This window comes from Kitasatospora sp. NPDC087271, from assembly GCF_044744605.1.
Taxonomy (GTDB): domain Bacteria; phylum Actinomycetota; class Actinomycetes; order Streptomycetales; family Streptomycetaceae; genus Kitasatospora.
Map to the genome: position 1 here is coordinate 168,264 of NZ_JBIUYQ010000012.1, position 89,925 is coordinate 258,188.

Annotated in this window: 60 protein-coding genes, 2 tRNA genes and 3 pseudogenes (1 of these 65 cut by a window edge); 33 read left to right on the forward strand and 32 right to left on the reverse strand. The window is 73.7% G+C overall.

Annotated elements, in window-relative coordinates; genetic code table 11:
* The 6 genes from ACIO9K_RS21595 to asnB form a co-directional block, all read right to left on the reverse strand.
* Positions 1-3,414 carry the 5' portion of an SDR family NAD(P)-dependent oxidoreductase gene (locus tag ACIO9K_RS21595; protein ID WP_400332069.1) on the reverse strand. The gene continues 1,059 nt to the left of window position 1, outside the view, so the window shows 3,414 of its 4,473 coding nt (coding positions 1-3,414); its start codon is at positions 3,412-3,414; the stop codon falls past the left edge of the window.
* A 104-nt stretch (positions 3,415-3,518) separates the two neighbouring features.
* The gene (locus tag ACIO9K_RS21600) at positions 3,519-4,256 is read right to left on the reverse strand and encodes an aspartyl/asparaginyl beta-hydroxylase domain-containing protein (protein WP_331744769.1); all 738 of its coding nucleotides are present in this window, start codon (positions 4,254-4,256) and stop codon (positions 3,519-3,521) included.
* Between the two features lies 1 nt (position 4,257).
* Entirely contained in the window at positions 4,258-10,749 is a 6,492-nt protein-coding gene (locus tag ACIO9K_RS21605) for an amino acid adenylation domain-containing protein (RefSeq protein ID WP_400332072.1), read from the reverse strand.
* On the reverse strand, positions 10,746-12,533 hold the full coding sequence (locus ACIO9K_RS21610; RefSeq protein WP_363624217.1) for a non-ribosomal peptide synthetase: 1,788 nt from the start codon (positions 12,531-12,533) through the stop codon (positions 10,746-10,748). The genes ACIO9K_RS21605 and ACIO9K_RS21610 overlap by 4 nt, the downstream gene beginning before the upstream one ends.
* Positions 12,530-13,273 carry an aspartate/glutamate racemase family protein gene (locus ACIO9K_RS21615; protein WP_363624219.1) on the reverse strand — a complete coding sequence of 248 codons (744 nt, stop codon included), beginning with the start codon at positions 13,271-13,273 and terminating at the stop codon, positions 12,530-12,532. The genes ACIO9K_RS21610 and ACIO9K_RS21615 overlap by 4 nt, the downstream gene beginning before the upstream one ends.
* Positions 13,270-15,153, reverse strand: a complete 1,884-nt coding sequence (gene asnB, locus ACIO9K_RS21620) for an asparagine synthase (glutamine-hydrolyzing) (RefSeq protein WP_400332076.1) — start codon at positions 15,151-15,153, stop codon at positions 13,270-13,272. Before asnB ends, ACIO9K_RS21615 begins: the two co-directional genes overlap by 4 nt.
* Positions 15,154-15,464: 311 nt before the next feature.
* Here asnB and ACIO9K_RS21625 point away from each other — a divergent pair, with 311 nt between their 5' ends.
* Entirely contained in the window at positions 15,465-16,298 is an 834-nt protein-coding gene (locus ACIO9K_RS21625; RefSeq protein ID WP_387981602.1) for a thioesterase II family protein, read from the forward strand.
* A gap of 74 nt (positions 16,299-16,372) precedes the next feature.
* Here the strand turns inward: ACIO9K_RS21625 and ACIO9K_RS21630 are convergent, their stop codons facing one another.
* Together ACIO9K_RS21630 and ACIO9K_RS21635 are read right to left on the reverse strand one after the other, a co-directional pair.
* Positions 16,373-23,665: an amino acid adenylation domain-containing protein gene (locus ACIO9K_RS21630; RefSeq protein ID WP_400332079.1), complete on the reverse strand. Its 7,293-nt coding sequence runs from the start codon at positions 23,663-23,665 to the stop codon at positions 16,373-16,375.
* A 377-nt stretch (positions 23,666-24,042) separates the two neighbouring features.
* Positions 24,043-24,519: a GNAT family N-acetyltransferase gene (locus ACIO9K_RS21635; protein WP_400332082.1), complete on the reverse strand. Its 477-nt coding sequence runs from the start codon at positions 24,517-24,519 to the stop codon at positions 24,043-24,045.
* 458 nt (positions 24,520-24,977) lie between these two features.
* Between ACIO9K_RS21635 and ACIO9K_RS21640 the strand changes: the two genes are divergently transcribed.
* From ACIO9K_RS21640 to ACIO9K_RS21655, 4 genes and pseudogenes are all read left to right on the forward strand, one after another.
* Positions 24,978-25,889 (forward strand): ABC transporter ATP-binding protein, encoded by a 912-nt coding sequence (locus tag ACIO9K_RS21640; RefSeq protein WP_363375621.1) that lies wholly within the window; start codon positions 24,978-24,980, stop codon positions 25,887-25,889.
* 83 nt (positions 25,890-25,972) lie between these two features.
* Positions 25,973-26,797: an ABC transporter permease gene (locus tag ACIO9K_RS21645; RefSeq protein WP_363624229.1), complete on the forward strand. Its 825-nt coding sequence runs from the start codon at positions 25,973-25,975 to the stop codon at positions 26,795-26,797.
* 88 nt (positions 26,798-26,885) lie between these two features.
* Positions 26,886-27,731 (forward strand): annotated as a pseudogene (gene ddaH, locus ACIO9K_RS21650) (dimethylargininase); the annotation flags it as partial.
* 49 nt (positions 27,732-27,780) lie between these two features.
* Positions 27,781-27,981 (forward strand): MbtH family protein, encoded by a 201-nt coding sequence (locus ACIO9K_RS21655; RefSeq protein ID WP_363624231.1) that lies wholly within the window; start codon positions 27,781-27,783, stop codon positions 27,979-27,981.
* Between the two features lie 82 nt (positions 27,982-28,063).
* Here the strand turns inward: ACIO9K_RS21655 and ACIO9K_RS21660 are convergent, their stop codons facing one another.
* Positions 28,064-28,540 (reverse strand): hypothetical protein, encoded by a 477-nt coding sequence (locus ACIO9K_RS21660; protein WP_400332087.1) that lies wholly within the window; start codon positions 28,538-28,540, stop codon positions 28,064-28,066.
* Positions 28,541-28,598: 58 nt separating this feature from the next.
* Here ACIO9K_RS21660 and ACIO9K_RS21665 point away from each other — a divergent pair, with 58 nt between their 5' ends.
* The 3 genes from ACIO9K_RS21665 (at position 28,599) to ACIO9K_RS21675 (ending at position 32,184) form a co-directional block, all read left to right on the forward strand.
* A complete protein-coding gene (locus ACIO9K_RS21665; protein WP_400332089.1) occupies positions 28,599-30,893 on the forward strand; it encodes an RHS repeat-associated core domain-containing protein in 2,295 nt (764 codons plus the stop codon).
* Positions 30,894-30,897: 4 nt separating this feature from the next.
* On the forward strand, positions 30,898-31,416 hold the full coding sequence (locus ACIO9K_RS21670) for an SMI1/KNR4 family protein (protein WP_400332092.1): 519 nt from the start codon (positions 30,898-30,900) through the stop codon (positions 31,414-31,416).
* Positions 31,417-31,536: 120 nt separating this feature from the next.
* Complete coding sequence (locus tag ACIO9K_RS21675; protein WP_400332095.1) at positions 31,537-32,184, forward strand: hypothetical protein; 648 nt, start codon at positions 31,537-31,539, stop codon at positions 32,182-32,184.
* A 142-nt stretch (positions 32,185-32,326) separates the two neighbouring features.
* On the opposite strand, the gene ACIO9K_RS21680 is transcribed toward ACIO9K_RS21675, so the two are convergent.
* A complete protein-coding gene (locus tag ACIO9K_RS21680; protein ID WP_400332098.1) occupies positions 32,327-33,286 on the reverse strand; it encodes an alpha/beta hydrolase family protein in 960 nt (319 codons plus the stop codon).
* Between the two features lie 167 nt (positions 33,287-33,453).
* On the opposite strand from ACIO9K_RS21680, the gene ACIO9K_RS21685 reads away from it, so the two are divergent.
* Positions 33,454-34,065, forward strand: coding sequence for a TetR/AcrR family transcriptional regulator (locus ACIO9K_RS21685; RefSeq protein WP_400332101.1), 612 nt, complete (start codon positions 33,454-33,456; stop codon positions 34,063-34,065).
* Positions 34,066-34,930: 865 nt separating this feature from the next.
* On the opposite strand, the pseudogene ACIO9K_RS21690 reads toward ACIO9K_RS21685, so the two are convergent.
* The 3 genes and pseudogenes from ACIO9K_RS21690 to ACIO9K_RS21700 form a co-directional block, all read right to left on the reverse strand.
* Positions 34,931-35,170, reverse strand: a pseudogene (locus ACIO9K_RS21690) (ATP-binding cassette domain-containing protein); the annotation flags it as partial.
* Positions 35,171-35,950: 780 nt separating this feature from the next.
* Complete coding sequence (locus ACIO9K_RS21695; RefSeq protein ID WP_400332104.1) at positions 35,951-36,088, reverse strand: hypothetical protein; 138 nt, start codon at positions 36,086-36,088, stop codon at positions 35,951-35,953.
* 243 nt (positions 36,089-36,331) lie between these two features.
* A complete protein-coding gene (locus ACIO9K_RS21700; RefSeq protein WP_363627766.1) occupies positions 36,332-37,090 on the reverse strand; it encodes an SDR family oxidoreductase in 759 nt (252 codons plus the stop codon).
* 146 nt (positions 37,091-37,236) lie between these two features.
* Between ACIO9K_RS21700 and ACIO9K_RS21705 the strand changes: the two genes are divergently transcribed.
* Complete coding sequence (locus ACIO9K_RS21705) at positions 37,237-37,872, forward strand: TetR/AcrR family transcriptional regulator (RefSeq protein WP_400332108.1); 636 nt, start codon at positions 37,237-37,239, stop codon at positions 37,870-37,872.
* Between the two features lie 87 nt (positions 37,873-37,959).
* Here the strand turns inward: ACIO9K_RS21705 and ACIO9K_RS21710 are convergent, their stop codons facing one another.
* Entirely contained in the window at positions 37,960-38,226 is a 267-nt protein-coding gene (locus ACIO9K_RS21710) for a hypothetical protein (protein ID WP_400332111.1), read from the reverse strand.
* On the opposite strand from ACIO9K_RS21710, the gene ACIO9K_RS21715 reads away from it, so the two are divergent.
* The 8 genes from ACIO9K_RS21715 to ACIO9K_RS21750 all read left to right on the forward strand — a co-directional run bounded on the left by ACIO9K_RS21715 (position 38,221) and on the right by ACIO9K_RS21750 (position 48,626).
* Complete coding sequence (locus ACIO9K_RS21715) at positions 38,221-38,547, forward strand: PadR family transcriptional regulator (RefSeq protein WP_363585501.1); 327 nt, start codon at positions 38,221-38,223, stop codon at positions 38,545-38,547. The two genes, ACIO9K_RS21710 and ACIO9K_RS21715, sit on opposite strands and share 6 nt — an antisense overlap.
* Entirely contained in the window at positions 38,544-39,446 is a 903-nt protein-coding gene (locus ACIO9K_RS21720; RefSeq protein ID WP_363624254.1) for a hypothetical protein, read from the forward strand. Before ACIO9K_RS21715 ends, ACIO9K_RS21720 begins: the two co-directional genes overlap by 4 nt.
* A gap of 476 nt (positions 39,447-39,922) precedes the next feature.
* Complete coding sequence (locus tag ACIO9K_RS21725) at positions 39,923-40,723, forward strand: maleylpyruvate isomerase family mycothiol-dependent enzyme (RefSeq protein ID WP_400332113.1); 801 nt, start codon at positions 39,923-39,925, stop codon at positions 40,721-40,723.
* A gap of 614 nt (positions 40,724-41,337) precedes the next feature.
* Positions 41,338-42,318, forward strand: coding sequence for a DUF4184 family protein (locus ACIO9K_RS21730; protein WP_400332116.1), 981 nt, complete (start codon positions 41,338-41,340; stop codon positions 42,316-42,318).
* 9 nt (positions 42,319-42,327) lie between these two features.
* On the forward strand, positions 42,328-45,477 hold the full coding sequence (locus ACIO9K_RS21735) for an AfsR/SARP family transcriptional regulator (RefSeq protein WP_400332119.1): 3,150 nt from the start codon (positions 42,328-42,330) through the stop codon (positions 45,475-45,477).
* A 371-nt stretch (positions 45,478-45,848) separates the two neighbouring features.
* The gene (locus ACIO9K_RS21740) at positions 45,849-47,012 is read left to right on the forward strand and encodes an alpha-hydroxy-acid oxidizing protein (RefSeq protein ID WP_363624262.1); all 1,164 of its coding nucleotides are present in this window, start codon (positions 45,849-45,851) and stop codon (positions 47,010-47,012) included.
* Positions 47,013-47,379: 367 nt separating this feature from the next.
* On the forward strand, positions 47,380-48,282 hold the full coding sequence (locus ACIO9K_RS21745; protein WP_363585508.1) for a 2OG-Fe dioxygenase family protein: 903 nt from the start codon (positions 47,380-47,382) through the stop codon (positions 48,280-48,282).
* Positions 48,282-48,626: a tRNA-binding protein gene (locus ACIO9K_RS21750; RefSeq protein WP_363624264.1), complete on the forward strand. Its 345-nt coding sequence runs from the start codon at positions 48,282-48,284 to the stop codon at positions 48,624-48,626. The genes ACIO9K_RS21745 and ACIO9K_RS21750 overlap by 1 nt, the downstream gene beginning before the upstream one ends.
* A 405-nt stretch (positions 48,627-49,031) precedes the next feature.
* Here ACIO9K_RS21750 and ACIO9K_RS21755 read toward each other — a convergent pair whose 3' ends face one another.
* On the reverse strand, positions 49,032-50,213 hold the full coding sequence (locus ACIO9K_RS21755; protein ID WP_400332124.1) for an agmatine/peptidylarginine deiminase: 1,182 nt from the start codon (positions 50,211-50,213) through the stop codon (positions 49,032-49,034).
* A 144-nt stretch (positions 50,214-50,357) separates the two neighbouring features.
* Between ACIO9K_RS21755 and ACIO9K_RS21760 the strand changes: the two genes are divergently transcribed.
* Positions 50,358-51,029 carry a TetR/AcrR family transcriptional regulator gene (locus ACIO9K_RS21760; RefSeq protein WP_400332127.1) on the forward strand — a complete coding sequence of 224 codons (672 nt, stop codon included), beginning with the start codon at positions 50,358-50,360 and terminating at the stop codon, positions 51,027-51,029.
* 109 nt (positions 51,030-51,138) lie between these two features.
* Here the strand turns inward: ACIO9K_RS21760 and ACIO9K_RS21765 are convergent, their stop codons facing one another.
* The 7 genes from ACIO9K_RS21765 to ACIO9K_RS21795 form a co-directional block, all read right to left on the reverse strand.
* Positions 51,139-51,936 (reverse strand): ABC transporter ATP-binding protein, encoded by a 798-nt coding sequence (locus ACIO9K_RS21765; protein ID WP_363624270.1) that lies wholly within the window; start codon positions 51,934-51,936, stop codon positions 51,139-51,141.
* A 109-nt stretch (positions 51,937-52,045) separates the two neighbouring features.
* A complete protein-coding gene (locus ACIO9K_RS21770; protein WP_400332130.1) occupies positions 52,046-53,020 on the reverse strand; it encodes an ABC transporter ATP-binding protein in 975 nt (324 codons plus the stop codon).
* A complete protein-coding gene (locus ACIO9K_RS21775) occupies positions 53,017-53,871 on the reverse strand; it encodes an ABC transporter permease (protein ID WP_363624272.1) in 855 nt (284 codons plus the stop codon). Before ACIO9K_RS21775 ends, ACIO9K_RS21770 begins: the two co-directional genes overlap by 4 nt.
* Positions 53,868-54,827 carry an ABC transporter permease gene (locus ACIO9K_RS21780; protein ID WP_363624274.1) on the reverse strand — a complete coding sequence of 320 codons (960 nt, stop codon included), beginning with the start codon at positions 54,825-54,827 and terminating at the stop codon, positions 53,868-53,870. Before ACIO9K_RS21780 ends, ACIO9K_RS21775 begins: the two co-directional genes overlap by 4 nt.
* Before the next feature lie 73 nt (positions 54,828-54,900).
* Positions 54,901-56,559, reverse strand: coding sequence for an ABC transporter substrate-binding protein (locus tag ACIO9K_RS21785; protein ID WP_400332134.1), 1,659 nt, complete (start codon positions 56,557-56,559; stop codon positions 54,901-54,903).
* Between the two features lie 145 nt (positions 56,560-56,704).
* Positions 56,705-57,703, reverse strand: coding sequence for an agmatine deiminase family protein (locus ACIO9K_RS21790; RefSeq protein ID WP_363624278.1), 999 nt, complete (start codon positions 57,701-57,703; stop codon positions 56,705-56,707).
* A gap of 87 nt (positions 57,704-57,790) precedes the next feature.
* Positions 57,791-58,033, reverse strand: coding sequence for an agmatine deiminase family protein (locus tag ACIO9K_RS21795; protein WP_363624280.1), 243 nt, complete (start codon positions 58,031-58,033; stop codon positions 57,791-57,793).
* A gap of 204 nt (positions 58,034-58,237) precedes the next feature.
* Here ACIO9K_RS21795 and ACIO9K_RS21800 point away from each other — a divergent pair, with 204 nt between their 5' ends.
* Complete coding sequence (locus tag ACIO9K_RS21800) at positions 58,238-58,834, forward strand: TetR/AcrR family transcriptional regulator (RefSeq protein ID WP_400332139.1); 597 nt, start codon at positions 58,238-58,240, stop codon at positions 58,832-58,834.
* Between the two features lie 251 nt (positions 58,835-59,085).
* Complete coding sequence (locus ACIO9K_RS21805; RefSeq protein ID WP_363624284.1) at positions 59,086-59,820, forward strand: alpha/beta hydrolase; 735 nt, start codon at positions 59,086-59,088, stop codon at positions 59,818-59,820.
* A gap of 213 nt (positions 59,821-60,033) precedes the next feature.
* Here the strand turns inward: ACIO9K_RS21805 and ACIO9K_RS21810 are convergent, their stop codons facing one another.
* Positions 60,034-61,212, reverse strand: coding sequence for an agmatine/peptidylarginine deiminase (locus tag ACIO9K_RS21810; RefSeq protein ID WP_400332142.1), 1,179 nt, complete (start codon positions 61,210-61,212; stop codon positions 60,034-60,036).
* Between the two features lie 365 nt (positions 61,213-61,577).
* Here ACIO9K_RS21810 and ACIO9K_RS21815 point away from each other — a divergent pair, with 365 nt between their 5' ends.
* Entirely contained in the window at positions 61,578-62,210 is a 633-nt protein-coding gene (locus ACIO9K_RS21815) for a cyclase (RefSeq protein ID WP_400332145.1), read from the forward strand.
* Between the two features lie 81 nt (positions 62,211-62,291).
* Here ACIO9K_RS21815 and ACIO9K_RS21820 read toward each other — a convergent pair.
* Both ACIO9K_RS21820 and ACIO9K_RS21825 read right to left on the reverse strand, forming a co-directional pair.
* Positions 62,292-62,365 (reverse strand) — tRNA-Met (locus tag ACIO9K_RS21820).
* Between the two features lie 114 nt (positions 62,366-62,479).
* Positions 62,480-64,825, reverse strand: a complete 2,346-nt coding sequence (locus tag ACIO9K_RS21825; protein WP_400332148.1) for an MMPL family transporter — start codon at positions 64,823-64,825, stop codon at positions 62,480-62,482.
* A 302-nt stretch (positions 64,826-65,127) separates the two neighbouring features.
* On the opposite strand from ACIO9K_RS21825, the gene ACIO9K_RS21830 reads away from it, so the two are divergent.
* The gene (locus ACIO9K_RS21830) at positions 65,128-66,366 is read left to right on the forward strand and encodes a sensor histidine kinase (protein WP_400332151.1); all 1,239 of its coding nucleotides are present in this window, start codon (positions 65,128-65,130) and stop codon (positions 66,364-66,366) included.
* Positions 66,363-67,064: a response regulator transcription factor gene (locus ACIO9K_RS21835; RefSeq protein WP_363624295.1), complete on the forward strand. Its 702-nt coding sequence runs from the start codon at positions 66,363-66,365 to the stop codon at positions 67,062-67,064. Before ACIO9K_RS21830 ends, ACIO9K_RS21835 begins: the two co-directional genes overlap by 4 nt.
* Positions 67,065-67,232: 168 nt before the next feature.
* Here ACIO9K_RS21835 and ACIO9K_RS21840 read toward each other — a convergent pair whose 3' ends face one another.
* Both ACIO9K_RS21840 and ACIO9K_RS21845 read right to left on the reverse strand, forming a co-directional pair.
* On the reverse strand, positions 67,233-68,399 hold the full coding sequence (locus ACIO9K_RS21840) for a serine hydrolase domain-containing protein (protein ID WP_400332155.1): 1,167 nt from the start codon (positions 68,397-68,399) through the stop codon (positions 67,233-67,235).
* 125 nt (positions 68,400-68,524) lie between these two features.
* The gene (locus tag ACIO9K_RS21845; protein WP_400332158.1) at positions 68,525-69,691 is read right to left on the reverse strand and encodes a serine hydrolase domain-containing protein; all 1,167 of its coding nucleotides are present in this window, start codon (positions 69,689-69,691) and stop codon (positions 68,525-68,527) included.
* A gap of 227 nt (positions 69,692-69,918) precedes the next feature.
* Between ACIO9K_RS21845 and ACIO9K_RS21850 the strand changes: the two genes are divergently transcribed.
* A complete protein-coding gene (locus ACIO9K_RS21850) occupies positions 69,919-70,260 on the forward strand; it encodes a DUF6968 family protein (RefSeq protein WP_400332161.1) in 342 nt (113 codons plus the stop codon).
* 123 nt (positions 70,261-70,383) lie between these two features.
* Here the strand turns inward: ACIO9K_RS21850 and ACIO9K_RS21855 are convergent, their stop codons facing one another.
* Positions 70,384-70,716, reverse strand: coding sequence for a cupin domain-containing protein (locus ACIO9K_RS21855; RefSeq protein ID WP_363624299.1), 333 nt, complete (start codon positions 70,714-70,716; stop codon positions 70,384-70,386).
* 122 nt (positions 70,717-70,838) lie between these two features.
* Here ACIO9K_RS21855 and ACIO9K_RS21860 point away from each other — a divergent pair, with 122 nt between their 5' ends.
* Positions 70,839-71,930: a polyprenyl synthetase family protein gene (locus tag ACIO9K_RS21860; RefSeq protein ID WP_400332165.1), complete on the forward strand. Its 1,092-nt coding sequence runs from the start codon at positions 70,839-70,841 to the stop codon at positions 71,928-71,930.
* 84 nt (positions 71,931-72,014) lie between these two features.
* Here the strand turns inward: ACIO9K_RS21860 and ACIO9K_RS21865 are convergent, their stop codons facing one another.
* The gene (locus tag ACIO9K_RS21865) at positions 72,015-72,998 is read right to left on the reverse strand and encodes an NADP-dependent oxidoreductase (RefSeq protein WP_400332168.1); all 984 of its coding nucleotides are present in this window, start codon (positions 72,996-72,998) and stop codon (positions 72,015-72,017) included.
* 140 nt (positions 72,999-73,138) lie between these two features.
* Between ACIO9K_RS21865 and ACIO9K_RS21870 the strand changes: the two genes are divergently transcribed.
* The 7 genes and pseudogenes from ACIO9K_RS21870 to ACIO9K_RS21900 all read left to right on the forward strand — a co-directional run bounded on the left by ACIO9K_RS21870 (position 73,139) and on the right by ACIO9K_RS21900 (position 85,614).
* Positions 73,139-73,516 (forward strand): helix-turn-helix domain-containing protein, encoded by a 378-nt coding sequence (locus tag ACIO9K_RS21870; RefSeq protein WP_363378072.1) that lies wholly within the window; start codon positions 73,139-73,141, stop codon positions 73,514-73,516.
* Positions 73,517-74,200: 684 nt separating this feature from the next.
* Positions 74,201-77,485, forward strand: a pseudogene (locus ACIO9K_RS21875) (beta-ketoacyl synthase N-terminal-like domain-containing protein); the annotation flags it as partial.
* Between the two features lie 176 nt (positions 77,486-77,661).
* Entirely contained in the window at positions 77,662-82,728 is a 5,067-nt protein-coding gene (locus ACIO9K_RS21880) for an SDR family NAD(P)-dependent oxidoreductase (RefSeq protein WP_400332172.1), read from the forward strand.
* A 244-nt stretch (positions 82,729-82,972) separates the two neighbouring features.
* A complete protein-coding gene (locus ACIO9K_RS21885) occupies positions 82,973-83,293 on the forward strand; it encodes a hypothetical protein (protein ID WP_400332175.1) in 321 nt (106 codons plus the stop codon).
* A gap of 717 nt (positions 83,294-84,010) precedes the next feature.
* On the forward strand, positions 84,011-84,148 hold the full coding sequence (locus tag ACIO9K_RS21890; protein ID WP_400332178.1) for a hypothetical protein: 138 nt from the start codon (positions 84,011-84,013) through the stop codon (positions 84,146-84,148).
* Entirely contained in the window at positions 84,145-85,296 is a 1,152-nt protein-coding gene (locus ACIO9K_RS21895; protein ID WP_400332181.1) for a methyltransferase domain-containing protein, read from the forward strand. The genes ACIO9K_RS21890 and ACIO9K_RS21895 overlap by 4 nt, the downstream gene beginning before the upstream one ends.
* 241 nt (positions 85,297-85,537) lie before the next feature.
* A tRNA-Met gene (locus tag ACIO9K_RS21900) sits at positions 85,538-85,614 on the forward strand.
* A gap of 123 nt (positions 85,615-85,737) precedes the next feature.
* On the opposite strand, the gene ACIO9K_RS21905 is transcribed toward ACIO9K_RS21900, so the two are convergent.
* The 3 genes from ACIO9K_RS21905 to ACIO9K_RS21915 are packed head-to-tail and all read right to left on the reverse strand — an operon-like array spanning position 85,738 to position 89,380.
* Positions 85,738-87,876 (reverse strand): xanthine dehydrogenase family protein molybdopterin-binding subunit, encoded by a 2,139-nt coding sequence (locus ACIO9K_RS21905; RefSeq protein WP_400332184.1) that lies wholly within the window; start codon positions 87,874-87,876, stop codon positions 85,738-85,740.
* Positions 87,873-88,871 carry a xanthine dehydrogenase family protein subunit M gene (locus tag ACIO9K_RS21910; protein ID WP_363624332.1) on the reverse strand — a complete coding sequence of 333 codons (999 nt, stop codon included), beginning with the start codon at positions 88,869-88,871 and terminating at the stop codon, positions 87,873-87,875. The genes ACIO9K_RS21905 and ACIO9K_RS21910 overlap by 4 nt, the downstream gene beginning before the upstream one ends.
* Positions 88,868-89,380, reverse strand: a complete 513-nt coding sequence (locus ACIO9K_RS21915; protein ID WP_363588800.1) for a 2Fe-2S iron-sulfur cluster-binding protein — start codon at positions 89,378-89,380, stop codon at positions 88,868-88,870. Before ACIO9K_RS21915 ends, ACIO9K_RS21910 begins: the two co-directional genes overlap by 4 nt.
* Positions 89,381-89,925: the final 545 nt, after the last annotated feature.

Genomic DNA, 89,925 nt, shown 5'->3' on the forward strand with positions numbered 1-89,925 from the left:
GGCGGTCGGGACGGGGCGCTCGGCGGGCTCGACGGTGCGGGTGAGCAGGGCGCCCTCGCGCAGGGCGAGCAGCCGGGCCGGGCCGGTGAGCACGGCGCGCACCACCGCGTCGGCGGCGGCCTCGTCGAGCGCGGCGCCGACGGCGAGGTCGACCTGGGTGCAGCGCAGGTTGCGGTACTCCTCGCCGAGCACCTGGACCGGGCCGCTGAGCAGGGCCGCGGCGGGCCGGGGCTGCTCGCCGGGGGCGGCCGGGAAGGCCCCGGCGGTCACGACGCCGAGCCGGACCTCGTTCAGCACGCTCTCGGCGGACATCGCCCGGGCGAGGTGGACCAGGCCGAAGTAGCCGGCGGTCTCGTCCGGCGTCTCGTCCAGGCCCCAGGCGTACAGGACGGCGGTGGGCGTGCGGACCAGGCCGCGCAGGTCGGCCAGCAGCTTCGCGTACTGGGCCGGGTCGGCGGGGTCGAGCTCGTAGACGCCGCGGCGCACCCGGCGGTAGGCCGGGCCGGGCTGGACGGTGGTGACGATCTGGCCGCGCGCGGTCAGCAGTTCCACCAGGGGCTGGGCGGCGGCGGCCCGGTCCAGCAGGACCAGCCAGGTCTGGCGGCGGCCGGACAGCGGGTCGTCCCCGGGGGCCTCGGCGAGCGGGCGCCAGTCGACGGTCGCGTGGACGGCGTCGAGGTCCGCGGCGGGCAGCGCGGTGGCGGGCGCCCGGCCGGGGACGGCGGGCTCGATCCAGTGCGGGAGCCGCTCGAAGGGGTAGCCGGGCAGGTCGGCGGGGCGGGCGTCGGCGTCGACGGGCTCCCAGTCGACGGCGGCGCCGTGCGCCCACAGGCTGCCGAGCGCGAGGACGGCGCTGCCGGGCTCGTCCTCGGCGCCGCGCCGCCCGCGGGTGGGCAGCGGCGGCAGGGCGAGCCGCGGCCCGGCGGTGCCCTCGGCGGCCGCGCGGGCCAGGTCGGTCAGCACGCTGCCGGGGCCGGTCTCCACCAGCACCATCCGCTCGTCGAGCGCCGCCAGGCGGGTGAGCCCGTCGTGGAAGCGCACCGGGGCGAGCATCTGGCGCACCCAGTAACCGGGGTCGGTGGCTTGCTCCGGGGTGATCCAGTCACCGGTGAGGTTGGACAGGAACGGCACGGTGGGCTCGTGCAGCGTGACCTTGGCGAGCTCGGCCGCGAACTGCTCGGCGGCGGGCGCGCACAGGGCGCTGTGGAACGCCCGCTCCACCGGCAGGCGCAGGGCGCGCAGGCCCCGCTCGCCCAGCTCGGCGGCGGCCCGCTCGACGGCCTCGGCGCTGCCGGACAGCACCGAGGCGCCCGGTCCGTTGACGGCGGCGAGGTCCAGGCCGTGCGCGGCGGCGAGGTCGGCCGCGGCCGCCTCGTCCAGCGGGACGGCCAGCATCGCGCCGGGCGCGGTCTGCTCCATCAGCCGGCCGCGGGCGGCGACCAGGGCGAGCGCCTCGGGCAGGTCGAGGACGCCGGACAGCAGCGCCGCGGTGTACTCGCCGAGGCTGTGGCCCAGCAGCGCCGCCGGGCGCACGCCCCAGTGCCGCCACAGCGCGGCCGTGGCGTGGCCGACCGCCAGCACGGCGGGCTGGGTGACGGAGCTGCGGCGCAGCAGGTCGGCGTCGCCGCCGCGCAGCAGCTCGACCAGGTCGAGGCCCAGGTGCGGGCGCAGCAGGGCGGCGGCCTCGTCCAGGGCGGCCCGGAACACCGGGTGCGCCCGGTGCAGGCCCAGGGCCATGCCCGGGTACTGCGCGCCCTGGCCGGGCAGCAGGAAGGCGACGGGGGCGGCGCCCTGCCCGGCGCGGGCCCGGACCGACTCCCGGCGGCCGGCGCCGCGCAGCGCGGCCACGGCGGCGGCGGTGTCGTCCGCGACCACGACGCGGCGCTGGACCAGCTGGCGGCGGCCGGTGCGCAGGGTGCGGGCGACGTCGGCCAGCGGGCGGTCCGGGTGGGCGGCGAGGTCGTCGGCCAGCCGCTCGGCGGCGGCGTCCAGCGCGGCGGCGGTGCGGGCCGACAGCGGCAGGGCGACGGGGACGGCGCCCGGTGCGGCGGCCTCGCGCGGGGCCGGCTCGGGGGCCTGCTCCAGGATCACGTGCGCGTTGGTGCCGCCGATGCCGAAGGCGCTGACGGCGGCCCGGCGCGGGCCGTCGGCGACCGGCCAGTCGGTGAGGCCGGCCGGGACGAAGAACGGGCTGTCGGCGAGGCCGAGTTCGGGGTTGACGGCCTCGGCGTGCAGGCTCGCCGGGATGCGGCCGCCGCGCACCGTCAGGATGGCCTTGATCAGGCCGGTGACGCCGGCGGCGGTGTCCAGGTGGCCGAGGTTGGACTTGACCGAGCCCAGGCCGCACCAGCCGGTGGCCGACCTGTCGTCGGCGTCCTGCTCGGCGCGGAAGGCGGCGGTGAGCGCCTCGACCTCGATCGGGTCGCCGATCGGGGTGCCGGTGCCGTGCGCCTCGACGTAGCCGATGCTGTCCGGGGCGACGCCCGCGACGGACAGCGCCTCGCGGATCACGGCGGTCTGGCCGGCGACCCCCGGGGCGGTGTAACCCGCCTTGTTCGCGCCGTCGTTGTTGACGGCCGAGCCGAGGATGACGGCGTGCACCCGGTCGCCGTCGGCGAGCGCGTCGGCGAGGCGCTTGAGCACCACGACGCCCGCGCCGTTGCCGAAGACCGTGCCGGCCGCCTCGGCGCCGAAGGGCCGGCAGTGCCCGTCCGGGGACTCGATGCCGCCGGGCACCGGCAGGTAGCCGGAGCGGTGCGGCACGGTGACGGTGACGCCGCCGGCGAGCGCGAGGTCGCACTCCTCGGACAGCAGGCTCTGCACCGCGAGGTGCACCGCGACCAGCGAGGTCGAGCAGGCGGTCTGCACGCTGACCGCCGGGCCGCGCAGGTTGAGCTTGTACGCGGCGCGGGGGGCCAGCTGGTCGGGCTGGTTGCCCTGGAAGAGCATCGGCACGCCGAGGGAGTCCCGCAGGTCGGTGCGCGGCAGCAGGTTGTGGATCAGGTAGGTGCTCAGCAGCGACCCGGCGTAGACCGCGATCGGCCCGCGCGCCCGGTCGGGGTCGCAGCCGGCGTCCTCCAGCGCCTCCCAGGCGCATTCGAGGAAGATCCGCTGCTGCGGGTCGATGACCGAGGCCTCCAGCGCGTTGTAGCCGAACAGCTGGGAGTCGAAGCCGGCGACATCCGCCAGCACGCCCTTGGCGGCCACGTACCCGGGCTTGCCGGCCTCGCCGTCCGGCACCCCGGCGGCCCGCAGCTCCTCGGGGCCGAACCGGCTGATCGCCTCGGTGCCGGAGGCCAGCAGCTCCCACAGCGCGTCGACGGAATCGGCTCCGGGGAAGCGGCCCGAGAGGCCGACGACGGCGACCCGGCCGTCGGTCTCGGCCTCGTCGGGAATGACCGGCTGTGCGTTCAAGGTGTTCTCCGTGGGTGAGGTGGGCTCCGCGCGCGGCGGGGCGGGCAGGACCGGGTACGCGGCCGGGGCTCAGACCGCCATGGGGTTCAGGGCCGCCGTGCGGCTCAGACCGCCATGAGGTAGCGCTGGAAACGGGGCATCAGGAACTCCAGGGCCCGGACCTCGACGGGCGTCAGCTCCGGGTGCCAGACGTCCCAGAGCAGGACGGCGCGCTGCTGGGTGCCCTTGTTCCAGGCCTCGTGGATGAAGCTGTCGTCGAAGAGGATCACCTTGCCCTCCTCCCAGCCCCGCTCGTCGTCGCCGACCTTGATGGCGCAGCCGGGCGGCACGATCAGCGGCAGGTGCGCGGTCAGCAGCAGGTTCACGCCGCCGGTGTGCGGGGTGATGTGCACGCCGGGGTTGAGGATGGTGAACATGCCGTCGCGCGGCCCGTGCGGGCTCGCCGAGACGGCGGCGTGGGTCTCGGGGCAGCGCTCCAGGACCTCGTCGCGCCAGCTGCCGTTGCGGTACAGCTGGTAGGTGTCCCAGCCCTGCCAGCCGAGCTCCTTGGTGTACAGGTCCTCGTACGGGGCGAAGCGGGCCTGCTCGGCGCGCAGCTCCAGGAACTCGGCCTTGATCCGGTCGTACGCCTCCTCCATCCGGGCCACCCAGGGCAGTTCGGCGGTGTCGTGCCAGGGCAGGGCGCTGATCCCGGGGAAGAACAGCCGGGTCGGCTCCTGGTCGTCGTGCAGGTACTCCGGGGCCTGCTCGCCGGTGAGGATGCGCAGGCACTCCTCGACCCGCTCCAGCCCCTCGGTGCCGAGGATGCCGTGCAGCTCCGTCATCACGCCCTGAACGTCCATGTCAGTCCCTCCCTGTCGGTGCGGTCCGGGTCGTCGGCCCGGCCGGTGTGTGCTGGTCGGCGGCCGGGCCCTCGGCCCGGTCCCGGGCCTCGCGGCGGGCCCTGGCGCGGGCCCGGACGGCGCTCTGGCGGCGTTCGCCGCGCGGCTTGGCGGTCTCGGCGGCGGCCCGGCCGTCCGGGGCGGCGCCCTCGGTGAGGCCGGCCGCGAACTCGGCGATGGTGGGCCGCCCGAAGACGTCCACCAGCCGGACCGGCCGCTCCAGGCGGCGGGCCAGCTCCAGCTGGAGCCGGGCGGCCAGCAGCGAGTCGCCGCCGGCCTCGAAGAAGTTGGTGTGCCGGCCGACCGGGCCGCCGCCCAGCAGCCGGCGCCAGGCGTCGGCGACGAGCTGCTCGACCCCGGCCAGCGGGGCGGCGTCGGCGGGCCGGGCGGCGGCCCCGGGCAGCGGCAGCCGGGCCCGGTCCCGCTTGTTGGTGCGCGTCCTGGGCAGCGCGTCCAGCAGCAGCACGGTGTCCGGCACGACCGCCGCCGGGAGCCGCTCGGCCAGGTGCGCCCGCAGCTCGGCGCCGGTGACCCCGGGCGCCGCGACGGCGTAGCCGACCAGCCGGCGGGCCCCGCCCTGGCCGTGCGCGGCGGCGGCCGCCTCACGGACCCCGGGGTGCAGCTCCAGCAGCGCCTCGATCTCCTCCAGCTCGATCCGGTTGCCGCGGATCTTCAGCTGGCTGCCGATCCGGCCGACGAACGCCAGCTCGCCGTCCGGGAGGCGGCGGCCCAGGTCCCCGGTGCGGTACAGCCGGCCCCCGGCCTGCCAGGGGTCGGCGACGTACGCCCGGGCGCTCTCCTCGGGCCTGCGGTGGTACGAGCCGGCCAGGAAGTCGCTGCGCAGGTGGATCTCGCCCACCACGCCGACCGGGCAGAGCCGGCCCCGGCGGTCCAGGACCACCGCCTCGCGGCCCGGGATCGGGCTGCCGATCGGTACCCCGGCCGGGAACTCCTCGCCCGGCGCCAGCTCGCGGTGCGTCGCCAGCACGCACTCGGTGGGCCCGTAGAGGTTGTGCAGCCGCGGCCGGTCGGGGCGGTGCGCCCAGGCGGCGGCCAGGGCCACCGGGAGCACCTCGCCGGCCATCAGCACGTGGGCGAGGTCCGGCAGGTGCGAGCCGGTGGCGTCCAGCGCCTCGGTGACCAGTTGGAAGAAGGCCGGGACGGTCTGGATCTGGGTGATCCGCTCGGCCCGCAGCCACCCGGCCACCGCGAGCGGGTCGCGGCGCAGCCCCTGCGGCGGCAGGCAGAGCACCGCGCCCGAGCAGAGCGCGGCGAACACCTCGGTGTACGCGGCGTCGTAGGTGAACGGGGCCCACTGGGCGATCCGGCTGTCCGGCCGGATGCCGAAGTGCTCGCGCTGCCAGTGGGCGAACTGGGCGAGCGCCGCGTGCGGCAGGGCGATGCCCTTGGGCGTGCCGGTGGAGCCGGAGGTGTAGACCAGGCAGAGCGGGTCGCCGGGGGCGGCGGGCGAGGCGGCCGGGGCGGGGCCCGCGGGCTCGTCGGCGGCCGGCACCCGCGGGTCGACGACCTCGACCGGGATCCCGGCGAAGTGCCCGACGCCTTCCCGCAGTTCGGGGTGCAGGGCGAGCGTGCTCCCGGCGGCCAGCAGGCACACCGGTTCGGCGTCGGCCAGCAGCGCGGTCAGGCGGGCGTCCGGGTCGGCCGGGTCGAGCACCGCGAAGGCGGCCCCGGTCTTGGCGACGCCGAGGATCGCGGCGCTCTGCACCGGGCCGGCGGGCAGCAGCACCGAGACGAACCGGCCGGGGGCGGCGCCGCGCTCCAGCAGCCGGGACGCGATCCGGTCGCTCCAGACGTCGAGCTGCCGGTAGCCGACCGTCACGTCCTCGGCCCGGATCGCGGGGGCGTCCGGGCGGGCGGTGGCCCGGGCCCGGAACAGCTCGGACACCGAGACGGCGTGCTCGGCGCGCGCCTCGCCCGCGGGGCGGGCCGGGCGCGGGGCGGGCAGAGCGGGGTCGGTGAGCTCGACGGCGTCGAGGGGGGCCTGCGGCGAGGCCAGGGCGGCGCGCAGTAGGACGTGGAAGTGTCGGGCGAAGCGGTCCGCGAACTGCGGGCCGAAGCGGTCCGTGGCGTACTCCAGGGCGCCGGCGATCCGGTCGGCGCGCTCGTCCAGGGCCAGGGTCAGGTCGTACTTGGCCGCCCCGGTGGGGACCTGGCGCAGCACGCCGGCGGCCGCGCCCAGCCGGACGTCGGCCGGCGGCGCGTCCTGGAACACCAGCGAGGCCTGGACCAGGGTCGGGCGGCCCGGGTCGCGGGGCAGGCCGAGGCCGGCCACCAGCCGGTCGAAGGCGACCAGCGGACGGCCGAGGTCGCCCGCCAGCGCCCGCCCGGTGCGGGCGGCGAGCTCGGCGAAGGACGGCGCCCCGGCCAGGTCCACGCGCACCGGCAGGGTGTTGGCCAACGAGCCGACCAGCGACTCCAGTTCGGGCCGGTCGCGGTTGGCGACGGGCACGCCCACCAGCACGTCGTCGCTGCCCGCGTAGCGGCCCAGCAGCGCCGCGTACACGGCGAGCAGCAGGGTGAAGGGCGTGGTGCGCAGCCGGGCGGCGCCCTCGCGCAGCGCGGCCGTCAGCTCCGGGGCGAGCGCCACCGGCAGGGTCTCGCCGGCTCCCGTCGGCCGCGCCCGGGTCGGTGCGTCGGCGGGCAGGTCGAGCACGCCGGGGTGCCCGTCGAGCCGCTTCAGCCAGTACTCCAGGTGTTCCTGGCGCAGCGTCAGGCCCGCCTCGTCGGCGCAGCCGGCCGCGTAGCCGGCGAAGTCCAGGTCGAGCGCGGGCGGCGGCTCGGCCAGCCCGAGACGGGCGGCGTACAGCGCGGCCAGCTCGCGCACGGCCACGCCGATCGACCAGCCGTCGACCGCGAGGTGGTGCGCGGTGCACAGCAGCACCGAGCGCTCGGGGCCGGTGCGCACCAGGGTGAGCCGCAGCGGCGGCTCACCGGCCAGGTCGAAGGGGCGCACCGCCTCCGCCCGGGCCAGCTCGGGCACCTCCTCGGGCGCCGCGTCCAGGACGGCCAGGGCCGGTGCGGCGGGCGGCGCGAGGACCAGCACCGGGCCGTCCTCGCGCAGCTCGCAGCGGGCGGCGAGCACCGGGTGCCGGGCGGTCAGGTCGGCGAGTGCCCCGGTCAGGGCCGCCTCGTCCACCGGGCCGGTCAGGTCGAGCGCGGCCGGCAGGTGGTAGGCGGGCGAGTCGGGGGCCAGGCGGTGCAGCAGCCACAGCTGGCGCTGCTGGTCGGTCATCGGGACGGCGTCCGGGGCCGGCCCGGCCGTCCGGACGGCGGGCGCCGGGGTGGCGGGCCGCACCCGCGCCAGGGCGGCGGGGGTGGGGTCGGTGTAGAACTCGGCGAGCGAGGGCGCGGCGCCGAAGCGGGCCCGGACCCGGCCGAGCAGCCGGGTCGCGGCGATGGAGTTGCCGCCGGCGGCGAAGAAGTCGTCGGTGGTGCCGACCCGCTCGGGCGGCAGGCCCAGGACCTCCGCCCAGAGCGCGACGGCGGCCCGCTCGGCCTCGGTGACCGGTGCGCTGCGCCGGGCGGCGGTGAGCTCCCCGGCGCGCAGCAGCAGCGCCGGCCGGTCCACCTTGCCGCTGGTGTTGAGCGGCAGCGCGGGCAGCGGGGCGATCACCCCGGGGACGGCGGCGGCGGGCAGCCGCTCGCGCAGGTGGCGGCGCAGGCGGTCGGGCAGCCCGTCGTCCCCGGTGCGGGCGGTCACGAAGGCGACCAGCCGGGGCCCGGCGGGCTGCCCCCGGTCCACGACCACCGCCGCCTGGCGGACCTCGGGGTGGGCGGCGAGCAGGGACTCCACCTCGCCGACCTCGATGCGGTGGCCGAGGATCTTCACCTGCTGGTCGGCCCGGCCGAGCACGACGATCCGGCCGTCCGGCAGGTGGCGGGCCAGGTCGCCGGTGCGGTAGACGGTGCCGCCGGCCGGGTCGACCGGGTCGGCCACGAAGGCGGCGGCGGTCAGCTCCGGGCGGTTGCGGTACCCGGCGCTCACGCCGGCCCCGCCGATCACCAGCTCGCCGACGGCCCCGCGCGGCACCGGCCGCAGCCGCCGGTCCAGGACGTAGCAGACGGTGCCGGCCACCGGGCGCCCCACCGTGACGCCCTCGCCGGGCAGCACCCGCCCGACGGTGGACCAGATGGTCGTCTCGGTCGGCCCGTACAGGTTCCACAGCCCGGCGCAGCGAGCCAGCAGCCGATCCGCGAGGTCGGCGTCCAGGGCCTCGCCGCCGCACAGCGCCCGCAGTCCGGGCCGGCCCGCCCAGCCGCCGTCCAGCAGCCCGCGCCAGAGCGAGGGCGTGGCCTGCATGACGGTGGCGCCGCTGCGCTCCAGCAGCGCGCCCAGCGCCTCGGCGTCGCGGACGCTCTCGCGCGGGGCGACCACGACCCGGCCGCCGGCCAGCAGCGGGGCGAACAGCTCCAGGACGGAGATGTCGAAGGTGATCGAGGTGACGGCGAGCAGGGTGTCGTCGGCCCGCAGTCCCGGCTCGGCGCGGACCACGCTGTGCAGCAGGTTGGCGACGCAGCCGTGCGGCACCGCCACGCCCTTGGGCAGCCCGGTGGAGCCCGAGGTGTACATCAGGTACGCGAGGTCCTCGGGGCCGGCGCCGGGCAGCGGCTGCCCGGTCCCGGCGTCCGGGCCCTCGTCGAGCAGCGCGGCCGGGTCGGCGGCGGGCAGCCCCTCGGCGGGGTCGCCGATCAGCAGGCGGGCGCCGCTGTCGGCGAGCACGTGCTCGGCCCGCGCGGCGGGCATGGCCTCGTCCAGCGGGACCAGGACGGCTCCGGCCCGCCAGATGCCGACGATCAGCGGCACCAGCTGCGCGCCGCGCTCGACGCGCAGGGCCACCCGGTCGCCGGGCGCCACGCCGTGCCGGGCCACCAGCCGGCGGGCGACCAGGTCGGCGGCCGCGTCGGCCGCGGCCCGGTTGAACGCGCGGCCGGGTGACTCGACGGCCGGTGCGGCGCCGTCCTGCCGGGCGAGTTCGCGCAGCGCCTCGGGCACGGTAGCCCAGGCGCGCTCGGCGTCGGGTGCCCGGTTGAAGTCCACCAGGACGCGCCGGCGCCGGCCTTCGGAGAGCACCGGAAGCTCGGCCAGCGGCCGGTCCGGGTCGGCCGCGGCGGCCTCCAGCAGGCACAGCAGCGAGTCCGCGAAGTCGGCCGCCGTCTCGGGGGCGAGCAGCGCCGTGCGGTACTCCAGCGTCGCGTCCAGCGCGCCCGAGGGGCGCGGGCGCAGGAAGAAGGTCAGGTCGTACTTGGCCGTGCCGCTGTGCGAGGGCGCCGGGGCGGTGGTGACGCCGGGCAGCTCCAGGGTGGTGGTGGGGCCGCTGTGGAAGGAGTACATCAGCTGGAACAGCGGCGTGCGCCCGCCCGCGGCCCGGCCGAGCCGCTCCAGGACCAGGTCGAAGGGGGTGTCGCGGTGGCGCAGGTCGGCCTTCAGGTGCCGGCGGGTGCGGGCCAGGGCCTGCCGGAAGCTCGGCTCGCCGCCGAGGTCGCTGCGGTGGGCGACGAGGTTGAGCAGCGGTCCGACGACGCCGGCCAGCGCGGTGCGGCCGCGGGTCGCCACCGGCATGCCGACCACCAGGTCGTCCTGGCCCGTCCAGCGGGCGGCGGTGGCGCAGAAGGCGGTGAGTAGCACGGTGGACAGGCTGGCCAGTTCGCCCCGGCCGAAGGCGCTGAGCCGGGCGGCCAGGTCGGCGGGGACGGTGAAGTGGTGCAGCGCGCCGGCCGCCGGGTCGCCGCCGGGGCCGACGTCGGACGGCAGGTCGGCGGTGGGCAGTTCGCCGCCCAGCCGGGTCTGCCAGTGGTCGATTCCGCCGGCGTGGCTGGTGTCGCTGTCGTCGCCGCGCTGCCAGGCGGCGAAGTCGCCGAAGTCGGGTCCGGCGGCCGGTTCCTGGGCCGGGTCCGGGTCCGGGGCCTCGCCGCCGAGTTCGGCGGCGTAGCAGGCGGCCAGCGACTCCAGGAAGACGCCGAAGCCCCAGGCGTCGACCACGATGTGGTGGGCGGTGAACAGCAGCAGCGAGCGGCCGCCGCCCAGCAGGAACAGCTGGGTGCGCATCAGCGGGGACCGGCCCAGGTCGAAGGGTACGGCCACGGCGCGGGCGGTGAGCTCGGCGAGCCGGTCCGCGCGCTCGCCCTCGGGGACGCCGGTCAGGTCGACGGTCTCGACGGCGGGCCGGACCAGGTCGGCGAACAGCTGCCACGGCTCGCCCGCCCCGTCGGCGGTGACGGCGCAGCGCATCACCTCGTGCCGCCGGGCGACGGCGGCCAGCGCCCGTTCCAGGGCGGCCACGTCCAGCGGGCCGCTGACGTGGAAGGCGGCGCTCTCGTTGTGCAGGGCGGTGCCGGGCAGCACCTGCTCGGCCCGCCAGATGGAGCGCTGGGCGTAGGACAGCGGTGCGCGGGCGCGGTCGCCGCGCAGCGGCAGGGAGGTGTCGCGGCTCATCGGCGGCCGCCCTCCGGCGAGGCGTCCGCGCGGCCGGCGGCGACGGCCGCGGCCAGCCCGGCGACGGTCGGGTCGCCGACGTACACCCGCAGCGGCACCTCGACGCCGAAGCGGGTGCGCAGCCCGTCCAGCAGGCGGGCGATGCCCAGCGAGTCCCCGCCGAGCAGGGCGAAGTCGTCGTGCCGGCCGACGGCGGGCACGTGCAGCAGCTCGCGCCACAGTTCGGCGATGCCGGCCTCCAGGCCGTCCAGCGGCTGTTCGCCGGTGCGCCCGGCCAGGGCGGCGGCCGGGCTGGGCAGTGCCCGCCGGTCGGCCTTTCCGCTGAGGGTGCGCGGGATCGCGGCGAGCCGCAGGTACAGGGCGGGGCGGGCGGCGGCGGGCAGGCCCTCGGCGGCGTGCGCGCGCAGCTCCTCGTCGGTGGCGCCGTCGGCGACCAGGTAGGCGCAGAGCACCGGTTCGCCGTCGGCCTCCTCGACCAGGGCGGCGCAGACGTCCGCCACCGCGGGGTGGCGGCGCAGCAGGTCCTCGATCTCGCCGAGCTCGACCCGGGCGCCGTTCACCTTGACCTGCTGGTCGCGGCGGCCCAGGACCTCCAGGGTGCCGTCGGCGCCGAGGCGGCCGAGGTCGCCGGTGCGGTACCGGTCCGGCGCGACGAAGCCGCCGGCCGCGTCGCCCAGGTAGCCGCGCAGCGGGAACGGGGTGCGGATCTCGATCTCGCCGATCGCGTCCACCACCGGGCGTCCGCCGAACAGCACCCCGATCTCGACCCCGGGCATCGGGCGGCCGGCCGGGACGGTCTCGGCCTCGGCGTCCTCGGCGGTGAGCCGGCGGAAGACCTTGGTCATGGTGGTCTCGGACGGCCCGTAGAGGTTGACCAGCTCCTTGCCGTCTCCGAACAGGCCCCGCCACCAGGCGATGTCGGCGGGGCGGACCGGCTCCCCGGCCATCAGCACGCTGCGCAGTCGCGGCAGGGAGTCGGCGGCCAGCCCGGCGGCGCGCAGGGTGCGGAACACGGTGGGCACGCAGTGCAGCAGGTCGACCTGCTGCTCGGTCAGCCAGCGGGCCAGGGCCGCGCCGACGGGGATGGCGCCGGGCGCCGGGAGCACGGCGGTGCCGCCGGCGCACAGCGGGACGAGGGCGTCGCGCAGGAAGGCGTCGAAGCCGGGGGAGGTGAGCATGGAGATCCGGGTGCCCGGGGCGATGCCGAACTCGGCGATCTCCCAGTCCAGGAAGTGCGCGACCGCCTCGAAGCTGCCCCGGATGCCCTTGGGGCGGCCGGTGGTGCCCGAGGTGAAGTAGACGTAGCCGGCGTCGGGGCCGCTGATGCCGATCCAGTCGTCGGCCGCCCAGGGCAGCGGGGTGATCGACTCCGCGGCGAGCAGCGGCAGTTCGCCCTGTCCGGCGACGGTCAGGTGCTGCCCGGCGACGGTCGGGCCCGGCCCGGCGGCGGCCAGCGCGGAGCGGCCGGCGGCGTCGGCGAGCACGGTGCCCGGCCGGAGGTCCTCCAGCAGGGCCGTCCAGCGGGCGGCGGGCTGGCGGGTGTCCACCGGGGCGAACGGGCGGCCGGTGGCGGCGCAGGCGAGGATCGCCGCGACCACCGGGACGGGGTCCGCGCAGGCGACCAGGACCGGGCCGGTGCCGGTGGCGAGGCGGTCGCGCAGGCCGGCGGCCAGCCCGGCCAGCTCCTGGTGGCTCCAGACCCGCTCGGCGGTGGCGAGGGCGGGGGCGGTGGCTCGGCGCTCGACCTGGTCGGCCCAGCGGTCGAGGATGCTCGTGTGGCTCACAACTCTCCGTTCATGATCCGGTGGGCCACGACCGTCAGCGGGTCGAGGGAGGGCAGGGCCTCGCTCAGACCGGCGTCCTCGATCGCCCTGGTGACCAGGTGCAGCTCGGTGCAGGCGGCGACGAAGGCCCGCACGCCGTAGCGGGGCAGGGTCTCGCGCAGGAAGTCGATGGTGCGGGCCGGGTCCTCGCCGCGCTTGAGGCGGTGGATCTCCCGGTGCAGCGCCTCCTGGTCCGGCGGGCGCAGCGCCACCAGCTGCCGGGCGGCCCGGGCCCCGGCGGCGCCCGAGGTGAGGATGCCGGCCCGGGCGGTGCCGGAGGAGCAGAGCAGCAGGTGCGGTTCGCCGGCCGCGGCCAGTTCCCCGTGCACCACGTCGACCAGCGAGACGCAGCGCGCCGCGAGGTCGGCCGGCAGGTCGCCGAGCACGTGGTGGGCGGTGATGCAGGCGATCACCACGCGTTCCGCGCCGGCGGCCAGCAGGCCGCGCAGCGAGGACTCCACGGCGCGGCGCAGCTCGTCGAGTTCGCCGCTGCCGATGGCCTCGGTGCGGTCCACCACGGCCGGGTCGGACCAGAGCAGCACCCGCGGGGTGTCCTGCTCGGGGTGGAGCCGGCAGGCCCGGTAGACGGTGCGCAGCAGTTCGACGGAGGCCAGCGGGCCCATGCCGCCGACCACCCCGACCAGCGGGTGGCGCGGGCGGGTGCCGGGGCCGGCGATCGGCCCGGCGGCTGTGGCGGTCATCCCAGGCACGGCAGATCGAACTCCTCGACGAAGAGGGCGAAGGTCGCGACGAGCATCAGGTAGTCGGTGTCCAGGTGGGCGTGCACCTGCTGGCCGTCGCCGCGCTGACGCCGCGTCAGGGCGGCGACGGTGTCCGGGTCGAAGTAGCCCTGGCGGCGGACGGTCGCGGGGGAGACCAGCTCCTCGAACCAGTCGGCGCCGGTGCTCAGCAGGTGGCTGCTGGTCTGGCCGCGGAATCCGTACTTCTGCCGGCTGAGCACCTCGCCGGGCACCAGCCCCTCGGCCGCCCGGCGCAGCACGGCCTTCTCCCGGCCGTGGGCGAGCATCAACTCCGGTGGCAGCGTGGTGGCGTGGTCGACCACCGCGTTCGCCAGGAAGGGGAAGCGCAGCTCGACGCCGTTGGCCAGGGCCATCCGGTCGCCGTGGTCGCCGAGCAGGTGGTCGGCGAGCCGCAGGTGGTAGTCGAGGTAGGAGCGCTGGTGCAGCGGGTGGCGCCCGGCCAGCCGCTCGGGGTCGACCAGGCGCTGGTTGGTGACGGAGAACTCGTCCAGCCCGTAAGCCAGGTCCTCGGCGTACAGCTCGCGGCGGAACTCCTGGGCGGGCAGCTGGTCCTGCTCGTAGCCGAGGTCGACGCCCCACATCCGTTCGCGGATCTCGCGCTCCAGCCGGGCGTCCAGGCCGGTGAGCCGGCTGCCGCCGAGCCCGGTGGCGTCGAAGCGGTAGCCGGGGTAGCCGCCGAACAGCTCGTCGGCGCCCTCGCCGCTGAGCGCGCCGACCGTCCCGGCGGCGCGGACGGCCTCGGACAGCGCCAGCGAGCAGACGTTGTACGACTCGCGCACGGGTGCCTCGGCGTGGCGCACCATCGCGGTGATCCGCTCGGCCACCTCGTGCTCGCCGACCGGGACTTCGTGGTGCTCGGTGCCCAGCTTGGCGGCGACCAGCCGCTGGTGCGGGCCCTCGTCGAAGTCGCGGCCGGGGAAGGTGACGGAGAAGCTGGGCCAGGCGTGGCCGGGCCGGGCCCGGGCCATCAGGGCGCCGATCAGGCTGGAGTCCAGGCCGCCGCTGAGGTACATGCCGATCGGCACGTCCGCGAGCAGCCGGCTGCGCACGGCCCCGTCGAGCAGTTCGGCGGTGCGGTGGGCGTACCGGTCCAGCTCCCGGTCCAGGGCCTCGGGGGCCACCGGGTCGAGGTCGGCGGCGAGCGGGAAGTCGAGGTCCCAGTACCGTTCGGTGCGCACGCCGGAGCGGTCGGCGATCAGCCGCTCGCCGGGGCGCAGGGCGCTGATGCCCTCGAACATGGTGCGCGGGCTGACCAGCCCGGGCAGCGTCAGCACCTGGTCGAGGCCGCGCAGGTCCACCCGGGCGCTGACGGCCGGGTGGCGCAGGATCGCCTTGATCTCGGAGGCGAAGATCAGCTGGCCGTCGGCGACGGTGTAGAAGAGCGGGACGATGCCGGCCCGGTCGCGGGCGAGCAGCAGCCGCTGCGCGGCGGCGTCGTGCAGCGCGAAGCCGAACTGGCCGTCCAGGTGGGCCGTCAGGTCCTCGCCGTACTCGCGGTACAGGTGGAGCAGCACCTCGGTGTCGCTCTCGGTGCGGAACCGGTGGCCGCGGCGGCTCAGCGCGGTGCGCAGCTCGCGGTGGTTGTAGATCTCGCCGTTGCAGACCGACACCAGGGTGCCGTCCTCGGTGCGGTGCGGCTGGTTGCCGCCGGCGAGGTCGTTCAGGGCCAGCCGGCGAAAGCCCAGGCACAGGCCGTCCGTGGCGTAGTGGCCGTCGTCGTCGGGGCCGCGGTGCACCAGGCACGCCGTCATCTCCCGGACCACGGCGGCATCGGCCGGGCGACCGCCGCCCAGGACGAATACGCCGGTTATTCCGCACATTCTGTCCGCCCTCTCCCGTCGTGCGTTCGGAACTCGTCGTCGGAACTCGCCGATCGAAATACTCTGGAAATATCCGAAAGAAACCCGGACGAGGAGCACCGTAACAGAGCTCGGTGTTCCGGGAAAGACTCAAGATCCTTATGCGCCAACCGACTATTTCAGGGCACAACTGAGCTGCGGCATCGCCCGGTTGGATCTTCTCGGGGCATGCCGGAATACGGGCTGGACCAACCCGTGAATTACCGCATAAAGTCGTGCGGGAGGCCTGTTCAGGCTTCGCGTAATTGACTGGGGAAGAAAAAGGAGCAGCGATGACCGGTTCGTCCGCCGTACAGCACGACGAGGTGGCCCGATGGACGCCGTGGCACCGGGACGCCGCGCCGAACGGGCGGTCCGGGCCCGTACGCGTCTACTGCCTGCCGCACGCCGGCGGCTCCGCGAGCGCCTACCTGCCGTGGGCCCGGTCCGGCGAGCAGCCGGGCCTGACGATCGTTCCGGTGGAACTGGCGGGCCGGGGCACCCGCCTCGCCGAGCAGCCGTCGGCCGTCATGGACGAGGTCGTCGACGGCCTGCTCGCCCTGCTGGCGAGCCGCCCGGCGGACGAACCGTTTATCCTCTTCGGCCACAGCATGGGCGCCCGGATCGCCTACGAGACGACCCGCCGGCTCGCCGCCGAGGCGCGGCCGCTGCCGCTGTCCCTCGTGGTCTCCGGCGGCCGGGCCCCCGGCACGCCGGACGTCACCCGGCTGCACGGACTCACCGACGACGAACTCCTGGAGCGCATCGTCGGCCTCGGCGGGACCCCGGCCGAGGTGCTGGAGTTCGCCGACCTGATGCAGATGATCCTGCCGGTGCTCCGGGCCGACGTCACCCTGCTGGGCGAGTACAACGACCGGATCCGGCCGACCGTGCTGCCCTGCCCGGTGCTGGCGCTCGGCGGCGCCGACGACCTGATGGCCGGACCGGAGTGGATCACCGGCTGGCGGGCCACCACGGCGGCCGGCTTCCGCCACCGCATCCTGCCGGGCGACCACTTCTTCCTGCACCAGCAGCGGGCCGAGGTGCTCGCGGAGCTCGCGGCGCAGGCCCGGGCGTGCCTGGACACCGCGGACGGCCCCCAGGAGGGCCGGGCGCCGGGCGCCTGACCCCGGCCGCCCGGTTCCGTACGACGGGGCCGGGCGGCGGGTGGCGGTCCGTCCGGAACGCTCCGGACGGACCGTCATCGCCGGCCCTCGTCGGCCCGTCGCAGGACGGCGGCGACGACCCGGGCGATCTCGTCGATCGGCCCGGCGTCGGCGAGGTCCAGGTGCCGGGCGGCGAGCGGGTGGTCGGCCACCGGCCCGGTGGCGTGGGCCGACCAGACGGCCACCGTCTGCTGCGGCCGGTGGTCGCCGGTCGCGGTGAAGGTGGTCAGTGGCGCGTCGAGCACCCCCGGGGTCCACGCCGCCATCAGCCCGGCGTGGTAGCGGCAGGAGTCGAGGAACACCGCCAGCTCGTCCTCGTCGCGCGGCGCGGCCTCGCGCAGCGCCACGGCCAGCCGGTCGAGGAGTTCCGAGGGCTTGGGCCGCCACTGCTGCGCCAGGACGGCCGCCACCTCGGCGGCGGGCGCGCCCGTCGCCGTCAGCAGCTCGGCCAGCACGGCGGTGTCGGTGACCTCCCCGGCGTCCGGCGGCGCCGGATGGCTGTCCAGCAGCGCGACCAGGTCCACCTGCTCGCCCTGCTCGCGCAGCAGCACGCCGATCTGGTGCGCGACCAGCCCGCCGAAGGACCAGCCGAGCACCCGGTAGGGGCCGTGCGGCTGGACGGCGCGCATCCGCGCCAGGTACTCCCGCGCCAGGCCGTCCACGTCGGCCGGCCGCTCCCCGCCGCCGACCGGGCCGATGCCCTGGAAGGCGTACACCGGCTGGTCCGGGTCGAGCCCGCGCAGCAGGCCGATGAAGCCGAGGCCGTCGCCCGTCACCGGGTGGACGCAGAACAGCGGTGCCCGGCCGCCCGCGGCCCGCAGCGCCAGCAGCGGTTCGAAGGGGGCGTCGGCGCGCCCGGGCCGCTGCCCGGTCAGCCGCTGCGCCAGCGCGGCCGGGGTCGGCGCCTCGAACAGCGCCTTCACGGGCAGGTCGACGCCGAACTCCGCGTGGATGCGCTCGACCAGCCGGATCAGCAGCAGCGAGTGGCCGCCGAGCAGGAAGAAGTCGTCCTCCGGGCCGACCGCGGGCACGCCCAGCAGCTCGGCGAAGACCGCGACCAGCGTGCGTTCGGCCGGCGTGCGCGGCTCCCGGGCCCGGCTCTCGACGTGGGTCTGCGGCTCGGGCAGCGCCCGGCGGTCCAGCTTGCCGTTGGCCGTCACCGGGAGCGCGCCGAGCAGCACGTAGGCGGTGGGCACCATGAACTCGGGCAGGTGGCCGCGCAGGTGGGCGCGCAGCGCGGCGGCCGTGGGCGGCTGCGCGGCGCCGTCCGGCACCACGTAGGCGACCAGCCGTACGGCGCCGGCCCGGTCCTCGCGCACGGCGACGGCGCAGGCCGTGACCGCCGGGTGCTCGCCGAGCCGGGTCTCGATCTCGCCGAGCTCGATCCGGTGGCCGCGCAGCTTCACCTGGCTGTCCACCCGGCCCAGGTACTCCACCACGCCGTCGGGGCGGTGGCGGGCCAGGTCGCCCGTGCGGTACATCCGGGTGCCCGGAGCGCCGTGCGGGTCCGCGACGAAGCGTTCGGCGGTGAGCGCCGAGCGGCCGAGGTAGCCGTACGCGAGCTGCTCGCCGGTCAGGTAGAGCTCGCCCGGCACGCCCGGCGGGACGGGGTTGAGGGCGGTGTCCAGCACGTAGCCGCCGGAGTTCCAGACCGGCCGCCCGATCGGCACCGGGTGCGCCTGCTCGTCCGCCGGGCCGCACTCCCAGGCCGTCACCTCCACGGCGGCCTCGGTGGGCCCGTAGAGGTTGTCCAGCCGGACGCCCGGGAGCACCTGCCGGAACCGGCGCACGGTGGCCGCGGGCAGCGCCTCGCCGCTGGCCACGACCAGGCGCAGCCCGGTGCACTCGGCGGCCCGCGGGTGCTGGAGGAAGACGTCCAGCATGGACGGCACGAACTGGGCGACGCTCACGCCCTCGCGCTGGATCAGCTCCGCCAGGTAGGCCGGGTCGCGGTGCCCGTCGGGCTTCGCCAGCACCAGGGTGGCGCCGGTGATCAGCGGCCAGAAGAACTCCCACAGCGAGATGTCGAAGCTGGCCGAGGTCTTCTGCAGGACGCCGTCCCGGGCGCCGAGCCGGTACTCCTCCTGGCCCCAGCGCAGCCGGTTGGCGATGGCGTGGTGCGGGACGAGCACGCCCTTCGGCCGCCCGGTCGAGCCCGAGGTGTAGATCACGTAGGCCGGGTCCCGGGGGCCGGGGGCGGTCGGCGTGACGCCCTCGGGCGCCGGCAGGTCCTCCGGCGACAGGCACGGCACGCCCTCGGCGGGGCGCAGCGCGGCGGCCTGCTCCGGGGCGGCGATCACCGCGGCCGGGCGGGCGTCCGCCAGCATGTACGCGAGCCGGTCGGCCGGGTAGTCCGGGTCCAGCGGCAGGTAGGCGCCGCCGGCGCGGTGGACGGCGCACAGCGCCACCACGAGCTCCACCGAGCGGGGCACGGCCACCGCGACCCGGCTGCCCGGGCGGACGCCGACCGCGGCGAGCCGGCGGGCCAGCGCGTCGATCCGGCGGTCCAGCTCGGCCGGGCCGAGTTCCCGGCCCTCGAACACCAGGGCGGGGGTGTCGGACGGCGCGGCGAGCCCTGCCGACACCAGGGCGGCCAGCGTGGTCGGCGCCAGCTCCCGCCGCTCGCCGGCGGAGCGCTCCAGCAGCCGCGGCCGCTCGCCCTCGGCGGACAGTTCGAGCCGGGAGATCGGCCGCTCGGGGTCGGCCGCGGCCGCGCCGAGCAGCCGCGTCAGGTAGCCGGCGATCGCCTCGACCGTGGCCCGGTCGAACAGGTCGGCGCGGTACTCGACGGCGCCGGTCAGCTCGTCGTCCGGGCCGGCGGGCGTGCCCAGGGTGACGGTGAGGTCGAACTTGGCCGGCGCCGGGCCGGCGGTGAGCAACTCGCTGTCGAGGCCGGGGATCTCCACGGCGGCGCCCGCCTGCTCCATCACCAGGGCGACCTGGAAGAGCGGGTGGCGGCCGGGGGAACGCTCCGGGTTGACCAGCTCGACGATCCGCTCGAACGGCAGGTCCTGGTGGGCGTAGGCGGCGAGGTCGGCGTCCTTGACGCGGCGCAGCAGCTCCCGGAAGCCCGGGTCCCCGCCGGTGTCGGTGCGCAGCACCAGCGTGTTGACGAAGAAGCCGACCAGGTCGTCCAGGGCCTCGTCGGTGCGCCCGGCGATCGGGGTGCCGATCGGCAGGTCGGTGCCCGCGCCGAGGCGGGTGAGCAGCGCCGCCAGACCGGCCTGGACGGCCATGAAGAGGCTGGCGCCGTCGGCCCGGGCGAGCTCCGCCAGGGCGCGGTGGTCCGCGCCGCTCAGCCGCAGCGGCACCCGGCCGGCCTCCTGGCCGGTCTCGGCGGTGCGCCGCCGGTCCACCGGCAGCGCGATCTCCTCGGGCAGGCCGGCCAGCGCCCCGCTCCAGTACTGCCACTGCCGGGCGGCGGTGCTGCCCGGGTCCTCGTCGTCCCCGAGCAGGGTGAGCTGCCACTGGGTGTAGTCGGCGTACTGGACGGGCAGGGCGGTCCACTCGGGGGCCCGGCCGGACGTCCGGGCCTGGTAGGCGGCGCCCAGGTCGCGGGCGAGCGGGCCCATCGACCAGCCGTCGCAGGCGATGTGGTGGACCGTCAGCAGCAGGACGTGCCGCTCGGGGGCGAGGGCGAAGAGGTGGGCGCGCAGCGGCGGCTCCGACGCGAGGTCGAAGGGCTGGGCGGCGGCGGTGCGCAGGGCCTCGGCCAGGCCCTCCTCGGTCACCGTGGCGGTGCCGGAGTGCCGTAGCAGCGGCGGGAGTTGCTCCGGGGCGAGGATCCGCTGGTGGGGAGCCGCGTCCTCGCCGCGGGGGAGCGGGAAGACGGTGCGCAGGGCCTCGTGGCGCGCGGCGCAGTCGTGCAGCGCGGCGGCGAGGGCGTCCCGGTCCAGGGCGCCGGTCAGGCGCAGGGCCAGCGGGATGTGGTACGCGTCGCTGTGCGGGTCCAGCTGCTGGAGGAACCAGAGCCGGCGCTGGGCGTGCGAGAGCGGGATCCGCTCGGGGCGGGCGGCGGCGGTCAGCGCCGGGCGACATCGCCCGGCGTCCACCGCGCGGGCGAGCCCGGCGGCCGTCGGGCTCTCGAAGACCGCCCGGATGGGCAGTTCGGCCCCCAGGGCGGTGCGCACCCGGCTGACCAGCCGGGTGGCGAGCAGGGAGTGGCCGCCGAGCGCGAAGAAGTCGTCGTCGGGGCCGACCTCGGCCACGCCGAGGACCTCGGCGAGCAGCGCGCACAGCGCGGCCTCGCGGGCGTCCCGGGGGGCCCGGGAGCGGCCGGTGGCGGCCCGCAGCCCGGGCTCGGGAAGAGCGGAACCGTCCAGCTTCCCGCTGGAGTTGAGCGGGAGCCGGGCCAGGACGGCGTAGGCCGCCGGGATCATGTAGTCGGGCAGCTGCCCGGCCAGCAGCTCGCGCACCTCGGCGAGGTCGGGGGCGTTCCCGTCCTCGGTCACCAGGTAGGCGGCGAGGTGGCGCTCCTCGGCGCCGGCGCCCCGGGCCAGGACGGCGGCCTGCACGATCGCGGGGTGGCGCAGCAGCACCGCCTCGATCTCGCCGGGCTCGATCCGGAAGCCGCGGATCTTGATCTGCCCGTCGGCCCGGCCGAGGTACTCCACCTGGCCGTCGCGGCGCATCCGGGCGAGGTCGCCGGTGCGGTACATCCGGGCGCCGGGCGGGCCGTACGGGTCGGCGACGAAGCGCTCGGCGGTCAGGGCGGGGCGGCGCAGGTAGCCGCGGGCCAGGTGCGGCCCGGACAGGTAGAGCTCGCCGGGCACGCCGAGCGGGACGGGGCGCAGCAGGTCGTCCAGCAGGTACGCCCGGGTGTTGTCGAGCGGGCGGCCGATGACGGGGGTGCGGCTGTCCGCCAGGGAGCAGGCGAGCGCGTCGACGGTGCACTCGGTCGGGCCGTAGTAGTTGAACACCGCGACGTCCGGCAGGGCGGAGAGTTCGGTCCACAGCGCCGGCCCGACGGCCTCGCCGCCCAGCATCAGCACGGCCGGGCGGTGGTGGCCCTCGGCGAAGAGGCCGGCGGCGGTGAGCGCCGGGACGTACGTCGGGGTGAGGTCCAGGAAGTCGAGGCGCTCCCGGCGGACGTAGCCGACCAGGGCCTGCGGGTCGAGCCGGACCTCGTCGCTCAGCAGGTGCAGCGGGTGGCCCTCCAGCAGCCAGAACAGCGGCTCCCAGGCGGTGTCGAAGGTGATCGAGGCGACCAGGCCGAGCTGGAGCCGCCGGCCCTGCGGGCCGCCGGACGGGCGGACCATGCGGGTGCGGTGGTGGTGCATCAGGCTGCTGAGGCCGCCGTGCGGGATCACCACGCCCTTGGGCACGCCGGTCGAGCCGGAGGTGTGGATGACGTAGGCCGGGTCGTCCGGGCCGGTGGGGCCGGTGCGGTCGGCGTCCGTCAGGTTCCCGCCGGGGTGGGCGGCGACGGCGGCCCGCGCCCCGGGCTCGTCCAGCACCAGGACGGGCGCGCCGTCCGGCAGCCGGCCGGCGTCGGCGGCCGTGGCGAGCACGCAGACCGGGGCGGCGTCGGCGAGGATGCCGGCCAGCCGCTCGCGCGGCATGGCGGGGCTGACCGGTATGTAGGCGGCGCCCGACTTGAGGACGGCGAGCAGCGCGACCAGCAGGTCGGTGGTGCGCGGCAGCGCCAGGACGACGTAGCGCTCGGGGCCGGCCCCGCGCCGCACGAGCTCCCGGGCGAGCCGGTTGGCGCGCTCGTTGACCTCGGCGAAGGTGAACCGGCCGTCCTCGGCGACGAGAGCCGTGACCTCGCCCTCCAGGGCGGCGCGCTCCTCGAAGGCGCCGTGGTACGTCACCGCGGGGGCGCCGTGCTGGGTCGCGGTGAGGGCGCCGTCGTGCGTCATCGTGGCGGCACCGTCGTGCGGCACCGCGAAGGCGTCGTCGTGCGGCACCGCGAGGGCGGGCAGGGCGGGCCCGTGGGCGCGCTCGAACAGGTCGAGCCGCTCCTCGGCGCCGAGCAGGTCGTACTCGCCGATCCGCTGGTCCGGGTCGGCGGCGGCCGCGGCGAGCAGCCGGCCGAGCCGGGCGGTCAGGGCCTCGGCGCCCGCGCGGGTGAACAGGTCGGTGCTGTACTCGACGAAGCAGCCGAGCCCGGCCGGGGCGCCGTCGGCGTCGTGCACCTCGCGCATGTTGAAGGACAGGTCGAACTTCGCTCCGCCCGGGCCCGCCTCGGCGATCTCGGTCTCGATGCCGGGCAGCGCGAGGGAGGCCTCGGGGGTGTTCTGGAAGGCCAGCATCACCTGGAACAGCGGGTGCCAGCCCAGCGAGCGGTGCGGGTTGAGCGCGGTGATCAGCCGCTCGAACGGGAACTCCTGGTGGGCGAAGCCCTGGAGGTCGGTGCGGCGCACCCGCTTGAGCAGCTCGCGGAAGGTCGGGTCACCGGAGGTGTCCAGGCGCAGGACCAGCGGGTTGACGAAGTAGCCGACCACGTCGTCGTAGCGCTCGTCGGTGCGGCCCGCGATCGGGCTGGCGATCGGGATGTCCGTACCGGCCCCCGACCGGGTCAGCACCGTCGCCAGCGCCGCCTGGAGCACCATGAACATGCTGACCCGGCAGGAGCGGGACAGCGCCAGCAGCTCGCGGTGCAGCTCGGCCGGGAGGTCCCACGGGAAGTACTCGCCCCGGTGCGACATCGCGGCGGGGCGGGGGTGGTCGGTGGGCAGCTCCAGGAAGTCCGGCAGGCCCGCCAACGCCTGTCGCCAGTAGGCGAGTTGCCGCCCGCCCTGGCCCTGCGGGTCGTCCAGGTCACCGAGGTTCGCGTGCTGGCGCACGGCGTACTCGGCGTACGTGCCGGGCAGCGGGGACCAGACGGGCGCCCGGCCCTGGCTGCGGGCCAGGTAGGCGGTGCTCAGGTCGCGGGCCAGCGGGGCCAGCGACCAGCCGTCGCCGGCGATGTGGTGCAGCACCATGAGCACCACGTGCTGCTGCGGGCCGAGCACGAACAGGTGCACCCGCAGCGGGGCCTCGGCCTCCAGGTCGAAGACGTGCCCGGCCCCGGCCTCGATCAGGGCGGGCAGTTCCTCCTCGGTGACGGGCGCCACGGTGAGGACCGGCGGCAGCTCGGCCATCGCCAGCACGTGCTGGCGCGGCACGCCGTCGCGCTCGGGGAAGACGGTACGCAGGGCCGCGTGCCGCTCCACCACGTCGGCGAGGGCGCACCGCAGCGCCTCGTGGTCGACCGGCCCGGTCAGCCGCAGCGCCACCGGGACGTTGTACGAGGCGTCGCCGCCTTGGAGGCGGTCGTTGAACCAGAGCGCCAACTGTGCGTACGACAGCGGTGTCTCCGCGGGCAGGCTGTGTTCGCCCAGCACGGGGCATCCCTCCAGGTGGAACCGCCCCGCCGGCCGGGTGGGTCGGGCGGGCCGGACGGTGGTTTCCGGTGGCTCTTGGCCGTTGTGGGCCCCGGCCGTGGTGAGCCGTGGTGAGTTGCGGCCACGGTGAGTCGCGGGGCGTCGTGGGCCCCGGGGCCGTCGGGGGCCGAGGCCGTGGTGAGTTCAGGCCGTGGCGAGCCCCGCCGTTGTGATGAGCGGGCCGTGGTGGTGTGTGGGCGGCCGGGGGTCCCGGGGCCGTCGCGGGCCCCCGGCCGTGGTGGCCTCCGGGGGTCCTTGTGGGCTCCGGGACCGCGGGGGCCCGCCGACGTCCCTCGGCGGGGGGGGGGCTACCGGCTACCGCGCTGTGCGGGCGGGAGTCACGCGGTCCAGCGGTAGGTCATGTCCGGCTCGTTCTCCTCGTTGCGGCTGCCGTCGTTGGTGTCCACCACGACGAAGCCGTGCCGCTCGTAGAAGGCGCGCGCCTCGGTGTTCTTCTGGAAGACGTGCAGCGAGAGCTCCTGCGGGCTGGCCGACTTGACGGCCTCCAGCAGCGCCGTCCCGATGCCGCGGCGGCGCACCTCGGGGCGCAGGTAGAGGTGGTCGAGCAGGTTGCCGTCGAGCGAGGCGAAGCCCAGCACGGCCCCGGTCCCGGCGTCCTCGGCCAGCCACACCCGGGTGTCCGGGAGCACGACGTGGGTGATCCAGCTCAGGGTGGCCTCGTCACTGTGCAGACGGGGCAGGTACGGCATGGTCGCGGTGCGGGAGGCCAGGAAGACCTCGGTGACGACACCGGCGTCCTCGGCTACCGCGGCCCGCAGGCGGACGTTCGCGGTGAGCGGTCCGTCGGACTGCATCCACATCTCCTCGGTCAGGTGTGTGAAGGGGCGGTGGTGCCGCGGGTGACGACCGAAGGAGGAATACGTGATCGGCACCCGTCGCACACCGACGCTACGGTCGCGAACTACGGGCGATGGAGCCGAATTTCCCCCCGGATGGGCCGACATAGTGCGTCCCGGCGGCATTGATCTTCGAGCAACCTAACACCTGGTCATGGACAGGGGAACCCCCGAAAGCAGGTTCCTGACAAGTCGATTCTGCGGTTAGATGATCGCGCGGGCCCGGCCCCCGGGGAGCGAGGATTTCGGCGCACCGGGCGGTGACATTCCCCGACTTCCCTTGTACCTTCCCCGACGCCGAACTTCCCCTGGCTTCGCCCGACTTCCTCCGTCTTCCCCTCGTCTTCCCCTGCACATCCCCTGCACATCCCCTGCGCTTCTCCTGCCTTCCCCGACTCCCCGAAAGGAGCGCCCGCGTGGACACTCCTGCCGTCCGAATCAGCGGCGCGGTCAAGACGTTCGGTGCCACCACCGCGGTGGGCGGCCTGGACCTGGAAGTGCCGCCCGGCATGTTCCTGGGCCTGCTCGGGCCCAACGGCGCGGGCAAGTCCACCACCATGCGGATGCTCACCGGACAGACCCGCGCGGACGCGGGCACCGTGGAGGTGTTCGGGCACCGGATGCCGGAGGACTCCCGCCGCGCCCGCTCCCTGGTCGGTGTCGTCCCGCAGCACGACAACATCGACCCCGAACTGACGGTGCGCCAGAATCTCGACGTCTTCGTCCGGTTCACGGCCCTGCCGCGCGAGCGCTACCGTGAGGCGGTCGACCAGGCGCTGGCCGCCGTCCGGCTGACCGACCGCGCGAACACCCGCGCCGACGCGCTCTCCGGCGGCATGCGCCGACGGGTCCTACTGGCCCGGGGCATCGTCAACAACCCGCGGCTGCTGCTCATGGACGAGCCCACCGTGGGCCTGGACCCGCAGATCCGGCAGGACCTGTGGGACGTCATCGACGGGATGCGCGAGAGCGGCACCACGGTGGTCATGTCGACCCACTACATCGAAGAGGCGGAACGGCTCGCCGACGAGGTGGCCGTGGTGACCGGCGGCCGGGTGATCGCCCGGGGCACCCCCGCCGAACTGCTGCGCGCGCACGCGGGCGCGCAGGCCGCCGAGTACCGGGGCGACGCGGCCCGGCGCGAACTCGTCGAGGCCGAGGCCGCCCGGGCCGGACTGCCCAGCCGGCGGACCGGGCCGGCGGTCTCCGTCCTGCGCGCCGAGACGATCTCCGCGCAGCTGCGCGAGCGTCTCGGACCGCCGGACGTGCTGCGCCCGACCTCCCTGGAGGACGTGTTCGTCGCGCTGACCGGAGAGCTGTTCGGCTGAGCCCGGGCCGGCCGCTCCCTCGCCCCCCTGGCCCACCGCCCGCCTGCCCGCCCGCCTGCTCGCCCCCACAGAGAGGACACCCGATGACCACGGCGACGCCCATGCCCCGCACCGAGGCCCAGACCGGTCCCGCCCCAGGCCTCCCGCCCGCCCTGTGGCCGACCATGCGGGCGGTGTGGCTGCGCGAACTGCTGCTCTTCCGCCGCTACTGGCCCGCCATCACCTTCGGCTCGCTGATCGAGCCGCTGGTCTACATGACCGGGTTCGGCATCGGTTTCAGCCGGCTGATCGACTCGGTCCAGGGGCACCCGTACCCGCAGTTCGTCGGCGTCGGCATGGTGGTCACCTCGGTGCTCTTCGCCTCGGCCTTCGCCGGGATGTTCGAGAGCTTCAACCGCCGCAAGTACCAGAAGATCTACGACGCCGTCCTGTGCCAGCCCGTCGACGTCTGGGAACTGGTCACGGCCGAGGCGTCCTGGATCGCCGTCAAGTCCTCCGTCTACGGCACCGCGCCGCTGCTGGTCTGCCTCGCCATCGGCCTGCCGCCGGGGCCGGAGCTGCTGCTGGTGCCGCTGGTGGCGCTGGTCTCCGGCTTCGCCTTCGCCCTGCTCGGCATGTGGGTGTCCTGCCTGGTGCCGGCGATCGACTGGCTGCGGCTCGTGGTGTCCGGCGTGCTCACACCGCTGGTGATGGCCGCGGGCGTGTTCTTCCCGCTGGACGGGCTGCCCGACTGGGTCCAGGGGGTGGCGGCCGTCAACCCGATCTACCACTGCACGCAGCTGGTGCGCCACGCCGCCTTCGGGACGCTCGGGGCTGGCGACGCCCTGCACGGGGCCGTCCTGGCCGCATTCGCCGTCCTCGCCTGGTTCCTGGCCGTCCGCGGGATGCGCCGCCGGCTCGTCGACTGAACGGCTCCCGGACTTTCCCGGACCCCCGGAGCAACACGAACACCACGCACCACGCACCACGCACCACGCAGCACGCAGCACACAGCACGCAGCACGCAGACCGAGGAGAACCACCCCGATGACAGCCCGCGTCGCAAGCCAGCGCCGTTTCCTGATGTGCCGGCCCAGCCACTTCGGCGTCAGCTACTCCATCAACCCCTGGATGCACCCGGAGAAGCCGGTCGACGGCGCACTCGCGCTCGCCCAGTGGACCAGGCTGCGCGACCTCTACCGCGACCTCGGCCACACCGTCGAGGAGATCGACCCGCTGCCCGGACTGCCCGACATGGTCTTCGCGGCCAACGGCGCGACCGTGGTCGACGGGAAGGTCCTGGGCGCGCGCTTTCGCCACGCCGAGCGCACGGCCGAGGGCCCGGCCTACCTGTCCTGGTTCCGCGAGCAGGGCTGGTCCGAACTGCTGTGGCCCGAGCACATCAACGAGGGCGAGGGCGACTACCTGCTGGCCGGCCGTCGGCTGCTGGCCGGCACGGGCTTCCGCACCGACCCGAGGTCGCACGCCGAGGCCCAGGAGTTCTTCGGCGTCCCGGTGACCAGCCTGACCCTGGTCGACCCGGAGTTCTACCACCTGGACACGGCGCTCGCCGTCCTCTCCGACGACGAGATCATGTACTACCCGAAGGCCTTCACCCCCGGCAGCCGGGCGGTACTGCGCGAACTGTTCCCGGACGCCATCCAGGCGACCGCCGAGGACGCCGCCGTCTTCGGCCTCAACGCGCTCTCCGACGGCCGCCACGTCCTGCTCCCCGAGTCGGCCACCCACCTGATCGGCGAACTGCGCCGACGCGGCTTCGAGCCGATCGGCGTGGACCTCACCGAACTCCTCAAGGCGGGCGGCAGCGTCAAGTGCTGCACCCTGGAACTGCGCGGCCGCTGACCGCACCGGCAAGCTCACCGGTTTTCACCAAGCACGAGAGGACGACGTGGTGACGAATCCCTTCGACGACCCCGACGCCGACTACCTGGTCCTGGTCAACGGAGAGGGCCAGCACTCACTCTGGCCCGCCTTCGCCGCCGTGCCCGAGGGCTGGAGGACGGTGTTCGGCGCGGCGCGTCGGCAGGCCTGCCTCGACCACATCGAGCAGACCTGGCCCGACATCCGCCCCCGAACCCTGGCCCACGACTGACCGCCGCCCCGCCCCGCTGCCCCGCCCGGTCGTGCCGCAGAAACGCAGCAACCCTCCCCGGCCCGCAGACGGCTGCCCGGGATCAGTGACCAGGGGCGGGCACGGCAAGCGCCCGGCGGCGGATTTCGGCGGCTTTGTCGGTATCGCTGCCCGTGACCGCATCGACCCCGTCGGGTGCAGGTAGTCCCTCGGCGGTCACCGCGACGAATGAAGCGTGCGGGTTGGCCTTGGCGGCGGCGTTCAGTGCCTGTCCGAAGGCGGGGCCGACGGCGACGACCAAGTCGCAATGCTGGGCCGCGAGCCCGGCGAGGTAGGGCAGCGCCTGGTCGGCGGTGGGGGCTGGGACGAGCAACTGCTGGACGTTCAACTGATGCTGCTGGCCGGCCTCCTGGAGGGCGGTCCAGATGGCGCTGGTGTCGCTTCGGGAAGCGGCCTCGGAGACGTCGCCGGTGAGGCAGGCCGTGCGGCGCCCGGCGATGTTGGAAGGGATGACCGGAGCCGGGTGGCTGTTCTCGTCGTCGTCCGTTCCGAGAGCGAGCAGGACCGTGATGGCGGCCACGGCCGCTGCCGAGGTGAGTCCGAGCAGCCAGCGCAGGTGAGGGCTGGCGGGGAACTTTATGGCGGGCTACTCCTGGCGTTCGGCCGCGGTGTGCGACGGCGCCCAGCGGGGATGGTCAAGTCTCACCCAGGACTACGATGCGGCCGGTCGCCTCGCCACCGAGCGCTACGGCACCGGCGGCGGTAGCCGCAGCTACGGCTACGACAACCTCGGCCGCCTGCGCGACGACACCGTGAAAGACCCGAGCGGCGCCACCGTCGCCTCCATCGGCTACGGCTACGACCTCAATAGCCGGATGACCAGCAAGACCACCACCGGCACCGCCGGGGCCGCCACCAACCGGTACGGCTACGACCTGGCAGGTCGGCTCACCTCCTGGAACAGCGGTACCAGCGCCGCTGCATACACCTGGGACGCGGCCGGAAACCGGACATCGGCTGGCGGCGCCACGTCGACGTTCGACGAACGCAACGAGCTGCTCAACGACGGCACCACCACATACACCTACTCGGCGCGCGGCACCCTCACCGGCAGCACTGCCCAGGGCTCCCAGCCCAAGGATGTCCAGTTCGACGGCTTCGACCGGATGGCCAAGGAGGGGCCGTCCACCTACACCTACGACTCGACCGACCGCGTCGCCCAGAGCGGGAACACCGCCTTCACCTACGACGGCGGCTCCAACAACGTGGTCACGGACGGCACCGCCAGTTACACCCGAACCCCCACCGGTAGGCTCCTCGGCACGGCGGCAGCCGCAACGCCCAACCCACGCCTGGTGATCAGCGACCAGCACACCGATGTGGTCGCCACCATCGACCCGGCCGCGAAGGGCGTCACCGGCTCCACCGCCTACGACCCCTTCGGCAAGCCCACGGCGAGCGCCGGGGCCACCAACTCGCTCGGTTACCAGAGCGGCTGGACCGACCCCGTCTCCGGCGACGTCAACATGGCCGCCCGCTGGTACCGCCCGGGCAGCGGCACCTTCGCCTCCCGCGACTCCTGGCAGCTGGGCACCAACCCGTCCGCCCAGGGGAACCGGTTCACCTACGGCAACGGCGACCCGGTCAATTCGACGGATCCGTCGGGGCATTGCCCCTTCTGCATCGTCATCCTCATCGATGTGATCGCCAGCGCTGCGGAGGTGACGGTTGACTACGTAGCCGTCGATGTGGCCGTCGACATAGTTACGGCCCCGCCGGTGAGGGACTCAGAGCGCAGGCCGTCTGGAGGGCCGACGCCGGGCGCCATTTACTGCGAGTCCCACTGGTTTACCAGCGGCTGCGGCGGTAGCGGCTTCCGCAGTAGCCCGGGCCCGACTTCTGCACCACCAGAAACCCCAATCGATTTCCTCGGCCCGATTGCCGGCCGTGGAGGCAGCTCCGGAGGTGGGCATGGCGGAGGGGGCGGAAGGGGTGGAGGCGGTACTCACCGCAACCCGGGCTCACACAAGCGCCCCATGCCGCGCACGCCCCCCGGTCCCACGATGCCCAAGCCCAAGCCGCCAGCGGACACCCGCCCGATCAACGACAACGACCGCCCGCACGCCAACCCCGACCCGATCGACTTCTTCACCGACACCATCGTCACCATCGGTACCGCGGTCGTCTCCAGCGTGGTCGTCGAAGGCGCTCCGGTCGTCGTCGGCACCGCAACCGCCGTCGGCGCCGGCATCGTCGCCGGCACCGACGCCGCGATCGATCTCGCCGGTGACCTGCTCACCGAGCCGAGGCCTACGCCAATCCCGGCCACGGACCCCCTGCCGATTCCATTTCCGCTTCCGATTGGCCGCACCGGGGGCAGGACTCGTGACGACGACGAATCCTGTGGCGAAGGCTCCAGCACCAACGTGCACGGCAACATCACCTATCTGCCGAGGGAGCGCTTCCGTCCGGGGCGGGAGGGGTGCCGTGCTACGGGCGCCCATGGTTTCTTCAACTCGACACAGGACCTGGATGACGGAACGCCGACTGCCTGGAATGGTCGAGACTTTGAAGAGATAGTCACGCCGCCAGACTTTTGGAGTTTGCCGGACTGTAAGGGCTGTCGAGCACGCGGGCATTTGATGGGCCGCCAGTTCGGTGGGTCTGGTACGGATCTGCGAAACCTCGTTCCGCTATTCGGAAAGGCGAATCTTGAAATGAGTAAGGTGGAAAACAAGATCGCCGATGAGGTCCGTTCCGGACGGCAGCGAGTCACCTACGAAGTGACCAGCGTCTATGGCGTAACCCCGTCGGGGATCCCGGCCGCAGTCCACCTGCAGGCTCAAGGGAGCAGCGGCCTCGACGTTGACTGCTACATTGTGAACATCCAGGACTACCAGAGGATTTGCTCCTCCGAGAAGTACGGAAGGTGACTGTATGGATGCCACGTTGCGGACTCTCATGGGTCCATCGCAGCGGCTGATCCCGAGTGGTGTGGCGGTGTGGTCGGAGATCGAGGACTGGGTTGGCCGCCCGCTTCCCGAGGACTATAAGGAGTTCGTCGATGAATTCGGTGACTGCCGAATCATGGAGTTCTTGGCGATCCCTCATCCCAAGGGCCGAGATCGCCTGCTCGATTCCATGAAGGGTGATCGGGAATTCATTGAAGTTATGGCGGACCAGTATCGGGACGCATCTGGGATCGTTCCCTTTGATCCGGTCGAGGCCATCGGCTGGGCGAGTCACGATTATGACGGAGATGGCTGTTTCTTCCTGCCGCGAGATGGCGGTCATTGGGCAGTGATGATCGCTTTTCGGCAGCGTCGAATGGTGCTGATTGAAGAGGGTGGGTTCACAGCTTTTATGACCGGCTTGCTGAGCAAGGAGAGAGTTCCGCGAGGGTGGCCGACTGTAGAACAAATTTGGCGGTCAATCGATGACTCGCCAGTGATCTGACGTGGAGTCTTGGTCGCGACGTTAGTAGGTAGAGCGTTGAGCAAAGTTCGGTCGGTCAAGACGTTGGCGCGGTTGGCGTGGCGGCGGAAGAAGCTGCTGCTCCTGCCGGGGAGCGCAACGGTGGCGACGATTGGGGTGGCCGGGCTGGCGATCTGGGCAGAGGTCCGGCTCGGCGGGAGCGTCGTGTTGGGCGTTGCCGCGTGGTGGCTGATGTCGTTCGTCGCCACGTTCTTCAACGCCGCGTTGCTCGTCGCGGCTGACGATGCCCAGCGGGGGCGGCCGGTGGGGATCAGCTCCAGTCTCGCGCGGGCCGCCAGGCGGCTGCGGGTGATCGCCGTGTGGGCGCCGATCGGCGCGGTGATGGTCGTCGGGGCGTTGTTGATGGTTGGCATGGCGTGGTCGCTGGCGTGTTATCTGGTGTTGCCAGCGATGGTGCTCGACGGTGCTGGAATCCGCATCTCGTTGCGGAGTTCCCGCGAGGTGTACCGACGCGACCGCTGGGCGAGCTTCCAGGGTTCCAGTTGGATGGCGATGCCCGTTCTGCTGTCGTTCCCCCTCTCCCTGGTGGTGTTCGTCCTGGGGCTCACAGCGGCCGACCAGGGGCTCGGGGTGCTGCTGATGAGCGGCGCGGCGCTGTGTCTGGGCGGTGGTGTGGCGGTGACGGCAAGTCTGTTCGGTTTGTTCCGGGTGCGGCTGTACCGGGAGGCGACGGGGTGGGAGCCGGAGAAGCGTGTAGGGCCAGTGATCCATGTCTCGGCCGTCGAGTAGCGGCACGTGCCTGTGGCGGTTCGGCGGTTCTCGGCGGCACGCCTGTGTCCATCACTCGCGGGGATCCGGGCGCCGCTGAGCACGACCCGGATTCCCCACGTCGTCGAGGACGGCGCCGGATGACGCACGCCCTCGGCCGCTGCTACCTGGAGTCGACGCGGCCGAGCGGGTCGGCTTCGGCCGCCAGCGCGTCGCATGCGGTCTGCCAGGCGGGGTCTCCGGGGTGGAGCGCGGTGCGCAGGTAGGCCCAGGTGAGCCGTTGGAGCAGCGCGACCCGTGCGGGGTTCTCGTCCGTGGTCTCGGCGACGTCGTATCCGGAGATGCCGCCGAGCCCGTGCTCCGCGTCGAACAGGGTGAGCAGCGACTTGGGGCCGGGGGAGAGGGTGTACGGATCGGTGTGCCACTCCGGCCCCCGGACCGTCAGGTGGGCGGAGGCGTCCTTGTCCCCGGCGACCACGAGCGCGGGCATCGTCATCCGGGAGAAGTCCGGGGTCGAGAGGAAGGGGTAGTTCTCGGCCACCAGCGGGGTGAGGGCGTCACCTCCCCTGCCGGGTGCGGCCAGGAGGACGCCCGCCGTGATCCGGGGTTCGGCCAGGTCCACCGTCGTCCCGTCGTCGGGGTCGGTGAGCCGGGCGCCGAGCAGCAGGCTCGCGGAGTGCCCGCCCATCGAGTGCCCGGCGACGGCGACCCTGCCGTGGTCCAGGCGTCCGAGGAGTTGGGGGACGGCGGCCTCGATCGCGTCGAGCCGGTCGAGGATGTGCGTCATGTCCTCGGCCCGGGACCGCCAGTACATGGGTGCCCCGGGGGTGTCGGGGGCGAGGTCCAGCGTCGTCGAGCTGAGATGGGTGGGCTGGATCACGGCGAAGCCGTGCGCGGCCCAGAAGTTGACGAGGGGGGCGTAGCCGTTCAGCGAGGAGAGGTTGTTCGAGTGGCCCTGGCCGTGGGAGAGGAGGACGACCGGCAGGTCGCTCCCGGTCAGCGGCGCGGAGACCCGCACCTCCAGGTCCACGGCCCGGCCGGGCACCGGCAGGACGACCGGGCTGACGGAGAGGACGGGAACGGGCGGGCCGAAGGTGTCGGCCGGGTGCGTCGATTCGCTCATGGTGCGCATGTCCCTTCAGGGGCCTCTCCCGGCCGGGCCTGAGCGGCCGGCGGCGGGCGAGGCGGTCGGGAGCGTCCGGTTTCGGCTATGCTGAAACCGGAACCTTGTTCCACTTACTATACGGAACGGCGTTCCGCTTCGTCAACGACGATCGGGAGGAGAGCGTGGTGTCCACTGCGGGCCAGTCCGGGGAGACCCGGTCCGGGGAGTCGCCGGCCAGGGGAAGGCGGGCCGACGCGCAGCGCAACCGGCAGACGCTGCTGGCCGCCGCCGCCGAGGTGTTCGTCGCCTCCGGCGTCGACGCACCGATCCGCGAGATCGCGGCCAGGGCGGGCGTCGGAACCGGGACGATCTACCGCCACTTCCCGACCCGCGCGGACCTCGTCGTCGCCGTCTACCGCCACCAGGTCGAGGCCTGCGCCGAAGCCGGCCCGGCCCTGCTGGCCGAGGCCGACTCCCCGTTCGCGGCACTTCGCCAATGGGTCGACCTCTTCGTCGACTTCCTGGTCACCAAACACGGACTCGCCAACGCGCTGCAATCGGACGGCGGCGGCTTCGACGCGCTGCACGCCTACTTCCTCGACCGCCTGGTGCCCGTCTGCGCCCAACTGCTCGCCGCCGCGGCCGAGGCCGGCGAGACCAGGCCCGGAACGCAGGCCTACGAACTGATGCGCGGCATCGGCAACCTCTGCGCCGGCCGCGACGACGACCCCCGCTACGACCCCCGCCGCCTGGTCGACCTGCTCCTCCAGGGCCTCCAGCGACCGCCGTCATCCTGACGGGCCACGGCCTTCCGCAACCGTGAGCTCTCCTCGGTTCGGCCGGTCCTGGCCGGCGTGGCGTGGATGGACCTGATCACTATGCCCCGCCCCGGCTGCGGCCGTGGTGCCCAGCTCGTGTTCGACGGCGGTGAACGCCTCGTCCACCACGGGCGGACGGATCGGTGCTGGTCACCAGGGGCGGAACTGCTGCTCGGGCCCTCTCAGGCCAACCCGCCAAAGCGGGCTGTCTCACCCAAGGCTGACAGAGAGGGCCAGTGCGGCGGGCAGGTGCACCACGAGTGTGAAGTAGAGGATGGCGGCGGTGCCCGCCAAGCGCGCGCCGCCGCAGGTCGTCCGCAGCGGCGCGCGTACCGGGTCGGTGCTACGGCGCGGTGACGCTCGGCTGGCCGCCCGCGCCGAAGGCCCAGCCCTCCACGTCGCCGGGGGCCGGCTGGTAGCTGGCGGCGCCGAGTTCGCTGTAGGAGCAGGCGCCGCCGTGGGAGGCGTGCCAGTAGGACCAGTACGCGGTGGCGGGGGCGCCGTTGCACGGGTTGGGCTGGATGTCGATCTGGCAGATGAAGCCGCGGAAGCGCGGCACGAAGGCGTAGTTGAAGCCGGCGCTGGTGAGTGCGTCCAGGCCGTTGGCCGGGGAGCCGAGGGCGCAGCCGGTCTGCACGGTGCCGCCGAGCGCGGTGAAGTCGACGACGACGGTGACGCCGCTGGTGCCGGCGCAGGCGCCGCTCTGGGCCTGGGCCTGGGACGCGGCGGCGGCCGAGGTGCCGAGCAGGGCCGCGGTCAGGGCCGCGGCACCGGCCAGCGGGGGCGGCGGGTGGGAGCTGCGGCGGGGGCGTCGGGCGCGGTTCGGGTCACGGGAGTGGCCTCCCGTCGGGTCCAGCGCGGAGGTCGGCTCGTCGAGCACCAGCACCCGCGGGTGGGCCGTCAGCACCGAGCCGATCGCCACCCGCTGCTGCTGGCCACCGGAGAGTTCGCGCAGCGCGCGGTGGCGCAGGTCGGTGAGGCCGAGCAGGTCCAGGGTCTCCTCGACCCGCTTCCGCATGGCGTCGGCCGGGACCGCCAACTGCTCCATGACGTAGGCGAGTTCCTCCTCGAAGGTGCCGGTCACCCCGTACATCGCGGCCAACACCATGACCGGTGGAACCGGCCTGCCGCCGATCCCGCTCAATCCCAACCAGACCGGTGTGGTGAACGTCCCGAAGCTCCCCACTCCGGTGTCGGCGATCTTCGCCAACATCTACGTCTCCCCGACCCGCACCGGCGGGAGCGGATGGTTCACGCCCTACCCGGACGGTGGGACCAAGCCCGACAACCAGATCGCCTTCAACGAGTCCCGCCCGGTGTCCATGGGCGCGATCATCAGCGTCAACAACCAGACCGGGAAGTTCGACCTGTACTACGGCGGCGGCACGGGCGCCGTCCAGATCAACGTGATCATCCAGGTGCTGGGCTACTTCACCCCGACGGCGACCCTCGGGGCGTTCACGCCCGCCGCCGGTTCGATCTACGACAGCAAGGGCGCCACCATCCCGGCCGGGGCCACCGTCAAGGTGCCGGTCGCGGGCATCAGCGGCGTCCCGGCGGTCGACAACAGCCTGCTGGCCGCCGCGCTGAACTTCCGGGTGAGCTCGGCGGCCTCCGGCAGCCTGACCGTCGGCGCCTCCGACCGGCCGCTGCCGCTGGGCGCCGCCGCCAACTTCAGTGGGGCGGACCAGACCTACTCCACCCTGTCGAACGTGCCGATCAGCGGTGACGGCAGCATCAACGTCAAGAACAACGGCAGCTCGCCGATCACCCTCCTGGTGGACCTCGAAGGCTGGTACACCGGGACCCGGCTGCCGATCTCGGTCGATCCGGACGGCACGATCCACTACAACAACGTCTTCGCCTACGGGCTGAACATGCCGGACCTCACCACGGTCGCGGAGTCCGGCACCATGCAGTCCGACGGCACCTGCCTCTTCGCCAGCTCCTCGGCCGCCACGGACGCCGCCAGCGCGGCCAGCCGCTCGGGAGTCGCCACCATCGGCCGGGCGCTGAGGAAACGCGGTTCATGCTCGGCCTTGGGGAACATCGGTACAGCCGTTATCGGTGAGAACGATCATGGTCGTCCAGCACAGTGGTCACCGCCATCCTTCCGGCCGCCGGCGCCCTGCGCCCGCTTCGGGACCCTGATGCGCCAGAGCTGGACGAGGATGAGGACGAGTCGGTCGGCTCGGAGTGAGCCGGGGCCGTCACTGCCTGCTTCCCTACCGACCGTCGCCCGGCGTCACAGGAGAGCGCCGCCGGAGACCTCGATGCGCTGGGCGGTGACCCAGCGCAGTCCCTCGGAGGCCAGCGTAGCGATGGCGTCGCCGATCTCCTCAGGTTCGCCGACGCGGCCGAGCGCGGTCTGTCCGGCCAGAACCTGGCGCATTCCGGCGTCGTCCCGCATCGCTCCACCGTTGAAGTCGGTGGCGGTCGGCCCCGGGGCGATGGAGTTGACCCGGATGCCGCGTGGTCCGAGTTCTGCGGCGAGGGTGCGGCTCAGAGCTTCGACGGCGGCCTTCGACGCGGAGTAGGCCGAGGTGGCGGGGCTGGTGTGGCGGGTCAGTGACGTCGAGACGTTGATGACCTGGCCGCCCTGGGCCAGCAGCGGTACGAGCGACTGGATGAGGAAGAACGTGCCCCGGACGTTGGTGCCCATCACCGTGTCGAAGTCGTCGATTGTGACAGTCTCCAGCGGCCCGAAGACTCCCACTCCCGCGTTGTTGACCAGGATGTCGAGCCTCGAAGTACCCCAGCGCTCCAACTGCGCGCCCAGTTCGGAGGTGAAGGACGCGAAGGAGGAGACGTCGCTGATGTCGAGCCGGAGAACAGCGGCAGTCCCACCCACGGCCCGCACCTGTTCCGCCGTCTTCTCAGCCCCGGCCACATCGCCGCGGTGGGTGACCACGACCCGCACTCCGCGTGTGGCCAGGGCGATGGCCGCGCTGCGCCCGAGGCCGCGATTCGCACCGGTCACCAAAGCGATCTTGTCGATTGTCATGAACTTCCTCCACCGTGCGACAACCAGGATCCGCCCAGGTGTCACAGATCAGAGGCGAGTCACTTGACTCGCCTTGTTGGTGCACCGTAAGCGGGCCCTCGAGGCGAGTCAAGTGACTCGCCTCGGGACTGCGGCATACTCTCCGCATGGCAGCAGAACTCACCGCGCATCACCGCAGGCTCGCCCAGCAGAAGCGCGAGGCGATCACCTCCGCGGCCACAGAACTGTTCTTGGACCGTGGCTACGCCGGCACTTCCCTCGCACGGATCGCCGAAGCGGCCGGGGTCTCGAAGTCCACCCTGTTCAAGCGGTTCCCCACCAAGGCGGCCCTCTTCGAGGCCATCGTCACCGAGTCCTGGCAGCGTGACGCCGGCGATACCGCCGCCCGGCCGCAGGCGGGAGATCTGCGCTCCGGGCTGACAGCCATCGGCCACCGCTACGCCGACCTGATCAGCCAGCCCCGCATGACAGGCCTGTTCCGGATCGTCATCGCCGAACTGCCTCGTTTCCCCGAGCTGGGACGGATGCAGTTCCAGCTCGGCAAACTGCCCTACTTCGCCTCCGTCCAGCACTACTTGGAATCCGAGCATGAGGCGGGCAACGCTGATGTGCCCGACGCTGAGAGCGCCGCGAACCAGTTCCTCGGCATGATCGCCAACTACGTCCTGTGGCCCCGCATGCTGCTGACCGGCTGGAACCCCGCAGCCTCCGACATCCACAACGCCGTCGAAGAGGCCGTCGAGACCATGCTCGCCAGATACACCCCCGACCCGCCGGCCTGACCCGAAGCCGGAACTTCGACACTGACGCGCAATGCCAAAGACCGCGACGCCTTCACCCGCGATACCTGTCGGCAAACGAAGGCGAGCTCAAGCGGCCAGCGCATCACCGCTGTTCAGGAGCACCCCCTCGACCTCGGCGACAGCACCCCCCGCTTCGAACCGTTCCTCGGCACGCTGCTCCGCGGCCTGCCCGCGCAGGAACCGGGCGTCGAACGGAGTGGCGAATGACGCGCCGAACGACGCGCCGAACGGCGATAGGCCCCGACGCCGCACCTCGCCTCGGGCCTGGCCGACCGCGTTGAGATGGTCCGGCGGAGTGACTATCTTCGTGAGGTGAGTGAACGTGTGATGCAAGAGCCCACCCTGATGGTGCTGACCGCCCTCGCGGACGCGCCCCGGCACGGATACGCGATCGCGCAGGAGGTCAAGACGATGACCGGCGGCCGGGTCGCGCTGCGCACGGGTGCGCTGTACGGGGCCCTGGACCGGCTGCTGGCCGACGGCCTGATCGACATCGACCGCGAGGAGATCGTCGACGGCCGGGCCCGGCGGATCTTCACCTTGTCCCCGGCGGGGCGGGAGCGGCTCGCGGTGGAGGCCGAGCGCCTGGCCGCGGCGGCGAAGGAGGCCACCCGCCGCCTGTCCGTCGCCGAGCCGCCGGCGGCCTCCGCATGATCGAGCGCGTCCTGCGGCTCTATCCCGCCGCCTACCGCCGGGCCCACGGCGGGGAGATCGTCGCGACCTTCCGCGAGATGACCGCGGGCGAGCCGCTGGGTTCGCGGCTGCGGGAGGGCGCGGGTCTGGCGGCGCACGCGATGAGGATGCGGATGGGGCTGGGCACGGCCGCTCCCGTCGCGAAGGTCCTCGCGCTGGCGTACCCCTTCGCGCTGGCCGCCGCGGCCGCCGCCTGCGGCCTGCACCTGCTGACCTGGTACGCCGACGTCGTCTCCTCGCCCGCCCCGTTGGGGGTGCGACTCGGAGCCGACCTGTCGGGGGCGTGGGGCGCGCTGCTCGTCTCGTCGCTGGTCGTGGTCGCGGGGGCGGTGGCGGCGCTGGCCGGCCGGTGGCGCTTCGGGGTGCCCTGCGCGGTGGCCGGGCTGCTCTCCTTCGCGGTGGCCGCGGTGGTCAGCGGGCCGGGGTTCGGTGACCCGGTGGTCACCCCGGCCGCGATGGTCCTGGCGGCGGCCGTGCTGCTCGCCTGCCCGCAGGACCGGCGGGCGGAGGGCGTCGCGGCGGGGCGGGCGGGCGCGGCCGCCGCCGTGGTCGCGCTCGTGGTCGTGCCGCGGGCGGCCGTCGCCGCGCACGGGGTGCCGTGGGTCAGCACCGACTACGGGTGCTGGCCGCTGGTCGTCCTCGCCGCGACCGGTGTCGCGCTGACCTGGTCCAGTGGATCGCGGGGCGGCCGCGAGCTGGCGGCGATGGCCCTGGCCTCCCCGCCGCTGCTCGCCCACGCCTACACGGTGGCGTGGGGCGAGGCGGCTGTCGTCGCGTGCCTGGTGGCCGCGTTGCCGGCCACCGCGGTGGCCGCCGGGCTCGCCGGCCGCCTGAAGCGAAGCGGTCGCATCCTCCGCTGACCGGCAGCTCGGGGACGGTGCAGCTGGGCGATGACCGGCACGCGGTTCCCGCCGGCCGAGGCCAGCAACATCATCGCCCGCCGGTAGCGCACCGAACCCGAACTCGCTCACGCAGACGACGATCCGAGTCCCGCACACGGTCGCATCTGCCGGTACGGTGACACGACCGTACTCACTGCGGTCCTGGGCGTCTCGCTCGGTCGCACACCGCGTGGCGAAGTCGTCCTCGAGGCGCGACACAAGGTCTCCGAACAGCGCGCACCGGGTGGACGTCACGTCGCCGAGGTGCCCGGCCGCGCGGCGAGGCCAGGGCACCCACCGGTACGACGCCTGGCGTACCGCCACCACCGGCGTCCTCGCAGCAGTGCGCAGCTCGTCACCCGAGGGGTGGGAGGCGAGGACGTCCGCAGCGGCCAACCGGCGGCGACTGTGAAAATCGCTGCCCGATCACCGGAGCACGGTGATAGACATCCGGCGTGGAAAAGAATCTTGAGTTCCCTGACCTGCTGCGACTGATCGATGAACGGTCGACCGCATTCCGCGCCGCGGTCGCCGCCGCGCCCAGTCTTGACGCACAGGTGCCGACCTGCCCCGGGTGGACGCTGTTCGATCTGGTGAAGCACCTGGGCGGGGGAGACCGTTTCTGGGCCGCCATCGTCGGCGCGGGGCCCGCCGACGCTCCCCCGGCCGAGGCCGTCGCCGCGCGCGCCGCGCTGGAAGTGCCGCGGGAGCGTGAGGCCCTGCTGGCCTGGCTGGCCGCGTCGACGCAGCTTCTGCTGGGCGCCCTGCGCGAGGCCGGACCGGAGAGCGGTTGCTGGACGTGGTGGCCCGCGTCGCAGTCGCCGCCAACCTCCGGCGGTGTCGCCCGGCACCGGGTCCAGGAGACCGCGGTGCACACGTACGACGCCCAGCTCGCCTGGGGCGCCCCGCAGCCGCTGCCGGTCGAGGTGGTACTCGACGGTGTGGAGGAGTTCCTGTTCACCGTCTGCGGAACGCCGAGTGCCTGGCCGCACAAGCCCACGGCCTTCGACTTCCACGCCGCCGAGGGCCGCTCCTGGCGCCTCACCGTCGACGGCGACGGCGCACGCACCACCCGCATCCCCGCGCCCACCGCCGCGACCGGCGAGGACTCGGACGCAGCCGGCGCCTCCGTCCACGGCACGGCCAGTGAGCTGGTCCTCTACCTGTACGACCGGATCCAGGCCGACTCCTTGCACGTTGACGGAGACGCAGGGCTGCTCGACCTGCTCCGCGCCTGGGAGCCGGAGGAGAAGTAGGACGTAGCGGTGCCGACGACGGCGTCGTTGCCCGGGGCCAGTACCTCGCCAGCGCGTGAGCGGGCGATGGCCCACTCGTTCCACTCCCGCTCGGCCGCGGCCAGCTCCGCCTGGAGGCGGTCGGCCTCCTCCCGCAGATCGTCGGCACGACGGCGAGCGGTGAGCTCACGCTGTTCCAGCAGTCCCATGATCGACGGCATCCTCGACCTCCACCAAAGCGAGGACACGACACGTCACCACTGCCACGAGACCGCCGACCTTATGCCTGACCAGCGAGAACGCAGTCCTCAAGCCCGGAAAGACGACAACCTCTCTGCACCGGGAAGTCGGGTTCGACCGGGTGGCGTTCGGTGCTTCCTTCCAGGGCATCGAGTTCGCGGGTGGTGAGGGTTGGCTTCTGCGAGCGGACCCGCCGCGACCGTGACGGGGAGGATGCCGGATTCCGGACGGCGTTCAGGCCCATCTGGCCTATCAGGCCTTGGGCATCGACAGCACGGTCGCCCGCCGCAGCCGGAGCCGCGAGGGATGACGCGGCGCATCCGCCAGAGGTCATTAGTCCGTTTGACGTAGCATTCCGTTCGACGGACTATTGGGGTCTGCGCGAGAGGATGCTCATGCCGTTCACCCTGGCCCACCCCGCGGCCGTACTGCCGTTGCTGCGGAGACCCTTCAGCCGGGCCGCGCTGGTCGCCGGAGCCGTCGCACCGGACCTGCCCTACTTCGTCGTCACCACGGGACTGCCCGTCAGCGCGCAGTCCTGGTACGAACCCTTCGTCAACGCCACGACCTCGCACAGCGTTCCGGGCGCCGTCACCGTCGCCCTGCCGTACGCCCTCGCCCTGTGGGGACTGCTCCGCGCCGGCGAACGCCCGCTGGCGTCCCTGCTGCCGCTGCCGCTGCCGCTGCCGGAGCCGGAGCCGGTGCCGGTGCCGCTGCCGGAGCCCAGCGCCGCGTCGTGGCTCCGCACTGCCGGCGCGCTGGCGCGGCGAGCCGGGTGGATCGTGCTGTCCGCCCTGATCGGCATCGCCACGCACCTGGTCTGGGACGCCTTCACCCACTTCGACGGCTTCGTGGTCACCCGTACGCCCTGGCTCAACTCCACACTGGTGGGCGGCCTCACCTGGGCGCGGGCGTTGCAGCACGCGAGCACGATCGGCGGCCTGGCCGCCATCGCGGTGTACGTGTGGCCGAGGCGGGCCCGCTTCCTCTCCGCTGAGGGCCGCACGAAGCCCGTCGGTGAAACCCGGCGCCCCGTCCTCCTCGCCGTGGCCCTGGTCACGCTCGTCGGAGCCGTCGCCCACGCCTGGCGGTGGCTCGCCGGCCCGGAGGCGGTGACCGACGGGCTGCCGCTGAGCGCCGTGGTCGAAGGGGTGCTGTCCGACGCGGCGAAGGGCGCGGGCGCCGGCCTGATCGGCAGCCTGACCCTGTACGTCCTCATGTGGTGGAGTCGGCGCGCCCTTGCGGCAACCCGCCTCCGCCGGGTCAGAGTTGACGCAGTACGCCCGGGCCCGCAGGGAGAACGCGGGGCCGTTCACCGACAATCGGAACACCAGGCAGAGTCCGATGGCCGGAGCGGTACCCGGCCGACCAGATGAGGGGAACACGTGCGTCCAGATCATGATCAGGATTCGCTGAGCTTCGCGTTACTCGGCGAGCTGCGGGTCCGGCGCGCCGGCACGGACCTGTACCTCGGCGGCCCGCAGCAGCGGTCGGTACTGGCCGCCCTGCTGCTGCGCCCGAACGCGGTCGTGACGGTCGACGAGCTGATCGACGGCCTGTGGGGAGACCGGCTGCCCGGTGCGCCCGACACCAGCTTGCGCACCTACGTGTGGCAGCTGCGGAACCTGCTGGAGCCCGTGCGCACGGCGCCCAGGGTGCTGGTCTCCCGAACGGGCGGCTACCGTCTGGCCGTCGAGCCGGACCGCGTGGACCTGTGGCGGGTCAAGCGCTTGCAGGAACTGGCCGGGACGTGCGCCGCCGAGCGCCCGCAGGACGCCCGGAACGCACTGGGAGAAGCCCTGGCCCAGTGGCGCGGGGAGCCGCTCGCCGGCCTGCCGGGGCCGCTCATGTGCCGCGAGCGGGAACGGCTTTCGCGGCTGCGCCTCACCCTCCTGGAGGAGCGCCTCGCCCTCGACGTGGCCCTCGACGCTCCCTCCGGCTACCTGTCGGAGCTGGAGCAGCTGGCCGGTGACCACCCGCTCCACGAGCGCCTCCAGGAACTGCTCATCCGCGCGCTGCACCGGCAAGGGCGCGCGTCCGAGGCGTGTGCGGTCTACGACGCGCTTCGACTACGGCTGGTGGAGCAGCTGGGGATCGAACCGGCGCCCGCGCTCACGGAGTTGTGTCACGATCTGGGTGTGGATGCCGCCATGCGATCGAGGGCCGCTGCACCCGGTCCGGACTTACGCCCAGACGTACCGTTATCGCCCGCGTCGGCTGACCGAGGCGCCGAACGAGACGTCGAACGAGACGTCGACCGCGGCGCCGAACGAGACGTCGACCGCAGCGCGGGCGATGCGGCCGACAGTGAAGCCCTGGACCAACTCCCTCCGGTGCTGGCACAGTTCATCGGACGGCAGGAGCACATCGCCGGAATCGGACAAGCGCTGACCGGGCAAGCACCGGCCGGACGGACCAGCCCCGCACTGCGACTGGTGACCGTGACCGGGATGGCCGGGGTGGGGAAGACGACCCTCGCGGTGCGAGCCGCCCACACCGTGCGCCCGGACTTCCCCGACGGCCGGCTGTACGCGGATCTGCGCGGCGCCGACCTGGTGCCCGCGAACGCGTCCGACATCCTGGCGGACTTCCTGACAACGCTGGGCGTCCGGGCGGCAGTTGTGCCCAAGGACCTCGAAAGCAGGTCGGCGCTGTTCCGGACCGCCAGCGCGGGACGACGGCTGCTCATCCTCCTGGACAACGCACGCGACGGGGCCCAGATCCAGCCGTTGCTGCCCGGCTCGTCGGACTGCGCCGTCATCGTCACCAGTCGCACGGTGCTCACCAGCGTGCCGTCGGTCCTGCACGTCGCGCTGGACGTGTTCAGCGAGCCCGAGGCGATCGGCCTGCTCGACTCGGTCATCGGCGCGGCACGCCGGTCCGGACAGGGCCCCCAGGCCAGGATGCTGGTCGATGCCTGCGGCCGGCTCCCCCTGGCCGTACGGATCGCCGCGGCCCGGCTCGCCGCCACCCCGGACCAGCCGATCGCCGAACTCGTCCGGAGCCTGGCCGACGACCGCGAGGGCATCGACGCCCTGCGCACGGGCGACCTGGCGATCGAGCAGGTCTTCGAGCTCAGCTACCGGCTGCTCCCACCACCCCTGGCCACGGCGTTCCGGATGCTCTCCTGGGCGGAGCCCGACCTCGGTCTGGCGTCGGCAGCCGCAGTCCTGGGCCTGGCGGAGTACCAGGCGGAGCGGCTCGCGGAGTCGCTGGTGGACCAGGCGCTGCTGGAGTCGACGGGCGCCGGGCGCTACCGCTACCACGACCTGGTGCGCGCCTTCGCCCGCCGGGCGTCGCTGCGGACCGGCGACCACGAACGGGCCGGCGCCCAGCAGCGGCTGCTGACCCATCTGCTCGGCTGCGCCCGTACGGCCTTCACCCTCGCCGTACCCGGCGACCCGGTCGCCGACGTCTTCGGCGAGCCGCTCCAGCAGTCGGCCGCCCCGGCTTCCTTGCGCCCCTCGGTATCCCCGGTATCCCCGGTATCCCCGGTCTTCGCGGATCTGGCGGACGCCCGCCGGTGGGCCCGGACCGAGACACCCGGCGCCGTGGCGCTCGCGGCCGCCGTCGCGACGGACACCCTGCGCGCCCTCGCCGACGGCAGGCCCTCGGCGATGACCGACCTGCGGGCGGCCGTCAACCTGCTGATCGCCCTCAGCCCGCTCGGCCTCGGCGCCGTCGGCGGCCGAGCGGAAGACGCCACCCGCACGCTGATCGCCGCCGCCGTCGCGGCCGGCGACCGTTGCGCGGAGGGCCGGTCGCGGTTCCTCCTCGGCACGGTCCTGCTGGCCCGGGCCCGGCTCGGCGAGGCCGGCGCACAGGCCCGGCAGGCGGCCGAAGCCTGCCGGGAGGCGGAGGACCCGGCCGTTCTCCGGCAAGCCCTCAACGACCTGGGCCTCATCGCCCAGGCCGAGGGCCGGCACGAGGAGGCGATCGCCGCCTTCGACGAGGCGGTGGCGCTCGCCCGGCAGCTCGGCCACCGGTCCGGCGAGGTGGCGAGCACCGCGAACGCGGCCCTGTCCCGCATCCGCACCGGCCACGTGGCCACGGCGGTTCAGACCTGTCGGCGGATCCTCGCCGAACCCGGGGGGACCGCCGACGTCGCGATGACCGCGTACGTGCACTACGTCCTCGGCCTCGCCTACCAGGAACTGGGCCGACTCGACGACGCCGCGGCGCAGCTGCGGTCCTGCATCTGCTGCGCGGGCGTCACCGGCGATCTCAACCGGGAGTCGGCCGCCCGAAGCCGCCTGGCCGACGTCCTGCGCCTGCTCGGACGGCTCGACGAGGCCGTTCAGCAGGCGGAGCGGGCACTGGACCTCGCAGAAGCAGGTGGGCGACAGCGCGAACGCGCTCTCGCCCACCTGGTGTTGGCCCATGCGATGACCGCCCGCAGCGACCACCACGCCGCCCGGCATCAGGAAGCGAAGGCGCGCCTACTGCTCAGCCGCCTCAGCGCCCCGGAGGCCGCCGACGTGACGTCGATGCTGGCCGCCCTGGCGACCGCCGACCGGACCCCTCACCCCCGGTAGCGGATGACGAGACCGGTGCCGTTCCACGCGATGCGCCCCGAGAGGCAGTGCACGTCGGCCGACCCGCCGCAGGCCTGCGCCGACGGCTCGGTCGGCGAGCCCTGTCGCACGGGGGCCCCCGCGCCCACGGCAACAGCGCCCACCACCGGCACCAGCACGGCCGCACCGGCAACAGCCGTACGGACAACAATCGTTCGAAACACGGATGACGCTCCCTACGTACCTATGGCAAGACGTCCGAACGCTCGCAGGGGCCGGTAGACATCAGATCAACGCAACCGTCACTCCCGTCTCTCCCGTCACTCCCGCACACGGACACGGACACGGACACGCACACCGCACCGCACCGCACCAACAGGAGGTTGGGAACCATGGCCCAGCAGTTCGGTGACTACCAGAACGAGATCTACTTCGAGGGCCTGCGCGGGGTGCAGCCCGCCCTGCCGATGACGTACGCCGGGCTGGAGGCCGGGGCGCAGGCCGCCCTCCCCCCGTCGATCTGGTCGTACGTGGCCGGCGGCGCGGGGGACGAGCACACCCAGCGCGCCAACGTCCGGGCCTTCGAGCGGTGGGGCCTCTACCCCCGGATGATGGTCGGCGCCGCCCGTCGCGACCTGACCGTCGAACTTTTCGGCCACACCCTGCCCTCGCCGCTGTTCCTGGCGCCGGTCGGCGTGATCGGCCTCTGCGCCCAGGACGGCCACGGAGACCTCGCCGCCGCCAGGGCCGCCGCCCGCACCGGCGTGCCGATGGTGGCCTCCACCCTCACCGTCGACCCGCTGGAGCAGGTCGCGGCCGAGTTCGGCGGCACGCCCGGCTTCTTCCAGCTCTACACCCCGACCGACCGCGACCTCGCCGCCAGCCTGGTGCACCGCGCGGAGGCGGCCGGCTTCCGGGGCATCGTGGTCACCCTGGACACCTGGATCACCGGCTGGCGCCCGCGCGACCTCGCCACCTCCAACTTCCCCCAGCTGCGCGGCCACTGCCTGGCGAACTACTTCACCGACCCGGTCTTCCGGGCCCGCCTGGCCAAGGCCCCCGAGGAGGATCCGGGCGCGGCGATCCTGGAGTGGGCCGGTATCTTCGGCAACCCGCTGACCTGGGACGACCTGCCGTGGCTGCGCTCGCTCACCGACCTGCCGATCATCCTCAAGGGCGTCTGTCACCCCGAGGACGTCCGCCGGGCCCGGGACGGCGGCGTCGACGGCCTCTACTGCTCCAACCACGGTGGCCGCCAGGCCAACGGAGGCCTGCCCGCCCTGGACGCGCTGCCCGCCGTGGTCGAGGCGGCGGGCGCTCTGCCGGTGCTCTTCGACTCCGGGGTGCGCAGCGGCGCCGACGTGGTCAAGGCGCTCGCCCTCGGCGCCACCGCGGTCGGCGTCGGCCGCCCGTACGCGTACGGGCTGGCGCTCGGCGGCGAGGACGGCATCGTGCACGTGCTGCGCTCACTGCTGGCGGAGGCCGACCTGCTCATGGCGGTCGACGGCTACCCGGCCCTGGCCGACCTGACCCGCGAGGCGCTGGTGCGCCTCTGAGACGCCGACGGCCGACGGCCGAAATTCACGACACGTATTCGGTGGCGATGCGGTCCGTGCTTCCCCGGACTACGTGAACCCGGTTGTGTGAAAGCGGTCCTGACCGGATCTTTGTGGTCGGCTTTGACCGTCAGGAGTTCATGTGTATGACTGGCCGTCACTTGACTGTGATCTGCGGGTTCGTGGAGCCGTCAAGACCTTGAATCAGCCATGAAGCGCACGTAGATCCATCGTTGACTGATCATTGATCAGCTGCTCGTAGGTTTTTCTCGTCGGAGGCGATCGGTTCCGCCCCAGGGTGGACGTCACCGATGACACGAGAGCCTTCGGGGAGTCGTCCCCTGAACCGGAACGGAGTATTCATTCTATGAACACCAACGACCTCGACCAGGTCATATCCGAGTTGACCCGGATCAAGAAGGAGTATGTCGAGCAGCGTTCGGCTTTCGTCCCTGGAGAGCGCATGGCCGGCTTACTGAAGGGGCTCGGTGCCACCGATGCCGACCTGGCCCAGCTCCAGCGGGTGAGCGACGACCTGCCGGACGACCCCACCCTCCCCTTCCGCCAGTCGAAGAACGGCCGCTTCCACTTCGACGTGAAGAACGGGACGATCGACCGGGGCGAATTCCAGCCGTTCGCGCTCTCGGCGGACGAGGACTTCGTACGCCATGACTCCGGACAGAAGCGTGAGTTCGCGGAGGTCGGTGACGACCTCCAGCTGAACCGGGCCTTCCAGGGGCTGCTCCTGTTCAAGGCGTTCATGGTCCAGGACGTGGAGATCGCGCACCGCCCGAAGCTGGACTACGACTACCCCGGCTGGGTGTGCACCCTGTTCAACCTGCGGACCGTCACCACGCCCGAACTCGTCGGCGAGCCCGCCCTCGAAGGGGTGCACAGCGACGGCGTGGACCACACCATGACCACCCTGCTCGGCAGTGAGAACATGACCGCCGACAGCGCGATCACCTTCCTCCACGACATGCGGCAGATCAACGCGGTCCGCTGGGACGAGGTCGAGCCGGAGCTCGTCGTGGGCCAGTACCAGCACCGCCACTTCCTCGACACCATGCTGGTCGTCGACCACGAGCGGAAGCACAGCCTCTCCCCGGTGGTCGCCGCCGACCCGCAGCAGACCTCCACCAGGGATATGCTGATCTTCTTCACGCGGAAGCCCGCCCTGGAGGGTCACATCTCCCACACGCACGACTCCCTCGCCTGCCACTCCGCCCTGCCGATGTCGGTCGGGTTGCTTCCCTCGGTGATGGTCTGATGGCGGCGGACGGGATCACGATCACCGACTTCCTGGACGTCGACATCCGTGCGGGCCGGATCGTCCGCGCCGAGGCGTTCCCGCGCGCCCGCCGGCCCGCGTACAAGCTGTGGATCGACTTCGGCGAGCTGGGCGTTCGGAAGTCCAGCGCCCAGATCACCGACCTGTACGCGCTCGATGACCTCGAAGGCCGCCTGGTGATGGCCGTGGTGAACCTCCCGCCCCGGCAGGTCGCGGACTTCATGTCCGAGGTCCTCGTCCTCGGAGTGCCGGGCGAGGGCGGCGGCGACGTGGTCCTGATCGCCCCGGACCGGGAGGTCAAGCCGGGAGCGCGGCTGCTCTGACGGCGAACCGGCAGGTCACCGGCCGGACGACCGGACCGGGCCGGGGACGCCGCGGAGGAGCGGCCTGACGTCACCCCGCGGGAGCCCGGGGGAGATTCCCCCGGGCCTCCCGACCGGCCGGCCCGGTCCCGTTCGTGGAGGGTGAACAACCTCTTCCGGCGCACCCCCGCCGGCCGGGTCCTGCACTGATCGTTCAAAACTCCGTCCGCGCATGCCGGGGAAGCCGGGGCCGGTCGGGGCGGGGGTGATCCTGGCGTCCAGGGTGGGCAGGGCGCTGACGATGTCGCGGTGGACGAGGTGTTCGGGCGTGCCGGCCGGACGCCCGGGGCAGTTGCGGGGTGGCCGGCGCGCACGCCTGCGCGTGGCCGGTGGGCCGCGCCGGTGTGCGCGCCGCTCCGCCGGGTGTCAGACGGCGGGCTGTTGCTGGGTGACGCAGTGGATGCCGCCGCCGCCGGCGCCGAGGTAGTCGATGTCGAGCTGCTCGACGGTGCGTCCGGGGAAGAGCCGGGCCAGGGTCGCCCGGGCGGCGGCGTCGGCCGTGCTGTCTCCGAACTGGGCGGAGATCACGGCGCCGTTGCACGCGTAGTAGTTGGCGTAGGAGGCGACGAAGTTCTGGTTGGTGGAGCGGATCTTGTCGTAGTCCGGGCCCTGGAGTCTGGTCACCGCGGTCGGACCGCCTGCGGCCGTCGTGGCGGCGGACAGGATCTGGTACTGCTCGCGCGCGTCGCTGGCCCACGCGTCGGTGTCGGTCGCCAGCGGCATCTGGACCAGCCCGGCGCCGGGGGCGAGGAAGCGCGAGGTGGCGTCGACGTGGTCGTCGGTGATGTCCTGGTTCCTGATGCCGGTGAACCAGATGACCTTGGACGCGCCGTAGGCCTGGCACATCGCGGTCTCGATCTGCGCCTGGCTCATCCCGGGGTTGCGGTTGTCGTTGACGATGCTGCTGCGGGTGGCCATCAGGGTGCCGGCGCCGTCCTGTTCGATGGCGCCGCCTTCGGCGATCAGGCCGGCGGCGGTGAACGGCACCCCGACGTAGGCGGCGATGCGCCGGGCGACCAGCGCGTCGTTGGCGTGGGTCTGCCGGTTTCCCCAGCCGTTGAAGTTGAGGCCGACGGCGTCGAGGGCTCCCGGCCCGTCGGTGCGGAAGACCGGGCCGGTGTCGCGCATCCAGCAGTCGTCGACGGGGATGGTGGTGATCACGGTGACCGACGAGCCGCACAGGGAGCGGGCCTTGGCGGCGCTCGCGGGGTTGGCGCACATGATGACCGGCTCGTACTTGGCGATGGTCCTGGCGATCAGCGCGATGTTCGACTGGACGCCGCCGAGCTGGCTGCGCCAGATCGCGGTGCTGTCGGGCCAGGCCATCCAGGTCCGGGTGTGCCGCGCGCCGTCGATCGGGACGGCGAACGCACCTGCCAGTGCGGTGTCCTCGTTGCGGGAGCTGCGGAGGCCGGCCGCCGTGGCGGCTGAGCCTGCCGCCGACGTCACGGCCAGGCCGGCGGCGGTGAGGCCGGCCGCGGTGAGGAACTGTCGTCTGCCCAGGCCGGGTCTGTCCAGGCCGGGCCTGCTCGGGACGTGATCGTTCATCGGGTCCTCCGGTCAACTGCCCGTCTCGGCAACGGGATTGACTCGAAAGGTAGAACTAACCGAGCGCTCGGTCAATTATCTGCGCAGGATCGGACGAGGATTCCTGGAACGGGGGCGTGGCCGGACACGCCCTAGAGTTGCGCCATGGCGACAGGCGAGAAGGAACAGGTTCAGGCGGCCCCCGTGGTTTCGCAGGGGCGCACGCGCTCGTCGGCCAAGGGGGAGCAGACCCGGTCGCGGCTCGTCTCCGCCGCCCGGACCCTGCTGGCCGGCGAGAGCGCCGGGCGCTTCACCACGCGCAACGTCGCCGCGCTGTGCGGCGTTTCGCACGGGATGTGCCACTACCACTTCCGCGACCGCACCGATCTGATCGTGGCGGTGATCGAGGACATCCGGCCGGAGTGGATCTCCCCGCTGGAGGTAGCGGTGGACGGCCCCGGCGACTTCGCCGAGCGGGCCGAGCGCGTGATCGGCCTGCTGACCCGGGGCGAGAGCCCGGACCTGTCGCACCTGCACGCGGCCCTGCACTGGCACGCCCTCAACGACGAACGCGTCCGGGGGAGTCTGGAGCAGGAGTACCTGCGCTGGCGGTCGTGCTTCGTCCGGCTCTTCCAGGTGCTCGCCGACGAGCGGGGCGGCGGCATCGACCCGCGACCCCTGGGCGAGGCGGTCGCGGCGGCGGTGGACGGCCTCGCGGCCATCCAGTCCCTCGACTCGAACGTGGACGCGGCGACGGTGCTGGGGACGCTGGTGCGCGCGCTCGCCGGAGCACCGTCCGGGACGGCACAGGCCCCGGCCGACGCCGGGACGGCATAGGCCCCGGCGTCGTCCGCCCGTCGGCCGGACGACACCGGGGCCCCGTGGAGTCCGCCGACCCCGCGGGACCCCGGCAGTCCGGGAGGGCCCGGCAGTCCGGGGGGCCCGGCTACAGGGCCCGGCGGGCGGCCGCGATGGACCGCGGGTCCCAGCCCGGCCTGGGCACGGAGTCGAGCAGCAGCCGGGTGTAGGCGTGCCGGGGCCGGGCGAGGACCTCGGCGGTGGGGCCGGACTCGACGATCCGGCCGTGCCGCATCACGACCACCTCGTCCGTGACGCACCGGACGACGCCCAGGTCGTGGGTGATGAACAGGTAGCCGATGCCGGTCTGTTCGCGGATGTCGGCGAGCAGGTTGAGGATCTGCGCCTGCACCGAGACGTCGAGGGCGGCCACCGCCTCGTCGAGGACGAGGACGGCGGGCTCGACGGCCAGCGCGCGGGCGATGGCGACGCGCTGGCGCTGGCCGCCGGAGAGCTGGCGGGGCAGGGCCTCGGCCTCGCGCTCGCCGAGGCCGACCTGGTCGAGGAGTTCGGCGATCCGGCGGGGGTGGTCCGCGTCGGGGAAGTGCAGCCTGAGCGTTTCGCGCAGCGCGGCGCCGACGCTGGTGCGGGCGTCGAGGGACAGGTACGGGTCCTGGAAGACCATCTGGACCTCGCGGGCGCGGGCCAGCCGGTGGGCCCGGCCGCGCCGGTGCTCGGTGCGGTCCCGGCCGTGCACCAGGACGCGCCCGGAGTCCGCCCGTTCGAGCCCGACGACGATCCGGGCGGTGGTGGTCTTGCCCGACCCCGACTCGCCGACGATGCCCAGCGATCCGCCTTCGGCCAGGGTGAAGGAGACGTTGTCGACCGCCTGGACGCTCCCGTAGGCGCGGTGCAGGCCGACGGCCTCCAGGACGGTCTTCGGCATCGTCGGCTCTCCTCCGGGGCTCGTCGTGACGCGGCTTGTCTTGGCGCGGCTCGTCTTGACGGGGCTGGTCTTGGCGGGGCTGGTCGTGGCGGGGCTACCGGCAGTGCTCCTAGGCATCGGCGGTCACCTCCACGACGCGGTCGCCGTGGTGGCAGGCTGCCCGCCGGGCCGGCTCGTCGGCGAGCGGCAGCAGCGCCGGCGCCCGCTCGGTGCACACCTCGGTCGCGAGCGGGCAGCGGGCGGCGAAGGGGCAACCCGTCAGGTCCTCGCGCAGGCTCGGTGGCCTGCCGCCGATGGCGGCCAGCCGGCCCCGGGGAGTGTCCAGGCGGGGGGTGGAGGCGAGCAGCGCGGCCGTGTAGGGGTGGCGCGGCCGCTCGAACAGGGCCTCGGCGGGCCCGGTTTCGGCGATCCGTCCCGCGTACATGACGTAGACGCGGTCGCTGATGGCGGCGGCGAGTCCGAGGTCGTGGGTGACGAAGACCAGTGCGGTGCCGAAGCGTTCGCGCAGGTCGCCGAGGAGGGCGACGACCTCGGCCTGGGTGGTGACGTCCAGCGCGGTGGTGGCCTCGTCGGCGAGGATCAGGGCGGGGTCGCCCATCAGCGCCCCCGCGATCATGACGCGTTGCAGCATGCCGCCGGACAGCTGCCCCGGGTACCTGCCGAGCGTGGTCTCCGGGAGCCCGACGGCGGCCAGCATCTCCGCGGCCCGTCCGGCGGCGGCGTCGGCCCCGCCGGGGCCCCGGCGGCTGGTCTCGGTGAGGAAGTCGCCGATGCGCCGGAGCGGGTTGACGGAGGCGCGCGGGTCCTGGAAGACCATGGCCGCGGTGTCGGTGCGCAGGCGGCGCAGTTGCTCCGGGCTCATGGTGAGGACGTCGTCGCCGTTGACGCGCACGACGCCCTCGGTGGTGGCGCCGCGCGGCAGCAGCCCGAGGACGCTGCGGGAGGTGAGGCTCTTGCCGGAGCCGGATTCGCCGACGAGGGCGACGGTCTCGCGGGCGTCGACGGTGAGGTCGACGCCGTCGAGGACGGGCCGGGCCGTGCCGGGCAGGCGCAGCCGCAGGCCCTGGATGTCGAGGACGTTCAACGGTCCCTCCTGGCGACCTGGTCGGCCCAGCGTTCGCCGACGACGTTGAAGGCGACGACGGTCAGCACGATGGCGACGCAGGGCAGGATCGCCGACAGCGGGTAGCCGTGCTGGATGGCGGTCTGGCCGTCGAAGACCATGCGGCCCCAGTCGGGGGTGAGCGCCGGGACGCCGAGTCCGAGGAAGGAGAGGCCGGCGAGGTCGATCAGGGCGTAGCCGAAGTTGATGGTGGACTGGGCGAGGACGACGGGGGCGATGCCGGGGATGATGTGGCGCAGGCAGATCTGGAGCCCGGAATGGCCCTGGACGCGGTAGGCCTCGACGTAGGGGCGGGAGCGTTCGGCGAGGACGAGTGAGCGGCTGAGGCGGCTGACGTAGGGCAGGTAGGCGATGGCGAGGGCGATCACCGGGGCGATCAGGCCCTCGCCGTAGACCGCGACGATCAGGATCGCCAGCAGCATGCCGGGGAAGGCGAAGACCAGCTCGGTGGAGCGGGACAGGACGGAGTCGAGCCAGCCGCCCCGCCAGGCCGCGGTGACGCCGATGGCGACGCCGGCCAGGGTGGAGAAGGCGACCACTCCGAGCGGGCCGAGCAGCGAGGTGCGGGCGCCGAGCATCAGCCGGGACAGGGTGTCCCGGCCGGCGGCGTCGACGCCGAGCAGGTGGTCGCCGGAGGGGCCGGCGAGGGCGTTGCCCAGGTCGACGGCGTTCGGGTCGTACGGGGCGAGCCAGGAGGCGAGCGCGGCGACCAGGACGACCACGGCGACGAGGCCGAGGCAGAGGTGGTACAGGGGTGCCCGGGCGGTGCGCAGGCGGGCGAGGCCGGGGCGGCGCAGGACGGTGGTGCTCATGCGGCGGACCTCTTCGGCGCGAGGGTGACCCTGGGGTCGACCAGCGGGTGCAGCAGGTCGACGACGAGGTTCACCGCCATGAACAGCCCCACCATGAGCAGGGAGATCGCCTGCACGGTGGGGAAGTCCTTGGTGGTGGTGGACAGTTCGAGGAGCTGGCCGATGCCGCCGACGCTGAACGCGGACTCGACCAGGACGGTGCACACCAGCAGGGTGGAGACGATCAGGCCTCCCGTGGTCAGGACGGTGCCCAGGGCGTTGCGGAACACGTGCCGGCGGATCACCTCGTGCTCGGCGACGCCCCGGCTGCGGGCCACGGTGACGTGCTCCTGGCCGAGGACCTCCTGCATCGCGGCGCGGGTGACCCGGGCGAGCATGCCGATCAGGTAGAGCGCCAGCGCGACGGCGGGCAGGGCCAGGTGCCACAGCATCTGGCCGGGTCCGTCGCCGGTGCCGCCGGTCGGGAACCAGCCCAGCTTCACCGCGAACAGGCCCTGCAGCAGGACGGCCGCGACGAAGGACGGGGTGCCGACGGCCACGGTGGTGGCGACCAGGACGGTCGAGTCCACGGCGCCGCCGCGGACGGCCCCGATCCAGCCGAGGAGCAGTCCGACGGCGACGACCAGGAGCAGGGCCATGGTGACGAGCAGGAGGGTGGCGGGCAGCCGGTCGGCCAGCAGCCGCGACACGTCGGTGCGGTAGGTGATGGAGCGGCCGAAGTCGCCGTGGACGATCTGGCCGAGCCAGCGCAGGTACTGCAGCAGGAACGGTTCGTCCAGGTGGTACTGGTCGTTGATCGCCTTGAGTGCCTCGGGTGAGGCGGAGCGGCCCGAGAGCAGGAAGCTGGCCGGGTTGCCGGGCGCCAGGTACATCGCGCCGAAGATCACGAAGGAGGCGCCGAGCAGGGTGGCCGCCATCTCGGCCAGCCGTCGTGCGGTGAAGCGCAGGAAGCTCACGTGGAGGCCCTCACGTCCGGGGGCGGGGCGGCGGCCGGGAGGACCGGCCGCCGCACGGTGGATCCGGGAGACGTCACTGGGCCGATCCCACGTCGGCCGCCCACGGGTAGTACATGTAGGAGATGGTGGTCGGGGCGCCGGTGATCCTCTTGTTGAGGAACACGGCGGTGGGCCACTCGGCGACCGGGATCCACAGCAGCTGGTCGGACGCGGTCTTCTGGAGCTGCGCTTCGAGGGTGAAGCGCTCCGCCGGGTCGGCGGCGGCGGTCGCCTTGTCGACCAGGTCGTCGTAGGCCCGGTCGCTGTAGCCGGCGAAGTTCTGGTAGGCGCCGGTCTTGAAGTTGGCCAGCAGGTCCAGCGGATCGGTGATGGAGTCGTAGTACGTCTCCGGGAACAGGTCGATGCCCTCGCGCGCCTTCGCGTCCGTGAACAGCGCGGTGAACGCGTTGGGCGCGATCGTCTTGAGCTGGACGTCGAGACCGATCCTGGCGCCGGCCGACTGGACGGCGGTGGCCAGCAGCGAGACGTCCTGGCCGATGGAGCTGGTCGCGACCGTGACGGTCTTTCCGGTGGCGCCGGCCTCCTTGACCAGGGCCTTGGCCCGGTCGATGTCCGGGGCGGTCGGGGTGAGCCCCTCGAACGCCTCCTTCCTGACGTCCGGCGGCGCCGCGGCCCAGGCCGCGCGGGAGGTGAGGGAGCCGGTGGCGCTGCCGGCGCCGGCGAGCCCGGTGCGCACGAAGCCGGAGCGGTCGAGGGCCAGTGACAGCGCCTTGCGGACACGGACGTCGCCGAGCACGCCCTTCATGTCGGTGACGTTGACGTTGACCGTGCTGAGGCCCTCGCCGAAGTAGAGGGTGCCCACGCCGCTCCTGCTCAGGCGGTCGTAGCTCTCGGTCGGGATCAGGTAGCCGCCGTCCGCCTCACCGCTGATCATGGCGTTGACGCGCGCCGAGGGGTCGGTCAGGAAGCGGAAGTCGACCTTCGCGGACTTGGCCTTGGTGCCCCAGTAGCCGTCGAAGCGCCGCAGCTGGATGGACTGGCCCTTGTTCCAGGAGCCGAGCTGGTAGGGGCCGGTGCAGTCCAGGCTGCCGGAGGTGCCGTAGTCCTTGCCGGCCGCCTCGATGCCGACCTTGGACGCGACGACGCCCGCGGCCGTGGCCATGTACTGGTTGAACTGCGAGTCGGGCTGCTTGAGTTTGACGGTGACCTGGAGCGGGCCGCTCTTGGTGACGGTGCTGACGTTCTGGAACTGCTGGGCCCAGGCCGCCGCGTTGTCGGGGTTCATCTGCCGGCCGAGGCTGTACACCACGTCGTCGGCGGTCATCACGCCGCCGTCGTGGAAGTGCACGTCGGGCCGCAGGTCGTAGACCCAGGTGGTGGGGTCGGGGCTGGTCGTCCTCGCTGCGAGCCCGGGGGCCAGGGTCAGCTGCGGGGTCCACCGCATCAGGCTCTCGCACACGTTGGACAGGATGGTGTTCTGCGGGTAGTCGAACGCCGAGATGTAGTCGAGGGTCGGCGGCTCGGCGTACACGGCCCAGCTGAACGAGTCGAGCCGGCCCTTGGCGGCCGGGGTGTCGGCGGACAGCTTGTACGCCTGGTCGCCGCTGCCTCCGTCACCGGTCTTCGGCGGCCCGGCGCAGGCGGCGACCAGGGCGAAGGCTGCCAGGGCGGCGGCCGGCAGGGCGTGGCGGCGGTGCGGGGATCTGTGCTCCGGGCGCTGGCTTCGTGGCATCGAGGGTTCTTTCTTCCAGGCTCAACGGGGGTCCGGCGGGCGGGGGGAGGGGGTGGCCCCGGCAGCACGGGTTCGCTGCCCGGGCCGCGGCGACGGGCGCGGCGAGGGGTGGGGCGAGGGGCGGGTGGCTGGGCGGGCGGGCGGCTCAGGCGGTGGGCACCTGCTGGGTGATGCAGTGGACACCGCCGCCGCCGTAGGCGATCACCCGGGAGCGGACCCCGACGACCTTGCGCCCGGGCAGGGCGGCCGCAATGGCGGCGAGGGCCCCCTCGTCCTCCGGGACGTCGGCGACCGGGACGACGACGCCGCCGTTGGCGATGTAGAAGTTGAGGTAGCCGACCTCGACGTCGGTGCCGTTGACCTCGACGAAGGCGCTCTGCGGGACTTCGAGGATCTCCAGCTTGCGGCCCCGGGCGTCGGTGGCGGCGGCCAGGACGGCGTGGTTGGCGCGCATGCGCTCGTGGTCGGGGTGGTCGGGGTCGGCGGGGAGCTGGACGATCACCTTGCCGGGGGCGACGAACGCGCAGACGCCGTCCACGTGGCCGTCGGTCTCGGTGTCCAGCAGACCGCCGTACGGCAGCCAGATGATCGTGCTGACGCCGAGCTTCGCGATCAGTTCGGCCTCGATCTCCTCCTTGCTCATCCCCGGGTTGCGGTTCGGGTTGAGCAGGCACTGCTCGGTGGTGATCAGCGTGCCCTCGCCGTCGACCGTGATCGCCCCGCCTTCGAGGATCATCCGGGAGTCGACGCGCTCGACGCCCAGGCGCTCCAGCAGCCGCCCGGCGATCAGGTCGTCGGTGTCGTACGGGTGGTGCTTGCCGCCCCAGGCGTTGAAGCGGAAGTCCACACCGGCCCGCCGGCCGTCCTCGCCGAGGACGAAGATCGGCCCGGAGTCGCGGAACCACGAGTCGTCGATGGGGAGTTCCACGACCTCGACGCCCTGCCCGCACAGCTCCTGCGCCTCGGCGCCCCGGCCTGGCAGCGCGACCATCGTGACCGGCTCGAACTCGGCGATCGCCCGGGCGACCTGGGAGTACTCCCGCTTGGCCTCCTCGAAGGTCTCCCCCCAGAGGTCCGACCTGGTCGGCCAGGCCATCAGGCACCCGTCGTGGGGGGTCCACTCGGCCGGCATCTGGAACGTCATGACGGATCCTTCTCTCTTGTTTTAATTTTCAGTCAGGATGGGGTCGAGAGTGGCCGACCGAGGTGGTCGGCGGGGGCTCGGCCGCGCTCAGCCGGCGGGCGGTACGGCGGGCTGCGACTGGGTGGAGCAGTGGATGTCGCCGCCGCTCGCGATGTCGTCGATGTCGGGCTGGACCACGGTGCGGTCGGGGTACTTGGCCTGGAGGATCGCGTAGGCGACCCCGTCCGCGTAGCGCCGAATCCGAGCAGGCCGCGGCGGGTGGGAACGGGCGTGTCCAAGAGGACTCCCTTGAGGGCGGGAGGTGTGGGGTGACGCACATCTTGGCTGCAACTAAAAATTCAGTCAATACCCGATACATACGGTATCGCGGGTTTCCTTGCCGCACCGGCCTGCCGTGAGCCCGCCGCGAGCTTGCCGTGAGTCCGCCGCGAGCCACGGGCTGGGGCCATCCGCCTGGCCGTACGGGAGTTGGGCCCTAAAACTTTGATCAGGAATTCCTCCGCGCGAGGCCCCGGCCGGGTAGGATGATCGCTCGTGTCGGATCGTCGAACAGAGATACTCGTCGCCGCCACCCGCGTCATCGCGCGGCGTGGTGTGCGCGGGCTGCGCGTGGGCGAACTGGCCGCCGAGGCGGGGGTGTCCACCTCGCTGCTGTACTACCACTTCACCGACCGGGCCGGGCTGCTCCGCAAGACCCTGGAGTTCATCAGCGACCGGGCGGACCGCTACACCGCGGAGGGGGACTCGGCGGGGTACTCGGACGATCCCCGGCGTGATCTCGAACAGGTCCTGCTCCTGGAACTCCAGGACACCCCGGACGTGCGGGAGAACAGCACGGCCTGGGGGGAGTTGAGGGCCAGCGCGGTCTTCGAGCCCGATCTCCGGGAGGAACTGGCACGGGCCACCCACGCCTGGGTGCACGACGTCGCGGACCTGCTCGGCCGCGCCCGCCCCGAGGCCACGGCGCCGGCCCACACGGCCTCCGCCGAACGCCTCACCGTCCTGATCGAGGGCCTCAGCGCCCGCTGGCTGACCGGTTCGATGCCGCTGGAGCACGCGCGACGCTTGCTCCGGGAGGCGATCGAGGTGGAGTTGGAGGCGCTGCCGGCCGTCGTGCGGTGCCGCTGCTGACCGATCCTCCACCTGCCCGAGGTCCGGGGCAGGCCGCCGCCGGCGCCCGTGCACCCCGCCGTCGCGGAGACTCCGTAAAAACCCGTTTGGCGGACGAGGTGACCGCTGCTATGTTTCCGGAGGCCGTGCGAGAGAACGAGGAGGTGGTACCCGTGAACGCAGTATTCACATGGGTGCTCTCCTCCGGGGTCACGGTCGGGCGATAGGTCGTCCGGGAGCGCCGTATCCGAGCCCTCCCGAAAGGCACGACCATGCACTTCACTTCTGAACAGCGCCTCGACGACGGTGTCCTCGAGCGCGAGTTCACCCTCGGCGAGATCCCCGGCATCCTGTGGACGCCCGGAGCCGCATCCGCACCGGCGCCGCTGATCCTGCTCGGCCACCCTCCCCTCGGACTGCGCAGGATGTACCCGCGACTGGTGGCCCGGGCCCGGCACGCCGCGGCGGACGGCTTCGCCACGGCGACCATCGAGCTCCCCGGAAGCGGCGACCGGCCTCGTTGGCCCGCCGTGGAGCAGGCCCGCGCCGACCTGCGCCGGGCGCTGGAGGCCGGCGAGCCGGTCGGCGACGAGATCGTCGACGCCCTCATCCTCCCGCTGGTCGACAAGGCGGTCCCGGAATGGCGGGCCGCCCTGGACGCCCTCCTCGCGCTGCCCGAGATCGGCGGCCCGGTCGCGTACTCGGGGGGAGTGATCTCCATCGGGATCCGGCTGGCGGTGGTCGAGCCGCGCATCTCGGCCGCCGTTCTGTTCGCCGGCAGTTTCGTGCCTCGCTCCATGTTCGAGGAGGCCCGGCAGGTCACCATTCCGCTGCATGTCCTGCTGCAGTGGGACGACGAGGGGAACGACCGGCAGGCGGCCCTGGACCTGTTCGACGCCTTCGGCTCGAAGGAGAAGTCCCTGCACGCCAACATGGGCGGGCACACCGGCGTCCCGCAGTTCGCCGGGGACGCCGCGGCCCAGTTCTTCACCCGACACCTGAGGTGAGGCCGGGCCGTCGGACCGGCGGCAGACGATAGCTGATGCCGACGGCCTGCCACTCGCCGAGGGCAGGCCCCGGCCGTCCACAGCTCTCTGCACCGTGGGCCCCTGCTGAACTCTCGGCAGGGGCCCGTGCTGCCTGAAGTCATCAGCGGTTCGATTTCTGTGGAGCGTTCGAGGAGACCGCACGCCCCGGCGGGTGTCAGACGAACCGGGCGTTCACCCGACGGCCGGGATGTCGTGGGTGGCGCAGTGGATGCCGCCACCTCCGGCGGCGATGTTGTCGATCTTGACGGGGACGATCTCGCGGTCGGGGAAGTGCTGCTTGAGGATCTGCTGGGCGCGGACGTCGGCGCGGTCGTCGCCGAACTTCGGGAGGTAGACGCCCTTGGAGCCGACGTAGAAGTTCGTGTAGGAGGAGACGAAGGCGTCGCCGCGGCCGGTGATCCTGTCGGGGTCGGGCTGCTGGAGCTCGATGACGTCGAGCTTCCTGCCGCGGGCGTCGACGGCGTCCTTGAAGACGCCGCGGGCCTGGTCGGCGGAGCGGGACCAGACGTCGGCGGGTGAACCGGGGAAGGCCTGGTCGAGCAGGACGACTCCGGGGGCGGCGAAGCGGGTGAGGCAGTCGACGTGGGCGTCGGTGATGTCCTTGCCCCTGACGCCGGCCAGCCAGATCACGGTGGTGACGCCGAGGGCCTTCTTGAGCTCGGCCTCGACCTGGTCGCGGGACATGCCGGGGTTGCGGTTGCCGTTGACGACGGAGCTCTCGGTGACCAGCAGGGTGCCCTGGCCGTCGGTCTCGAAGGAGCCGCCCTCGGCGACCAGCTTCGTCTCGATGCGTTCGACGCCGTACTTGGCCAGGACGGTGCGGGCGATCTTGCCGTCGTTGGCGTGCTGCTGCTTGTCGCCCCAGCCGTTGAAGTTGAAGTCGACGCCCTTGACCTTGCCGCCCTCCTCGACGAACACCGGCAGGGTGTCGCGGGCCCACAGGTCGTCGACGGCGATGGGGACGACCTCGACCGCGGAGCCGCACGCGCTCTGCGCGGCGTCCTTCTGCTCGGGGCGGGCCATCAGGACGACCGGTTCGCGGGCGGCGATGGCCCGGGCCAGGCCGGCGATGTCCTTCCGGACGTCGGGGAGCTGGTCGCCCCAGACGCTCTCCGAGGCGGGCCAGGACATCACGGTGCGGACGTGCTTCTCCCATTCGGCGCCGAAGCGGCGCGCACCGGGAGCCGCCGAGGACCCGGACGGCTGCGAGGACCCGGACGGCTGCGGGGCCTGCGTGGCGTCCTCGACGGGTTCGTCGAGGTCCGAACAGGCGGTCAGGCCGAGGGCGAGGACGCCCGCGCCGCCGAGGGAGCGCAGGATGGTGCGGCGGGACAGATCAGGGTAGGGCACGGGGATTCTCCGGTCAGGGGTAGCGCCGACTGCGAGCTCGCCGTCAACACTTTCATTGACTGAAAAGTCAGTCAAGCCCGAGGTCGCCCCGTCCACTGATGACGGGCGCCGCCAGCGTCGCGAACGCGAGGCCGCCGCAGACCAGTCATGAGGGCCGAGCGCGGCGCGGCCGGAGAATGGCCGGAAAGTGCCGCAACTGCCTTGCGCAGCAGGATTGTTGGAGGTCCCTGACGCGCCCATGCTGAATTCGCCCGGCCTGCGCCGGGCCGCCGGGTGGGCGGGCGGCTCAGGTACCCCACGCCCCGACGCTCGCGCGCCCCACCCTCACCCCCCACCTCAGGCTTCGCGGGAGAACCCTCATGGGAATGACCTCTGCTCTGCGACGTGCCTCGGTCGTGCTCGCCGGCGGCGTGGCCGCGGTCGGGCTGTTCGCGCCGACCGCCGCGGCCGCGGACACCCCGGTCGTCCTGGCCTGCCAGGCGACCCCGCCGATCGGGTCGGCACAGACCTTCAACCTCAACGCCGGTGTCAACGCCGCCGCGCCCGCCACCGTCACGGCCGGCAGCCAGTTCACCGTCACCCTGGCCCCCGACGCGCTCACCGTGCCCACCACGGTGGGTGGTTACAGCATCCAGTCGATCAGCAACATCGTGCTCACCGTGCCGGTCCCCGCGAACGCCACGCTGACCGGCGAGTCGCTGACCGGCGGCTCCGGCTACTCGGGCAGCGCCAGCGTCGCGGTGAACAACGGCAACGTCGTGCTCACGGTGAACGGGTCGGTCGGCGGCGGCGGCACCTTCACGCTCCCCGCGCTGACCCTGAACCTGGCCGCCGGGGCCTCCGGCAGCGTCATCAGCACCTCGGTGGCTGGTACGAGCTACGCGGACCCGGGGCTGACCTTCACGGCGACCGTGCCCGTCTCGTTCTTCACCGTCGACGTGCCCACCGCCTGCTACCCGGCCACCGCACAGGCGCTCAGCACCACGACGGTGAGCTGACCGGGGGCTCGCGCCGAAGGCGACCGAGGGAGAACAGCACCGGGGCCGGCGCACAGTGTGCGCCGGCCCCGGTGTCGGAAGTAGCGGGGACAGGATTTGAACCTGCGACCTCTGGGTTATGAGCCCAGCGAGCTACCGAGCTGCTCCACCCCGCGTCGGTAGTACCGACCGTACGGCACCGGCCGGCGATCACCTAATCGGACAGGGCGGCCAAGTGCAGGGGCGCCGGCCGCTGCACCCGGCCGCCCGGTGTCCGAGCCTGCCGCTTCCTACGGGTGACGGCCGCTCCGGGACCAGGAGGGGGCTGCGCCCTGTTCCTCCTGCGGCGCGTACGGCTGGGGGTACGGGTAGGTGTGGTGATCCGGCGGCGTGGGCGACTGCGACCAGGGCTGGGACTGCGGCGACTGCGGCGACTGCGGCGCCTCTGCGCGGGGGTGCCCGGGGGCGGTGCGGGCGGTCGTACGGCCTGGACGCAGGGGCCACCACACGCTGCGGCCGAGGAGCGCGGCCAGGGCGGGCACCAGGACGACGGACAGCAGGAACGCGGAGAGCAGGATGCCGAGCGCGGTCGCGAAGCCGATCTGCTGGGTCGAGGGCTGCGGGGTCACGGCGAGGCTGGCGAAGGAGCCGGCCAGGACCAGGCCCGCCGTCGCGATGGCCGGGGCGGTGTGCCGGAGGGCGCGCGCGACCGCGGCCCGGGGCGGCCCGGGGTGTTCCATCTCCTCCCGGATCCGGTCACTGATCAGGATGTTGTAGTCGGTGCCGAGCGCGACCACGAACAGGAACAGGACCAGCGGCAGCGTGAAGTTGACGCCCGGCTTGCCCATCGCGTGCTGGAACAGCAGGGCGGCCGCGCCGAGGGTGGCCGCGAAGCCGAGGCCGACGGAGAGCATCAGGACGACCGGTGCGAGCAGGCTGCGCAGCAGCAGGAGGAGGATGACCCCGATCAGTGCCGCCGCGACCGGGAAGACCAGCCGCAGGTCGCGGTCGACGGCGGTGGAGACGTCGGCGAAGACGGCGGGGGTACCGCCGACGTGTGCGCTCAGGCCAGCCGGTGTGCTCTGCGCGACGGCGGCGCGGATCGGTCCGGAGACCAGGTCACGGGCCTGCTGGGACTGCGAGTCCGCGGTGAGGAACAGGTCGATTCTGGCGGCCTGCCGGTCCTCGCTCAGGACCGGCTTGGCGACCTGGCCGACGCCGGTGACCCGGGTGAGGCCCTGGGCGAGGCCGTCCAACGCGCCGGGGGAGAGCGCGCCGGGGGAGAGCGGGCCGGCGTCCTTGGCCTCGACGTAGACACTGGTCGGGTCCGCCACGCCGGCGGGCAGGACGCGGGAGATCTCGGCGGCGGTGGTCTGGGAGGCGGTCCGCGGTCCGCCGCCCAGACCGTAGTCCATCCTGATCCCGGCGAGCCCGCCGGCCAGGGCGCCCAGGAGGGCGAGCGAGGCGAGGACCATGACCACGGGCCGGCGGGCCACCAGGTCGGCGAAGCGGGCGGTGGCGCCGTCGCGGGGCACGGTCTTGAGGGCGCGTGAGGGCCAGAACAGTGCGCGTCCGCAGGCCGCGAGCACGGCGGGCATCAGGGTGAGGCTGGCCAGCAGCATGACCAGGACCGAGACCGCGACGGCCGGGCCGAGCACCCGGAACTGCCCGAAGCTGGCGACCCCGAGGGTGGCGAAGGCGGCGACGATGGTCAGCGCGGCCGAGGTGACCGCGGTGCCGACCTTGTGGCCGACCTCGGCGGCGGTGGCGCGGTGGTGGCGCTCGGGGTGGGCCCGCAGCTGCTCGCGGAAGCGGAACATCAGGAACAGGAAGTAGTCGATGCCGATGCCCAGCAGCACCACGCCGATCAGGCCCGGCACGGACGGGTCGAGCTTTACGCCGGTGAGCAGCGCGGTGCCCACGACCGCGCCGCCGGCCACGCCGCTGACGAGGGCCACCGCGATCAGCGGCAGCAGCGCGGCCAGGGCGCTGCGGAACACGAGGATGTGGAGCAGGATGATCAGGCCGACGGCGCAGGCGGACGCGACGGTCGCGAGGGTCTTGCCGTCGTCGGCGGAGTCGACCTGGTCGGCGAGGGCGCCGGTGAAGCCGGTCCGCAGTCCCTGGGCGGCGAACTCCGCCCGGGTGCCGTCCCGGAACGCCCGGTAGGTGTTCTCCAGGCCCGGATCGGCGGGGTTTCCGGTGAGGTTGGCGGAGAGCAGCTCGAAGGTCCCGTCCGGCGCGGTCATGGCCGGGTCGACCTGGGGGACCTGCGAGTAGTCCCGCTGAAGGGGCGCGGCGTCCTTGGGCGTGGGCATGGTGACCTTGACGCGGCTCAGCCGCTTCGCCCCGTCGCCGATCTGCTGCCGGTCCGCGGCGGTCAGCGCCCCGCCGTCGGCCCGCGCGACCAGGACGGTCACCGGGTTGGCGTCGGGCTTCGTCCCGAAGTGGTCCTGGGCGATCTTCATGGCGGCGGCCGAGTCGTAGCTCTTCGGCAGGAAGTCGGCCGTCTGCGTCTGGGTCACCCGGTAGATCAATGTCTGGCTCAGGACGGTCAGGAGTATTCCCAGGACCGCCCATACGGCGATCACCTTCCACGGATTCCTGGTGGAGAATCCGGTCAGGGCGCGGATCACGATGTCCTCCGGCGGTGGTGCTGTCGCCGGGGATTTCCGGCACGTCTCCAGACCATCACGGCGTACCGGGCGTTCTCGTCCGAGCGCGGGAGGAGAACGCCGTCAGGACCTGAGCCCGCCACCAGGCCCGGACCAGGACCAGGGGCCTGGTCCGGGATCGGTCCCGGGTGCCGGCCCGGGGCCGGGGGCCACAGGGAGAATGGACCGCAGGCCCCCCCAGGGCTCCGCGGGAACGGCTCACGGCTCGCGGCTCACGGACGACGGCACCCGGCCGACCGGCCACGGAAAGGACCACCACCAGCATGTCGACGCACCACCGGCCGCTGCTGCTGCCGCAGCCGCAGCAGCCGCCGCCGAGAGCCGACGGTCTGCCCTGGACGGCCAGTGACGCGCTGGTGGCCGTCGGGGCTGCCGCCCTGGACCTCCTCGGCTACTCGATCGGCGGCCCGGACGGAAGCCAGCCGATCGCCCTGACGGCGCTGGTCCTGCTCGTACTGGCGGCCATGCCGCTGCTCACCAGGCGCCGCTACCCGCTGGCGTCGCTGACGGCTGTGCTGGCCCTCGGCCTGGCCCTGAACCTGAGCGGGCCGGTGCCGCAACACTTCAACTGCACGCTCTGCATCGCGCTGTTCGCGGTCGCCCGCTCGCGCGGCCTCGTGGTGGCGGTGACGGCCGCCCTCGCGGCGGCCGCCGTACCGCTGCTGGGCCGGGGGCATCCGCTGCCGCCTCCGCTCTCGGGAGTGGTGGCCAACGTGCTCGCCGCGGCGCTGGTCATTGTCGCGGCCGAGGCGCTGAAGCGCTGGCAGCACGAGGTGGAGGTCAGGCGCAGGCTGCTGGCCGACCGCGCGGTCGCGCAGGAACGGCGCCGCATCGCACGGGAGTTGCACGACATCGTCGCCCACCACATCACCACCATGCAGCTGATGGCCGGCGGTGCCAGAGCGAACCTCGGGGGTGACATCGAGGTGGTGCGCGACGCCCTGGTCACGCTGGAGGGCTCCGGGCGGATGGCGCTGCGCGAGATGCGCCAACTGCTCGACGTGCTCCGGGCCGGCGACGAGCCGGAGGAGTCGCCGTCCGAGCCGCAGCCCGGTGTCGGGCACCTCGGTCGGCTCGTCGAGGAGTCCCGCAGGGCCGGCCTTCCCACCGAGTTCGCCGTCCTGGGGGAGGAGCGCCCGCTGTCGTCGAGCACCGGCCTGGCGGTGTTCCGGATCGTCCAGGAGTCCCTCACCAACACCCGCAAGCACGCCGGCCGGGCCCAGGCGCGGGTCCGGCTGACGTACCACCCGGACCGGATCACCGTCGAGGTGTCCGACAACGGCACCGCCGCGCCGGCCGACACCCTGGTGGGCGCCCTGGCGGGAGCGGGCGGTGCGGCCGGACCGAGGGCGGGCCGCACCGGGTACGGTCTGATCGGCATGCGCGAACGTGTCGCGCTGCAGGGCGGCAGCATGGTGGCCGGCGCCGTGGACGGTGGTGGCTTCCGGGTGATGGCCAGCCTGCCGGTGGCGCCGGCCGACGGAGAGGAACGGCTCGGATGACGGGAACCCCGGAGCGGATCAGGGTGCTGATCGCCGACGACCAGCCGCTGGTACGACGGGGCCTGGCCCTGATCCTGGCACCCGACCCGGCGTTCGAGGTGGTGGCCGAGGCGGACGACGGCCAGCAGGCGGTCGACCTCGCGCACCGGCACCGGCCCCACGTCGTGGTGATGGACATCCGGATGCCGGTTCTCGACGGCGTCCAGGCGACCGAGCGGCTCACGCGGGAACTGCCGGACTGCCGGGTCCTGGCGCTGAGCACCTTCGACATGGACGAGTACGTGGTCGCCGCCCTGCGCGCCGGCGCCTCCGGGTTCCTGCCCAAGGACGTCTCCCCGGAGGAGCTCTCGGCGGCCGTGCGCACCGTGCACACCGGGGAGGCGGCGGTGGCGCCGCGCCTGCTCACCCGGCTGATCTCCACGTACGTCACCGCGCCCCGCCTGCCACCGGCACCGGTGCCGTTGCCGGTGTCCAGCCTGGGTGAACTGACGCCCCGCGAGATCGAGGTGTGGCACCTGCTGGCCACCGGCCTGGACAACGCCGAGATCGCGTCGGCGATGGGCATCAGCGTCTCCACGGTCAAGAACTACATCACCAGCATCTTCGCCAAGCTGAGTGTCCGCGACCGTGCCCAGGCGGTGATCGCGGCCTACGAGTCCGGCCTGGTCGAGGCCCGGCCCGCGAACCCGGCGGGCTGAGGCGGGCCAAGGCGGGCTGAGGCGGGCCGAGCGTGCCCGAGTCGGACTGATCCCGGCAGCGGTACTCCACAGACGGCCTCGCGGCCCCCGCCCACGGGAGCCGCGAGGCCGTCTGTCCGGTGTCCGCCCCCCCCGCGCAGGCAGGGGGCGCCCCGAGGGGTGGGGAGGTCAGCGGCAGAGGGCCGCGTCCAGGGCGTCCGCCATGTGCTGCGCGCCGGCCTCGCCCGGGATGGCGGTGACGGTGATGGCGGCGGCGCGGCCGTCGTCGGTGACCCCGTTGCGGGAGCGGTAGCCCGCGGTGGTCCCGCCGTGGCCCCAGGAGAGGCCGCCGCAGGAGAGCGGCTTGCTCTGCAGGCCCAGCCCGTAGCGGACCCCCGGGCCCAGGAGCTCGGCGGGGACGGTGGTGCGCATCTCGGCGAGCTGCGCCGCGGGCAGGAGCCGGCCGCCGAGGAGCGCGGCGTAGAAGGAGTTGAGGTCGGTGTTGGTGGAGACGATCGCCCCCGCCGCCCAGGCCGCCGAGGAGTCCATCTCGGTGTAGTCGATCGTCCGCGCGTCCGGCGAGCTGCGGTAGTAGCCGTGAGGGTGGGCCTCGTGGATGCCGGTGTCCCCGGGGGTGGGGAAGTAGGTGTGGCGCAGGCCGATGCGGTCGATGACGCGCTTGGTGATCTCCTCGCCGACGGGCCGTCCGGTGACCTTCTGGACGAGGAGTCCGGCGACGATGTAGTTGGTGTTGCTGTACTCCCAGCTGGTACCCGCGGGGAAGCGGGCCTGTTGGGCGAGGGCCGCGTCGAGGAGGTCGCGGGGCTCGAAGTAGCGGTACTGGATCGTGGTGAAGTCCGGGAGTGCGGGGGTTTCCATGTAGTCGGGCAGGCCGCTGGTGTGCTGGAGCAGCTGGCGGACGGTGATGTTGCGTCCGTCGATGCCGTCGCCGCGCAGCAGGCCGGGCAGGTAGGTCTCGACGGGGGAGTCCAGGCCGACCTTTCCCTCGGCGACGAGCTGGAGGACGACGACGGCGGTGAAGGTCTTGGTGTTGCTGCCGGCGCGTATCTGTCCGTCGGCGGGGACCTTGGCGCCGGTGGCGAGGTCGCCGACGCCGGCGGTGTAGGTGCGGGTGCGGCCGTCGCGGCCCTTGACGGCGGCCAGTGCGGCGGGCAGGCCGTCGTCCTTCACCAGCGCGTTCAGGCTCGACTGGACGTTGTCCGGCTTGCCGCCCGCGAACGCCGCGGTCGGTGCCAGCACTCCGGCCGCCACGACGCCGGCGGCCACGGCTGCCGCCACCATGTGCCGACCACGGCGGATCCGGCGGGACGGGTTGTGCGGGACGTGCTCGTTCACGGAAGAACTCCTCTACGGGAAAGGGGAATCGGCGGGGTACGCGAGCGCGCGGGTTCCGCGCGCGCCGAGGCGCGCAGAACCCGCGGGTCGTACTGGTGCGGAAGCTCAGGCCGGATCGGGGAGGGTCAGCGGCACAGGGCCGCGTCCACCGCGGCCTCAGCGTGCTGCTCGGCCTCATCACCTGGGATCATGGTCACCGCGATGCTGGTGGCGCGGCCGTCATCGGTGGCGCCCCCGACGGTCCGGTAGCCCGGAATGGTCCCGCCGTGGCCCCAGTACAGGCCACCGCACGACAGCGGCCGGCTCATCAGGCCCAGCCCGTACCGGACGCCCGGGCCCACCCCGTCGGCGGGGACGGTGGTGCGCATCTCGGCGAGCTGGGCCGCCGGGAGGAGGCGACCGCCGAGGAGCGCGGCGAAGAACGAGTTGAGATCGGTGGTGGTGGAGACGACGGCGCCCGCCGCCCAGCCCCAGGACGGGTCCAGTTCGGTGTAGTCGCGGAACGAGCCGTCGGCGTCCCGGTTGTAGCCCTTGGGGTGGGCCTCGCGGATGCCCGTGTCCCCGGGGGTGGGGAAGTAGGTGTGGCGCAGGCCGATGCGGTCGACGATGCGCCGGTTGATCTCCTCGCCGAGCGGCCGCCCGGTGACCTTCTGGATGATCAGGCCGGCCAGCAGGTAGTTGGTGTTGCTGTACTCCCAGCTCGTGCCCGGGGCGAAGTGGGCCTTCTGGGCCAGGGCCGCGTCGAGGAGTTCGCGCGGTTCGTAGTAGCGCATCGGACCGGCGAGGATGGAGCCCTTGTCCACGTACTCGGGCAGGCCGCTGGTGTGCTGGAGCAGCTGGCGGACGGTGATGTTGCGTCCGTCGATGCCGTCGCCGCGCAGCAGGCCGGGCAGGTAGGTCTCGACGGGGGAGTCCAGGCCGACCTTTCCCTCGGCGACGAGCTGGAGGACGACGACGGCGGTGAAGGGCTTGGTGTTGCTGCCGATCCGTATCTGCCCGTCGGCGGGGACCTTGGCTCCGGTGGCGAGGTCGCCGACGCCGGCGGTGTAGGTGCGGGTGCGGCCGTCGCGGCCCTTGACGGCGGCCAGTGCGGCGGGCAGGCCGTCGTCCTTCACCAGCGCGTTCAGGCTCGACTGGACGCTGTCCGGCTTGCCGCCCGCGAACGCCGCGGTCGGTGCCAGCGCTCCGACCGTCATCACGCCGGCGGCCACGGCGGTCACGACCGCCACCGCCCGGTGCCGGCCGCCCCGGCGGGAGCGCGGGAGGCGGCTGTGCGGTGCATGCTCGTTCACGAAGGAACCCCTCTGAGGAATGGCGCCGGTGATTCCCGGCCTTGATCAAGAGGACCATTCAGGGGCAGGGGAGTTCGTCCGTACCCAGGACGAGACCGCACCCGGGAGCCGGCTCCCGGAGCCGCCCCCAGCCAGGACCGTGCTCCCGGCAGTGCTCCCGGCAGTGCTCTTGTCGACCTTCCGGTGGAGCGGCGCTTCGAACCGTGGGGGTGTGTTGTACTGCTGCGGTGAGCGCTGAATACGGGCTTGGCCAGGTCATCGCCAATCGTGAGCTGGCCTTTACCGCTCCGGACGGGACGCAGAGTCCGGTGCTGCTGGAAATCGGGCTGCCCCGCCGCGACCCGGAGGGGCCGGACTGGTACTGCCCGTACCGGATCACCGGACACCCGGGCGTCGTCGACCGCGTGACGGCGATCTTCGGCGTGGACTCGTTGCAGGCCCTGCAACTCGCCCTGACCCGCCTTCCCGGCGAGTTGAGGGAGTTGAGCGAGTTGAGCGAGTCGAACGACGCCGCCGGGCTGACCTTCCTGGGCGGGACGGACTTGATGCTGGGGGGCGAGGGTTCCTGAGGGCGCAGAGCGGATGAGGCGTGACGGCGGTGACGGGGGCGGCCGCCTCGGACGGGGCGGGTGCCGGACAGGGCGCGTCCGCAGGTGGGCGCGCCCTGTCCGGCACCTGTCCGGTGTGCTGTTTCAGTCGCGCTTGGCGATGGTGAGGAGCACGGCCGAATCCTCGATCGCTTCGACGCTGTGGCGAGCCTCGGGGATGGGGATCAGGTCACCGGCGCGGCCCTCCCAGCTGGTGTCGCCCTCGACGAGCCGCACGTGTCCGCGCAGTACCAGGAGGGTCGCGTCGCCGGGGTTGTCGTGCTCGGCGAGGCCCGAGCCGGCGGTCAGGGCGAGGACGGTCTGACGCAGTCCGCGCTCGTGGCCGGTGTAGACGGTCGCCGCGCTGCGTCCCGAGGAGGCTGCCGCCGCACGCTCCAGGTGCTCACGGGCCTGTGCGTCCAGAGAAATCGTCTGCATGCTCCCCAGTATCTCGGACCGGAAGGCCGATGGGGCAGCATGGGTGACGGACCACCACCGGGATCCGTGGCACCTCCGCGCCTGCGCGGGCGCGCATCCCCGCCCGAACGGAAGACATCTTCGTGACCGATACCGCCGCCGTCCCCTCCGAGCAGATCCGGGCCCGTCTCGCCGGGTACGAGCGCCGGTTCAGCACGCTGTCCGAGCAGTACTTCCAGGACCTGGCCGCCGCCTTCGACGCTCCGTCGTTCAGCCGGTTCACCCCGGACTGCCTGGCCCTGCTGCGGGACCTGTCGCTGCGCGGCGGCAAGCGGATGCGGGTGGCCCTGCTCTTCGAGGCCGCCCGGCTGGTGACCGCCGAGCCCGTGGCGGGGTTGGACGACGCCGCGCTGAGCATCGAACTGCTCCAGACCCACGGGCTGGTCCACGACGACATCATCGACGACAGCCCCACCCGCCGGGGCGGGCCCTCCACCTACTACGCCTACCGGGGGCGGTTCCCCGACCGGCCGCAGGCCGCGCTCGGGCTCGCCCTCCTCGCCGGCGACCTCGCACTCGCGCTGTCCCTCCAGGTCCTCCTCGATTCCCGGGCCCCGCTCCCGGTCCGACAGGCCATGGTCGAGGTGCAGACGCGAGCGGCAACGGCCACGTTCGTCGGTCAGATCATCGACCTGGAGCGGGACTTCACCGCGGACCCGGACGAGGAGGTGCTGCACGACGTGGCCGACTACAAGACCGCCCGCTACTCGGTCCTCGCCCCGCTCCAGCTGGGACTGCTCGCCGCAGGCGTCCAGCCCGCCCGCCACGACGGGGAACTGCGCCGCTACGCCCGGCTGGTGGGGATCTGCGGGCAGCTGCGCGACGACTACCTGGACCTCTTCGGCGACGCGGGGACCATGGGCAAGCCCACCGGAACGGACCTCCGGGAGGGACGGCGCAACTACACCGTCCGCGCCGTCCTCGCGGCGGCCACCGACGCCGAGCGGGCCGTGGTGGAGTCCGCACTCGGCGACGGAGCCTGCACCGAGGAGACCGTCGCCGCCATCCGCGACATCGCCCACCGCCACGGCGTCCCGGAGCGGATGCGGGCGGACATGCGGCGCTTCGCGCACGCGGCCGCCACGGAAGCCGCGGCCTGGCGCCCCAGGTGGCGGGAGGAAGCCGTCGCGTTCTTCGAGTACCTGCCGAGGTGGAGCGTCGAGCGAGTCCGGTGAGGTGAGGTGAGGTGAGCCCGCGACAGGGAGGGCGGAGGACGGGGGAGGGGCGAGCGGGGAATCCCGTCCGTTCCTGATCGGCGGTCAGTTGGCTCCGGGCCCGACCCCGGTGGTGAGGACGAGCTTGCCGCGGGTGCGGCCCGCCTCGCCGCGGGCATGAGCGGCCCCGGCCTGCTCCAGCGGGAAGGCCCGCTCCACCTCGACGGCGACCTCGCCGGCGTCGATCAGCGCGGCGATCGTCGTCAGCGCGGCGCCGTCCGGCTCGACCAGGAACGGGGTGACCCGCACGCCGGCCGCCTCGGCGGCCGCGGCCAGCTCGGGGGAGACGCCGGCCGGGACGGCGACCAGCAGGCCGCCGGGGCGCAGGACCTTCAGGGAACGGGTGCTGGTCAGGTCGTGGTCGTCGCCCACCAGGTCGATGACGACGTCGATGCCGGCGGTGGCGTCCTCGAAGCGGGTGCTGGTGTAGTCGATCACCTCGTCGGCGCCGAGCTCCTTGAGCCAGGGGTGCCGGGCGGCGCTGGCGGTGGCGACCACGTGGGCGCCCAGGTGGCGGGCGAACTGGACCGCGAAGTGGCCCACCCCGCCGGCGGCTGCGGTGACCAGCACCCGCTGGCCGGCCCGCACCCGGGCCGTGTCGACGACGGCCTGCCAGGCGGTCAGTGCCGCCAGTGGCACGGCGGCGGCGTGCACGTGGTCGAGCATGGCCGGCTTGCGGGCGAACTGCCGGGCCGGGGCGGTCACGTACTCGGCGTAGGCGTTCGCGGCGCGCGGGAACCACGGCATGCCGTACACCTCGTCACCGGCCTTCAGCGTGGTCACGCCGAAGCCGACCTCCTCGACCACGCCGGACACGTCCCAGCCGAGCGTGAACGGCGGCTCACCCAGCAGGCCGGCCATGCCGGAGCCGCCGCGGGTCTTCCAGTCCACCGGGTTGATCCCGGCCGCGTGCACCCGTACCAGCACCTCCGTCGGCAGCGGCACCGGGCGCGTCACCTCGGCGACCCGCAGCGCCTCCGGCCCGCCGAACGTGTCCTGGACCACCGCGCGCATCGTGTCTGCGGACATGCGTCATCTCCCGAAGCATCAGAGTGTGGAAGGCCGTTCAGCGGCCGTTCCTCGATGCCGGCGACGCTATCCCCGCAGGTATGGTTACCTTCAAGGACTAGTACTTCCCATCGGGAAGTGTCCTGGTGAGGAGAGTGAGCATGACGACCACCTGCCCCAGCGGCGAGCACTCGCAGCACGACGTCTACGCCGCCCAGTGCCCCTGCCGCATCCTGCTCGACCTGCTCGCCAACAAGTGGGCCGCCCTCGCCATCGGCGCGCTCGAGGACGGTCCCCAGCGGTTCGGCGAACTCCAGCGCCGCCTCCAGGGCGTCAGCCCCAAGGTGCTGACCCAGACCCTGCGCCGCCTGGAGGACTTCGGCATCCTCGACCGCACCGTGTACCCCGTCGTCCCCCTGCACGTCGAATACTCCCTCACCCGCCTCGGCCAGAGCGCCGCGGTGCCGTTGAACGCGCTCCGCTCCTGGGTCGAGGAGAACATCGACCAGGCCTTCCGGCCGGAGCCGGTCGCGGGGTAGCCCGGCAGCGGCCACGACCGGCTGGGCGTGGACGGCGGACTGGGACGGGTGGCCGGCAGCCACTCCTCCGCCCGCGCGGCGCCCTCGGCGACGGTAGTTTCGGCGTCCGATTGGACCCGATGTGAGAGCCCGCCGCCGTGCGGGGGTTAGCCCATTCGGGTTATGTCGATGATCGTTTCTGTCGTCACCTGATCGGCTCGTGAAAGCGTCGCGCTGACGACGGTCGATCAGAACAAGCCGATCCGGGGCTGGTTCACGCCCTCGGGCAGGTTCTGGCGCCCCGCCAAGCCGGACGCCGCGGGTGCCGTCCTCAAGACGTTCTACCGTGCGACCGCCAAGCGGCGCGCCCGCTACGTCGACGCGGACATGCTGGTGGAGCTCGTCGCCAACGCCGACTTCGACTTCGCGGACCGGCACCTCCGCGAACTGCCGGAGGACGCCGTCATCGTCCGCGTCCGATTTCATTGACGTCCGACGGCCACTGCCGATCCTCCCCGTCCGGGGCGCTGCTTCGCAGAAGCGCCTCAGTTCCTCAGCGGCCGCAAGCGCAGCTGCGGCGAGTCCGCACGACTCGGTCTGTGTCCGCGTGCTACTGGGTACGGAGGAGATCGACGGGGGAGCGGGTCGCGAGTGGCGAGAGGTCGGAGCCGGGGCGTGAGTGGTGAACTGCGGCATGACGATCTGGTGAGGCCGCTGCCGGAGCTGCTGAAGAGGCACGCCGAACGGTCGGGGGACCGGGTCGCGTTCCACGACTTCTCACGTGGTGTCAGCTACGCGGAGTTGGAGCGGCGGACCGGGCGGCTGGCCGGGTCGCTCGCGCGGGCGGGGGTCCGGCGCGGCGATCGGGTGGCGCTCTGCCTGGGCAACTGCGTGGAGCTGGTGGAGGGTTGCCTCGCCGTGCTGCGGGCGGGGGCGGTCGGTGTCCTGCTCAATCCCCGGTCCTCCGACGACGAACTCGACTACTACCTGCGGGACAGCGGCGCCTCGGCCGTCATCACCGACCCCGCGCACCTCACACAGCTCCACCGCCTCGGCGCCGCGTACCGCGGCCTGCACACCGTGCTCACCGGGGCGGGCCCGGTCCCCTCGAACGCCCCCGACGGCACCGTCCTCTTCGAGGCTGCGGCCTCGACCGGGGACGGGCCCGCGGCCCCCGACGACCTGGGGCTCGACGATCCGGCCTGGCTGCTCTACACCTCCGGGACCACCCACCGCCCCAAGGGCGTGCTCTCCACGCAGCGCGGCGCGCTGTGGTCGGTGGCGGCCTGCTACGCGCCGGTCTTCGGGCTCTCTCCCGAGGACCGGCTGCTGTGGCCGCTGCCGCTGTTCCACAGCTTCGGGCACTCCCTCGCGATCCTGGGCACCACGGCCGTCGGCGCGAGCACCGCGATCGCCGGCGAACTGCCGACGTCCGGCGAGGTCCTGACACCGGGCGACCTCTGGCGCACGCTGCGCACCCCGAGCGCCGTCCTCGGCGGGCCGTTCACCCTCCTGGCCGGCGTCCCCACGACGTACCACCGGTTGATGGCGTCGGCGAGGGACACCCCGCTCCCCGCGCCGCGGCCCGGGCTGCGGCTCTGCGTCACGGCGGGCGCGCCGTGTCCGCCCGAGCTGCGCGGGGCGGTGGAGGAGACGCTCGGCGCGCCGCTGCTCGACGTCTACGGCAGTACCGAGACCTGCGGCGCGATCGCGGTGACCCGCCCGAACGGCCCCCGGATCGACGGGTCCTGCGGACTGCCGGTACCCGGCGTCGAGGTCCGGGTCGTCGATCCGGACAGCGGCGCCGACGTCCTCGCGGGCGACGAGGGCGAGATCTGGGTCAGCGGTCCGAATCTCATGACGGGCTACCACGACCAGCCGGAAGCGACGGCCGCCGCGCTGCGCGAGGGCTGGTACCGGACCGGGGACCTCGGCCGGCACGCCGAACACGGCCACCTCGTCCTCACCGGCCGGGTCAGCGAACTGATCATCCGGGGCGGCGAGAACATCCACCCCACGGAGGTCGAGCACGTCCTGCGGGGCTGTCCCGGGGTACGGGACGCCGTGGTCCTGGGCCTGCCGCACGCCGTCCTCGGCGAGGTCCCGGTCGCCTTCGTGGTGCCCGGCCCGGAGGGCCTGGACCCGCGGCTGGTGCTCGACGTCTGCCGCTCGCAGCTCGCGGACCACAAGGTCCCCGTCGAGGTCCGCGAGATCGCGGCCGTCCCGCGCACGCCGTCGGGCAAGATCGTCCGCCATGCGGTGCTCAGCGACCCGGTTGCGGCGCCGGCGCCGGCCGGCGGCTCCCTGGACCGCGGGCTGCTGTCGCTGCCCCGGGAGGAGCAGGAACGCGCGCTGTGCGCGAGGGTGTGCGCCGAGACGGTCCGGGTCCGCGGCCGCGCGCCGGAGAGCGGGCTCGACGCGGACGGCTCGTTTGCGGACCGCTCGTTCGTGGACGGCTCGTTCGTGGACAGTTCCTTCGCGGACCTCGGGCTGACCTCGCTCGGCGCCATCGAGCTGATCGACCGGCTCGCGGCGTCGACCGGGCTGAGCCTGCCGACGACGCTGGTCTTCGACCACCCCACCCCGGCCGCCGTCGCCCGCCACCTGCACACCGAACTGATCGCCGCCGTACCCGCCGTACCCGCCGTACCCGCCGTACCCGCCGTACCCGCCGTACCCGCCGTACCCGCGCCCGCCACCGCACCGCGGACCGCCGAGCCGGAGGAGCCGTACGACCGGGACCCGGTGGTGATCGTCGCCATGGCCTGCCGCTACCCCGGCGACGTGGAATCCCCCGAAGGGCTCTGGGAGTTGGTGTCGCAGGGCACGGACGCGATCTCGGACCTGCCGACCGACCGGGGCTGGGACCTGGCCACCCTCTACGACCCCGACCCGGACCGGATCGGCACCTGCTACACGCGCAGTGGCGGATTCCTGCACAGCGCCGCGGAGTTCGACGCGGGCCTGTTCGGCATCTCGCCGCGCGAGGCGCTCGCCATGGACCCGCAGCAGCGGCTGCTGCTGGAAGTCACCTGGGAGGCGTGGGAGCGGGCCGGGATCGACCCGGCGTCCGTCCGGGACAGCGACACGGGCGTCTTCCTCGGCGTGATGTACGGCGATTACGCCTCCCGCTTCACCGAGCACGAACTGGAGGCCCACCTCGCCCTGGGCTCGGCCGGCAGCGTGGCCTCCGGCCGGCTCTCCTACGTGTTCGGTCTGCGCGGGCCCGCGATCACCGTCGACACGGCGTGCTCGTCCTCGCTGGTCGCCGTGCACCAGGCGGCCCAGGCGCTGCGCTCGGGCGCGTGCTCGCTGGCGCTGGCCGGCGGCGTCACGGTGATGGCGACGCCCAACCCGCTGGTCGCGTTCAGCCGCCAGCGCGCCCTCGCGCCCGACGGCCGGTGCAAGTCGTTCTCGGCGACGGCGGACGGCACCGCCTGGGCCGAGGGCGCCGGGGTGCTGCTGCTGGAGAGGCTGTCCGACGCGCGCCGCAACGGACACCCGGTGCTGGCCGTGGTGCGCGGCAGCGCCGTCAACTCCGACGGCGCGTCCAACGGCCTGACCGCGCCCAACGGCCGCGCCCAGCAGCGCCTGATCCAGCTGGCGCTGGCGGACGCCGGGCTGCGCGCGCACGAGGTGGACGCCGTGGAGGCGCACGGGACGGGCACCGCGCTCGGTGATCCCGTCGAGGCGCGGGCGCTGCTCGCCGGCTACGGCCGGGGCCGGGGGCCGGAGGACCCCCCGCTGTGGCTGGGCAGCGTCAAGTCCAACCTCGGACACACCCAGGCCGCCGCCGGAGTCGCCGGGATCATCAAGATGGCCCAGGCCATGCGGCACGGCGAGTTGCCCAGGACCCTGCACGTGGCAGCTCCCACCCCGCACGTCGACTGGTCCGCGGGCCGGGTCGAGCTGCTGACCGCCGCCCGGCCGTGGCCCGCGCCCGTCGGCCGGCCGCGCCGCGCCGGCGTGTCGGCCTTCGGGATCGGCGGCACCAACGCGCACGTGATCATCGAGGAGCCGGCCGCCGCCGACCGCGCCCCGAGCCAGCAACCCGCGCCGCCGCCGGGGCCGGTGTCGCCAGCGGCAGTGCCGTGGCTGGTCGGCGGGGCCGGTGTCGCCAGCGGCAGTGCCGTGGCTGGTCGGCGGGGCCGGTGTCGCCAGCGGCAGTGCCGTGGCTGGTCGGCGGGGCTGACGAGGCGGCCCTGCGGGCCCAGGCGCGACGGCTGGCCGACTACGTCGCGGCCCGGCCGGGCCTCTCGCCGGCGGACGTGGGCTTCTCGCTGGCGGTGTCGCGGTCGGCGCTCACGCACCGGGCGATGGTGCCGGCCGGGGACCGCGAGCGCATGCTGGCCGGACTCCGGGCGATCGCCGACGGCACGCCCGCCGACGGCACGTCCGGCAACGGCACGTCCGGCAACGGCACGCCCGGCGCCGGGGCGTTGACGCGCCTGGCCGACCCGCGCACCCGTACCGCCTTCCTGTTCACCGGGCAGGGCGCGCAGCGCACGCGGATGGGCGAGGAGCTACGGGAGGCGTTCCCCGCGTTCGCCGAGGCCTTCGACGAGGTCTGCCACGCGCTGGACGGCGAACTCGACCGGCCGCTGCGCACGGTGATCCGCGCCGAGCCGGACTCGCCGGACGCCCTGCTCGACCGCACGGACTTCACCCAGGCCGCCCTGTTCGCCTACGAGGTGGCGCTCTTCCGGCTGGTGGAGTCCTGGGGCGTGCGGGCCGACTTCCTGGCCGGGCACTCCGTGGGCGAGTTGGCGGCCGCGCACGTCGCCGGAGTGCTGGACCTCGCCGACGCCGTACGCCTGGTCGCGGCGCGCGGGCGGCTGATGCGGGCGCTGCCCGAGGGCGGGGCGATGGTGGCCCTCGACGCGGCGGAGCACGAGGTCCTGCCCGAACTCGCGGACGTGGCCGACCGCGTGGCGATCGCCGCGGTCAACGGACCGCGTGCGGTGGTGCTCTCCGGCGCGCGGGACGCGGTCCTCGCCGTCGCGGCGCGGTTCGAGGCCCGCGGCCGCCGCAGCACGCGGCTCAAGGTCGGCCACGGTTTCCACTCGCCGCTCGTGGACCCGGTGCTCGACGAGTTCCGCCGCGTCGCCGAGACGCTGGAGTTCCGGCCGCCGCGGATCCCGGTGGTCTCCACCGTAACGGGATCTCGGGCGGCGCCCGGAGAACTGGGCTCCGCGGACTACTGGGTGCGGCACGCGCGGCTTCCCGTCCGGTTCGCCGAGGCCGTGGAGTGGCTGGGCGCCAACGGTGTCGGGGGCTTCCTGGAACTCGGCCCGCGGCCCGTGCTCACCGCGTACGCGCAGGAGTGCCCGGCCGTCCAGGACGGCGGCCCGGCCCCGCAGAGCGGCGGCGGCCCGGTGTTCGCCTTCGCGGCCCGCGACGGCGAGCGGGAGCCGGACACGCTGCTGGCGGCCGTGGCCCGGCTCCACGTGCGCGGCGCCGCCGTCGACTGGCCCGCGGTGTTCGCGGAGCGCGGGCTGCGACGCGGGCTGCGACGCGTGGAGCTGCCGACCTACGCCTTCCAGCGCCGGAGGTACTGGCTGGACCCGCAGCGCCCGGCCGGGGCGGGGGCCCGCCCGGGCCCCGGCGAGCATCCGCTGCTCGGCCCGCCGTTCGAGGTGCCGGGCACCGGGCACACGGTGCTCTCCGGCCGGCTGTCGGCGAGTGCCCAGCCGTGGCTCGCCGACCACGTCGTCGGTGGGGCGCCGCTCGTGCCGGGGGCGGCGTTCGTCGAGATGGCCGTGCGCGCGGGCGACGCGGTCGGCTGCGGCACGCTGGAGGAGCTCGTGATGCTGCGGCCGCTGGCCCTGCCCGCCTCGGGGGTGCGGGTCCAGGTCGTGGTGGGGGCGGTGGACGACTCGGGCCGACGGCCCGTCGAGATCCACGCGCGACCGGTGGAGCCCGCCGAGCCCGCCGAGCCCGCCGAGCCAGCCTGGACGCCGCACGCCACCGGCCTGCTCACCCGCACGCCCGAGCCGGGGACGGCACCGGAGGGGTACGGCCTGACGCAGTGGCCGCCGCCCGGGGCCGCGGAGATCGAACCCGCCGGCGCCTACGAGGCCGCGGCGGAGCGCGGTCTGGCCTACGGGCCCGCCTTCCGCGGCGTGCGCGCGCTGTGGCGGCGGGGTGCGGAGGTGTTCGCGGAGGTCCGGTTGCCCGAGCCGTGGACGGCCGAGGCAGGCCGGTACGGCATCCACCCCGCGCTCCTGGACGCCGCCGCGCACGCCTCGATGCTCGCCGTGTCCGCTCAGGGAAGCGGCCCGGATGCGGACGCGGGCACGGACGCGGGCGGCGCCCGGGTGCCGTTCCAGTGGAGCGGCGTGTGCCTGCACGCCGCCGAGGCGTCGACGGTCCGGGTGCGGATCGCGCCGGTCGGCGAGGCAGGCGCCGCCTCGGAGGACGGCGCGTTCTCGATCACGCTCACCGACCCGGCGGGCCGCCTGGTGGCTCGCGTCAACTCCCTCTCCACCAGGGAACTTCCGGTCGGGCACCGCGATCCCGGGCAGGACATCGCCCAGCGCGCTCTGCTGCGCCCCGACTGGTTCCCCGTCGCACTGCCCGGCCGGGCACCGCAGTCGGCGGGCTGGACGGTCCTCGGGCCGGACCAGCTGAACCTCGGGGCCTTCGTCCCCCTCGCCGCCGGCCCGTCCTCACCCACGAACGGCCCCTCCTCACCCACGGACGGCGCGGCCCCGCCCCGCCACCTGGCGGTCACCGCCGTCGGCTCGGAATCGGAAACGGACCGCGACCCGCTCGCCGACGTCCACCTGCTGACCATGCGGGTGCTCAAGGTCCTCCAGGACTGGCAGGACGATCCGGCCACCGCAGGCTCGCGGCTCGTGGTGGTGACGCGGAACGCCACCGCACGCACGCCGGACCTGGCGGGAGCCGCGGTCTGGGGGCTGGTGCGCACCGCGCAGTCGGAGCTGCCGGGGTGCGTGGTCCTGATCGACGTGGACGAGGATCCCGCCTCCCTGCGCCTGCTGCCCGCGGCGGCCGCCAGCGGCGAGCCCCAACTCTCCCTGCGCGCCGGGCGGGCGACGGTGCCACGGCTGGTCGCCGCCCAGGCGGCGGCCCACCTGCCCGAGCCCTGGCCGGCCGAGAGCGCCCCGCCCCGCCGCTCCGGCGCCTTCGACCCGGACGGCACGGTGCTGATCACCGGCGGCACCGGAGCGCTGGGCGCGGACCTGGCCGGGCGCCTGGTCGACGCGTACGGGGTCCGCCACCTGCTGCTGACCGGGCGGCGCGGCCCGCACGCACCGGGCGCCGACGCCCTGCGCGCGAGTCTGTCGGAGCGGGGCGCGCAGATCAGGATCGTCGCGTGCGACGTGGCCGACCGGGCCCGGCTCGCCGAGCTGATCGAGCAGTGCGACCCCCCGCTGACCGCCGTCGTGCACGCCGCCGGGGTCCTCGACGACGGAGCACTGGCCGCGCTGTCCCCCGAGCGGCTGGCGGCGGTCCTGCGGCCGAAGGCGGACGCGGCCTGGCACCTGCACGAGTTGACCCGCGACCGGAGCCTGTCGGCCTTCGTCCTGTTCTCCTCGGTCTCGGGCGTGCTGGGCCGGGCGGGCCAGGGCAACTACGCCGCGGCGAACTCGTTCCTGGACGCGCTCGCCCAGCACCGGGCCGCCGCCGGTCTGCCCGCCGTCTCGCTGGCGTGGGGCTTGTGGGGCCACGACGCGGGCATGGCAGCCCAGTTGACCGAGGGAGTGGGGCACCCGAGGCCCGACGACGTGGTTCGGGCGTTCACCCCCGCCCAAGGACTGGCCCTGTTCGACGCGGCACTGCGGACGGGAGCCCCCGTACTCGCGCCGGTCCTGCTGGACCGGGCCGCGCTGCGCGCCGCCGCAGGGCAACTACCGTCGCCGCTGCGCGACCTGGCGCGCCACGGCCGGCCCGCCGCCGAGGCGCAGAGCGGCGCGACCGAACCTTCCCCGGGCCCCCGGGACCGGGAGGGCTCGGAGCCCGGAGCGTGGCGCACGCTGCTGGCCGGGCTGCCCGCCGAGGAGCGCGGGGCCGCGCTCACGGAACTGCTGCGCGGCGACGTGGCCGCGGTACTCGGCTACTCCGGCGCGCAGGACCTCCCCGCCGGCAGGACCCTGGCCGAGCTCGGCTTCGACTCCCTGACGGCCGTCCAGTTCCGCAGCCGGCTGAGCACGGCCCTGCGCCTGCGGCTGCCCGCGGCCGTCGTGTTCGAGCACCCGGCGATCGAGGACCTCGCCCGTCACGTACTCGACCTGCTCGACGACCTGCCCGACGGACTGCCCGACGACCTGCCCGATGGCCTGCTCAAGGACCTGCCCGACGGCACACCGCGTGAGCGGCCCAGCAGCCGGCCCGCACCGCCCACCGGCCGCCCCGCGCAGACGCTCGCGGCGTTGTACCGCGCTCTCTGCGAGCAGGGCCGGCCGGCGGCCGCGATGCACCTGGTGGTCGCGGCGTCCTCGGCCGCCGCTACGTTCGGCGCCGACGACGCCGCGGAGCACGCCGTGCCGCCGCTGCGCCGGGCCCGGGGCCGCGCCGGTTCCCCGGTCGTGGCCTTCTTCCCCGACCACCGCCCGTTCCCCGCCCTCCCGGGCGGCGGGTTCGCGGCCCTGCACGCCTGCTTCGACGGCGAGTTGGAGGTCCTGGAGTTCCCGCACCCGGGCATCGGCGCGGGGCACGCCGTTCCGGCCGACCGGGAGACACTCGCCCGCCTCCACGCCGAGACGGTGCTGCGGCACGTCGGCGACCGGCCCGTCGTCCTGGTCGGTGCTTCCGCCGGGGGCGCCGTCGCGCACGCCGTGACCCGACGTCTCGAACTCGGGGGATCCGCTCCCCTGGGACAGGTGCTGATCGACACGTATCTCGTCCACCAGGGCAACCACTCCACGGACTGGCTGACCGCCCTGGCCGCCCCGCCGGCCCCGTGCCTCGGCGCGGACGGGTCCACCGGCGACGAGGACGCCGCCGTCGCGGCCATGGGCGCCTACACCGGGCTCTTCCTGGACTGGCGCCCGGAGCCCGTGGACACCCCGACCCTCCTCGTCGGCGCCGCGCGGCCGACCCCGCTGATGGCGGCGCGCGCGGACGGCGACTCCTGGCGCACGACCTGGCCGCTGCCGCACGAGCGCGTCGAGGTGCCCGGCGACCACCTCTCCCTGGCGCGGGAGGACGCCGCCACCACGGCGGCCGCGATCCGCGCCTGGATCGACTCCCTCGCCCACCCCGGTTAAGTCCTGCCTTTCGGATCAGCGTGTGCAGCCGGGGGAGCGGGAAGTCGGCCCGTCCGACTTCCCGCTCCCCCGGCACCGGTCGCCGGGTGCGCGGGCGAACCCCGTTCGGGTGAAGCGCCGGACGGCCCGGTGGAGGCAGTGCCGGGGCGGGGTAACGGGTGATCGGGAGTCACGGGAAGCCGAGCGACGCGGGGTTCCCGGGCTCCCGTCGATGCCCTGACGAACCCAGCACGGGAGTCCCCTCATGCACCTGCGTTTCAGCCCGCGCGCAGCGGTCGTGGTCACCGCCGGCGTCCTCGCCCTGTCCCTGGTCAGCCCCTCCACGGCCTCGGCGGCCCCCGGCGTCGTGATCATGGATCGCGGGGGTGAACGGGAGGAGGTCACGGACCCGGTGCCCGGCCAGTGCCACCGCGGCCTCGGCCCCGACACCACGATCGTGAACTTCACCAGCGGCCCCATCCGGCTGTTCACCGACCGCAACTGCCGGTCGAGGATCTCTTCCCTGCTGGACCCGGACGGGGCCCGGGAGGACGTGAACGTCGGCAGTTTCATGGCCATCACCTGACCACCGCCCCACCCGGTCACCTGCCGCCGGACCGGCTGCAAGGCGGTCCGGCGGCCGTACCCGAGTCCCCCGGGCCGGCGGCCCCCACGGTGCCGTGCAGATGCGACAACGAGGCTTTTCCGCCCACCCCGAGTGGTCGCGTCACCAGGCCATTCCGGGTGTCATCATCCAGAGGGCCGGCCAAGCCAGTACCAGTCGGCTGCGGACAGGCCGCCCCGTCGATCGGGCGCCGCGACACGATCGCCATGACCGGACCCGGCCAGTTCCTCGACACGGCAGCGGACCGCATCCACGCCTTCGCCCACGCGGGCAGCGACCTCGCCGGCGCCGCACACCACGGAGGACTCACCCGCGGGCTGCGCGCCGTCCTCGCGCACATGGTCGTCTTCCACTGGAACCGCGCCGGAATACCCACGGCAGACCAAGCGCTCCTCGCCCGTGGGGCCCGCAGCCACATCCTCGGCGCCCCCCGCGCACATCCCGCCCGACCCCACCCGTGGACCAGCCGAGCAGCCGTTCCCAGCACAAGTGAGCCGATGAACACTGTGCGCAGGGCAGGGGGATCGGCTATCGAACTCCCGTCCCGGGCTGTTGATTGAGGTCCATCCCGCCCGGGGCGGGGTACTACCCCTGCCGCACGGCAGGTTCCCGCTGCGCCCTCGGGTGCAGCGGGAACAGCACCGCCCCTACAAGCCGAACCGAGAAGGGACGCTGACCATGGGAGACGAGAACAAGGGTGGACCGAACGACGGCAGGGGCGGCGGGCACGCCAAGCCCGGCTCGCCGGCCATCGGCCCGAACCCCTCGAAGGACGGCCAGCAGCGGACCCCGGCGCCGAAGCACAAGAAGAGTTGACCCCCGAACAGCAGCGGGCCGCACTGGTGGCGGCGCTCACCGACGCCGGTTCCCTGCCCGCCGAATGGGCTCCGGCCGTGGCGGCCGTGCCGCGACACGAGTTCCTCCCCGACACCATCTGGGCGGACGAGGACGGCGGCGACACCGAGTGCAGCCGGACCAAGGAACCCGAGCGGTGGATGCGGCTCGCCTACAGCGACCTGCCGATCGTCACGCAGTGGGACGACGGTGCCGGGGACGGCGACCACCGTACTCCCACGTCGTCGGCATCCATGCCCACCATGGTGGCCGAGATGCTGTCCGACCTGGACGCGGTCCCCGGGCATCGGGTGCTCGAAATCGGGACGGGCACCGGCTACAACGCGGCGTTGCTGGCGCATCGCCTGGGCGCCGAAACGGTGTCCACCGTCGAGGTGGACGCGCAGGTCACCGCGCGAGCCCGCACCGCACTTCGCCGGACCGGCTACACCCCCGAAGTCGTGTGCGGGGACGGCGCGCTCGGGTGGGGCGTACGCGCCCCGTACGACCGGATCATCTCCACCGTGTCACTGCGGGACATCCCGCCCGCCTGGGTAGCTCAGACCCGGCCGGGCGGGGTGATCGTCAGCCCCGTCTCACCGTTGCTGGGCGGCGGGGCGGTTGCGCGGCTCACGGTGGGCGGCGACGGGACGGCAAGCGGTCCGTTCACCCGATCGGCGGCGTTCATGATGCTGCGGCAGCAGCGCTACCAGGGCACTCCGGTGGACGACTACCTGCCGGGTGAATGGCCGGGCGACTCCGGGCAGTCCTGGACGAGCCTCGACCCCGAAGCCATCGGGGGCGACTGGCTCGCGCAATTCGCCTGCGCCCTCGCCCTGCCGGACGTGTACTACCGGCGGAACGAGTTCGGTGACGGCGGCTGGACGTGGTGGCTGTTCGACACGGCCGTCACGTCCTGGGCAACGGTCGACTCCGTGCCCGGGGAATCCCGGTTCGAGGTCCGCCAGTCCGGGCCCCGGCAACTGTGGGACGAGACGGAGGCCGCCTACACCCGGTGGACGGCCGCCGGACGCCCCGGCTACGAGCGATACGGGCTCACGGTGTCACCTGCCGGACAGGCGGCTTGGTTGGACGAGCCCGGCAATCCCCTCCCGGGGCACCGCAAGTAGAGCGGTAGCTGGGGGCGTGGGGTTCCAAGCGATTGGCACCGCTTGTTCTCCCCGCGCCCCCGCTCGCACAGAGCGGGGATCGGCTCCGGGCCGGGTCAGCAGTTCGGAACGGGGTCGGTCTCGCTGGCGGCCTCCGCCGGGCCCCGCGAAGGATTGGCCGGCGAGGGCGGCCCTGCGGAAGTGGCTGCCGGGAAGCCGATTAGGTGATCGCCGCCGGGTGCCGTACGGTCGGTACTACCGACGCGGGGTGGAGCAGCTCGGTAGCTCGCTGGGCTCATAACCCAGAGGTCGCAGGTTCAAATCCTGTCCCCGCTACCACGAACGCCGAAGGGGCGGACGCGCAGTGCGCGTCCGCCCCTTCGGCGTTCTTCGCATCGCCGACTCGGCCGCCCACCAACGGCGAAGTCGGGCCGGGGGCGGCGGTGTCCGGGCGGCGTCGGGTCAGCGGCCGATCAGGGACTCGGGGCGGATGGGTAGTTCGCGGACCCGGACGCCGGTGGCGTGGTGCACGGCGTTGCTGATCGCCGCCGCCGTGCCCACGATGCCGAGTTCGCCGATCCCCTTGGAGCCCATCGGATTGAGGTGGGGGTCGGGGTCGTCGATCCAGTGCGCGTCGACGGCGGTGACGTCGGCGTGTGCGGCGACGTGGTAGGCGGCCAGGTCGCGCTCGACGTGCCCGCCGAAGGACGGATCGGTGGTGCTGTGCTCCAGCAGGGCCATCGACAGCCCCATGATCATCGCGCCGGTCAGCTGGCTCCGCGCGGCCAGCGGGTTGATGACGCGTCCGGCCGCGAACACCCCGAGCAGGCGGCGCACCCGTACCTCGGCGGTGTCCTGGTCGACCTGGACCTCGGCGAACTGCGCGCCGAAGGCGTGCCGCGCGTACTCCTGGCCGGTGCTCCCCACCTCCTCGGCGGTGTCGGCGTGTCGGGTCAGCCCGTCGGAGGGTGGCCGCCCGCCGTGCTCGGCCAGTGCCGTGCGCAGTTCCTCGCAGGCCCGGTGCACGGCCCATCCCCAGGAGGCGGTGCCGGAGGAGCCGCCCGCCAGCGGCGCCTTCGGCAGGTCGCTGCGGCCGATCCGCAGCTCGACGCGCCCGGGTGCGACCCGCAGGGCGTCGGCGGCGATCCGCACCAGCGCGGTGCGCGCCCCGGTGCCGATGTCGGTGGCATTGACCCGCAGCAGGAAGCTTCCGTCGGGGCGGGCGTGCGCCTCCGCGGTCGCGGGACCGACCAGCACGGGGTAGGTCGAGGCCGCCACACCCGTGCCGAGCAGCAGCCGGCCGTCCCGCCGGACACCGGGGCGGGGGTCGCGGTCGGCCCAGCCGAAGCGCCGGGCGCCCTCGCGCAGACACTCGACCAGGCGGCGGCTGCTGAACGGCTTCCCGCTGTCCGGCTCGAACGCGGGTTCGTTGCGGATCCGCAGCTCGACGGGGTCGAGGTCGCAGGCCAGGGCCAGTTCGTCCATGGCGGACTCGAGCGCGAACATGCCGGGGCACTCACCGGGCGCCCGCATCCAGGAGGGGGTGGGCACGTCGAGCCGGGCGACCCGGTGGACGGTGCGGCTGTGCGGTGCGGCGTACATCATCCGGGCGGGGACGGCGGCCTGCTCGACGAATTCGCGCAGCGTGGAGCTGCGGGTGGCCACCTCGTGGGCGAGCGCCGAGATCCGGCCGGTGGTGTCGGCGCCGATCCGGACCCGTTGGACGGTGGGGGAGCGGTGCCCGACCAGGTCGGCGAGCTGGGCGCGGGCCAGGCAGAGCTGGACCGGCCGTCCGACCGCACGGGAGGCCAGCGCGGCCAGCACCGTGGGCGCCCGGGTGGTGCCCTTGGAACCGAAGCCGCCGCCGACGTGCTCACTGACCACCAGGACGTCCTCGGCGCGCAGGCCGAAGAGCTTCGCCAGGTTCTCCTGGCTGTTGCCGGAGCCCTGGCTGGCGTCGTGGACGGTGAGCCGGCCGCCGTCCCAGGCGGCCGTCGCGGCGTGCGGCTCCATGGGGTGGTTGTGCAGCGGCGGCAGGTGGTAGGTGGCGTCCACCTGGTGCGGGGCCGTCCGGTACGCGTTGTCGAAGTCGCCTCTGGCGCGCTCCGCGGGGTAGCCGCCGTTCGCCTCCTCGGGGGTGTAGAGGCCCGGGTGGTCGGCGGTCAGCAGGACGTCGTGGGGCTCCCGGGTGCAGCTGATCCGCAGCGCGCGGGCGCCGGCCCGGGCGGCCTCCGGGGTCTCGGCGACCACCAGCGCGACCGGCTGCCCGTGATGGGCGATCCGCGCGGACTGGAGCACGGCCAGCGTCGGGTCGTCGGTCGGGGCCAGCCGCTCGGCGTTGCGGTGGGTGATCACCGCGAGGACGGCCGGGTCGGCGAGGGCGTCGGCGTCCTCGACGGCGTCCACCACGCCGCGCGCGAGCGAGGCGGTGACGAGCCAGGCGTAGGCGGTGCCGGCCGGGTGGTGGTCGGTCGCGTACCGGGCGCGGCCGGTGACCTTGTCGGGCCCCTCCACCCGGGTGAGCGAGGTGCCCCCGTGCTCCTGCTGCTCCTGGCGACCCTGGTGTTCCTGGCGGTCCTGGCGGTCCTGGTGAGCCGTCATCCGAGGTCCTCCTGCTGCGGTGTGAGGTCGGCGAGGACCCGTACGGCGACCTCGCGTGCCAGCGGCACCTTGAACGCGTTGTCCCGCAGCGGCCGGGCGGCCGCCAGTTCGGCGTCCAGCGCGGCCCTGAAGACCTCCTCGGTGGCGGGCTGCCCGAGCATCGCCCGCTCGGCGACCGTCGCCCGCCAGGGCTTCGCCGCCACGGCGCCGAGTGCCAGTGCGACCCGTGCCACCCTCCCCTCGCGCGCCACGAGTACGGCGGCGACCGAGACGGTGGCGAAGGCGAACGAGGCCCGCTCGCGCACCTTGCGGTAGGCCGAGCGGGTGCCCGACCACGGCGGTGGCAGGTCGACCGCGGTGATCAGCTCGCCGGGGCGCAGCCCGGTCTCGCGGGCGGGGGTGTCCCCGGGCAGCCGGTAGAACTCGGTGAGCGGGCAGCAGCGGGACCCGGTCGGACCGGTCATCCGCACCTCGGCGTCCAGCGCCGTCAGTGCCACCGCGAGGTCGGACGGGTGGGTGGCCACGCAGTCCGCGGAGGCCCCCAGCACGGCCAGATCCCGGTGCACGCCCTCGCGCGCGGGGCAGCCGGAGCCGGCGACGCGCTTGTTGCACGGCTTGGTGACGTCCTGGAAGTACGGGCAGCGGGTGCGTTGGAGCAGGTTGCCGGCGGTGGTGGCGAGGTTGCGCAGTTGCCCGGACGCCCCCGACAGCAGGGCCTGGGACAGCGCGGGATAGTGCAGCCGGACCAGCGGGTGCGCGGCCAGCTCGCTGTTGGGCACCGTCGCGCCGATCCGCAGACCGCCGCCGGAGACCGGTTCCACCAGGCCGAGCGGCAGCCGGCTCACGTCCACCAGCAGCTCCGGTGCCTCCACACCGAGCTTGAGCAGGTCGACCAGGTTGGTGCCGCCGGCGAGGAACCTGGCTCCTGGGACCTGCGCGGCCAGCGCCACGGCCGAGGCGACGTCGGCGGGCCGGTGGTAGCCGAAGGGCTTCACGGGGCGACCTCCCGGACGGCGCGGACGATGCCGGGGTAGGCGCCGCACCGGCAGAGGTTGCCGCTGAGGCGTTCGCGGATCTCCGCCTCGTCCAGCGGCGACGGCGCCTGCGGGTCGGGGTCCGTCACGGCGCTCGGCCAGCCCTTCGCCGCCTCCGCGAGCATCCCGACCGCCGAGCAGAGCTGCCCGGGCGTGCAGAAGCCGCACTGGAACGCGTCGTACTCGATGAACGCCTGCTGGAGGGGGTGCGGCCGGTCGCCGCCGGCCAGGCCCTCGACCGTGGTGACGGCGGCCCCGTCCTGGGCGACCGCGAGCACCAGGCAGCTGTTCACCCGCCGCCCGTCCAGCAGCACCGTGCACGCCCCGCACTGTCCGTGGTCGCATCCCTTCTTCGCCCCCGTCAGCGCCAACCGCTCGCGCAGCAGGTCGAGCAGCGTGCGGCGGTGATCCACCTCAACGGTGTGCTGGTCACCGTTGACGGAGAGCGTGACGGTACTGGCCACATCCATGGCTTCCTCGGGGGGTCGGTCGGCAGCCGACCGCGCCGGCCGGCACCGTGATGCCTTCCACCGCCGGGGCGGAGCCCGCATCCGGGGGGCCTGGAACCACCGGTTCGGTCCCGTGCGGTGGCCGCGCGGTCCTTACTTGTCTTGGGCGCCGACCAGGGGTAGTGTTCCCTAGTCGCTCGGCAGGGAGCACCGGACACGCATCGGCGCGGACGGTCCCGGGGCGGCCAATCCTCTTGAAATGCCATGTCCTGGTTCGGGCTGGGTCGCGCTTTGTCGCGGCTTGGTTCCTATTCGGCGTGTTCGTTTTATTGGATTGCGGTCGATTCGCTTTTTGGAGTGGAGATCGGCTAGAGTTTGAAACGTCGGACGGGGCGTCAAGCCGCAGAAGACGCCAGCGACTTGGATGAACGAAGCGCCGGAAACGGAGCGGAAAACATCTGGTAAGCTGGGAACACGAAAGAACGAAGCGCCCGGAGGGCCCGCTGGAAGGCGGTCCGAAGGAAGTGTCCGTTCCTTGAGAACTCAACAGCGTGCCAAAAGTCAAC

Coding starts and splice junctions, on each gene's coding strand:
- ACIO9K_RS21600 (WP_331744769.1), bottom strand. CDS start 4,256: ATGGACGTTCAGGGCGTGATGACGGAGCTGCACGGCATCCTCGGCACC.
- ACIO9K_RS21605 (WP_400332072.1), bottom strand. CDS start 10,749: ATGAGCCGCGACACCTCCCTGCCGCTGCGCGGCGACCGCGCCCGCGCA.
- ACIO9K_RS21615 (WP_363624219.1), bottom strand. CDS start 13,273: ATGACCGCCACAGCCGCCGGGCCGATCGCCGGCCCCGGCACCCGCCCG.
- asnB (WP_400332076.1), bottom strand. CDS start 15,153: ATGTGCGGAATAACCGGCGTATTCGTCCTGGGCGGCGGTCGCCCGGCC.
- ACIO9K_RS21625 (WP_387981602.1), top strand. CDS start 15,465: ATGACCGGTTCGTCCGCCGTACAGCACGACGAGGTGGCCCGATGGACG.
- ACIO9K_RS21635 (WP_400332082.1), bottom strand. CDS start 24,519: ATGCAGTCCGACGGACCGCTCACCGCGAACGTCCGCCTGCGGGCCGCG.
- ACIO9K_RS21645 (WP_363624229.1), top strand. CDS start 25,973: ATGACCACGGCGACGCCCATGCCCCGCACCGAGGCCCAGACCGGTCCC.
- ACIO9K_RS21665 (WP_400332089.1), top strand. CDS start 28,599: ATGGCGGGCTACTCCTGGCGTTCGGCCGCGGTGTGCGACGGCGCCCAG.
- ACIO9K_RS21670 (WP_400332092.1), top strand. CDS start 30,898: ATGGATGCCACGTTGCGGACTCTCATGGGTCCATCGCAGCGGCTGATC.
- ACIO9K_RS21680 (WP_400332098.1), bottom strand. CDS start 33,286: ATGAGCGAATCGACGCACCCGGCCGACACCTTCGGCCCGCCCGTTCCC.
- ACIO9K_RS21695 (WP_400332104.1), bottom strand. CDS start 36,088: ATGGTGGCGACTCCCGAGCGGCTGGCCGCGCTGGCGGCGTCCGTGGCG.
- ACIO9K_RS21700 (WP_363627766.1), bottom strand. CDS start 37,090: ATGACAATCGACAAGATCGCTTTGGTGACCGGTGCGAATCGCGGCCTC.
- ACIO9K_RS21705 (WP_400332108.1), top strand. CDS start 37,237: ATGGCAGCAGAACTCACCGCGCATCACCGCAGGCTCGCCCAGCAGAAG.
- ACIO9K_RS21715 (WP_363585501.1), top strand. CDS start 38,221: ATGCAAGAGCCCACCCTGATGGTGCTGACCGCCCTCGCGGACGCGCCC.
- ACIO9K_RS21720 (WP_363624254.1), top strand. CDS start 38,544: ATGATCGAGCGCGTCCTGCGGCTCTATCCCGCCGCCTACCGCCGGGCC.
- ACIO9K_RS21730 (WP_400332116.1), top strand. CDS start 41,338: ATGCCGTTCACCCTGGCCCACCCCGCGGCCGTACTGCCGTTGCTGCGG.
- ACIO9K_RS21740 (WP_363624262.1), top strand. CDS start 45,849: ATGGCCCAGCAGTTCGGTGACTACCAGAACGAGATCTACTTCGAGGGC.
- ACIO9K_RS21745 (WP_363585508.1), top strand. CDS start 47,380: ATGAACACCAACGACCTCGACCAGGTCATATCCGAGTTGACCCGGATC.
- ACIO9K_RS21750 (WP_363624264.1), top strand. CDS start 48,282: ATGGCGGCGGACGGGATCACGATCACCGACTTCCTGGACGTCGACATC.
- ACIO9K_RS21755 (WP_400332124.1), bottom strand. CDS start 50,213: ATGAACGATCACGTCCCGAGCAGGCCCGGCCTGGACAGACCCGGCCTG.
- ACIO9K_RS21760 (WP_400332127.1), top strand. CDS start 50,358: ATGGCGACAGGCGAGAAGGAACAGGTTCAGGCGGCCCCCGTGGTTTCG.
- ACIO9K_RS21765 (WP_363624270.1), bottom strand. CDS start 51,936: ATGCCGAAGACCGTCCTGGAGGCCGTCGGCCTGCACCGCGCCTACGGG.
- ACIO9K_RS21775 (WP_363624272.1), bottom strand. CDS start 53,871: ATGAGCACCACCGTCCTGCGCCGCCCCGGCCTCGCCCGCCTGCGCACC.
- ACIO9K_RS21785 (WP_400332134.1), bottom strand. CDS start 56,559: ATGCCACGAAGCCAGCGCCCGGAGCACAGATCCCCGCACCGCCGCCAC.
- ACIO9K_RS21790 (WP_363624278.1), bottom strand. CDS start 57,703: ATGACGTTCCAGATGCCGGCCGAGTGGACCCCCCACGACGGGTGCCTG.
- ACIO9K_RS21805 (WP_363624284.1), top strand. CDS start 59,086: ATGCACTTCACTTCTGAACAGCGCCTCGACGACGGTGTCCTCGAGCGC.
- ACIO9K_RS21815 (WP_400332145.1), top strand. CDS start 61,578: ATGACCTCTGCTCTGCGACGTGCCTCGGTCGTGCTCGCCGGCGGCGTG.
- ACIO9K_RS21830 (WP_400332151.1), top strand. CDS start 65,128: ATGTCGACGCACCACCGGCCGCTGCTGCTGCCGCAGCCGCAGCAGCCG.
- ACIO9K_RS21835 (WP_363624295.1), top strand. CDS start 66,363: ATGACGGGAACCCCGGAGCGGATCAGGGTGCTGATCGCCGACGACCAG.
- ACIO9K_RS21855 (WP_363624299.1), bottom strand. CDS start 70,716: ATGCAGACGATTTCTCTGGACGCACAGGCCCGTGAGCACCTGGAGCGT.
- ACIO9K_RS21865 (WP_400332168.1), bottom strand. CDS start 72,998: ATGTCCGCAGACACGATGCGCGCGGTGGTCCAGGACACGTTCGGCGGG.
- ACIO9K_RS21870 (WP_363378072.1), top strand. CDS start 73,139: ATGACGACCACCTGCCCCAGCGGCGAGCACTCGCAGCACGACGTCTAC.
- ACIO9K_RS21885 (WP_400332175.1), top strand. CDS start 82,973: ATGCACCTGCGTTTCAGCCCGCGCGCAGCGGTCGTGGTCACCGCCGGC.
- ACIO9K_RS21890 (WP_400332178.1), top strand. CDS start 84,011: ATGGGAGACGAGAACAAGGGTGGACCGAACGACGGCAGGGGCGGCGGG.
- ACIO9K_RS21905 (WP_400332184.1), bottom strand. CDS start 87,876: ATGACGGCTCACCAGGACCGCCAGGACCGCCAGGAACACCAGGGTCGC.
- ACIO9K_RS21915 (WP_363588800.1), bottom strand. CDS start 89,380: ATGGATGTGGCCAGTACCGTCACGCTCTCCGTCAACGGTGACCAGCAC.